This window comes from Gordonia sp. 852002-51296_SCH5728562-b (genome assembly GCF_001665475.1).
GTDB classification, from domain to species: Bacteria; Actinomycetota; Actinomycetes; order Mycobacteriales; family Mycobacteriaceae; genus Gordonia; species Gordonia sputi.
This window is the reverse complement of the sequence record NZ_LZMI01000043.1, coordinates 57,672-143,135: the sequence shown is the minus strand read 5'-3', so window position 1 is coordinate 143,135 and position 85,464 is coordinate 57,672. Positions and strand designations below refer to the sequence as shown.

At 66.1% G+C, this 85,464-nt stretch carries 58 protein-coding genes (1 of these 58 cut by a window edge); 25 read left to right on the top strand and 33 right to left on the bottom strand.

Annotated features, from left to right (window positions below; genetic code table 11):
- Positions 1-795 (top strand): HNH endonuclease signature motif containing protein (locus tag A5766_RS08415; protein WP_197501380.1); only part of this gene is annotated, 795 nt, incomplete at its 5' end.
- A 178-nt stretch (positions 796-973) separates the two neighbouring features.
- Here the strand turns inward: A5766_RS08415 and A5766_RS08410 are convergent.
- The gene (locus A5766_RS08410) at positions 974-1,915 is read right to left on the bottom strand and encodes a mechanosensitive ion channel family protein (RefSeq protein WP_005202882.1); all 942 of its coding nucleotides are present in this window, start codon (positions 1,913-1,915) and stop codon (positions 974-976) included.
- A gap of 45 nt (positions 1,916-1,960) precedes the next feature.
- Between A5766_RS08410 and A5766_RS08405 the strand changes: the two genes are divergently transcribed.
- Together A5766_RS08405 and A5766_RS08400 are read left to right on the top strand one after the other, a co-directional pair.
- Complete coding sequence (locus tag A5766_RS08405; RefSeq protein WP_005202881.1) at positions 1,961-2,995, top strand: nucleoside hydrolase; 1,035 nt, start codon at positions 1,961-1,963, stop codon at positions 2,993-2,995.
- Between the two features lie 10 nt (positions 2,996-3,005).
- Positions 3,006-3,956, top strand: coding sequence for an LLM class F420-dependent oxidoreductase (locus A5766_RS08400; RefSeq protein ID WP_064904239.1), 951 nt, complete (start codon positions 3,006-3,008; stop codon positions 3,954-3,956).
- 68 nt (positions 3,957-4,024) lie between these two features.
- Here A5766_RS08400 and A5766_RS08395 read toward each other — a convergent pair whose 3' ends face one another.
- The gene (locus A5766_RS08395) at positions 4,025-4,903 is read right to left on the bottom strand and encodes a siderophore-interacting protein (RefSeq protein WP_005202879.1); all 879 of its coding nucleotides are present in this window, start codon (positions 4,901-4,903) and stop codon (positions 4,025-4,027) included.
- 11 nt (positions 4,904-4,914) lie between these two features.
- On the bottom strand, positions 4,915-6,249 hold the full coding sequence (locus A5766_RS08390) for a lysine N(6)-hydroxylase/L-ornithine N(5)-oxygenase family protein (protein ID WP_005202878.1): 1,335 nt from the start codon (positions 6,247-6,249) through the stop codon (positions 4,915-4,917).
- A 176-nt stretch (positions 6,250-6,425) separates the two neighbouring features.
- Between A5766_RS08390 and A5766_RS08385 the strand changes: the two genes are divergently transcribed.
- The gene (locus A5766_RS08385; RefSeq protein WP_005202877.1) at positions 6,426-7,670 is read left to right on the top strand and encodes an isochorismate synthase; all 1,245 of its coding nucleotides are present in this window, start codon (positions 6,426-6,428) and stop codon (positions 7,668-7,670) included.
- On the opposite strand, the gene A5766_RS08380 is transcribed toward A5766_RS08385, so the two are convergent.
- From A5766_RS08380 to A5766_RS08370, 3 genes are read right to left on the bottom strand one after another with little or no spacing between them, the layout of a single operon-like run.
- Positions 7,629-8,897, bottom strand: coding sequence for a cation:proton antiporter (locus tag A5766_RS08380; RefSeq protein WP_064904224.1), 1,269 nt, complete (start codon positions 8,895-8,897; stop codon positions 7,629-7,631). The genes A5766_RS08385 and A5766_RS08380 overlap by 42 nt on opposite strands.
- A 16-nt stretch (positions 8,898-8,913) precedes the next feature.
- Positions 8,914-10,443, bottom strand: coding sequence for a tryptophan 7-halogenase (locus A5766_RS08375; protein ID WP_005202874.1), 1,530 nt, complete (start codon positions 10,441-10,443; stop codon positions 8,914-8,916).
- Positions 10,440-10,715: a phosphopantetheine-binding protein gene (locus tag A5766_RS08370; RefSeq protein ID WP_005202871.1), complete on the bottom strand. Its 276-nt coding sequence runs from the start codon at positions 10,713-10,715 to the stop codon at positions 10,440-10,442. Before A5766_RS08370 ends, A5766_RS08375 begins: the two co-directional genes overlap by 4 nt.
- Positions 10,716-10,910: 195 nt before the next feature.
- Between A5766_RS08370 and A5766_RS08365 the strand changes: the two genes are divergently transcribed.
- From A5766_RS08365 to entS, 4 genes are read left to right on the top strand one after another with little or no spacing between them, the layout of a single operon-like run.
- A complete protein-coding gene (locus tag A5766_RS08365; RefSeq protein WP_005202869.1) occupies positions 10,911-14,189 on the top strand; it encodes a non-ribosomal peptide synthetase in 3,279 nt (1,092 codons plus the stop codon).
- Complete coding sequence (locus tag A5766_RS08360; protein ID WP_064904222.1) at positions 14,186-21,802, top strand: non-ribosomal peptide synthetase; 7,617 nt, start codon at positions 14,186-14,188, stop codon at positions 21,800-21,802. Before A5766_RS08365 ends, A5766_RS08360 begins: the two co-directional genes overlap by 4 nt.
- The gene (locus tag A5766_RS08355; protein ID WP_064904220.1) at positions 21,799-35,352 is read left to right on the top strand and encodes a non-ribosomal peptide synthetase; all 13,554 of its coding nucleotides are present in this window, start codon (positions 21,799-21,801) and stop codon (positions 35,350-35,352) included. The genes A5766_RS08360 and A5766_RS08355 overlap by 4 nt, the downstream gene beginning before the upstream one ends.
- Positions 35,349-36,662, top strand: coding sequence for an enterobactin transporter EntS (gene entS, locus A5766_RS08350; RefSeq protein WP_064864442.1), 1,314 nt, complete (start codon positions 35,349-35,351; stop codon positions 36,660-36,662). Before A5766_RS08355 ends, entS begins: the two co-directional genes overlap by 4 nt.
- 31 nt (positions 36,663-36,693) lie before the next feature.
- On the opposite strand, the gene A5766_RS08345 is transcribed toward entS, so the two are convergent.
- A complete protein-coding gene (locus A5766_RS08345; RefSeq protein WP_064904218.1) occupies positions 36,694-38,271 on the bottom strand; it encodes a (2,3-dihydroxybenzoyl)adenylate synthase in 1,578 nt (525 codons plus the stop codon).
- Between the two features lie 23 nt (positions 38,272-38,294).
- Here A5766_RS08345 and A5766_RS08340 point away from each other — a divergent pair, with 23 nt between their 5' ends.
- From A5766_RS08340 to A5766_RS08330, 3 genes are read left to right on the top strand one after another with little or no spacing between them, the layout of a single operon-like run.
- Positions 38,295-38,975, top strand: coding sequence for an isochorismatase family protein (locus A5766_RS08340; RefSeq protein WP_005202863.1), 681 nt, complete (start codon positions 38,295-38,297; stop codon positions 38,973-38,975).
- A complete protein-coding gene (locus A5766_RS08335; protein ID WP_005202862.1) occupies positions 38,968-39,741 on the top strand; it encodes a 2,3-dihydro-2,3-dihydroxybenzoate dehydrogenase in 774 nt (257 codons plus the stop codon). The genes A5766_RS08340 and A5766_RS08335 overlap by 8 nt, the downstream gene beginning before the upstream one ends.
- A gap of 53 nt (positions 39,742-39,794) precedes the next feature.
- On the top strand, positions 39,795-40,766 hold the full coding sequence (locus A5766_RS08330) for an iron-siderophore ABC transporter substrate-binding protein (protein ID WP_039854583.1): 972 nt from the start codon (positions 39,795-39,797) through the stop codon (positions 40,764-40,766).
- A 101-nt stretch (positions 40,767-40,867) separates the two neighbouring features.
- On the opposite strand, the gene A5766_RS08325 is transcribed toward A5766_RS08330, so the two are convergent.
- From A5766_RS08325 to A5766_RS08310, 4 genes are all read right to left on the bottom strand, one after another.
- Positions 40,868-42,061 (bottom strand): lipase family protein, encoded by a 1,194-nt coding sequence (locus tag A5766_RS08325; RefSeq protein ID WP_005202856.1) that lies wholly within the window; start codon positions 42,059-42,061, stop codon positions 40,868-40,870.
- A 93-nt stretch (positions 42,062-42,154) separates the two neighbouring features.
- On the bottom strand, positions 42,155-43,147 hold the full coding sequence (meaB, locus tag A5766_RS08320; protein ID WP_005202855.1) for a methylmalonyl Co-A mutase-associated GTPase MeaB: 993 nt from the start codon (positions 43,145-43,147) through the stop codon (positions 42,155-42,157).
- Complete coding sequence (gene scpA / locus A5766_RS08315; protein ID WP_005202853.1) at positions 43,147-45,441, bottom strand: methylmalonyl-CoA mutase; 2,295 nt, start codon at positions 45,439-45,441, stop codon at positions 43,147-43,149. Before scpA ends, meaB begins: the two co-directional genes overlap by 1 nt.
- Complete coding sequence (locus A5766_RS08310; protein ID WP_064904216.1) at positions 45,438-47,384, bottom strand: methylmalonyl-CoA mutase family protein; 1,947 nt, start codon at positions 47,382-47,384, stop codon at positions 45,438-45,440. Before A5766_RS08310 ends, scpA begins: the two co-directional genes overlap by 4 nt.
- Positions 47,385-47,510: 126 nt before the next feature.
- On the opposite strand from A5766_RS08310, the gene A5766_RS08305 reads away from it, so the two are divergent.
- Positions 47,511-48,221 carry a TVP38/TMEM64 family protein gene (locus A5766_RS08305; RefSeq protein ID WP_005202850.1) on the top strand — a complete coding sequence of 237 codons (711 nt, stop codon included), beginning with the start codon at positions 47,511-47,513 and terminating at the stop codon, positions 48,219-48,221.
- Between the two features lie 3 nt (positions 48,222-48,224).
- Here the strand turns inward: A5766_RS08305 and A5766_RS08300 are convergent, their stop codons facing one another.
- The 3 genes from A5766_RS08300 to A5766_RS08290 form a co-directional block, all read right to left on the bottom strand.
- Positions 48,225-49,445 carry an SPFH domain-containing protein gene (locus tag A5766_RS08300; RefSeq protein WP_005202847.1) on the bottom strand — a complete coding sequence of 407 codons (1,221 nt, stop codon included), beginning with the start codon at positions 49,443-49,445 and terminating at the stop codon, positions 48,225-48,227.
- Between the two features lie 5 nt (positions 49,446-49,450).
- Positions 49,451-49,879 carry an NfeD family protein gene (locus A5766_RS08295; RefSeq protein ID WP_005202845.1) on the bottom strand — a complete coding sequence of 143 codons (429 nt, stop codon included), beginning with the start codon at positions 49,877-49,879 and terminating at the stop codon, positions 49,451-49,453.
- Positions 49,880-49,940: 61 nt separating this feature from the next.
- On the bottom strand, positions 49,941-50,771 hold the full coding sequence (locus tag A5766_RS08290; RefSeq protein ID WP_039854499.1) for a DUF3097 domain-containing protein: 831 nt from the start codon (positions 50,769-50,771) through the stop codon (positions 49,941-49,943).
- A 142-nt stretch (positions 50,772-50,913) separates the two neighbouring features.
- On the opposite strand from A5766_RS08290, the gene A5766_RS08285 reads away from it, so the two are divergent.
- A complete protein-coding gene (locus tag A5766_RS08285) occupies positions 50,914-51,714 on the top strand; it encodes a hypothetical protein (RefSeq protein ID WP_039854497.1) in 801 nt (266 codons plus the stop codon).
- Between the two features lie 33 nt (positions 51,715-51,747).
- Here the strand turns inward: A5766_RS08285 and A5766_RS08280 are convergent, their stop codons facing one another.
- The 8 genes from A5766_RS08280 to A5766_RS08245 all read right to left on the bottom strand — a co-directional run bounded on the left by A5766_RS08280 (position 51,748) and on the right by A5766_RS08245 (position 60,454).
- On the bottom strand, positions 51,748-52,896 hold the full coding sequence (locus A5766_RS08280) for a ferrochelatase (protein WP_064904215.1): 1,149 nt from the start codon (positions 52,894-52,896) through the stop codon (positions 51,748-51,750).
- Positions 52,893-53,729, bottom strand: a complete 837-nt coding sequence (gene inhA / locus A5766_RS08275; RefSeq protein ID WP_005202835.1) for an NADH-dependent enoyl-ACP reductase InhA — start codon at positions 53,727-53,729, stop codon at positions 52,893-52,895. The genes A5766_RS08280 and inhA overlap by 4 nt, the downstream gene beginning before the upstream one ends.
- Positions 53,730-53,809: 80 nt before the next feature.
- Positions 53,810-54,547 (bottom strand): 3-oxoacyl-ACP reductase FabG1, encoded by a 738-nt coding sequence (gene fabG1, locus A5766_RS08270; protein ID WP_005202834.1) that lies wholly within the window; start codon positions 54,545-54,547, stop codon positions 53,810-53,812.
- Between the two features lie 70 nt (positions 54,548-54,617).
- Positions 54,618-55,595, bottom strand: a complete 978-nt coding sequence (locus tag A5766_RS08265; RefSeq protein WP_064904236.1) for a VWA domain-containing protein — start codon at positions 55,593-55,595, stop codon at positions 54,618-54,620.
- A gap of 8 nt (positions 55,596-55,603) precedes the next feature.
- Positions 55,604-56,542, bottom strand: coding sequence for a DUF58 domain-containing protein (locus A5766_RS08260; protein ID WP_005202831.1), 939 nt, complete (start codon positions 56,540-56,542; stop codon positions 55,604-55,606).
- Positions 56,532-57,773, bottom strand: coding sequence for an AAA family ATPase (locus A5766_RS08255; RefSeq protein ID WP_005202829.1), 1,242 nt, complete (start codon positions 57,771-57,773; stop codon positions 56,532-56,534). The genes A5766_RS08260 and A5766_RS08255 overlap by 11 nt, the downstream gene beginning before the upstream one ends.
- A 165-nt stretch (positions 57,774-57,938) precedes the next feature.
- Positions 57,939-59,393: an NlpC/P60 family protein gene (locus A5766_RS08250; RefSeq protein ID WP_269446999.1), complete on the bottom strand. Its 1,455-nt coding sequence runs from the start codon at positions 59,391-59,393 to the stop codon at positions 57,939-57,941.
- A 476-nt stretch (positions 59,394-59,869) separates the two neighbouring features.
- Entirely contained in the window at positions 59,870-60,454 is a 585-nt protein-coding gene (locus A5766_RS08245; protein WP_005202823.1) for an Rv1476 family membrane protein, read from the bottom strand.
- 498 nt (positions 60,455-60,952) lie between these two features.
- Here A5766_RS08245 and A5766_RS08235 point away from each other — a divergent pair, with 498 nt between their 5' ends.
- The 7 genes from A5766_RS08235 to A5766_RS08200 all read left to right on the top strand — a co-directional run bounded on the left by A5766_RS08235 (position 60,953) and on the right by A5766_RS08200 (position 69,022).
- Positions 60,953-63,787: an aconitate hydratase gene (locus A5766_RS08235; protein WP_005202821.1), complete on the top strand. Its 2,835-nt coding sequence runs from the start codon at positions 60,953-60,955 to the stop codon at positions 63,785-63,787.
- Positions 63,788-63,800: 13 nt separating this feature from the next.
- Positions 63,801-64,379 (top strand): TetR/AcrR family transcriptional regulator, encoded by a 579-nt coding sequence (locus A5766_RS08230; RefSeq protein WP_005202820.1) that lies wholly within the window; start codon positions 63,801-63,803, stop codon positions 64,377-64,379.
- A gap of 120 nt (positions 64,380-64,499) precedes the next feature.
- A complete protein-coding gene (locus A5766_RS08225; RefSeq protein WP_064904234.1) occupies positions 64,500-66,044 on the top strand; it encodes an acyl-CoA synthetase in 1,545 nt (514 codons plus the stop codon).
- Between the two features lie 430 nt (positions 66,045-66,474).
- Positions 66,475-66,810 carry a hypothetical protein gene (locus tag A5766_RS08215; protein ID WP_039854492.1) on the top strand — a complete coding sequence of 112 codons (336 nt, stop codon included), beginning with the start codon at positions 66,475-66,477 and terminating at the stop codon, positions 66,808-66,810.
- Positions 66,811-66,942: 132 nt separating this feature from the next.
- Positions 66,943-67,893, top strand: a complete 951-nt coding sequence (locus A5766_RS24960; RefSeq protein WP_231894582.1) for an MSCRAMM family protein — start codon at positions 66,943-66,945, stop codon at positions 67,891-67,893.
- On the top strand, positions 67,890-68,486 hold the full coding sequence (locus A5766_RS08205) for a class F sortase (RefSeq protein WP_005202809.1): 597 nt from the start codon (positions 67,890-67,892) through the stop codon (positions 68,484-68,486). Before A5766_RS24960 ends, A5766_RS08205 begins: the two co-directional genes overlap by 4 nt.
- Entirely contained in the window at positions 68,468-69,022 is a 555-nt protein-coding gene (locus A5766_RS08200; protein ID WP_231894581.1) for an MSCRAMM family protein, read from the top strand. Before A5766_RS08205 ends, A5766_RS08200 begins: the two co-directional genes overlap by 19 nt.
- A 17-nt stretch (positions 69,023-69,039) precedes the next feature.
- On the opposite strand, the gene A5766_RS08195 is transcribed toward A5766_RS08200, so the two are convergent.
- Positions 69,040-70,800, bottom strand: a complete 1,761-nt coding sequence (locus A5766_RS08195) for a CocE/NonD family hydrolase (RefSeq protein ID WP_005202806.1) — start codon at positions 70,798-70,800, stop codon at positions 69,040-69,042.
- Between the two features lie 239 nt (positions 70,801-71,039).
- Entirely contained in the window at positions 71,040-72,668 is a 1,629-nt protein-coding gene (locus tag A5766_RS08190) for an ABC-F family ATP-binding cassette domain-containing protein (protein WP_005202799.1), read from the bottom strand.
- A 116-nt stretch (positions 72,669-72,784) separates the two neighbouring features.
- Here A5766_RS08190 and A5766_RS08185 point away from each other — a divergent pair, with 116 nt between their 5' ends.
- Together A5766_RS08185 and A5766_RS08180 are read left to right on the top strand one after the other, a co-directional pair.
- Positions 72,785-73,561, top strand: a complete 777-nt coding sequence (locus tag A5766_RS08185) for an SDR family oxidoreductase (RefSeq protein ID WP_064864469.1) — start codon at positions 72,785-72,787, stop codon at positions 73,559-73,561.
- The gene (locus A5766_RS08180) at positions 73,558-74,694 is read left to right on the top strand and encodes a lycopene cyclase family protein (protein ID WP_141630785.1); all 1,137 of its coding nucleotides are present in this window, start codon (positions 73,558-73,560) and stop codon (positions 74,692-74,694) included. The genes A5766_RS08185 and A5766_RS08180 overlap by 4 nt, the downstream gene beginning before the upstream one ends.
- Positions 74,695-74,698: 4 nt before the next feature.
- Here A5766_RS08180 and A5766_RS08175 read toward each other — a convergent pair whose 3' ends face one another.
- Positions 74,699-75,301 (bottom strand): TetR/AcrR family transcriptional regulator, encoded by a 603-nt coding sequence (locus A5766_RS08175; protein ID WP_005202793.1) that lies wholly within the window; start codon positions 75,299-75,301, stop codon positions 74,699-74,701.
- A gap of 93 nt (positions 75,302-75,394) precedes the next feature.
- Between A5766_RS08175 and A5766_RS08170 the strand changes: the two genes are divergently transcribed.
- A complete protein-coding gene (locus tag A5766_RS08170; RefSeq protein ID WP_005202792.1) occupies positions 75,395-76,546 on the top strand; it encodes an FAD-dependent monooxygenase in 1,152 nt (383 codons plus the stop codon).
- A gap of 2 nt (positions 76,547-76,548) precedes the next feature.
- The gene (locus A5766_RS08165) at positions 76,549-77,025 is read left to right on the top strand and encodes a VOC family protein (protein ID WP_039854566.1); all 477 of its coding nucleotides are present in this window, start codon (positions 76,549-76,551) and stop codon (positions 77,023-77,025) included.
- On the opposite strand, the gene A5766_RS08160 is transcribed toward A5766_RS08165, so the two are convergent.
- The 8 genes from A5766_RS08160 to A5766_RS08120 form a co-directional block, all read right to left on the bottom strand.
- Complete coding sequence (locus A5766_RS08160) at positions 77,006-77,374, bottom strand: J-domain-containing protein (RefSeq protein WP_005202788.1); 369 nt, start codon at positions 77,372-77,374, stop codon at positions 77,006-77,008. The genes A5766_RS08165 and A5766_RS08160 overlap by 20 nt on opposite strands.
- A 118-nt stretch (positions 77,375-77,492) precedes the next feature.
- Positions 77,493-77,918, bottom strand: coding sequence for a metal-sulfur cluster assembly factor (locus tag A5766_RS08155; RefSeq protein WP_064864423.1), 426 nt, complete (start codon positions 77,916-77,918; stop codon positions 77,493-77,495).
- Positions 77,915-78,385, bottom strand: coding sequence for a Fe-S cluster assembly sulfur transfer protein SufU (sufU, locus tag A5766_RS08150; RefSeq protein WP_005202785.1), 471 nt, complete (start codon positions 78,383-78,385; stop codon positions 77,915-77,917). The genes A5766_RS08155 and sufU overlap by 4 nt, the downstream gene beginning before the upstream one ends.
- Position 78,386: 1 nt before the next feature.
- Positions 78,387-79,670, bottom strand: a complete 1,284-nt coding sequence (locus tag A5766_RS08145; RefSeq protein ID WP_005202783.1) for a cysteine desulfurase — start codon at positions 79,668-79,670, stop codon at positions 78,387-78,389.
- Between the two features lie 3 nt (positions 79,671-79,673).
- Positions 79,674-80,447 (bottom strand): Fe-S cluster assembly ATPase SufC, encoded by a 774-nt coding sequence (gene sufC, locus A5766_RS08140; RefSeq protein ID WP_005202779.1) that lies wholly within the window; start codon positions 80,445-80,447, stop codon positions 79,674-79,676.
- 205 nt (positions 80,448-80,652) lie between these two features.
- A complete protein-coding gene (sufD, locus tag A5766_RS08130) occupies positions 80,653-81,840 on the bottom strand; it encodes a Fe-S cluster assembly protein SufD (RefSeq protein WP_064904213.1) in 1,188 nt (395 codons plus the stop codon).
- Entirely contained in the window at positions 81,840-83,273 is a 1,434-nt protein-coding gene (gene sufB, locus A5766_RS08125) for a Fe-S cluster assembly protein SufB (RefSeq protein ID WP_064904211.1), read from the bottom strand. The genes sufD and sufB overlap by 1 nt, the downstream gene beginning before the upstream one ends.
- Positions 83,270-84,043, bottom strand: coding sequence for a helix-turn-helix transcriptional regulator (locus A5766_RS08120; RefSeq protein WP_064863159.1), 774 nt, complete (start codon positions 84,041-84,043; stop codon positions 83,270-83,272). Before A5766_RS08120 ends, sufB begins: the two co-directional genes overlap by 4 nt.
- Positions 84,044-84,171: 128 nt before the next feature.
- Here A5766_RS08120 and mptB point away from each other — a divergent pair, with 128 nt between their 5' ends.
- Positions 84,172-85,464 carry the 5' portion of a polyprenol phosphomannose-dependent alpha 1,6 mannosyltransferase MptB gene (mptB, locus tag A5766_RS08115; RefSeq protein WP_005202772.1) on the top strand. The gene runs 483 nt beyond the window's last position, so 1,293 of the gene's 1,776 nt are visible here — the first part of the coding sequence; the start codon lies at positions 84,172-84,174; its stop codon lies beyond the right edge, outside the window.

The following is an 85,464-nucleotide window of genomic DNA, read 5'->3' as shown; positions in this document are numbered from 1 at the left end:
TGTCGGTCGAAGCGGATCGCCACGCTGGGGCAACGGTTGGCCTCGTTCGCCTCACCCGGCGGCAAAATGTGTTCCGCACCGGGCTGTAACCAACCCGCCTCACGGGTGCAGATGCATCACGCCGCGAAAGACTGGGCCGACGGCGGCTTGACCGACATCGACCAGTTGGTGCCGGCGTGTGATGTGCACAATCGGCGGGTCGGCAAAAAGCCTGGGCAGTTCACCACCCGCATGATCACCGACGGACCCGATACGGGCCGTGTTGCGTGGCGACTCAACGCCAAACCGGGCATGCCCGAGAATCCCGAACGCATCAACCGCATCGCCGACGTCAAAGCCGACTTCCACGACTACCTCACCGCCGAACACATCAGCAACGAAGCCGCAGCCGCAGCACGCGCGGCCGCTGCCGGGATCGGGACCGCAAAGGACACAGCCGATACCGAGACCGTCGCCGACACAGCCGACACTGAGATCTGCGCGCGGGGCTCGGGTACAGCCGACGCGAAGATCGTGGCGGATGCGGTGGGTGCCTGGATGGTGTCGCCGCCCTCGATGGCAGACCCGCCCAGCGGGCGCGTCGAGCTCGCACTCGTGGGCGCGATGCCCTCCGGCGATACACCGCGCCTCAGCAGGCGGGTCGACATCCAATGGAACCTCACTGATCCACCCGACCCCGACCCGTCCACAGACCCGGACGCACCAACAGGCCCGGCCCCACCAGCTAGCCCCTGGTGGCTCGACGACGTCGACCCACCAGGAGGAGTCGACCCACCGCTGGCCGACGCCGCCTGACCAACGGTCACCCGACCACCGCGCCAACCCGGCCGACACGCTAGCCCAACTAGCCGGGCGAGCCGTCGAATCAGGTTGTGCCGCAACCCGTCCACACCCCGCCACCACACCCCGGTGGCGGGGCAGACGTGGTCGCTCGATCGGTCGCCCAGCCTCGAGTGCCAAGCCCCTGCTGCCGCTAGTTCGGTGACGCGGTGAGCAATTGGCCCCGCGGATACGGCAATTCGATTCCATGCTCGTCGTAGGCCCGCAGGATCTCGCGGCGCAGTGTCCGCTGAACTTTCCACTGCGAGTTGGGCTTTGTGGTGACCGTCATTCGCAGGATCAGTTGATCGGCAGAGAGTTCCTGCACGCCGAGCATGTCGGGTTCGCCGGTCACATGCTCGGAGAGCGCATCCGACTCCACTGCGGCGTGCGCAGCGGTGAGTGCCACTTCCTGTGCCCTGTCGACATCCGCGGTGAGCGCGACAGGCAGTTCGACGCGGGCAACCGCATACTCCTGGCTCATGTTGCCGACGCGCGCAATCTCCCCGTTGCGCACAAACCAGAGCGTGCCGTCGACGTCGCGCACCGTGGTGATCCGAAGACCGACCGATTCGACCTCCCCCACGGCCTCGCCGAGATCGACAACGTCACCGACCCCGTACTGATCCTCGAGCAGCATGAAAATCCCCGTCACGAAGTCGCGCACGAGATTCTGAGCGCCGAATCCAATGGCGAGGCCGATCACACCTGCGGAGGCGATGAACGGCGCGATATTCACACCCAGAACGGACAGTATCGCCAGCGCCGCCCAGGTGAGAAGCACGATCGACACAACCGACTTCAACACCGAACCGATGGTGCGGGCCCGTTGCGAGCGTCGCTGGTTGATCACTGCCCTGCTGGCTCCAGAAGGTGCGCGGTCACGCAGGTGGCGCAGCAGCAGCGGCGTCGAACCCTTCCCTCCGCGTTCGGCCCTCTCCCCTGGTGGACGCCGTGTGACGCGGTCGATGAGCCGGTTACATACGAACCGCACCACCAGCGCAACGATCACGTACCCCACGATCCTGATCGGGTTCTCGATCAGCCATTCCCGATTTGTCTCCGTCCATTCGAAAGCCGTTGTGTACGTTGCCATGAACCCGACCGTACGTATCCGTCGTGAATCCATCAGAATTGTGTCGTGACCCAGCGACTGTTCTTCGACTGCGACACCGGTATCGACGATTCGGTCGCACTGCTGTACCTACTTGCCCGCACCGATGTCGACATCGTGGGGATCGCGAGTACCGCGGGCAACGTCCCGGTCGACGTGGTCGCCGCCAACAACCTGGCCTGGTTGTCGCTGTGCGAGCGAGGCGAGATTCCGGTACATCGCGGACCCGACGGTCCGCTCGTCGCACCACTGATGACCACCGAGGACACACACGGACCGCTGGGCGTCGGATACGCAGAGTTGCCCACATCCGATCTCGTCGTCGCCGACACGGACGCAGCAGACGCCTGGCTCGACGCCGCTCAGGCACACGACGGAGAATTGGTCGGGCTGGTCACCGGACCACTCACGTCGCTTGCCACCGCGATACGACGCGACCCGAGCCTGCCACGACGACTGCGTCGGCTGGTCATCATGGGTGGCGCGTTTCATGTCCACGGCAACACCACGCCTGTCGCCGAGTGGAACATCGCCGTCGACCCGGAGGCCGCCGCCGAGGTCTTCGCCGCGTTCGGCGTCGACGGTGCGCCCGCCCCGATCGTCTGTCCTCTCGATCTCACCGAGACCGTCGCACTTCTCCCCGATCATCTGGTTCGCCTCGCGGCCGCGGCAGGCAGCAGTCCCGTCGAGTATCTCGATCCGACAGACGAAGCCGGCATCCGATCGGTTGCCGACAATGCGGTCGTGCGTCACCTCGTCGACGCGATGCGTTTCTACCTGGAGTTCCACGAAGCCCACGACGAGGGCTACCTCGCTCATCTGCACGATCCGTTCGCCGCTATGGTCGCGCTCGACCCCGCGATCGCCGACACTGTGCCCGCCCAGGTCGGTGTCGAGCTCACCGGAGCCCTGACCCGCGGGATGACCGTTGCCGACGAGCGCGGCATGTGGGGCGGAACCCCGAATGCGCGAATCGCAACAGCAACCGACGTCGATGCCGTGTTCGATCACCTCATCGAGACGATCGCCTCGCTCGCCCGCCAGGTCGGTGGTTCGGCGTAGCGTCGACGAGGTGACGACACTCGGCTACCAGATCCCGAACTTCACCTACCCCGACACTGCACCCGACCAGCTCTTCCCCACCATCGTCGCGCAGGCCCTCGAAGCGGAGAACTCAGGCTTCGACACCGTCCTCGTGATGGACCACTTCTACCAACTGCCCATCCTCGGCGCCCCGGACGAGCCGATGATCGAGTGCTACACACTGCTCTCGGCACTCGCCCAGCACACCTCGCGGGTGCGTCTGTCCTCGCTGGTCACCGGCAACACCTACCGGAACCCGACGCTGCTGGCGAAAAGCGTCACCGCGGTCGACGTCGTATCGGGTGGTCGTGCTCAACTCGGGATCGGAGCCGGGTGGTTCGAGTTCGAGCATCAGTCGCTGGGCTTCGAATTCGGTACCTTCACCGATCGATTCGAGAAGCTCGAAGAAGCACTGCAGATCATCCTGCCGATGTTGCGCGGCGAGCGGCCCTCACTCGACGGCAAGTGGTATCAGGTCGAAGAGGCAATCAATTCCCCTGCGCCACTTGGCCGTATCCCGGTGATGATCGGTGGCGGTGGCGAGAAGAAGACGTTGCGGATGGTCGCTCAGTACGCCGACGAGTCCAACCTCATCGCCGCGCCGGAGGATCTCCCGAGAAAGCTCGACGTTCTTGCCGCTCACTGCGAACGGCTTGGTCGCGATCGGTCGGAGATCACGGTGACCACGCAGACCTCGGCCTGCATTGCGCCCACAGAGGAGCAGGCCACCGCTGAATTCGAGGCGTATCTCGCACGCAATCCGGCGGCAGAGGTACGTCGAGCATCGACAATCGTCGGTAGTCCCGAACAGGTTGCAGAGCGCTACTCGACACTCCTGGAGAGCGGAATCGACGGCGTGACGGTCAACTCTCCCGCCAACGGACACGTCCCCGGCCGCGTGACACTCCTCGGCCAGACCCTGGCGCCCCTCATCGGTTGATCGGAGGGTCCGGACGAACCCCTCTCGCCCGAGCGGGGTTTACTCCCGTGCCTCGTACCCCGCTGCAGCTACTCCGACGCCTCGTCGTCCTCGACGTGGTGGTCGAGGTTGACGGTTCCGGTGCGCCAGTATCCGTCGACCTTGACGCAGTCCTTGGGCCGACCGAGCTCGCGGCGCAGATGACGTCGAATCGGCTTGAGCGACAACGCTTCACCCGCGAACCAGCTGTAGAAGTTGCCTTCGGGGAGGTCCAATTCCTCCACCGCGCGCAGGAGGTTCGTGCCCCTGCCCGACTGATCTGCGCCACGATGGACGAAGCGCACCCGGGCGTTCGGCCGTTGCGGAAGGTCGATCTCCGTCTCGGATCCGGTGACCTCGGCGAAGGCGATGACCGGCTTGTCGTCGGGTAGTTCTTCCAACCAGCGTGCGAGAGCAGGTAGCGCCGTGTCGTCGGCACCGAGCAGGTACCAGTCGTAGCCGGTCGGGTAAATGTGGGAGCCGCGCGGACCCAGCATTCCGAGTCGATCGCCCGCAACCGCGGTTCCCGCCCATTTTCCGGCGACACCGTGATCGTGCAGCACGAAATCGATGTCGAGTACGCCGCTCTCACGGTCGAAGGCCCGAATGGTGTAGTCACGGTAGATCGGGAACTTACCCTCGGTGGGCAGTCGCATACCCTCGGCGCCGACGCCCGGCATGACTATCTCGCCGCTCTCCGGATCCGGGAAGAACAGTTTGATGTGGTCGTCGGGTGCCATGTGCACCACGATGAAGCTCTCGGGTGCGCTGATGGAGAACCGCACTCGACGCATGTCCGGACTCGAGTCGATGGTTTCGACCACCTCGACCGTACGTGGCAGCAGGTCGTACATGGTCAACTTGATCTCGGTCGGATGGGGACTCAAATCCTGCCCCTGCGCGGCGTCGATGCCGGTCACGTTGCTCACCTCTCGAAAACTCAAGCGCCAGAAGCGCTATGGCCAACGGGTACGGCCGTCGGGAGCGGTTGGTTCGATCCGCGACCCACGACGGCGTCGAGGATCTCCCCCGATCGGATGGCCACATTCGACAGTAGCGTCGACGTGAGCCCGTGTGTGTGTTCTGAGTTGCCCTGTACGAAGATCTGCCCGGTGATCTCCGGGGAGGTCTGCAGCCGGTACGCGCGGTCGAGTACGGGTCGGCCGTGTTGATCGGCCGCACAGTGCGCAGCCAGATCGCCGAGCATGTCCGCGACAGGCGTCGGCTCGAATCCGGTCGCGAACACGACGGCGTCGCAGTCGAGGTCGATGACCTCACCCGTCGTGCGGTGCGCGATGCGCAGCCGTGCGACGTCGTCGGTCTCGTCGAGGTCAGTGACCTCGGTCGCGCCGTGTACAAAGAGGCGGCGATTGCCCGATACGCGCTCGGTGTACTCGCGTCCGTACAGGTCCTGGATCAGGACCGGATCGACCGCCGAGTAGTTCGTGCTGCGGTGGTACTGGAGCAGACGGTCGCGCCACGCCGGCTCAGCCGTGAAGTACTCGTCGACGGCCTCGGCGTCGAAGATGCGATTGGCATAGGGACTGTCGTCGGCCGGCGTGTAGCCGTACTTGGAGAAAACGGCGTGCACTTCGGCGCCGGTCGTTTCGTGCAGAAAGGCAGCAACCTCCGCGGCACTCTGACCCGCGCCGATCACGGCGAACCTGCGGTGCGTCAGGGGCGGGAGCTTGGCCAGGTTGGGAAGCACGTGATGGTTGTGAAATACCCGCGGGCCTGCGACGACACCTGCGGGCAGCTTCGCCCGCAACCCTCCGCCGAGGACCAGGTTTCGCGCCCGCACGCTCTCGCCCGACGTCGAGGCGATGTCGAACGCGCCGTCGGCGAACGTGACCGAGCTGATCTCCGAGCCGTAGTCGACCGGTACCGACACGCGTTCCGCCGCCCACCGGAGGTAGTCGTGGAATTCGACGCGCAGTGGGAAGAAATCCTGACGATTGATGAAGTGGCCCAGACGATCGTGCTCGTTGAGGTAGCTCAGAAACGAGTACGAACTCGACGTATTACGTTGCGTCACCAAATCTTTGAGAAACGACACCTGCATCGTCGCTCCGGGCAGGAGCATGCCGGGATGCCACCCGAACTGGGACTTCCTCTCGAAGAACCGGGCCTGGATGCCACCATCGCGTGCCGTGCCGTTGTCGTTGCGTACCGCGCACTTGTCGTTGTACTCCTCGACCGCGATGGCCAAAGCCAGGTTCGACGGTCCGAATCCGATGCCAGCGATATCGAGTTCGGAGTTCCGCTCACTACACACGCGCCACTCCCTAGATCGTCGTGATTTCCGTGGGCCAATGCCGCACGCAATGCTAGGTGAGTCTAACCTAATCATCAGCTTGCGTTCATGTACCCCCCGCGACGCGAAACCTCGCACACATCAGCAGGCATCAGCACACACCGAGTCCGCATCGAACGAGGAGGACGACCGGCACCATGACACTTTCGACCTCGCCAGGGCCCGTGGACGGTTCCGACGCGCATTCGGCGCTCATCGACGAATCAACCGCCGCCGCAGACCATTTCGAGGTCTACGGACTCGACTATCACTGTTCTGCCAGCGGTGCTGTGGCTTCGTTCGACGATCCCTCGCGCGCAGCCGAGTCACTCGCACGGGGCGAGCACTCAGCGATCGTCGGTGCTCTCGCATTCAACACAGACGCACCGAGCGCGCTGACCGCCCCCGCACACATCCGCTTCGACGTGCCGCCGAACTCCTGGCCCGCACCAAGGCCAGCCACGGCAGCGGGCCCGATCACTGAAGCCCGCGTGGTCGCGGCGGAACCGCTCCGCGAAGAACACCGTGCCAGGGTCGCAGCAGCGGTCACAGTGCTCGCCGACTCGACCACTCCGCTGGCCAAGGTGGTGCTCGCACGAAAGCTGTTGTTGCACACCACGCCAAGGTTGACACCGGAGGTGTTCCTGGCCGCCCTCGCCGCACAGAACCCGCATTCGGGACTCTTCCGCACAGAGCTCACTCCCGCGGGAGACGCCTACCGAGGCCGACATCTCGTGGGCGCGAGTCCCGAGGTACTCGTACGACGACGCGGACGTCAGGTGAGCGCTCACCCGCTCGCCGGTTCCACGCCACGGCATCACGACCCCAGCGTCGACGCCGAGCGCGCCGCGACGCTGAACTCATCGGCGAAGGATCTCGACGAGCACCGTTTCGTTATCGATGCTCTGCGCAGCGCGCTCGCACCGCTGTGCACCCGACTCGACGTACCCGATGCGCCAAGCATCGTGGGCACGTCGTCGATGTGGCACCTGGGGACGCCGATCGTCGGCGAGCTCGCCGACCCGTCGACAACGGCTCTCGACCTCGCGATCGCCGTGCATCCCACACCTGCGGTGTGCGGAACTCCCACCGGCGCAGCCAGGGAGTACATCCTCGCGACGGAGGGCGACCGCGGTTTCTACGGCGGCGCAGTCGGCTGGTGCGTCGGAAGTCTCTCTCCTGACGACCGCCCGGGAGTACTGCGCGGGCCCGACGGCCTGACCCCCGGGGACGGCGAGTGGCTCGTGGCTATCCGATGCGGCGAAATCGACTCGCGCACAGGAGCTCTGGCGACCTGGGCGGGTGGCGGGATCGTTGCCGACTCCGATCCCGACGCGGAAGTGGCGGAGACCACGGCCAAGCTACGTACCGTGCTGCGCGCTCTCGGCACCGACGAGGTCTGACCTGCCGGCGTCCGGGCGGCATCGTCGTGCTGCGGCCGCGACCATCGGTCCGGCCATCACCGACGTGACCACCGCCATGACGACGACGATCATGTAGGTCTCCTCGCTGAAGATTCCGAGACTCAATCCTGTTGTTGCGATGATGATCTCGACGACCCCGCGAGCGTTGAGTCCGCTTCCGACCGCCATCGACTCCCACCGGGACAATCGCGCGAGGCGAGCCCCGAGGTAGCCGCCAAGCAGCTTGGCGACGACGGCGACGGCGATCACGCCGACCGCCACTCCGGCTACACCCGGAGAAGCGAGAGCCCTCAGGTCGACGTGTAGGCCGGCCGAGGCGAGGAACACCGGCGCAAGCACAGCCGTGGTGACCAAGCGGAGCGGCGCCACGACGCGCTCGGGACGTCGACCACAGGCGATCCCGGCGAGCAGTGCGCCGAGAACAGCCTCGAGATGCATCGCGTCGGTCGCCGCGGCACCGGCGACCATCGTGATCACCATCACCGCTGCCGACTGCGCATCGTGGCCACCGGATTCCAAGCGGGTCAGCAGACGTCCGATCACCGGTCGCGCGACAAGCGCCACGGCAATCGAACCGATCATCGCCACCAGCGTCAACGGCAGGTGCCAGCCGCGCAACCCCACGGTGACCATGGCTGACACCGCCGCGAGCGCCACCCAGGCGGCAAGGTCGGTGAGAGTGCCCGCCGACAGGATGAGCCGACCGAGCCTCGTCCGCAGCAGGTCCAGATCTCCGAGGATCCGGGCGATCACGGGAATCGCACTGACCGACATCGCGACACCGAGCAGAACCGCGAATTCTGTTGTGCTCGTGCCGTCACCCGTGTTCGTACCGTCGCCGAGATATCGGGCAGGCAGCACCAGTCCGAGTCCGATGCCTGCGACGAGCGGAATCACGAAGGAGACACCGCTGATGACGCCGATCTTGCGCGCGTTCCCGCGCAGGAACGGACCGTCGAGTTCCGTCGCTGCGAGTCCGACGAGCAACACCACGGCGAGCGTGCCGACCGCGGATATCGCCGTGGTCGGCGTGCCGTCTGCGTTGACGACCACTCCCGTGACGTGCGGTGCCACCATGCCGAGGACCGACGGACCGAGCAGCACGCCCGCGACCAATTCGCCTGCCATCGAGGGGAATCCGAGTCGACGCGCGATCGCTCCGCACACGAGTGCCGTTCCGAGAAGCAGCGCCAACGCTGTCAGCATGGCGGGCGTTGGCCGATCAGACGGTAGCCGGGGCGGGTTCGGCCCAGCTCAGGCCGTCGGCCGATGGAACAAGCCCACCGTCGAGTAGTGGCGGTTCGGTCCCGTCGGTACCGACTGCCCCGCGTGCCTGGAACGCGTTCATCTCCTCCATGACGTCACGCACGACCTGCGTACCGAAGAGATGCCCCATCCGCTGGCCGGAGTCGGTGTCCATGCCGCCGGTTCGCTCGGCAGCCTCGGTGAGAGCTGCCGTCGATGCCGAGAACCGCTCGATGATCTGTTCCGGGTCGGTGAGGGCCTGTTCGCCGGAGTAGGCGCCCGCGACCAGCGACACGAATGCGGTCATGTCGTTGCGGTCGAAATTGGTGACCTTGCGCGCCTTCCAGAAGTACGAGTCCTCGGACTGTTCCATGTCATAGAAGGCCGACAAGAACTCATAGAAGACCGCGTACTCGCGACGGTACCGACCCTCGAACTCGGTGAACGCCCGCTCCTCGGTCATCGCACCTGCCAGCACACTGTTGATCGACCGCGCCGCCAGCACACCCGAGTAGGTCGCGAGATGAACTCCGGTGGAGAACACCGGATCGATGAAGCACGCGGCATCGCCGACGAGCACCATGCCGTTGCCCCAGAAGCGGGTATTGGCATACGAATAGTCCTTGCGGATTCGGATCTCACCGTAGGTGCCCTCGGTGACGCGTGTGGCGTCGGACAGCATGTCCTTCACGATTTCGCAGCGATCGACGTAGTGCAGCAGCGTCTCTTCCTGCGCGTTGAGCACGTGCTCGGCCTTGTCGCGCGAGATCACGGCTCCGACGCTGGTCAGCGTGTCCGACAGCGGGATGTACCACATCCATCCCTCGTCGAACGCTGCGCACAGGATGTTGCCGCTGTCCGGCGCGGGGAAGCGCTTGCCGTTCTCGAAGTATCCGAACACCGCGACGTTCTGGAAGAAGTCGGAGTAAATCCGTTCTCCACCTGCATGTTTCGACAATCGCGTCGTGTTACCCGACGCATCGACGACGAACTTCGCGTCGATCCGGTGCTCGACCCGCTCGGCGTCGACGTACCGGACACCCGTGACGCGGCCGGTCTCGTCGGTGATGGTCCCGTTGACCCTGCTGCGCTGCCGCACGTCGACTCCCTGCTCCGCGGCGTTCTCGAGCAGAATCTGGTCGAATTTCATGCGCTCGACCTGGTACGCGTATGACCCCTCACCCGCGAACTCCGGCGAGATGGCAAACAGGAAGTTCCACGGCACCGGATTCTTGCCCCAGCGGAAGCTGCCGCCACGTTTGTGCATGAATCCCGCGTTCTTGATCTTCTCGTCGACGCCGAGTAGTCGGCATACGCCGTGAATCGTTGAGGGAAGCAGTGATTCGCCGATCTGGTACCGGGGAAACGACTCCTTCTCCAACTGCACCACGCGGTGGCCGCTGCGAGCCAGCAGTGTCGCGACCGTCGACCCTCCCGGTCCGCCGCCGACCACGACGACGTCGGCTGTCTCACTGATCAGTCGCCCGCTACGGGTGGCGTCGCTCATCGGAGCCCTCCCTCGTTGGCGCCGGAAACGCTCTCCGCGGTGAGCTCACGAACCCAGGAGCCGACGACCGGATCGGCGGCCATACTCACCAGATCAGCCCTGTGGGCACCTGCGGCACGCCAACGCTCGATCAGTGACATCAGCCGAACCGAGTCCAGACCGACGTCGAGAACGTTTGTGTCATCGGTGATTTCGCTCTCGTCCACACCCAGGATGCCGGCAATGTCGGCGATGATTCGTTCTCGGGTGAGTACCGTATTCGTTGTGGCCATGCCGTCCTCTCTGATGACGTGCAGTGAATCGCGAGCATCGAGGCTCGTTCTCTGGTAAGCATAGGCTTACCAAATATAGAGAAGAGGCCCGCCCCTACGCTTCCCTAAGGCTAGGGTAAGCTAACTGTTCATGGTTGGCTGCTGTCGTCGATTGCCTGAGATCGCCGCATTACGGACTGCCCGGGTGGGGTGTTGATGCGCGCCACGTCGGCGCAGCAGGGATTGTGGTTCGCTCATCGAGTCGCGCCGAACCCCGATGTGTTCACCATTGGTCAGCTCGTCGACTTCGACGCTCAGCCCGAACCTGGTCGCCTCTCCGCCGCTGTCCGCCAAGCGGTCGCTGAAGCCGACGGATTGCACTCGATCTTCTCCGAACAGGGCGGGGTGTTCTCCGAACAGGACGGCGACGTGACTGTCGAGCTCGGCGCACCGATCGAGGTCGCCGATCGTGATCTCGGCGACGACGCCGACGCAATCGATGAATATGCGCAAGCCGCGGTCCAGCTGGCGATAGACCCCGCATCCGGCCCGTGCGCAGTCGTCGAGATCTTGCATGCGGGCGGACGCACGGCACTACTCCTTGTCGCACATCACATCGTGATCGATGCCTACGGCCTCGGTCTGCTCGTTCGACGCATCGGCCGCCTCTACGCGGATCCGGATGATCGCCGACGCCTCGGGAGCGTCGTCGACCTTCCGCCGGAACCCGATGCCGGTGCGAGCGCAGAATTCTGGAGCCGCGAGCTCACGGGGATCAGTGGTCCCCTGACCTTGGGCGACGCGCCGCGTAGCCATCGAATCGCAGCCGCTGTGCACACGACTCGTGCCGTAGTCGGCGGTGCGGGCGGGGCCGCGATGTCTCCGGATCGTCTCGTCGCCGCAGTTGCGGCCTTCTGCGCGCGCGTGACCGGCAGCGACGACGTCTTGATCGGCTTCCCGATGATGAACCGATTCGGCTCTCCCACAGCCAATGTCGTGTGCACGACGGTCAACGTCGTCCCGCTGCGCGTTGCGGTCGCACCTGCGGTGACGGCCGACGAGCTCGCCGCCGACGCCGCCGCGGGGATTCGCCGGATCGCTCCCCATGCGCGTTATCGCGGCGAGGACATCCTCCGCGACGCACGACGCCGCGCTGTCGACGGTGTCGTGGGACCGACGGTGAACGTCAAGCCGTTCGGCTCCACCGTCACCTTCGATTCCGGGACCCAGGGCTCCGCAGAAGCCGACTCAGCCGACTCAATTACCGCAACGGTCCGCTCGCTGCGTCGTGGTCCGGTCGTCGATCTCTCGATCACCGCACTCGACCTCGGATCGACGGAGTCCGACCGCTCCGACCTGGAACTCACACTCGACGCCGACGCCGCCATCTACAGCCGAGCACACGCCGCTCGGATCGCCGAGTCGCTTGCGGCGTTCGTCGGCGAATTCCTGCGTGAGCCAACACGTCCCGTCGGCGCCATGCGGATCGTCGACCACGTATCCGATGTGCGTGAAGCCGATGTGCCAGAACCCGGTGCGCCGGCAACCGACCGGGCACGCGTCGACGTTCTCCGGTCCGGCACGACAGCACCGATCGACCCGACCCCGCTCGATGCCCGCATCGCGACCGCCGAACCCGATGCGATCGCGGTGCGATTCGGCGACGACGCCATTGATTTCCGCGAACTCAATCGTCGCGCAGACGAACTCGTCGCACGGCTGGGGCCGGTTGCTCCCGACTCGGTCATCGCGATCGCACTCCCCCGTGGCATCGACCTCATCGTCGCGTTGGTCGCTGTGATGCGTAGTGGCGCAGCCTTTCTCCCGCTCGATCCGGGATTTCCCGCCGACCGCAGAGAAGCCAGCATCGCCGACGCCGCACCTGTCGCCGTCATCGAACCCGCCATCACCGAACTCGCCGTCGTGGCATCCGGAAACCGCGATGTTCAGATCCGGCGCCTATCCGATCCGCGCCAGCTGCCGGTCACGACCATGTCGGACGACCCTGTTGGCAACTCTGACGACCCAACCGGCGACGCCGCCGCCTACCTGATCTACACGTCGGGTTCGACAGGCACACCGAAGGGTGTGGTGATCCCGAACCGTGCCCTGCGGAACTTCACCGATCACATGGTCAGTGGACTAGGCCTGGGGCCGAGCAGGTCTCTGCTGGCGGTGACGACGATCTCGTTCGACATCGCACTCTTGGAGACACTCGTGCCGCTGTCGGCGGGAGCATGTGTGGTTCTTGCCGACAACGACGACATCCACGATCCGGCGCGACTCGCGGCGCTCATCTCGCGACACCGGCCGGACGTCGTCCAGGCCACGCCGTCGTTGTGGTCGGCATTTCTCGGTGCGGGATGGGGGTCCGCACTGGCGGATGTCGACGTCCTCGTCGGCGGCGAGCAGTTGCCGTCCGACGTCGCTCGCGGTCTCGTCGCTTCCGCGCGGTCGGTGCGCAACATGTACGGACCGACCGAGACGACGATCTGGTCGACGACGGCTGAGGTCGACGACGACACCGACGTCACCATCGGCACACCGATCGCCAATACCGTTGTCCGCGTGCTGGATTCGACGTTGCACCCGGTGCCCGTCGGACGCGTCGGCGAGCTCTATCTCAGCGGCGACGGACTCGCTCGCGGATACCGCGGTCTGCCCGGCATGACCGCCGCCCGATTCGTCGCCGACCCGTTCACCGACGGCGCGCGCATGTATCGCACCGGAGATCTGGCGCGCATCCGCCAGGACGGACGGCTCGACTGCCTGGGCCGCACCGACCACCAGGTCAAGGTTCGCGGGTTCCGTGTCGAACTCGGCGATATCGAGACCGCCCTCTCCGCGCTCCCCGCCGTCGCAGGCGCGGTGGTGACCTCCGTGGACGGGCGACTCGTCGGCTACGTCACCACGCACTCCGACAGCAGCTCGGCTGACAACACAGACTCTGCTGACAACACAGCGCTGGCACAGTCGTGGCGGAGCGAGATAGCCAAGGTCCTCCCCGACTACATGGTGCCGTCAGCACTCATCGTGCTCGATGAGTTTCCCCTCACGCCCAACGGCAAGATCGATCGACGAGCACTTCCCGCCCCCGACTATGCCGCGCAGGCCGCGCGATCGCGGCCGCCGTCGGGTCCTGTCGAGACCGCGCTCGCCGACGTATTCGCCTCGGTGCTCGGACTTCCCGCGGTCGGTGCGGAGGACAACTTCTTTACGCTCGGCGGCGACAGCATCGTCGCCGTGCGAGTGGTCAGCGCCGCGGCATCGGCCGGCTGGGAGGTCACACCACTGGAAATCTTCGACCACCCCACCGTCGAGGGCCTGGCCGCGGTCGCGCGCAGCCTCACCAACGCAGAACGCGGCCACCAGCGATTATCGACAGACCCGCAATTCCCGACAGACCAACAGTTCTCTGCAGACCGGGCGGGCGCCACTACCGCGGGGATTGACGACGACGAACTCAACGAACTGATGGAGGGTGACCTGCTGTGAGCGCAGCGCTCGAAGACGTCCTACCCCTCACCGGTCTGCAGGAAGCGATCGTCTACCGATCGACGGCACCCCGTGGCGCCGATGACGTCGATCCGTATCTGATCCTCGCCGACCTCGATCTCACGACCGTCCTCCCGCAGGAGGTCGACGTCGACCGCCTTCGTGAGGCAATCGCCACTGTCACCTCTCGACACGCGACGCTGCGGACCTCGTACACACGTCGACGGACCGGCGAACCCGTCGCGCGCGTGCACACCGCGGTCGAGGTGCAGCTGCCCGTCGTCGACATCGCCACGCTCGACGACGGACTCGACACACTGCGATCAGATGCCCGAACGACCGGCATCGCACTGAGTTCTCCTCCGCCACTGCGCTTTACACTCGTGACCGAGTCCGGCCGCCCTCGCTGGCTGTTCGTCGTGGCACACCACGTGGCCTTGGACGGGTGGTCGCTGCACCTGATGTTCAGCGAGATCGTGCGCGCGTACCGTGGCGACGCGCTCGCGCCGGTACGCCCGATCAGCGACTACGCACGCTGGATTGCCTCACGGGGTCGCGATGTCGGTCCGTGGGTCGAGGTCCTCGCGGATGTCGAGGCGTCGACGATCATCGACATCGTCGAGCCGACCACGCCAAGCGTGCCGTTACGCGCACACCTGAGCGTCGACGTATCGGCCGCGTTGCGTGACGTGGCGACGCAGTCGTCGGCGACGCTCAACACCGTCATCCAACTGGCGTGGGCGCTTGTCCTCGCTGACCGAAACGACAGCGACGACGTCGTGTTCGCAACGGTTGTCTCGGGACGGGATCCCTCGGTGCCCGGCGTCGACGAGATGGTCGGCATGCTCATCAACACGATCCCGGTTCGGGTGCGCATCGATCCGACCGAGACCGTCGGCAGCGCGCTGACACGACTGCAGCGCGAGCAACTCGCCCTACTCGGCAGCCACCACGTGCCGCCGGCCGACATCATCTCGGCAGTCGACCTCGGCGGCCCGATCTCGTCGCTCGTCGTGTTCGAGAGCTTCCCTCGCGGAGATGTGCGCCCCCACATCGAGGACGACAACGACTTCACCGCAACGCTTCTCGTCGAGGACGACCCCTCGATCGGGCTGGTACTCGAACGCCGTGGAGCCGACCCGCATCTGCTCGACGAGGTTGTCGCCTGGCTGACTATGCTCGCGCACTCGCGTGAGGAACTCCTGGGTCGCCTCACGGTGAACCCGCCCGCCACGACGCCGCCCGCCACAACCACGCCGTCAGAATCGCTCCCCTCAGAATCGCTGCCATATGTTCCCGTGGCCCAGCAGATCTCGGATGCCGCGCAGCGTCGTGCACGACGAACCGCACTCGTCTCGGGTGACCGACGCGTCGGCTACCGCGAGCTGGATGTGCTCGCGGCGCGAACCGCTCACGTACTGAGCGCCCGCGGTATCGAACCCGAATCCGTTGTCGCAGTGGCATTACCGCGTGGCATCGACATGGTCGTCGCGATCCTTGCCGTTGCCCGTCTCGGTGCGGTCGTCGCACCGATCGACCCGACCTACCCTCCGGCTCGTATTCGATTCATGCTCGACGACGCCGCTCCCGCACTCGTGCTCGACGAGCAGACCTTCGCCGAGATACGCGCCGACGCCGTCGATTCGCCCGAACGAGCCCCGCACACGCCGCATCCCGAGTCCGCCGCGTATCTGATCTACACGTCAGGATCGACCGGAACGCCGAAAGGCGTGGTGGGTACCGCTGCGGCGCTGGCGAATCGCATCGCGTGGGCCGCGCAGCGGTGGGACGGATCCGTCGTGCTCGCCAAGAGCGCCATCGCGTTCATCGACGGCATCACGGAGATCCTCGGCGCACTGGCGGCAGGCGCAACGGTCGCCATCGCGGACGACGCGTCCGCGCGCGACCCGATGGCACTCGTCGAGCTGGTCGACCGTCACGCCGTCGACCAGGTCACGGCCGTGCCGTCGTTGGCGAGAGCAATCGTCGACCTGGCCCCCGACAGCCCAGCCTCTGAAAAACCAGCGCGACCCGAACCGACCGCGTCGATACGCCGCTGGATCGTCTCCGGTGAGCCGCTTCCCGACACCACTGCTGCTCGACTCGCCTGCGCTGCAGAAGAAGTCGTGAACTCGTACGGGTCGTCGGAGGTCGCGGGAGACGTCAGGACCGCGACGATCCGCTTCGACTCGAGCGACATCTCCAGCACCCCTGGCGACACCGCCCCCACAGATGTCACTGCCGGGGTCGGCACGATCACCGTCGGCACGCAGGTTCCGGGCGCAGGTGTCGTCCTACTCGACCGCCACCTGCATCCGGTGTCAGTCGGACGTCCCGGCGAGGTGTACATCACCGGCGTCCAACTCGCACGGGGCTACCACCGCCATTCCGACTGGACGGCAACGCGATTCGTCGCCAACCCGGCAGGGTCCGGCGACCGGATGTATCGCACCGGCGATCGTGGGCTGATCACTCCGGACGGCAGCCTGCAACTGCTCGGTCGAGCCGACTCACAGGTCAAGATCCGCGGCACCCGCGTCGAACTCGGCGAGGTGGAACAGGCCGTCCTCGCACTCGACGGCGTCGACGACACCGTGGCGGTGGCCGGCCAGGATCATGACGGACACACTCGCCTCGACGTCTACGTTGCCGGAGCTCAGGCCCCCGACGCCGTCCCGGCCGAACTCGTCGCTGCGTTGCCCGCAGCGATGATCCCGGCCACGTGGACACGACTCAACTCGCTGCCCCGCACACCGGGTGGAAAGACCGACCGCAGGGCGCTTCCCGCTCCGACCTCGCCGCGCACAGCCTCTCGACGTGAGCCGAGCACCGACCTCGAGCGGCTCGTTGTCGACACCGTCGCCGACGTCCTCGGCCTCGACGCCGCGGACACCGCACGGCCGAGCGTCGACGATAACTTCTTCGACCTCGGTGGCCACTCTTTGTCGGCGACACGTGTGCTGACCAGGCTGCGCGTGGCAACCGGACGCGTGGTCGGCGTTGCCGAGGTCTTCGCCCACCCGCGACTCGCCGACCTCGCGGCCCTGTTCGCGGACGACAGCGCCGAAATCACGACTACCGGCGTCACTGACAATGCGGCAGCGGTGCCAACGCAACGCCCCGAACGCATTCCGCTCTCGCCGGCACAGCGCCGACTTGCCTTCCAGAGCGGGATCGGCGACGCCGCGTACACGATTCCGTTCGCCGTCCGTTTCGATGGACCAATCGATGCGGCGCAACTGCAACGCGCTCTCGACGGCATCGTGGAACGCCACGAGACGCTGCGCACTCGGATCGTCGACGACGCTCAGGTCGTCGACCGGATCGACGGCGCGAGGGTGCTGATCGACGACCATCACATCGAACCCGAGGATCTCGACGGGACGATCGACAGTCTCATCGGGCGCCCCTTCGAGTTGTCGGCGGATCTGCCCCTGCGCGCCGATCTCCTACGCATCTCCGACGCTTCGGCGGTGCTACTCCTCACGGTGCATCACATCGCCGCGGACGAATGGTCGGCAGCAACACTTTTCGACGAGCTCGCCGCCGGGTACAACGGCACGCCGGTTGCCGCGCCGCAGCTCCAGTACGCCGATCACACCCTTGCCGAGATCGAGCGACTGGGCACCGTCGACGATCCCCGATCACTTGTGCGCCGCCAGCTCGACTACTGGCGAGACCAACTAGCCGACGCACCAGCCGAACTCGACCTGCCCTACGACCGTCCGCGGCCGACCGACCCGGATCCCGTTGGCGGCCAAGTCGAGATCGTCATCGACGCCGACGTTCTCGGCGGGCTCCGCTCGGCCGTCCGGGCACTCGACGCGACCGTATTCATGGCAGCGCATGCCGCGGTGGCACTCGCGCTCAACGCGTCCGGAGCAGGCAACGACATCGTGGTCGGTACCCCGGTGGCCGGCCGGTCGTCGGCGTCCGTGGAGTCGCTGATCGGCATGTTCGTCAACACGCTGCCGCTGCGCACCGACCTCTCCGGTGATCCGACACTCCTCGAGGTACTGCTCCGCGTCAGGGAGACCGACGTCGCGGCCCTCGCCGCGCAGGATGTGCCGTTCGACGAGATCGTCACGGCACTCGCACCCGAACGGGCACTGAGCCGACACCCGGTGTTCCAGACGATGGTCCAGTACCGCGACCCGATCGTCGCCCCCGAATTCACCGGCGTGCGTGCAGAACCCGTCTTCCCGCACTCCCGCACCGCCAAGTTCGACCTGACCTTCGAGTTCGTCGAGCTTGCTCGCTCCGCGGGCATCCGACTGCGCGTCGAGTACGCCGCGGCGCTCTTCGACGAACCGACTGTCACTGATCTGGCAGAACGCGTGAGTTCCATCCTGCGTGCGCTCGTCGACGCCCCGAGCAGTCACGTCGCACAGTTGCGTCTGGACCGATCCACTGACCTTCCGGCGCTGCCCGCACCCGACGTCGCACCTCCTTGGCGATCCCTTGTCGACTTCTTCGCCGCCACCGCCCGCACCTTTGCCGACCGTCCCGCCGTATCCGACGGAACGCGCACACTCACCTACCGCGAACTGGACGCGCACAGTGCGTCGATCGCCGCACGCCTGCAGCGCGACGGCGTACGACGCGGCCACTCGGTTGCGCTGATCCTGGAGCGCTCGACGGACCTCGTCGCAGCGATCATCGGAGTACTGCGCTGCGGAGCCGCCTACGTTCCGATCGACCCCGCGTATCCGGCTGAGCGCATAGCGTCGACGATCGCCGACGCCGCCCCGACGGTCATCGTCGACACCGGCTACCTCGAGCGAGCAGATGACTCCCTCACTGACACAACGGCTTTCGATCCGGAACTCGCCCCGGCCGACCCGGCCTATGTGATCTTCACCTCCGGGTCGACCGGAAAGCCCAAGGGTGTCACCGTGACGCACGGCAACGTCGTCGCGCTGATCGACGCCACGACGGAACTGTTCGATGTCGACGAGAACGACGTGTGGACGCTCTTCCACTCCTACGCATTCGACTTCTCGGTGTGGGAACTGTGGGGTCCGCTCTCGACCGGCGCCCACCTCGTCGTGCCCGATCACGCCACCACGCGCTCACCCGCCGACTTCGCCGCCCTCATCGGCGAGCGGGGCGTGACCGTACTCAACCAGACGCCGTCGGCGTTCTTCGCCCTCGATGCCGCGGACCTCGCAGACACCGAACATCGTGAGACTTCTGGGGCCGTATCGGCGCTGGAGTCGCTTCGCTACGTGATCTTCGGTGGCGAGGCGCTCGACCTGCCGCGCCTACGATCATTCGCCCGGCGGTATCCGCGGACCACGTTGGTCAATATGTACGGCATCACCGAGATCACTGTCCACGCAACGTATCTGGTGCTCGATCAGCAGATCATCGATGCAACGACGGGCAGTGATGTGGGTGCGTTGCTACCAGGTTTCACCGGCCACCTGCTCGACGGATACCTGCGCCGGGTACCCGTTGGCGCCGTGGGCGAGTTGTACCTCGCAGGCCCCCAGGTCGCAGCCTGCTACCTGCAGCGTCCGGCGTTGCATGCGACGCGTTTCGTCGCCGACCCCTCGGGCACCGGTCAGGTGCTCTATCGCACGGGCGATCTGTTCCGTCAGACCAGACAGGGCGCGTTGATCTATGTCGGTCGCGCGGACACGCAGGTCAAGATCCGTGGTTTCCGTATCGAACTCGGGGAGATCCGGGCCGCACTCGCAGCTCTGCCCGGTGTGCGCGACGCCGCCGTCCTGACCCGGCCCGGACCGAGCGGTGCCGACCGAATCCTGGCCTACGCCGTCGGGGACAACGTCACTCCTGAATCCCTGCACGCTGAATCGCTCCACGCAGCGCTGCGCGACGCACTCCCCGAGCACGAGGTCCCGTCGGCCGTGCTGATCGTCGACTCGATCCCGTTGACCGTCAACGGAAAGACCGATGCCGCAGCACTTCCGGAGCCGGAGGTCGGCACCGCGGAGGGTCGTACACCGACGACCGAGATCGAGTCCGCGCTCGCCGACATCTTCGCCGACACCCTCGGACTCGCCGACCCGCCGAGCGTCGACGACGACTTCTTCGCTCTCGGCGGCGACAGCATCGTCTCGACGACCCTGGTCAATCGTGCACGGCGACGTGGTATCCGATTCACGCCGAGGGATGTCTTCACCCACCGCACCGTCGCCGGACTGGGCTCGGTCGCCGAGTGGATCGACGACACCATTCCTGCCGCTCCGTCGAACAGCGACGACGCATCGGCCACCCGGCCGACACCCATTCCGCTCCTGCCGATCGTCCAACGACTCCGTGAGATCGGTGGCACGATCGACCGGTTCAATCAGTCGCTCGTCGTCGACACCCCGGCGCAACTCGACGCCGATACTCTCCGCGCGATGGTCTGTGCACTGCTCGATTCCCATGAGGCGCTGCGGAGTTCGTTGCAGACCGTCGCAGGTGTGCTCTGGACCATGCAGAGTGCGCCCCCCGGATCGGTCGACGTCGACGACATCCTTCGGATCGTCACGCTCGACAGATCGATCTTCGACGACCCGGACGCGCTCGCCGCAGCGGTGTCGGCCGAATCCGCCGGGGCTGCAGGCAGATTGTCGCCCGCCACGGGACTGATGATCGCCGCGACCTGGTTGACGACCGACTCGCCCGACGATCCGATCGCGGGACGACTGATACTCGTCATTCACCACCTCGCCGTCGACGGCGTCTCCCGGCGCATCCTGCTCGAGGATCTCCGAACCCTCTGGGAGACGGCAGCCACCGGTGTTGAGCTGCAACCGATTCCGACACCAACACCCCTACATACGTTCGCCGCCGCGGTGACCGAGCGAGCCGCCGATCCGGCACTGCTCGACGAGGCTACCCATTGGGCGCAGGTGCTGGCACCGGGCGGCGAACTGGTGCCCGGTCGGCTCCCCACGTCGGGCACCGTTTCCGACCAACGGCGCCACGTCGTCACGTTGTCTCCGGAAACCTCGGCGTCGCTCGTCTCCGATCTACCCACCCGCCGCGGTGTGGGGATCACGTCGCTGCTCCTCGGGGCGTTGCGTGTCGCCGCAACACGCGCTCTCGACACCGGGGACCTCATCGTCGACACCGAGCGTCATGGTCGCGATGCACATGAGTTCGGTATCGACGCGGATCTGTCACACACGGTGGGTTGGTTCACGACCGTCGCACCGATCCGGTTATCCGCCACCGACGACATCGGCGACGCGATCGCCGACGCTGAGAACTTGTGGACGGCAATGCCCTCTGCCGGAGCAGGATTCGGCATGTTGCGCTACCTCAACCCGCAGTTGTCGGCCGCACTCGCCACCATGTCGCGTCCGTCGGTGCTGCTCAACTACCTCGGGCGATTCACCGTCGGCGGCGGGTCGCCATGGCAACCCTCGGCGGAATCGACAGCGCTCGCAGCAGATCCAGACCCCGGACTCGGCGTCGCGTACCCACTCGAGATCGACATCGTCTGTCGTGACGAATCGTCGGGTCCCGTCGTCGCCGCAACGTTCAGCTACCTACCAGACCACCTCGACGACGCCGCTGTGCGTGAGCTCGCCGATGCACTATGTGCGGCGCTCGATTCGCTTGCGGCGCCTGCAGAATCCGGAGTCAATCAGTGACCTCGACACGCCCCGACGGCAACGCCCCGACAGACGCAGATGCTCCTGTCCGCACACACGGCGACTCGCACGACGTCACACTGCCTGTCCTCGCGGGCCAACGCGACATCTACCTGTCGATGCAGGCATCCGGCGACCCTGCCCTCTACGTCACCGGGCTCTACGTGGAGGTCGACGCACGGACCGACGTCGAACGACTCAGAGCATCTGTCCTCGCGGTTCTCGAGAAGGCCGAAGCGATGCGCGCCGTGTTCGTCGAAGAGGGCGGCGACGTGGGGCAGCGAATCCTGCCTACTGCCGACTTCGACGTCGACGTCCGCGAGATGCCTCTCTCCGATGCGCGCGAGTGGATGGCTTCGCACCTCGCGCAGCCGATGGATGTCAGGCACGGACCACTCACCGAATGCACGATCCTGCGCACCGCCAGTACCGTGACCGACCAGGGAACCGCGCAGCCCGACCCGACACTGGTGTTTCTGAAGGTCCACCACCTCGTCTGCGACGGCATGGGGCTCGGCTTCTTCACCCAGGCGGTCCAGGAACAGTACGACGCAACGGAAGCATCTGGCGCCGCGGAACCTTCTGGGGCCTCGGATGCTTTTGGGGCTTCGGAAGGCTTTGGGGCATCCGACAACGCCCGGCCGTCACGACCCAGGGATTGGCGACTACTCCCTGTGGTCGACGCCGAGCGCGAATACCGTGAAGGCGCCGACTTCGCCGCCGATGCCGACTACTGGTTGGCGCGGATGGGCGACCGACCGCAGCCGGTGCGACTCCTCGACGACGATGTGGTGCCCGGCCGCGGAATCATCGCGTCGCGCTTCGACATTCCCCTCGAGGTCCTCGACCCGTTGCGCGCGCTGGCGCGTGATGCCGGGGTCCGACCGACCGTCCTGCTCATCGCCGCGGTCGCGGCGTTTGCCCACGTGCGTACGGGCCGCACCGACCTGGTACTCGCGCTGCCCGTGACCGGGCGCCTTGACCGCAGGGCGCGCACAACACCGTCGATGGTGACGAGCGTGCTGCCCCTGCGCGTCGACGCGGATCCGCGCGACAACCTCGCCGACCTCGCCGCTCGTACCGAACGCGCGGTTTTCGCGCTCCTCGCCCACAGTCGTTTCCGCGGTGAGGATCTCGGCCGTGCTCTCGCAGCGCAGGCCAGGAACTCGGGTACTCCGGCATCATCCGACGGCCCGTACCGCATGTTCGGTCTCGGCGTGAACGTCATGGCGAACACGTCGCGGCAGACCATTGGTGGCCAACCACTCTCGCTCCACGCCCTCGCGTCCGGGCCGGTGTCTGATGTCGAGATCCAGATCCAGGTGAGGCGTCGCGACAGGCCCGCCGAAGTCGTCGTGCGCACTGTCGCCGACGCGGCTGAGCAGGCGCACGGTGTCGGCGAGGATTTCGCCGCCTTCCTGCGGGCACTCGCCGCCGCCCCCTCCGAACGCCTCCGCGCGTTCACCCCCGACGGGCAACTCGACGATGCGATTCGATCGGTCCACACCGAAACGCACGGAGCTGCGGGCGCAGTATCGCTCACGCCTGCGTTGGCGCGACTTCGCGAACGCCAGATCGACCCGGACACATTGCCGCCCCGCATTGTTCGCGCCTGGGCGTCGTCGACCGTGACTCCGGACGCCGTCCGCGAGATCGCCTCTGCACTTGTTGCGACTCATCCTGCGCTGCGTACCACGGTGAATCGGCCCGCGCCGATCCTGTGGACGCTGACGACCGCATCCGCGCAGGACAGCACCATTCCCGTCTCGATTGCCGACAGCGCGCCGGCCGAACCGCTCGAGCGCGGCTTGACCTTTGTGCCTGCTACCGGCGAGGTGATCGCCGCGTTCGACGCAGCACTCATCGATCCCACGTCCGCGGAGATCCTCCGTACCGATCTCCAGACCGCCCTCGACGACGCCGCGGCGAGTCGGCACATCGAGGTCGACGCCCCGGACACCGAACTCAGCACTGTGGCAACGGGATTGGCGGGACGAGCGGCCGATGTCGGGGCCCTGGCGCATTATCTCGAAACGCTCGCACCGGGAGCGACGCTACCGCGCGTCGACGGCGCGACCAGCACACCGCGGGTCGATCACACGACACACACGTCTCGGGTCGACGTGGACGATCCCAACGTTGAACGTCCCACCCAGCACGGTCTCGTCGCGGCGCTGGCAGGCGCTGTCGCAGACGTCTTCGGTGCCGCCGCGCCGAAGGAGCTCCTGATCGACCTGGCTGTCGACTTGCGAGCTGTCGACTTGCGAGCCGTCGACGGTACACACGTCGGCGCACGCACTGTCGGCCCGCTGCAGGCACTCGAGCCGCTTCGCGTCGACCTGACGAATCCCTCACTCCCCGATGGCCCGAACCCGATTCTCGGCAGCGGACCGGGTCTCGACGTGCTGCGCTACCTCTCACCACAGGTGGGCGCGGCGTTGGCCGGTGCCACTGCTGCCGGGCAGATCGTCGAACCCGACGTGCTGGTCGGCGACCACGGACTGCCGACCGCGCACCCCGTCTCAATCAGGCTGTTGCGCAACGACTCTCCCGACCACACCGGCTGGTCGGTCATCGTCGACGTCGATGCGGAAGTCATCCCACATGCCGACGCCCTGGCGCACGCGATCACCGACCGGGTGATCGCAGACGCCGATCGACGTCTGGTGGCGCTCGACGACGCGACCGTCGAACGACTCACCCGCGAACACGGAACCATCGACGACATCTGGCCGCTGACACCCCTGCAGGAGGGTTTGTTCTTCCAGTCACAGGTCGACGCGTCCGACGACATCTACACCGCACAGTTCTGGCTCGACCTCGGCCACCGAATCGACGTCGAGGCGCTGCGGCGCGCCGCACGTGCGCTACTCGACGAGAATCCCGAATTGCGGGCCGCGTTCGTCGAGGTCGACGGCTCCCCAGTCCAGATCATCCGCAACGCGGTCGATCCCATCATCGCGGAGGTCGACCTCACGGCGGCGTCGGCCGACGTCGTCGACTTCGAGCTCGACGCGGTTCTCGACGCCGACCGCGTCCGCGAGATCCCGATCGGCACCGCACCACTCTGGCGTATCACGCTGATCCACCTGCCGAATGAGCACGACCGCATCGTCGTCAATCGTCGATTCCTGCTGTGGGACGGCTGGTCTGGCGGGCTCGTGGTGTCCCGGTTGCTCGCCCATCTCGAGGGCACCCCGGCCACGACTCCCGAAGCGTCGCTGCGCGACTACCTCGCCTGGATCGCTGACACGTCCGACGCCGACGCACTCGCGGCATGGCAGGCGCATCTCGACGGCTATACCGAGCCTGCGCTCGTCGCGCCGCGGGCGGTGGGGTCGACGCCTCGCGCGCCGCGTCGGATCGAGGTCGATCTCGGTGTCGCAGCGTCGGAGTCACTCCGCGCCGACGCGAGAAGTGCTGGCGTCACACTCAACACCGTTATCTCGGCAGCGTTGTCCCTCACGCTGTCTCGCGTCCTCGGAGTCACCGACGTCGCGTTCGGCTCGACCGTCGCGGGCCGCCCGACCGAGGTGCCCGGCCTCGACACCGTGATCGGACTGTTCCTGAACACCGTCCCCGTCCGAACGGTGTTGCATCCGCAGGAATCGGTGCGAGACTTCCTGCGCCGCAGTCAGGATGCCCGGGTGGCGCTAATGGCCTACGACCACATCGGGTTGGCGCGATTGCAGCAGGAGACCGGGCATCCGGTGCTGTTCGACGTCCTCTACGTGTTGCAGAACTTCCGCACCGAAGAAGAGGAGCGCGAGCAGTCGGCGCTGCACGATGTCATCGGCGAGGGCAGTCTCGACCACACCCACTACCCGTTGGCGCTCGTCGTGACGCCCGGCGCTTCGATTCGCTTTCGACTCGAGTATCGCGACGATCTGATCGACCATCGGTACGCCGACGGATTCGTGACACGATTCCGCCGCGCACTGGAGTCGATCGGTCGCGACCTCGACACCGCGGTTGCCGCCCTCGACCTCTCACTCGACTCGGACGTTGCGCTCGTCGGCCCACTCCATCGACTACCCGACACCACGGTGTCGGGATTGCTCGCCGAGCGCGCTGCGATGATCCCCGACGCCGACGCACTCAGCTACGGCGACTCGCGTCTCACCTATGCACAGCTCGACGGCGAGGTCGACCGTGTCGCGCAGGTTCTCGCAGAGCACGGCGTCGGAGCAGAAACGGTTGTTGCACTGGCGATCCCGCGATCCATCGAGACCGTGGTCGCGCTCTTCGCGATCCTGCGGGCCGGCGGAGCGTATCTACCCCTCGAACTCGATCACCCCGACGGCAGACTCCACGGCATCATCGACGACGCCGCGCCGTTGCTGATCATGACCCACAGCTCGGTGGCGCACCGATTCGACACGGTGGGCCTGCCGACGCTCACGGCCGACGACCTGCCGAACCCCACAACGCCGGAATGGGTTGCCCCCCACGTCAACCCGGATCAACCCGCCTATGTGATCTACACGTCGGGTTCGACGGGTAAACCCAAGGGTGTCATCACGCCCTACCGCGGCCTGACCAACATGCAGCTCAACCACCGCGAGAAGGTCTTCGAACCCGCCATCGCGCTCGCTCATGAGGCCGGCGTCAGCGGGAGACTCCGCATCGCGCATACGGTCTCATTCGCGTTCGACATGTCGTGGGAAGAACTGCTGTGGCTCATCGAGGGCCACGAGGTCCACGTCGCCGACGAGCAACTCCGTGCCGATTCGACAGCGCTCGTCGCCTACTGCGCGACCCACCGCATCGACGTCATCAACGTGACGCCCACGTATGCCGCACAGTTGTTCGCCGACGGCCTTCTCGCAGGCGACCACGTGCCCGCGCTCGTCCTGCTCGGTGGCGAGGCCGTCTCCGAACCCGTGTGGACCGCGCTTCGTCGACACCCGCACACCCTCGGCTACAACCTCTACGGCCCGACCGAGTACACGATCAACACCCTCGGGGTGGGCACCGACGAGACACCGACATCGTCGGTCGGTACCCCGATCTGGAACACCACCGCGCACCTCCTCGACCCGTGGCTGCGGCCGGTGCCCGCCGGGGTGCCGGGCGAGTTGTACATCAGCGGCGCGGGACTGGCACGCGGATACCTCGGACGGCCCGATCTGACGGCCGAGCGGTTCGTCGCGGATCCCTTCTCCGACGGAGGCCGTCTGTATCGCACCGGTGACGCGATGAAGATACGTCCTGACGGCAATCTCGACTTCCTCGGACGCACCGACGATCAGGTGAAGGTCCGCGGCTATCGGGTCGAGCTCGCCGAGATCGATGCCGCGGTGACCGCGCTGCCACAGATCGCGTCGTCGGCAGTCGTCGCGACCGCCGATCCGGCAGCACCCGACGTCAAACGTCTGGTGGCGTACGTGATTCCCACCGACGCGGGCTCGGAGCTCGACTACGCGCAACTGCGACGCGAGTTGAGCGCGAACCTCCCCGACTACATGGTCCCCACCCTGTTCGCCACGGTCACCGAGTTCCCGATGACCGTCAACGGCAAGCTCGACGTGAAGGCGCTGCCCGTCCCCGAGGTCGGCGGTACGCGACGCGCACCACGCACCGAGCTCGAACGTCGGCTGTGCGAGGTCTTCGCCGAGGTCCTCGGCCTCCCGGACACCGATGAGGGATGCGCGGTCGGTATCGACGACGACTTCTTCGCGCTTGGCGGTCATTCGATGGCAGCGATGCGCCTCGTCTCCACGCTGCGCGCCGAACTCGGCGCCGAATTGGCGATCCGAGATCTCTTCGAGGCCAGGACTCCCGCCGACATCGCCGCGCGCACCGAACTGACCGGATCGACCACCGACATCACGACCGGCGTTCGGCCGGACCGCATCCCGCTCTCGCCCGCCCAGGAAAGACTCTGGGTGCTCTACGAGATGGATCCCGACGACATCTCGTATCACTACGGCCACGTCGTGCGCGTGCACGAACCCCTTGACACCGACGCGCTGTCGGCGGCGATGAGAGATGTACTGGCACGCCACGAGAGCCTGCGCACCGTCTTCGAGACCACCGCGGACGGCGAGGTGCACCAACGTGTTCTCGATCCCGCAGAGGTACCCGATGTGGTCGAGGTGCGCACCGCCGGCGCCGATGTCACCGAGGCCACACGCGAGTTCCTCACGCGCGCTTTCGATTTGCGTTCGGCGCCACCGATCCGCGTACAGGTGGCGCAGGTCGACGCACCCGACGAGTCGTCGACCGTTGCGGTCCTGACCATCGCGATGCACCACATCGCCACCGATGAATGGTCGGATCGACCACTGCTCACCGACCTCACCACTGCCTACGCCGCACGGGCGACCGGTGCGGTACCCGAGTTCTCACCACTGCCCGTCCAGTACGCCGATTACGCACTGTGGCAACGTGATCGGATCAGCGAGCGAGGGCAGCAACAGCTCGATTTCTGGACCGACACACTCGCCGACCTCCCCGAGGAGCTCGCACTCCCCCGCGACCGCCCACGACGTCCCGGTGCGCCAGGCTCCGCGGCAACGGAGTCGACCATCGTCGACTCCGACACGCGTTCGTCACTCGCGCGCATCGCCGCCGACCACGGAGCCAGCATGTTCATGGTCGCCCAGGCGGCCGTGGCCACACTGCTGTACCGGGTGGGCGCCGGGGCCGACATCCCGCTCGGATCGCCGGTGTCCGGCCGCAACGATCCCGCGCTCGACGACCTCGTCGGATTCTTCGTCGACACCCAGGTGCTGCGCACCGACGTCGGCGGCCACCCACGTTTCGACGAACTCATCGACCGTGTCCGCGCAGTGGATCTCGCAGCATTCGACAATCAGGACATCCCCTTCCAGCAGATCGTCGAACACCTTGCACCGCAGCGCGTTCCCGGACGCAATCCGTTGTTCTGTGTCAGCGTCGGATACCTGCCGTTCGGCGCGATGCCCGATCGCTTCCTCGGTGTCCCGGCGACGTTCGATCACCTGACGTCCGTGTCGGCCAAGTTCGATCTCGCGTTCACCGTCGTCGACAACACCGAGACCGGCGAACTGACGCTCGCACTCGAGTACGCGACCGCGATGTTCGACGCCGCAACCGCTCGGGACCTACTCGCACGCCTTGCCCGCATCCTGCGCGCCGTCAGTGCGACGCCCGAGATCGTCGTCGATCAGATCGAACTTCTCAGCGCTGACGATGACGCGTCCGTCCGCGACGCCGAGCGCGGCGCGCTGGCGCTCGTCGATCACGCCGACACGGTGACAGATCTCATCGACGACGCCACCCGTCGGCATTCGTCGCGAATAGCGTTGTCCGACACCGATGGCGGATCGGTCGACTACGCCCAGCTCGCAGCGGCAACCAGAGGCTTGGCTGCCCGACTCGTCGACCTCGGCGTGCGACCCGGCGACGTGGTTGCTGTCCTCGTGCCACGAGGCATGGCGCAACTGGCGGCCCTACAGGGTGTGCTGCGCGCGGGTGCGGCATACCTTCCGATCGACACCGACACACCTGCCGATCGAGTAGCGACCATCCTCGACGACGCGCGCCCCGCCGCCGTCATCGTCGGAAGCGGCAGCTCGGCACCGATCGGCAACAGTGCGCGAAACAACCACAGTGTCCCGACGATCAGCGTCGACGGTCGGCTCTTCGAAGAGGACTCAGAGGCATCGATCACCAACTCTGAGCTGCCTCACGTACGCGCCGACGACGCCGCATATGTCGTCTACACGTCGGGTTCGTCGGGCAGGCCGAAGGGCGTGGTAGTCACCCACCGCAGTGTGGTGAACCTACTGCGGTGGCGCGTGCAGACGATGCCCGGCGGCGGTATCGGACACGCCGACACCGTTCTCGCCAAGACGCCTGTCGGTTTCGACGGTGCCGTGTGGGAGTTGTTGCTGCCCTTCATCGTCGGCGCGCGTGTTCTGGTCGCAGAGCAGGGCGCTCAGCGCGACCCCCGCAGACTCGCCAACATCATCGGCGCCCACGGCGTCACGACGACGGTCTTCGTTCCGTCGCTGCTCGAGCTGTTCGTCCCCCACCTACCGGGCCTCGACTCACTGCGTCACATGATCGTTGGCGGCGAGGCGCTACGCACCGAACTCGTCGACGAGGTACTCGCCGCGGCGCCGTCGCTGGCACTGATCAACGCCTATGGTCCGACCGAGACCACCGTCGTCGTCACCGATCACACCGCGGTTCCACACGCGACCACCCGCACAGCACCCATCGGACGTCCGATCGCGGGCACCGATCTCCTCGTCCTCGATACGTCGCTGCGGCGTGTTCCCGACGGCGCGGTGGGTGAACTGTACGTGCGCGGAACACCGCTCGCGCGTGGGTATCTCGGCCGCCCAGCCCGCACCGCGGGTTCCTTCGTCGCCGATCCAACCGGTGATCTGCCGGGCGCGCGGGTGTATCGGACGGGCGATCTGGTCCGACGTCGGGCGGGCGTCCTCGAATACCTCGGCCGCATCGACAGCCAGGTGAAGGTACGCGGCAACCGCGTCGAACTCGGAGAGATCGAAGCGGCGCTGCGTTCGCTCCCTCAGGTCGCCGACGCCGCGGTCGCCGTCGACTCTGACCGGGTCGTCGGCTGGATTGTGCCCGCGGGTGATTCATCGGCCGCTGTCTCGGAGAATGGCTCGTCCGTTGTCGAGTCCGTGACACGTCAACTCTCGACGGTGTTGCCGGACTACATGATTCCGTCACCCCTGGTGGTGCTCGACGCGTTTCCGCTGAATCAAACCGGCAAGCTCGACCGCCGTGCGCTGCCGACACCGACCGTCGACGGTTCGCAGGGCACCAGTCCGCGGACGTCGCTGGAATCCGATCTCGCCGAGATCTTCTCGGCGGTGCTCGGCACCGAGGTTGCCGATATCCACGCGAGCTTCTTCAGCCTGGGCGGCCATTCGCTCGCCGCCATCAAGCTGGTCAACCTGATTCGCGGCTCACTCGGGTACGACATCGGGGTCCGGACAGTGTTCGACGAGCCGAGCATCGCTCAACTGGCCGAGTGGCTCGTCGCCAACGGCGAGTCCACCTCGGCGCAATCGCATGCGGACACAACGAGTTTGCGTCGTCGTGCCGACGCCGAGCCGGTGCTCTCCTTCGGTCAGGCCCAGATGCTGACACTCGCGGGAGTGTCGGGACCCACCAGCACCTACAACGTGCCGCTGCTGTGGCGTCCGGGCGGACCCGAGGGGACAACTCCCATCGACCCCGACGTGCTGCGCGCAGCAGTCCGTGACGTCGTCGACCGTCACGAGATCCTCCGAACGCGGTACCCGGACGACCGCCCCGACGTCGTCGTCGCACCGGAGATTCCGGTCCGTGTGGTCTCCGACATCGCCGAGCTGCACGCAGACGCGGCACACGCCTTCGACCTCGCCACCGAGATACCGATTCGCGTGGCTACAACGTCCGAGTTCGCGGTGGTCACGATTCACCACATCGCCACCGACGAATGGTCGGCAGCACCGCTGCGTGCCGACCTCGATACCGCGTATCATGCACGCGCACAACAGATTGCACCCGAATGGGACGATCTCGCTCTGCAGTACTCCGACTTCGCCGCATGGCAGCGGGATCTGCTCGCCGACGACCGGGGACGACGCGAGCTGGACTTCTGGCGCCGCGCCCTCGACGGTTCGCCAGAGGAACTGTCACTTCCCTACGACCGGGCCCGACCTCCGCGTCCGTCGGGTCGTGGTGACGGAGTCCTGGTCGGCGTTCGCCCGGACACCGTCGTGGCGCTCAAGGAACTCGCCGCATCGACCGGAACGTCGATGTTCATGGTGTTCCAGGCGGCCGTGGCGGTCCTGCTGTCGCGACTGGGTGCAGGCACTGACATCCCGCTCGGATCGCCGGTCACCGTGCGCGACGACGCACGCCTCGACCAACTCGTCGGCTTCTTCCTGAACACCCTCCTGCTGCGCACCGATGTGTCGGGAGACCCGACGGTGGCCGAGCTCCTCTCCCGGGTCCGCGCAGACGATCTGTCGGCGTTCGAGAACAAGGACGTCCCGTTCGAGCAGGTCGTCGAAGCGGTGGCGCAGTCACGCTCGTCGGCGCTCAACCCGCTGTTCCAGACGATGGTGGTCTACGTCGACGGGCGACTGACCGAGTCACCAACCGACGGAAACACGGGAACCGACAAGGGTGAAGGCACCGCGCCGCCGCTGCCGACGACAGCGAAGTTCGATCTGTCGTTCGACTTCACCGAGGACGCCACCGGCGTGACGCCGCGGGTGGGTGGAGTGATCGAGTACAGCACCGACCTGTTCGACCGGGTCACCGTCGAATCGATGGCTCAGCGGCTCGTGATGATCCTGGAATTCATGGCGGCACAACAGGATCGCCCCCTGCGCGACCTCGACATCCGGATCACGACGGAACTGCGTGACCTCCATCGTCCTGCCGCTCCAGCGTCGACCTTCCCCGAATTATTCGACGCCGCGGTGGCTCGAGATCGATCTGCACCTGCGCTTCGAGGCCATGACGGCACTCGTACGTTCGGCGAACTCGATCTGCGCGTGAAGACTATCGCGGCCAGGCTCGCGGCCGAGGGCATCGGTCCCGAGGACGTGGTCGTGGTCTCGCTGCCACGCGGTGTGGTCGCACTCGAAGCGATCTTCGGCGTACTCGTCGCGGGTGCCGCCTACCTCCCCATCGAGCCGGGCACACCATCCGAGCGAGTTGCCGCGATGACCCGCGTCGCGGCGCCGCGGCGCGTGATCGACGACCTCGACGACCCCATTCTCGCTGCAGCACAGGCCGATTCGGTGCCTGTGCTGAGGCGAGCCGCAACAGTGCTACCCGACCACCCCGCCTACGTGATCTTCACCTCCGGGTCCACGGGCACACCCAAGGGTGTCGTGGTGCCCCATCGCGGTCTTGCGAACCTCTTTGCGAGTCATCGGCGCATGCTCCATGAGCCCGCACGTCGCCGTGCCGGGCGTGACCGACTGCGCGTGGGCCACGCATGGTCGCTGGCCTTCGACGCCTCGTGGCAACCACAGCTGTGGCTGCTCGACGGCCACGAGGTGAGCATCGTCGACGCCGATACCCAGCACGACGCGCAGGCGCTAGCCGGACAGTTGCGTGCCGAAAACTGGGACTTCCTCGAGCTGACACCATCACACCTGCGTCAACTCGACGGTGCCGAAGAATCCATGTGCGCCATCGGTTTCGGTGGCGAAGCGGTTCCGGACGCACAGTGGCAGCGCTATCGCGAACTCACCGGCACCGACGCCTACAACCTGTACGGACCCACCGAGGCGACGGTCGACGCTCTCGTCGCACGCGCGGCCGACGCCGAGCATCCGGTGGTCGGCCGACCCGTCGACGGAGCGCGAGCCTACGTCCTCGACCCCGCACTCATGCCGGTTCCCGACGGCGTCGACGGTGAGTTGTACCTCGCCGGAGCAGGATTGGCACGCGGCTATCTCGGTCGCGGTGACCTGACTGCCGAACGCTTTGTCGCCGATCCGTTCGCTGCCGACGGGTCGCGGATGTATCGCACGGGCGACACGGTTCGCTGGACGCGCGACGGCCAACTCGACTTCCGCGGCCGTGCCGACGATCAGGTGAAGATCCGCGGCTTCCGCGTCGAGCTCGGTGATGTCGAGTCGGCGCTGACGTCGATGCCGGGTGTGGCGACGGCGCTCGTCGTCGCGCGAGCAGGCAGGCTCGTCGGCTATGTCGTGACCGATCGTTCACCGGAGGAGAACTGGGCAGGCGAGCAGCAGGCTCCGGTGGAGCCCCCGGTGGAGCCTGCAGCCCTGCGTGCTGCCGTACGCGCGATGCTGCCCGACTACATGGTTCCCGCGACGGTTGTCGTCCTCGACGCGCTGCCCACCCTGCCGAACGGCAAGATCAATCGCCGCGCGCTGCCGGAGCCGACTTTCGAGCACGAGGTGCGTGCCCCGGAGACAGACGTGCAGCGGCGAGTGTGTCACGCCGTGGCCGACGTGCTCGAACTGCCGGCCGACCAGGTGGGACTCGACGACGACTTCGCCGAGCTCGGTGGCGACAGCATTGTGGCGATGCAACTCGTCGCCCGGTTGCGCGCCGAGGGCTTCACACTCAGTCCGCGTGACGTGATGGTCAACCGCACCATCGTCGGACTCGCAGAGACACTTCAACGCGCAGCGACCACACCGGAACTCCCCCGGGTGGCCGCTGGCGTTGTGCCTGCGACACCGATCGTCGGCTGGCTCGACGAACTCACGAGCGGCAACGCCGAGCACATCGGCGGCTTCCACCAGTCGGCGCTGCTCACTGTTCCCGCGGGTCTCGACGTCGACGCACTCACGCGGGCGCTGGGCGTTCTCGTGTCGCGCCACCACATGTTGCGTGCACGGCTCGTCGACACCGCGTCGCCGTGGCACTTCGAGATCCCCGAGATCCGCGAGGACACAACCGAATCCGGCGTCGTGCCCGAGGTGCTCGTCGTCGACGGTCGTGACGGCACTGACTGCACTGGCGGCGACCTGACCGCGCTCGCGCATACTGTCCGGACTCGACTGGATCCCGTGGCAGGACGCATGATCGCGGCCGCGTGGAGCGATCGGGGCAGCGAGCCGGGCCGCCTGCTGGTAGCCATCCACCACCTCGTCGTCGACGGTGTGTCGTGGCGCGTGCTCGTCCCGGAACTGATTGCCGCGTACACGCAGCTGACCGAAGGGGTTGCACCGGAAGACATCTCGCTCGCGCAGGTATCGACCGACTTCGGTGCATGGGCGCGCGAGTTGGCGGTATTGGACCGCAGCGGTGAGGCCGACCTCTGGCGTCAGATCGCCACCGATGTCGATCCGCTGGCCGTCTTCTCACGTCCCCTCGACCCGGCTCGCGACCGTCAGGGCACCGTGCTCCGACATCGCGTCGAGGTCGACACCGACGTCGCGCGGGAGATCCTCGGTCCGGTCGGGGCGCGGCTGGGTGTCGGCGTCGACGAGGTGCTGTTGGGCGCATTCGGTGCGGCGATCAGCACCCCGACGCTCGTCGACTCCGAGGGACACGGCCGCGTCGAACATCTGGTTCCCGGTGCCGATCTCACCGGCACCGTCGGCTGGTTCACTGCCGTCCATCCGATCCGGGTCGGCGGTACCGACGACGCGGCGACACAGGCGAGGAGCCTCGCGGCGCAACGGGCGACGATCCCGGATGGTGGCGTGGGGTACGGTCTGCTCCGGTACGGTTCTGCGGGCGAAGACGGAAGCACCGCTCGGGCGGTCACCGACCTGCCGAGTGCGGCCATCGAGTTCAATTATGTTGGCCGATATCGCGATTTCGCGTTCGACGGGTGGTCGATGGCGCCCGAGTCGGTCGACATCGGACCCGACGACGAGATGTCCGCAGGCTACGGACTCATCGTCGACGTCGCGACGGTCGACGGTCCTGACGGGCCACGACTGTCGGCAACGTGGAGCTATCAGCCGGGAATGATCGACGCGCACGCCATTGCGCGTCTGGCAGAACGATGGCTGGCTGCCCTCGCTGAGTTGGCGAAAATTGACACTGCAGAACTGGCGAGCGTGCATACCGGCGAGACGGAAGGTGGTCGATGAGCGGCAAGGTAACTGGGGTCCTGATCGATATCAGTCCCCTGCGCGAGAGCGCGGCCTTCCGCCGCATCTTCTGCGCCCGACTCATCTCGATCATCGGCATCGGACTCCTCATGGTGTCGGTGCCGATCCAGATGTACGACCTCACCGGGTCGTCGGCACAGGTCGGCGCGGCGACAGCCGTCACGGGCATCACGACGTTCGTCGGCATGCTGGTTGGTGGCGTTCTCGCCGACCGGTTCGATCGCAAGAAGCTCATTCTTCTCGGACGCACGGGCGCGGCACTGAGCTTCGCAGGCCTCGCGCTGAACGCCTTCGGTGTATTCGGCACGACGTCGGTGGTGGCTCTCTACGTTCTTGCGGGCGTCGACGGGCTGATCGGTTCGCTCTCGACGTCGGCGCTGATGGCTGCGGTGCCGACGCTGATCCCACGAGACAAGCTCGTGGCCGTCGGCGCACTCAGTTCACTGACCGTGCGGGTGGGGACCGCGATCTCGCCTGCCATCGCCGGATTGATCATCGCGGCTGCCGGCGTCGAGTGGGCCTACACCATCGCCGCGATCCTGGCGACGCTCACCGTACTGATCCTGCTGGGTCTCCCGTCGATGCCACCGACCGCGGCAACCCTTGGCGCAGAGTCGGAGTCGGCCTCCGGAGGAGCTCAGGTCAACGCCGCGGACGCGGCACACAGCGAGTCGCCGCAATCACTCCTCGAATTCCTCACCTCGCAACGCGTCGTGCTCGGCGTGATGATCGTCGGCGTCCTGGCGATGTTGGGCGCTGGCCTCGTCGCACTCCTTCCCGCGCTTGTGGCGCAGCGGTTCGGTGGCGACGCCAGGGCCACCGGTCTGCTGTATGCGGCCGTCGCGTGCGGTGCGATGCTCGGTGCCCTCACCAGTGGCTGGTTGGCAGGCGTGCGGCGTCCGGGCGTCGTGTTGCTCGGCGCACTCGCCGGCGCGTCGCTCGTCCAGGTCCTCTTCGGATTCGCACCGGTGGCTTGGCTGGCGATTGTCCTGCTGTGCATCGTCGGATATCTCGAGGCGACGCAGGAGGTGCTGCGGTACTCCCTCATCCAGCACGACACTCCCGGTCCGCTGTTGGGACGGGTGAACGGCATCTGGATGGCCCAAGAGGTCGGCGGCGTGACGATCGGTGCGCTCGTCGCAGGCGTCTTCGGCACGATCTGGACCGCATCGGATGCCATCGTCTACTACGGACTGGCGCTGCTCGTCCTGTCGATCATCGCGGCCTTCGCGCTGCGGGCGGTCGTCGCGGTGCGTAACGATCACCCGGTGGAGAGCACGCTGTCCTGAGCGGCCTGAGCGGCCTGCGCGGTCAGAAGGTTCAGCCCGCGAGGATCTCGCGAAGCTTCTTGCGGCTCACCTTGCCGACGCCGGTCTCGGGGAACTCGTCGATGATCTTGACGACGTCGGGGAGCTTCCACTCGGCGAGGCCGTTCTCGCGGACAAAGCGTCGGATACCAGCGAGATTCGGCGGATTGTCGGCGTCGTCGGGGATCAGATAGGCGCAGGTGCGCTCACCGAGATAGGGGTCGGCTACCGCCACCACGATGGCGTCGCGCACCGCAGGGTGTGTCAGCAACTGTTCTTCGAGTTGCTCGGCAGACACCTTCTCGCCACCGCGATTGACACGATCGCCGCCACGACCCCGCACCACGACGTTGCCGTCCGCCGTCAGCTCGACGACGTCGCCCGTGCGGTACCAGCCGTCGGACGCGAATGACGACGCACTCGCGTTCTGCCAATACGAACGAATCGTGTACGGCCCCTGCGTCTCCAGAAAGCCCGGCCCGGAACCGACGTCGACGCCGTCCTCGTCGACGAGTCTGATCTGGTCGTCGGCCGACATCGGACGGCCCTGCGTCGTGGTGATCACGTCGATCGGGTCGTCGAGTCGCGTGTAGCAGACCAGGCCCTCAGCCATGCCGAACACCTGCTGCAAGCGCACGCCGAGTGCCGGGCCGATGCGGCGTGCGAGTTCGTCCGGGCAGCGCGCACCTCCTACCTGGATGACGTCGAGAGACGAGAGGTCGAAAGATGTTCCGGCCTCGGCGGTTTCGGTCCACAGCCGCGCAAGGGGCGGCACGAGGCCGGTCATCGTCACGCCCTCGCGCGCCACCATCTCCCATGCGACGGACGGCGCGGGCGACGCGGTGAGGGCGATCGTCCCGCCGGCACACATCGCGCCGAGAATGCCTGGCGAACTCATCGGGAAGTTGTGTGCGACGGGCAGCGTCGCGAGATAGACCGTGTCGGCGGTGACTCCGCAGAGTTCGTTACTGCGACGCACGCTGTAGAGGTAGTCGTCATGTGTGCGCGGAATGAGCTTGGGGATGCCCGTACTTCCACCCGAGAGCTGTAGGAAGGCGAGCTCGGCGGGGTTCGCGCGGTCGTGCTCGATTGGTTCCGTAGACAAGGCGTCGAGGTCGTCGGCGTCGATCCACCGGGTGATCGAATCAACCTGTGCCGCAATGGTGTCGGCGAGTCCGCGATAGTCGAACCCCGAGTCCTCGCGTGGCGAGATGATTGTGGTGGCGCCGGCAGCGCGCGCGATACCCACGAGTTCGCCCGCTCGATGAGCGGGAAGGGTGAAAACCGGAATCGCACGGAGTCGGAACAGCGCAAAAACGGCTTCGACGTAGCAGACCCGGTTCGGGATCTGGACCAACACTCGGCCATCGGGTGCGATACCGAGTTCGACCATGCCCGCCGCGACCCGGCCGACGCGATCGTCCAGCTCCGCGTAACTGAGCCTTCGGTGGATGTCGACGACAGCGGTATGGTCGGCGGACGCCGGGTCGGCGGCACGAGAGCGCAGGACGTCGTCGAACGTCTCCCCCACCCACAGTCCGTCGGCTCGATATTTCGCTTCCAGTTCCGGGGGCCATGGAGACACGAGCATAAAGGTGAGGCTACCCTAATGGCGTGGCTATCCCGACGATCACCCCGTACCAGATTCCCGACGGACCGTTCCCGCAGCGCGTCGACTGGAAGTTGGAACCCTCGCGCGCCGCACTGCTGATCCACGACATGCAGAACTACTTCATCGACGCCTACGCCACGCAGGCCGAACCGATGGCTACCGCGCTCCCGAACATGGTCGCCATCCGCGCGGCCGCCACCGCCGCGGGCATACCGGTCGTCTACACGGCCCAGCCCGGCGACCAGCATCCCTCACGTCGAGGAATCCTCGCCGATTTCTGGGGCCGTGGACTAGATTCCGGCCGCGACGAGAACATCATCCCCGCACTGGCGCCGCGCAGCGGCGACATCACCGTCACCAAGTGGCGGTACTCCGGATTCCAGCGCACCGATCTGAGACACCTGCTGGCACGCCACGGGCGTGATCAGCTCATCGTGATCGGCGTGTATGCCCACATGGGCTGCATGATCAGCGCCACGGAGGCGTTCATGATGGACGTCGAACCGTTCTTCGTTGCCGACGCCGTCGCCGACTTCACCCGTGACGAACACACGATGGCGTGCGAGTACGTCGGCAAGCGTGCGGGCCGGGTCCTCACCACCGACGACGTTGTCGAGGCGCTGCGGAAAGGCGCAACGTCAGAATCGGACACCCCCGCGCGCGGGGCGCGCAGCCATGCCTGATCCTGACCTGCCTGATCCTGACCTGCCTGAGCCCGCCTTCCCTGAACCCGTCCTACCTGAACCCGGCTCGCTCGCGGGAACGCGTGCGGTGGTCACCGGTGCCGCGGGGGGTATCGGGGCAGCCGTCGCCGCGTTGCTACGCGCGCATGGGGCATCGGTTGACGCGTGGGATCTGATGCACGACACCGGTATTCGTAGTGTCGACGTCACCGATCGGCAGGCGGTCGGCGATGCATGGAAGGCGGCGACGCAGGCGGGCCCCGTCGACATCGTCGTCTCGGCCGCGGGCGTGATGGCCGACGACTGGGATACCTGCATGGCCGTGAACGCGGGCGGGGTGCGCAATCTGCTCGACGTCTCACTCGACGACCTCACCGCGCGACGAAGCGGATCCGTCGTGGTCGTCTCGAGCAACGCCGGAGCCACACCGCGATCGGGACTGGCGGCATACGCCGCATCGAAAGCCGCCGCGACGTCGTACGCACGCAGCCTCGGACTCCGGGTCGCGCCATACGGTGTCCGCGTCAACATCGTCTCCCCCGGTTCCACCGACACGCCGATGCTGCGGGGCATGTGGACCGACGACGCTGATCGAGACCGGGTACTGGCCGGAGATCCGGACGCGTATCGACTCGGAATACCGTTGGGACGCATAGCAAGTCCCGAAGATGTCGCCTCGACAGTGGTGTTCCTCGCGTCGAGCGCCGCACGCCACATCACCATGCACGACCTTCGTGTCGACGGAGGTGCGACGTTGGACATGTGATGTGCGATGTACCGTCCGAAACTGACATAACCGACACCGACGATTGGATTGAAGTGAAGAAAACGCGCGCGACGCGGGCACTCGCGGTTCTGCTGACAGCAGGACTCATCGGTTTCCTGGCCGCTTGCTCGTCCTCAGAAGACGACGCATCGTCGTCGTCCTCGGAATCGTTCGCCCCCGTGACGATCGACCACGAGTACGGCAGCACCAAGATCGACAAGAAGCCGACCAAGGTCGTCAGCTTGCTCACCGACTGGACCGACACCCTTGCGGCGCTGAATATCCCGATCACCGCTGAGTTCGTTCCGCAGGGCACCCCGAGCTTCGAGTGGACTCCGAAGCACGACTCCGAGGTGGTGCAGGTCGCAGACATCTCGCAGGTCAGCGTCGGCGAGATTGCCAAGTACCAGCCGGATCTGATCCTGGCGGGCTACGTCGGCGACAAGAGTCGCTACGACAAGCTGTCCGAGATCGCACCGACCATTCCCGTCCTGACCAAGGGTGCGACGGTCGACACCTGGGAGAAGATCACCACCACCACCGGGCAGATCTTCGGCAAGCAGCAGCAGGCATCCGAACTCGTCGACTCGACGAACAAGAAGATCGCTGACTTCAAGGCAAAGTACCCTGCGGCCGTTGGCAAGACGTTCACCTTCGCACAGGTTGGCCCGACCGGTCAGGTCGGCGCTATCAACACCACCGACGACGCCGCCGCAGGGCTGATCGCCCAGCTCGGATTCACCCTGAACCCGAAGGTCGCCGCCGAGCACAAGGAGGGTTCGACGCGCTCACTGATCTCTGCCGAGCGAATCGACCTGCTCGACTCGGATCTACTCGTGGTCTACACGCCGGGCGGCGACCCTGCTGTCGCAGAACGCGTTCCGGGTTGGTCGTCGCTCCCCGCGGTCAAGAAGGGCACCGTGGTGTTCCTCGACGACAAGACGCAGCCCGCCTTCAGCGTGCCCAGCGCACCGTCGGTCGGATTCGTGATCAACACTCTCGACCCCGTGGCTGCCAAGTTCTGAGTCAGCCAAGTTCTCACGGCGCCAGTTCCAGGGAGAACACCCCATAACGACTGCGTCCCGCTCACCGAGCAATCGGTGAGCGGGACGCAGTTCTTGTGGTATCAGGCCGTCGGCCAGCGTTGCTTTTCAGACCAGGCCAGCGCGTTGGTCTCGGCGTAGACGCCGACGCCGTGGCCCGCCTGGTAGGTGCGAAGATCGACATCGACGCCGTTGGCCTTCGCGCGATCGACCCACTGCGTCGTCAGTGGCGCGAACGCCACCGGATCGAGTGCGCCCTGCTGGAGCAGAATCGGTGCGGGGTAACCCTTTTCGGGCACGTAGGTCACCGAACGCAAAGCCGGGATCAGCGGCCCCTCGTTGAATGGCTTCGCAACGAGTTGCCCGACGGTCATGCCCTTTGTCGCGCGACCCTGATTCGGGTAGCACAGCGTCTGGGCATCCTTCACAACCTTGCGCCCCCGCGGGGTCAGGTACGAATCGACGTCCACATCGGGACGCGCGACCTTGAGTCCTGCGAGCACATACGAGAAGTAGGTGACGTAGTCAGGCACCTCGACCGGGGGAACGCCCGGTCGGATCGCCGAGAAGTAGTCGGCGATGTCGACGGGCGGTGAGGTCGCGGCGACACCGACATTGGTCAGCTCGGGCGCGTACGACGGCGTGAGGTGACCGGCCCACAGCGCAGCGTGTCCACCCTGCGAACCGCCCGTGGACACAAAGCCCTTCGACGTCTGCGCGCCGGCGAACTGTGGGGTCACCACACGCGCCGCGCGAACGGAATCGAGGATGTTCTTCCCGGCGACGTCGCCGTCGAGGTAGGCGTGCACGCCGGGGCCGCCGATACCTGCGTACTCGGTCGCCGCGATGACGTAGCCCTTCTTGAGCCACGGACCAAGCCAGGAGTCGTAGCGCCCCTGATGCCCCATGCGATCGGTGACGGTGCAGTCGTCGCCGAGCCCCGCGGTGCCATGACCGTAAGCCAGTACGCGATAGCCATCCTTCGGTGCGGCGACGGCGGGAATCATGATCGTGGCACGCACGGGCACGAGCGTGCCGTCACTCTGCGGCGAAAGGTAGGTAACGGCAACGACTTTGCCCGCTCCCGCCACTTTCGCGTCGGGCCTGTCCGTGATGTCTTCAGCGCTGAGTACGGTGCCTGCCTTGGCGGGCGCTGCCGCGGCGGGAGTCGCGGTGAGTGTGGGCACCAACCCGATCACCACCGCCAGGAGTATCGATACCACCGACCCAAGCATCACGGCGAAACGACGCCGCGGGATCCTGGCCAGAGAACGCATGAGACCGCCTTCCTTACAGACACGGCGCCCGACATTAGGCGACCCTAAGCAACCTAGCAGGCCATCGGGGTCTCACGGTCGGTGCCCCGTCGGTCACCGACGATCGAAGGAGGCGAGGATTTCCTGGGCAGCCAGGGCAGGCGTCAGGTCGCCGGAGCCGACACGCGCTTCGACGTCGCCGCGGATCCCGGCGACCTCGGGGCTGGCGGCCAGACGGCTGAGCAACTCGTCGCGCACCATCGTCCATGTCCAGTCGATCTGCTGGCGGCTGCGCCTGGCGTCGAACTCGCCTGCGTCGACCAGCACGGAATGATGGCGCTCGACGGCCCGCCAGAAGTCGTCGACGCCGGTGTTCTCGAGCGCGCTCATCGTCAGGACGGGCGGCACCCACAGCGCGTCGTGTGGATAGATCAGCTTCAGCGCATTCTTCAGTTCGCGCGCAGCACCTTTGGCCTCGGTGAGATGCGAGCCGTCTGCCTTGTTCACGACGATGACGTCGGCAAGCTCGAGCACACCCTTTTTGATGCCCTGCAGTGAATCGCCGGTCCGCGCGAGGGTGAGGAACGTGAACGTGTCGACCATGTTGGCGACGGTCACCTCCGACTGACCGACGCCAACCGTTTCGACGAGCACCACGTCGAACCCGGCGGCCTCGACGAGCACGATGCTCTCGCGGGTTGCCTTCGCGACGCCACCGAGCGTGCCCGACGTCGGAGACGGCCGGATGTAGGCGTCGGGATGCACGGCCAGGGTGCCCATGCGTGTCTTGTCGCCGAGTATCGAACCACCCGTGCGCGTCGACGACGGGTCGACAGCCAGCACCGCCACGCGGTGACCCTGCTCGATCAGATGCATCCCGAGCGCTTCGATCGTCGTCGACTTGCCGACGCCGGGCACGCCGGTGATCCCCACGCGAAACGACTTTCCGGCATGCGGGGTGAGCGCCAACAGCAACTCCTGAGCCGCCGCACGGTGATCCGGTCGCGTCGACTCGACCAGGGTGATCGCCCTCGCGAGATCGGCGCGGCGATCACCGAGCACACCGTCGGTCAGCGCCTGAACATCAACCCGACGTTGCACACCCATTAACCGGCAGCCACCTCTGGCAACTCGATCTCGAGACTGTCTGCGAGCTTGGAGATCAACTCGACGGCGGAATCGGCGATCACGCTGCCGGGCGGGAAGATCGCCGCGGCGCCTGCCTCGTAGAGCTCGTCGAAATCACCCGGTGGGATGACGCCGCCGACGACGATCATGATGTCCTCGCGGCCGACGTCAGCCAGCGCCTGACGCAGTGCCGGTACCAGCGTGAGGTGACCGGCTGCCAACGATGACACCCCGACGACGTGGACGTCGTTGTCGGCCGCCTGCGCGGCGACCTCCTCCGGCGTGGCGAACAGTGGGCCGACGTCGACGTCGAATCCGAGGTCGGCGAATGCGGTCGCGATCACCTTCTGGCCGCGATCGTGGCCGTCCTGACCCATTTTCGCCACGAGCACGCGGGGTCGTCGACCCTCCGCCTCCGCGAAACGTCGAACGATGTCGGTCGCCGCGTCGATGTTGCTCACGTCGCCTGCCTCATGCCGGTACACCCCGCTGATGGTCTTGATCTGCGCCTGGTGGCGACCATAGACCTTTTCCAGCGCGGCCGAGATCTCGCCGACTGTCGCCTGATGACGTGCCGCCTCGATCGCAAGCGCCATCAGGTTGTTGTCCAGGCCACCCGAGGTGTCGGTCGACGCGGCGGCGCGGGTGAGATCGGCCAGTGCCGCATCGACGGCCGCCTGATCACGTTGTGCCCGAAGCCTTTCGAGCTTCTCGAGTTGTTCGGCCCGCACCTTGGAGTTCTCGACCTTGAGAACCTCGATCTCTTCGTCGTCGTCGACTCGGTACTTGTTCACGCCGATGAGTGGTTGCTGGCCCGAGTCGATGCGCGCCTGGGTGCGGGCGGCAGCCTCCTCGATGCGGAGTTTCGGCAAACCCTCGTTGATGGCCTGCGTCATGCCGCCGGTCTCCTCGACCTCCGCAATGTGGCGACGAGCCTTCTCGGCGAGTTGCGCGGTGAGCCACTCGACGTAGTTCGACCCCGCCCACGGATCGATGGGACGCGTGGTGCCCGACTCCTGTTGGAGCAGTAGCTGCGTGTTGCGGGCGATTCTTGCCGAGAAGTCGGTCGGCAGAGCGATGGCCTCATCGAGCGCGTTGGTGTGCAGCGACTGCGTGTGCCCCTGCGTCGCAGCCATTGCCTCGACGCAGGTGCGTGCCACGTTGTTGAAGACGTCCTGCGCCGTCAGTGACCATCCGGACGTCTGCGAATGTGTGCGCAGCGACAGCGATTTCGGGTTCTTCGGGCTGAACTGTGCGACCAGTTCACTCCACAGCAGCCGTGCGGCACGGAGCTTGGCGACCTCCATGAAGAAGTTCATGCCGATACCCCAGAAGAAGGAAAGTCGGGGGGCGAACTTGTCGATGTCGAGGCCCGCCTCAATACCGGCGCGGATGTACTCGACGCCGTCGGCGAGCGTGTAGGCCAGCTCGAGATCGGCGGTCGCTCCGGCCTCCTGGATGTGATAGCCGGAGATCGATATCGAGTTGAACTTCGGCATCTTCGCGCTGGTGTAGGCAAAGATGTCGGAGATGATCCGCATGGAGGGCTTGGGCGGATAGATGTAGGTGTTGCGGACCATGAACTCTTTGAGTATGTCGTTCTGGATGGTCCCGGCCAGCTTCTCGGGCGGCACGCCCTGCTCTTCGGCGGCAACGACATACAACGCCAGGATGGGCAACACGGCGCCGTTCATCGTCATCGACACCGAGACGGCGCCCAGGTCGATACCGTCGAAGAGCTGACGCATGTCGAGGATCGAGTCGATCGCGACGCCCGCCATACCGACGTCACCTGCGACGCGCGGATGGTCGGAGTCGTAGCCGCGGTGGGTTGCGAGATCGAAGGCGACCGACAGGCCCTTCTGCCCGGCCGCCAGATTGCGTCGGTAGAAGGCGTTCGACTCCGCAGCCGTCGAGAAGCCCGCGTACTGACGAATTGTCCACGGCTGGTTCACATACATCGTCGGGTATGGACCGCGGATGAAGGGGGCGGCGCCGGGGATCGAGTCGAGCGGATAGGGGTGCTCGGCGTCGCGGGTGACGGCGTCACGGTCGGCGCGCGTGTAGATGGGCTTGACGTCGATCTGCTCGGGTGTGCTCCAGACGACCTGCTCGGTCGAATAGCCGTTCGCCGAGGCGAGCGCATCGATCGCGTCGGCGGCATCCGACGATGCTGCGGTGGCGGCGAAATCGCCTGCGCCGTCGAGGTCGACGTCGGCGAAACTCCCGATCGTTCCCGTCTGCTGTGTGCCCGCCTGGTGCGTATCAGTCATGCCGAGGCTCCCGAGGTATCCGCCCCGACCGGGGTCGATGTGGTCAGCGTGTCAAAAAGATCCTGCAGGGTGGCGACCGCGTCGATGCCGACACGCAGCGAGCCGTCGGGCTTCGCCTGACCGTCGGATTCCGTTGCAGGCCATTCTCTTTCGGGTCCGGCGAGGAGCACGGTGCCGAGTCCGGCCGCACGTGCCGCCGCCAGCGCGGCGGGCCCGTCGTCGGCGTATCGCTGTTTAGTTCCGCAGATGACCGCAATCGGGGTGTCGGCCGCGGTTGCGAGGTCGGCGATGTCGTCGGCGGTCACCGGTCCGGGGTTGATGACCGCGATTCCGCCTGCGGCAAGGAGATTCGCCACGAAAGTGGTACGTCCGTTGTGTTCTGCGACGCTCCCGAGCGGCAGCAGCAGTACCGTCGGGCGTCGTCCGGTATCGGCGAGGACGGCGTCGGATCGATCGCGCAATGCCTCGAATGCGCGCCCGACCCGTGCGAGCCGCGGACCTCCGGTAGCGAGGCCGGTCGTGTCGGCAGTGTCCTGGCCGAGCGGCTTCTCGTCGAGGTTGGGGAATTCACTGACCCCGGTGACCGGCTTACGACGATGCGCCACCTCGACGTCGCGTCGAGCCAGCGATTCGCCGATACGGTCGGCGACCCACCCCGACGAGAGCGCGGCCCGGTAGCCACCGGCGGCCTCGATGTCGGTGAAGACCGCCCACGCGTTGGATGCGAGGTCGTCGGTGAGGCTTTCGACAAACCACGAACCGCCTGCGGGGTCGAGGACGCGGCCGACGTTGGATTCCTCGAGGAGTAGCAGCTGGGTGTTGCGGGCGATGCGTCGGGTGAACGTCGGCCCCGACGTGCGCTTCGACGCCGGCAGCGCGGCATCGTAGGGCAGGACGCTCACCTGGTTGGCTCCGCCGACACCCGCACCGAAAGCAGCAACCGTGCTGCGCAGCATGTTCACCCAGGGGTCTCGCTGCGAGTACATCGAGAGCGCGGTGACCGCGTGGGTGAGCGCACCACCGACCTCCGGCGCGTCGAGGACACCGGCGACACGCGCCCAGATCTTGCGCAGCGCACGCAGTTTCGCGATGGATGCGAACTGGTCATCGTCGACCGACACACCGAACGACACCTGGGTCAACGCCTGCGCCGGAGACAACCCGGCGTCGGTGAGATCACGCAGATGTGTGAGGGCCGCGCCCACGACGAGCGCGATCTCGAGCCCGTTGTCGGCACCGGCGGTCGCGAAGTCGGCACCGTCGACGCGGAACGTCCGTAGGGCGGGATCGGGATTCGCGACGGCTAGCGCAGTCGCCTCTGCGGCGTCGACGGTCGGTCGGCCGCTGAATGCCGCCGTCAGCGGCGAGAGTCCCAGCGAATGGGTCGTGCCAACTGTGGGCGCAATGGTCACAGGTGGCTCGGGCGCACCTGCACGGATCGCGGCGAACGCCTCTGCCGCAGCGATCCCGTTTTCCCCGACGTCGAGTGTCACCGGCGCGAGATCGAGGTAGACGCCGTCGAGCACCGTGGCGAGGTCGTCAGCCGACACTGCCCCACCGACCGCGATCCACAGGCCGCTGGTGCCGTTGTTCATGGCCTCGAGGATCTCGGTGTTGACCGCCGCCGCGCCGACGGCCGGATCGTCGCCGAACCGCTCGGTGACTCGCCACCCGGCCGTCACGTCGCGCGCGGGATCCGCACCACGAACGTAGGGAAACGCCCCAGGCAGGCCGGGCTCGGGGGTTTCGTCCTTGCGGGTGTAGAGCGGCCGAACCGTGAGGCCATCGGCCGTCGAGGTCGACAGCAGGGCTTCTGGAGCATCGGGAAGGTCGGCGACGTCAACCCGCCGCGACTTGGCTAGTACTGCAGCCGCCGACTCCGACCACCGTTGGTAGGCCTCGTCGAGTGCTGCAAGGTCTGACTGCACAGGCTGATCATTCATGTGGTCTGGCTAACCTCCGTGATGCTCCTGTTGGGCGCGTAACCGAACCTTAGCCGATCGTTCGCTCGGTCGAGTAAGTGCTCCACGGAAGCAGTTCGCACATGAGATGACGAGTAGAGTTACCCGGTGCCTTCCGAGACCGCGACCCCGACGCCTCCACGTCAGGTCGGGGACCGTGTGGCACGCAGACGGGTCATCCGAAACGCGGTCATCGCATTCGTCGCGGGCTGCATTGTCCTGTTGGTGTCGTACCTGGTCCCCGTCCCGACGGTCGCAAGTGTGCGTAGTTGGGGCCAAGACCTGGGGCCAGGGTTCGTCTGGGTCTTCTTCCTCGCGTACGCGCTGCTGACCGTGTTTCCCATCCCCCGGACCGTGTTCACGGTGTCCGCGGGCGTGCTGTTCGGACCAGTCGTGGGTCTTGCCGGTGCACTGGTCGCGACGGCGGTGGCCGCCACGCTCGGATTTCTCCTCGCGCGGTGGGCAGGGCGTGACCGGGTCACGCCGTTCCTACGCCGTCCGGTCGTCATGACGATCGACAGGAGGCTTGCTGCGCGCGGGTGGTTGGCGATCGGATCGTTGCGGTTGATCCCGATCTGTCCGTTCTGGCTGCTGAACTGGTGCGCCGGACTCTCGTCGGTGCGACTGCTCCCCTATCTGGTCGCAACGATCGTCGCCTCGGCGCCGGGCACCGTCGCGGTGGTCCTGCTCGGCAACGCCCTGACCGGCGAACGCAATCCGATGCTGATGCTCTTGAGCGCCACGTTCTTCGCCGTCGGCGTCATCGGGCTGATCGTCGACGTCCGACTACCGGTACGCGAGCAGTCGACAGCTGCGTAGACCTCACTCGGTGCGCGACGCGTCGTCGTCTGCCTGCGCTGCAGGAGACGCGGCGTCGGCCAACTCGCCCGCGGCGGGTTGCGCGGCGGCGTAGGGCAGCGACGATCGCGCGGGCCGTGTGCTCACCTCGGGGGCGACGGGCGTACGCGCAACGGCCTCGGCCTCCGCAACCGCCTGCGCGACCTTGGGGTCTGATGCGAGGGAGAACCAGTCCTCGGTCTCGGCGTCGTCGACCTCCGGGGCCGATTCGTCATGGTTGGGCTCGTACCGGAACACGCCGTCATCGCCCTGCTGAGCGAATGACCGAGCGAATCCCTGCAGCGCCGACCCGAAATCGGTGGGCAGCACCCAGACCTTGTTCGCCTCGCCCTTGGCCATCTCCGGAATCTGCTGCAGATATTGATAGGCGAGAACCTCGGGCGTCGGCTTGCTCGACTTCACCGCCGCGAAAGTCTTCTCGATGGCCTTCGCCTCGCCCTGCGCCTGCAGGTAGACCGCCGCGCGATCGCCCTGGGCACGCAGAATGCGCGACTGGCGATCAGCCTCGGCGCCGAGGATCGCCGCTTGCTTGGCGCCTTCCGCCGCGAGGATCTGGCTCTGCTTGTTGCCCTCTGCCGTCTTGATCGCCGACTCGCGCTGGCCCTCTGCCGCGAGGATTGTCGCGCGCTTCTCCCGGTCGGCCTTCATCTGCTTCTCCATCGACTCCTGGATCGACGGTGGCGGCATGATCGACTTCAGCTCGACACGGGCCACCCGCAGACCCCACCTGCCGGTCGCCTCGTCGAGAACCCCGCGCAACTGCCCGTTGATCGAGTCGCGCGAGGTCAGCGTCTCCTCCAACGTCATGCCGCCGACGACGTTGCGCAACGTGGTGATGGTCAGCTGCTCGACACCCGCGATGTAGTCATCGATTTCATACACCGCCGAGCGGGGATTGGTGACCTGGAAGTACACGACCGTGTCGATGGAGAGGGTCAGGTTGTCCTCGGTGATCACCGGCTGCGGAGGAAACGACACGACACGTTCACGGATGTCGACCCGTGCTCGGATCCGGTCGATGAACGGCAGCAGGAGCGTCAGCTGACCTGAGACGGTCCGCGTGTAGCGACCGAGCCGCTCGATCACCGCTGCTTCGGCCTGCGGGATGAGCGCCACCGATTTCGCGAGGACCACCACGACGAAGAGAACCAGGAGGATCACTACAGCCAGGCCAATGTATTCCATGGAACTCACCCTCTCCAGACGACGGCGGTCGCGCCGTCGATCTGCACGATTGTCACGTGCTCGCCCGGCTCGATGGTCTCGGCCGGATCCATCGAGCGCGCCGACCAGATCTCGCCGCCGATCTTGACCCGGCCGTCGCTGCCGTCGACCTGCTCGGTCACGACGCCGCGCTTGCCCTCGAGCGCCTCGGTATTGGTCAGCACCCGTGGGCGACTCAACATGTGGCGCTTGGCAATCGGCCGTACCAGAGCCACGAGGAGGATCGACACCACGGCGAAGACCACGCCGTCGACCCATATCGGCGGGTCGAACGCGGCGTCGACTCCCGCGGTCGCAAGAGCCCCGCCGCCGAGCATGAGAAGGACGAGATCGCCACTGAAGATCTCTCCGATCAGCAGCACGACCGCGGCGGCAAGCCAGATCAGTGCGCTCATATATTCATTGTGCCAGAACGAATCCGACAAACCGGACGTCGAGCAGAACTGCGTAGTCCGATCAGTCGTCGTCAGGCGCGAGTGTCACGAAGTCGATCAGCTCTTCCACCGACCGCAGCAACGGGACCTCGAGATCGCGAAAGTCGTTGACGCCGGCCAGGACTCGACGCCAACCATCCTGCGGAGTTCCCCACCGCAGGCGGGCGCAGATGCCGGTTTTCCAGTCTTCGCCGCGCGGGACATCGGGCCACGCGGCGATGCGTACCGACGACGGTTTCACCGCCTGCCAGACGTCGATGTAGGGATGTCCGCACACCAGCACGTTGTCACCGACTTCTGCCGTCAGCCGTTCTTCTTTGGAGCCAGCGACGAGGTGGTCGACGAGGACACCGACGCGTCGATGCGGTGCCGGCCCGAACTCCGACAGCGCGGTTTCGAGATTGTCGAGTCCGTCGAGGCTCTCCACGACGACGCCTTCGGCGCGGAGGTCGGCGCCCCATACACGCTCGATGAGCGTGGCGTCGTGAACACCCTCGACGAAGAGTCGACTCGCCCTGGCTTGCCGCGCACGTTGTTGCGGCAGCGCCCGCGATCCGGACGCGGTGCGTGACGGGGCCTGCGGCCCGCGGGTCCGTGGGCGCACGAGCGTCACCGGTTTGCCGTCGATGAGAAACGCACCCGGCAGCATCAGGAACACGCGCGACTGTCCGTGACGATCCTCGAGTCGCACGAGATCGCCGGAGTAGCTCTTCTCCAGTCCGATGACGGCACCGCAGAAGCCGGTTGCGGCATCCTCGACAACCAGGTCACGTTGGGCCGCCACCTCGGGTGGTCGCGGCTTGGCCCGCCGCGGCGTCGCCAGCACGTCTCGTCCATATCGATCGTCGCTCATCCCGGACACGCTAGGGGCAGACCGGACCCGCCACGTGTCGCCACGCCGGGCATGCCGCGGACGTGTCGGAGTCGATGCGCGCTACGCGCGTGGGGTCGGTGCGCGCAGCGCGCGTGAGCAGCCATCGGTATCGTGATTCCTCGTGACCAGTACCGACCACACCGTGACGCGAGCGTGGCCCGCATGCGCGCTCGGTGGCTGGGCCGCGGCGTGGCTGGCGGGCCGATGCTCACCCGACGATGTGGCCGACACGCTTGCGATCTTCGCCGACCGCCATGTGGTCGATGACCACACCGACCACCCACGCGTCGGCGACGACGGCGTTCTCGGACTCCTCGCTCTCCTCCGTGATGCCACGGCGATGTCGGTGCGCCTGCCGTCGGCGGGCGACCCGCACGGCCTGCCCCCGGGACCTGCCACGTCTGCGTCTTTCGCAGCGGGTGAAGTGTTGCTGGTCGACGATGAGATCGGAGAGCGCGCCGGTCCCCTTGCGCTCGTCCCCCACCTCGACGCCGACGTCTGCCGCTGGTCTGTCCACCGCTACGCCGGACCGCTGCCCGCAGATCCGTCCGCGCCCGTCGGAGAAGTGGAATATCAACTGCGGCAATCGGTCTCGGAGGCAGCAGCCCTGGCGACCAGAGTCGGATCGCGTGCAGGCAACCCGCCCGCCGATCTCCGTGGCTCCGTCCGCGCGCTGACGCTGCGCAATCAGGTCGACCTCCCGCCCCACGACGACGCCCGCGCCAGCAGAGTGATCGATACGGCCGCGCAGATCGAGGCCATCGTCACCGTCGCCGGTCGAGGTGACGTCACGTTCGGCGCAACGTCGAACGAATTGCTCTCCGGCGACGGCGAATTGCGTCGACTGGTCTCGCTTGCCCGCGCCGCACGCGGCGCAGCGGTGAACCGGGTGATCTCGGAATACGTGCCGACGATCCCCTGAACTCAGCGACTCGTGGCCGTCTCGCCCTGATCGCTAAGCGCGCTGCGGTCGGCGCGCGGGGACGCAACAGTTCGGGCGGCACGTCGCGCCATTGTCGGCGCACCCGAGAGCCCGCAGATCACCGCCGCCGTCGGCATACCGGTCGATGAGATCGGCGATCAGCGTGATGAAGCGTGGATCGGTGCCCACGCTGTCGGCACGCACGTATTCCATCCCGAGTTTCTCGGCGACTTCCGCGGCCTCGTTGTCGAGGTCCCACACCACCTCGAGGTGGTCGGAGATGAATCCAATGGGACTCACCACCACTCTGGATATGCCTGCCGCGGAGAGAGATTCGAGGTGGTCGCAGATGTCGGGCTCGAGCCACGGGATCTGCGGTGGGCCCGACCTCGACTGCCAGACCTGATCGACATCTGACGGTGCAGGGCCCCCGACCGCCTCGGCCACGGCGTTCGACGCCGCGCGCACCTGCCGTGAGTACAGCCGACCACCGCCGGCCGCGATACCCTCGCCGTTCGTGGTGTCGCCGGTGCGTTCGGCGGTCTCGTCGACCGGCCCCGACGCCGCGTCGGCAGTCATCGGTACGGAGTGCGCGGTGAAGACGAGATGAGCCGGCGTATCCGAAGCGGGCAGCGCAGACACAGCGCGTCGCACGGCATCTGCGCCGGCGTCGACGAAAGAAGGCTCGGCCCAGTACTGCGGAAGTTTGCGGAGCAACAACGGGTCGTCGGCGGAATCGGCGACGCGTTCGGCGAGAGCGTCGAGGGCACGGGCGATGTCCTCGTGGTACTGGCGGCATCCCGAGTAGCCACCCCAGGCGGAGGTCGGGAACACGAGCACACGCCGGTGACCGTCGGCGTACATCTGCTCGACGGTGTCCTCGACCATCGGCTCCCAGTTGCGGTTTCCGAAGTAGACCGGAAGGTCGCGCCCCCGTCGCGCGAGCTCGGCACGCAACGACTCGATCATGTCGAGATTGAGCCGGTTGATCGGCGACACCCCACCAAAGTGGTGATAGTGCTCGGCGACGGCCTCCAGTCGCTCGCGCGGGATGCCTCGACCGCGCGTGACGTTCTCGAGAAACGGCATCACCTCGTCGGGCCCGTTGGGTCCGCCGAACGAGAGGAACAGCACGGCGTCGAATGCCGTGCTGTTCTGCGTGCTCGAGCTCTGCGATGTCACTCGCTGAGGAAGTTCTCCGGGAACCAGGTGTTGTGGCTGGCTCCGCCGTCGACGTACACGATCGAGCCGGTAGTGCCGGGCAGCCAGTCGCTGAGCAGGGTGCACACGCTCTTGCCGACCACGACCGGGTCGTTGACGTCCCAACCGATGGGCGACGCGCCGTCCCAGTAGGTGTTGAGCATGGTGAGCTTCTTGGCATCGTCGGTTGCCGTACCCGAAATAGCCTTGGCTGCAAGGGTTTTGATCGGACCCGCGGCGACGAGGTTCGAGCGGATCTTCTTCGCGTAACCCACTTCGCGTGCCACGTAGCGGTTGACCGACTCGAGTGCGGCCTTGGCCACGCCCATCCAGTTGTAGTCCGGCAGTGCCGTGCGCGGGTCGAAGTCCATGCCGACGATCGATCCGCCCTCGTTCATCACGGGCAGCGCCGCGCGAGCGAGCGAGGCGTAACTCCATGCCGAGATCTCGAACGACTTCGCGACGTCGGGACCAGGACCGTCGAGGAAGGGCACGGCGTCGGGGCCCATCAGCGTCTTCGGCGCGAACGCGATCGAGTGGACGAGGCCGTCGACACCCTCAGGCGCGAGTTCGCGCACCTTGTCGGCGAGCTCGCCGAGGCTCTGCTCGTCGGTGACGTCGAGCGGAATCGCGGGCGGCACCTCCTGCGGAAGTCGCTTGGCGATGCGGTCGATCAGCCGCAGTCGTTCGGGGATGCCGGTGATGATCACCTTCGCACCCTGCTCCTGCGCGACCTTTGCCGTGCTGAACGCGATCGACGCGTCGGTGATGATGCCGGTGATGAGGACGGTCTTTCCGTCCAGGATTCCGCTCACAGTGCTGGGCTCCTCTGCGGGTAGGCGTGTCTGTGGATGGTGTCTGTCGGTGTGCGGCTGGGGGTGTGCGGCTGATACGGCTAGTGGCCCATACCGAGGCCGCCGTCGACGTTGATGACGTTTCCGGTGACATAGGCCGAGTCGTCGGACGCGAGGAAGCTGACCACAGCGGCGACTTCTTCTGGCTGTCCCATGCGCTTGGCGGGGATCGCCTGGTCGACGGCTGTCTTGGTGTACTCCTCGGGCAGCGACCGGGTCATGTCGGTATCGATGAGGCCGGGCGCGACGACATTCGCGGTGATGTTGCGTCCGCCGAGCTCGCGTGTGACCGAGCGGGCGAGGCCAACCAATCCGGCCTTCGACGCCGCGTAGTTGGCCTGCCCCGGGGTACCCATCAGCGCAACGACCGAACCGAGGTAGATGAATCGACCCCACCGCTTGCGCAGCATGTCGCGCGTCGCGGCCTTGGTCACGCGGAATGCGCCCGTCAGGTTGGCATCGACGACGTCCTCGAAGCTGTCGACGCTCATCCGCATCAAGAGAGTGTCTGCGGTGATGCCCGCATTCGACACGACCACCTCGACCGGACCCTGGTGCTCGGCGACCTCTTTGAACGCGGCGTCGACGGACGCGGTGTCGGTGACGTCGCACGTGACGCCGAACAGCCCCTCGGGAGCGCCGGAGCCACGGTGGGTGACCGCAACCTTGTGGCCGTCCGCGGAGAGACGACGAGCAACCGCGAGACCGATGCCGCGGTTGCCGCCGGTCACGAGAACCGAACGCGAGACACGGCTGGGAGATTCATTGCTCTGCGACATGGGTAACAAACCTATCCGTTGCGGGTACGTGTGCCGTCGGCAGGGTCGATGCCGGGATGCTCGGCGCCGATCAGGGTAATCGCTGGTTGATGAGCATCGCCCCACCCGCGGCGAGGATGACGAAAATCGTGCCGGCGAGCAGCCAGGGCCACGAATCGTCACCCTTGCGGTACTCGTAGCCGATCTCCTCCTGCAGGGTGCTGTAGACCTTGTTCAGCTCATCGAGACTCGACGCCGTGAAGAACCGGCCACCGCTGAGGTTGGCGATCTTGCGCAGCGACTCGTCGTCGACGGGAACCGGAACCTGATCGCCCTCGAGATCGACGGTTCCTGTCGAGGTACCGAACGAGATCGTGGACACCGGGATCTTCTCCTCTTTCGCCTTGCGGGCGGCGGTGAAGGCTCCGCGCGGATCGTCCGGGTCGTCTGGCACGGTCTCTTTACCGTCGGAGAGCAGCACGATGCGCGCGGGTGGCGCGCCCTCGTCTCCGCCGAGCACCGCGTTGAGCGTCTGGATCTGCTGCAGAGCGGCGAAGATTCCCTCACCGGTCGCCGTCTTGTCGGCGAGCTGCAACTTGTCGACCGCCTGCTTGGTGGCATCGTGGTTGGGCGTCGGGGTCACCAGGGTCGACGCCGTACCCGCGAAGGAGATCAGTCCGAGGTTGATGCCGTCGGTGAGGTTGTCGGCAAACTGTTTCGCCGCCGCCTGTGCCGCCTTGATTCTCGACGGTGCGACGTCGGTGGAGTTCATCGAGCGCGACACGTCCATCACCAGGATCACCGTCGCCTTGTTCCGCGGGATCTTGCGGTTGGCCTGCGGTCCGGCGACTGCGACGACGAGCAGCACCAACGCCAGGAGCAGCGCGACCATAGGTGCGTGGCGCAGCCAACGCTTCCACCGCGGCTCTGCGGGCACGATGCGGTCGAGCATCTCGGTGTTGGCGAACTGCAACGCCCGCTGACGCCGCATGCGGAGCATGTACCAGTAGCCTGCGCCGAGAGCGGCGACGAGGACGAGCGCGAGCAACCACCAGGGGTGCGAGAACACTGTCGTCCTCACCCCACCCCGGCGGCGAGTCCGCGGCGACGACGCCCCACGAACTTGACCATGTCGTTGATCCAGTCCCGATCGGTACGCAGCGACAACACGGGTCCGCCACAGCCACGGATGGTGCGATGCACCTTCTGCTGGTGAGCTCGGGCGGCGTCGGCGAAGTCGCGTCGCAGCGACTCGGTGATCGTGACCTGTCTGATCTCGCCGGACTCGGCGTCGGCGAGTGTGACGTCACCGATGGGTGGCAACTCGAGATCGCGGGGATCGAGGACCTCGATCGCCAGGAGTTCGTGATGCGCGCCGATGGCGCGCAACGAACGTTCCCAGTCGATCGGACCGAGGAAGTCGCTGATCACGACCGCAAGGCCACGGCGGCGCTGCGGTCGACGCAACGCTTCGAGCCCGGCCTTCAGATCGCCACGCACGCCGGGTGCTGCGCGACGGGTGGTCGCGATCGTCTTCAGCAGGCTCAGATCGTGGGCACGCCCGGCGTGGGCGGGTACGCGGACGATCTTGTCGCCGGTACAGACCACCGCCCCGTGGCGATTACCGCCACCCGAGGTGAGATGCACGATGGCCGACGACGCCGCCACCGCGAGTTCTCGTTTCGTGTGGGCGACGGTGCCGAAGTCGAGGCTCGCGGATGCGTCGACGACGAGCCAGGTCTCCAGCTCACGGTCGGCGATCATCTGACGGACGTGAGGTTGGGTCGTGCGCGCGGTGACCGACCACTCCATCCGCCGGATGTCGTCGCCGGGCTGGTAGGGCCGTGCTTCTCCGGGTTCGGAGCCCGGTCCCGGAATCAGTCCCTGGTGTTCGCCCTGCAGCACGCCGTCGAGCTTGCGGCGCACCGTCAGTTCGAGCGACTTCAGCGCTGCCGAGAGCTGAGGTTCGTCGAGCAGGCCTGATTCGAGCGATGGCAGTGTGCTGTTAGCCGCCATACCGCGCTGACGTCTGGTTGGCCGGTCCCGCCGGGTAGCGGCCCTGCGCCCCGTTCACCGGCTGTACCTGTTGCGGCTGCTGCGGGTTCTGACCGGGTGCACCGTTCACGCCCGGGGCCTGGGGCCCTGCGGGCTGACCCGGCATCGGCTGACCGGGCACTGCCTGGACCGGCGGCCCCTGCTGCTGCACCGGCTGGGTACCCACCTGCGGCAGTCCGATGGTCTGCAGGATGCGGTTGATGATCTGATCGGCGGTGACCTCGTCGGCGAGAGCGTCGTAGCTCAGCACCAGACGGTGACGCAGGACGTCGGGGATCAGCTCGACAATGTCGGCGGGGATCACGTAGTCACGGCCGCGGACCAGTGCCAGCGCGCGCGCAGCTGCGACGATGCCGAGCGTCGCGCGCGGCGAGGCTCCGTAGGACAACCAGGAGTCGACATCGTGGAGGCCGAGCTCAGCGGGACGTCGGGTCGCGTTGATGACACGGACGACGTAGTCGACGAGCGCGTGGTGGACGAACACGTTGGCCGCGGTCTCCTGCAGCCGGATCGTCGTCTCCGGATCGAGGATCTGCGACGCACTCGGTGGGACATTGCCCATCCGGTAGACGATCTCGCGCTCCTCCTCGACCGACGGGTAGTCGACGAGGATCTTGAACAGGAAGCGATCGCGCTGCGCCTCCGGCAGCGGATAGACGCCCTCGTTCTCGATGGGGTTCTGCGTCGCCATGACGAGGAACGGACTCGGCATCGGGTAGGTGGTGCCACCGATCGAGACGTGCCGCTCGGCCATGACCTCGAGGAGCGCCGACTGGACCTTTGCAGGCGCGCGGTTGATCTCGTCGGCGAGGAGGAAGTTCGCGACGACGGGGCCGAGCTCGGTGTCGAACTCTTCGCGACCCTGCCGATAGATGCGGGTTCCCAGGAGGTCGGTGGGCACGAGATCCGGCGTGAACTGAACTCGGGAGAAGCTGCCGCCGATGACCTTGGCGAACGTCTCGACCGCGAGCGTCTTGGCGACACCGGGGACACCCTCGAGAAGGATGTGCCCGCGAGCCAGCAGTCCGACGAGGATGCGCTCGACGAGCTGATCCTGGCCGACGATCACACGCTTGACCTCATAGATCGCGCGTTCCACGAGCTTCACGTCGTCGTCGCTGAGCGTCACCGCTCCCCCGGCTGAGTTCGACGCAGCCTGCGCCTGCTCAGTGTTCGGATGCGAAGAGGTCAACCCGTACTCCTAAGGTTCGTCCGGATCCCGGCCCGGCCGGGTTATGTCCGCGCAGAATCGGTTGCCGACATGATTGCAAGCCAGCGTAGCCGTGCGTCCTGAAAACGCGCCAAGAAGGTCGTTCGGATGGCGTGGCACACCGTTGTCAGCTCAGTACCGGGACGGTCAGAGCAGCCGCACCACGTTGGGCATCGCACCAGCCGTGCGCAGCGGAGACACCTTCACGACGTCGCCGGACTGCGGCGCCTCGACCATCTTGTTGTCGCCGAGGTAGAGCGCGACGTGCTCACTCGCATTGGGTCCGTAGAAGATCATGTCGCCACGCTGCATCTGCGCCAGCGGCACCTGGGGACCCGATGTGTACTGGTAGCCCGTGTAGTGCGGGAGCTGGATGCCGACGCCGCCGAACGCGTACATCATGAGACCCGAGCAATCGAAGCCGACCTTGTTGTAGTCGCCGTAACTGTCGGCGACACCGCCGTCGCGAATACCGAGGGTGGGGCCGTTGGCGTCGCCGCCACCCCACGCATAGGGCACGTTGAGCTGCGAGAGCGCACGGTTCACGACGATCTCCACGGCCTGCGGGCCACGCAGGCCCGGACGTACCGGCCCGCCGCCGCCACCCGACGAACTGCCGAACAAAGTGCCGAGGCTGCCGGAACCGAGCCTGCTGGCGATGCTGTCCGCACCGGACGATCCCAGCGAGGCTCCCCCGAGTCCGAGTTCATCCAAGAGCTCCGAGTGCGGGATCTGCGCCTGACCGACCATCGCCGCGAGCGCCTTCTGTCCCAGGTCTCCCGCGAGTCGAGCGGCGGCCTCCGCGGCTACCTGCAGTGCCTGGTTGTCACTCGTCCCGTCGACCTGAGTTGCGCCGGGCGCGCTCGGACGAGGTCCCGGCAGTCCCGGGATTCCGGGGAAAAGCCCCGACAACAGATCGGTCGGCGCGGGAGCGTCTACCTTCTTGGGCGTCGTGACCGTGCCGCGCAGCTTGTCGAGCTGCTGCTGGACCGTATCGCGTTGCGCCACGAGCGAGTTGCGACGCTGCTGCTCGTCGACCATCGCCGACCGCGCTTCGCGTACCGCGGCGAGCGCGTCGTTCTTGCGTTGCTCCGCGCCGGACGTGGCAAGCGCTGCCTGACGTTTGAGAGCCTGCAGCGCAGAGACCCTGTTGGCCTGTTGGTTGCGGGCCACCTGCAGACGACGGATCGTGTCCTGCTGGTTGCGGGCGACACGGTCGAGAGTCGACATCCGCTCGAGCACCCGATCGGGGTTATCCGAGGACACGTACTTGGTCATCGAGCTCGACGTGGTGCCGTTCCGATAGACGTCGCGGATCAGTGCGTCGAAGGACTTCTGCGCATCTTTGGCAGCACCGTTGGCCTTTGTGAGCGAGTTCTCGGCGCCGGACGCGGCCTGTGTGGCCAACTGCTGTGCGGCGATCGAGTTCTGGTAGTCGGCAAGCGACCTGTTGGCGTTCTCCTGGCGAACGGCCACCGCACCGTCGAGATCCTTGATGTTCTGGTTGGCCGTCGCGATCTGATTGATCAACGTCGACACCGCGCTCGTCGGCTTCTTCGGCGCGGTCGCGCCCGGGGCGGCCAGTGCCTGTCCCGCACCCATTCCGCTGAGCATCGCGACCGCAAGTACGGCCCCTAGACGTGCAAATCGCGGTGTGCCCCGCCTGGGGGTACCACGAGCCACACCGGTGGTCACTCGCCTCACGTGAAACTCCTCGCCCTCGCCGGCGATGTCATGCCTCAAGTCGCGCTGCCTCGAGTCGCACGCATCTCCATGTCCGAACACAGGGTGCACGTCTTCCCCAACCATCCAACGTGCATCACCTACCACATGTGGTGCATTGGATACCAACAGCAACACAAGTGACATGAGAACCGTACGTCACATCGGACACACGAGAAAACCGCTGCAACGAATTACATACAGGTGATTACCTGGGAAAATGCCGTGAACAGCCCAAAGGGCGAGATGACTCGCCAGGTATCGAATTGGCAACAGAGCGTCGAACGACGACGAGACCCGGTTGTGCCCTACGAGCGGGGGTCGGCGGTTGGCGACGTGAGATTTTCAGACGGGTGTCAATGAGTGGACGACGACGTCGCCGACGCCACGTCCTCGCCCGACGCAGATGCAGCCGATGGCGACGACTGTGTGACCGGTTGTGCGACCTCGCCGCGCCGTCGACGTGCACGTATGGTGCGCGCCCGCGCGAGTACGGCTCCGATGATCGTGACGACGATCAGCAGAATGGTGACGAGCGTCCAGTCGATCTGCGGTGACGTCAGTTCTTCGTACATCTGTGTGGCGGCGACGGACGGATTCTGCAGCGTCAGGTCGTCCATGGCCTGCTCCTGCACCACACGACTGAAGTCGGCCGAGGAGCTACCGACCGAGTTGGGGCCGATGACGAGGACGGTCCCGCCGACCTCGGACTGCAATTGGGTGGCGATGTCGCGGTAGTAGGTGAAGTTCGGCTGTGGCTCGGTCAGGACGACCACGTTGAGGTCGTGCCCGTCGGACTGTGCGCGGGCCACCAGGGCGCGAAGCGCGGGTTCCTGATCGGCGGGTGCGGCAACGTGGTCGGCGAGCAGTTCCTGCCGCAGGCCTGTCATGTCGACGTTCGCAGGGATGATCGCGGGGTAGCCCTGTGGACCTGGACTCATCAGCTGTACCCAACTTTCTGCTCTGCAGTAGAACCCCATACCCGGAAGGCATGCGCGCTGCCACGCCAATCCTGCCCAATGGCCGATCGCGGTCGGGGACCCACCCCCGCGTGTCACCTAAGAAGGTTTCGCAGCCATTAAATGTCGCCGACGCGCACACGACCGCGTGACCCTCGCCTCGTGGCATGCGCCAGAATGGAGGATGCTGGAGGTAGGCGGTAAGCGGGCGTGTCGCGTGTTGTAAACAGTACAGCCGTACTGTTAAGATGACATGGTGACCACGGCGGCCCCGTGGCCGCCCCGCGAGGGCAGGGAGGCATCGGTACCACCCACCGGCGCCACCGACAGCACTCGAACACCCGGCGCAGCCCGTCGGGTCACGGTCGGAGTCGACGAGCGGCGTTCGTCGACGAGCCGGCCACGCAGTCCACGTGCGCACACGTGAGACGTCGAACGACGCCGACGCAGCCCGTCGGCACGAGGAGAGTGGATTAAGTCGTGAGTATCAATTCCTTTGGCGCCCAAGGCACCCTCGAGGTGGGCGACAAGTCGTATGAGATCTACCGGCTGAGCGCTGTTGAGGGAACCCAGAAGCTTCCCTACGCACTCAAGGTCCTCGCCGAGAACCTGCTTCGCACCGAGGACGGCGCGAACGTCACCAAGGACCACATCAACGCCATCGCCAACTGGGATCCGTCGGCCGAGCCGAGCATCGAGATCCAGTTCACGCCCGCACGCGTCATCATGCAGGACTTCACCGGCGTCCCGTGTGTGGTCGACCTGACCACCATGCGCGACGCGGTCAAGGAACTCGGCGGCGACCCCGACAAGGTCAATCCGCTCGCTCCCGCCGAGATGGTCATCGACCACTCCGTCATCATCGAGGCGTTCGGCAACGCACAGGCCTTCGAGCGCAACGTCGAGATCGAGTACCAGCGCAACGAGGAGCGCTACAAGTTCCTTCGCTGGGGCCAGGGCGCATTCGACGACTTCCGCGTCGTGCCACCGGGCACCGGAATCGTCCACCAGGTCAACATCGAGCACCTCGCACGCTCGGTCATGGTCCGCCCGAACGCCGAGGGCACCGACGTCGCCTACCCCGACACCTGCATCGGCACCGACTCGCACACCACTATGCAGAACGGTCTCGGCGTGCTCGGCTGGGGCGTCGGCGGTATCGAGGCCGAGGCGGCAATGCTCGGACAGCCCGTCTCGATGTTGATCCCGCGCGTCGTCGGCTTCAAGCTGACGGGTGCGACCAAGCCCGGCGTCACCGCGACCGACGTCGTGCTGACCATCACCGACATGCTGCGCAAGCACGGCGTCGTCGGCAAGTTCGTCGAGTTCTACGGCAACGGTGTCGCCGAGGTCCCGCTGGCCAACCGCGCCACCATCGGCAACATGAGCCCCGAGTTCGGCTCGACCTGTGCGATCTTCCCGATCGACAGCGAGACCATCAACTACCTGAAGCTCACCGGCCGCAGCGCGGAGACGCTGGCCCTCGTCGAGGCATACGCCAAGGAACAGGGCATGTGGCTGGAGAAGGACGCCACCGAGCCGCAGTACTCCGAGTACATGGAGCTCGATCTCTCGACGGTCGTCCCGTCGATCGCCGGCCCGAAGCGTCCGCAGGACCGCATCGAGCTCTGGGACGCCAAGAACGCGTTCCGCAAGGACATCCACAACTACGTCGAAGAGGGCAACACCCCCGCCTACAACGGCGTCGACGAGTCGATCGCCGAGAGCTTCCCGGCGTCGGATGCGCCCGCACTCGACCCGAACGGCGCGAAGCTGTCGTTCGCCGACGACGACTACGAGCCCGCCCACAACGCGAGCAAGGGCGCAGAGGGACGGCCGTCGAAGCCGGTCAAGATCTCCTCGCCCGAACGCGGTGACATGATTCTCGACCACGGCATCGTCACCATCGCGTCGATCACGAGTTGCACCAACACCTCGAACCCGTCGGTCATGCTCGGCGCGGGTCTGCTCGCGAAGAAGGCTGTCGAGAAGGGCCTCACGCAGAAGCCGTGGGTGAAGACCTCGATGGCCCCCGGGTCACAGGTTGTCACCGGCTACTACGAGAAGGCCGGTCTGTGGCCGTACCTCGAGAAGCTGGGCTTCTACCTGGTCGGTTACGGCTGCACCACCTGCATCGGCAACTCGGGACCGCTGCCCGAGGAGATCTCGAAGGCGATCAACGACAACGATCTGACCGCCACCGCGGTGCTCTCGGGTAACCGCAACTTCGAGGGTCGTATCAACCCCGACGTGAAGATGAACTACCTCGCGTCGCCGCCGCTGGTCATCGCCTACGCACTCGCGGGCACGATGGACTTCGACTTCGAGAACGACCCGCTCGGCCAGGACCAGGACGGCAACGACGTCTTCCTGAAGGACATCTGGCCGTCGAACGAGGAGATCGCGCAGACCATCGCCAGCTCGATCAGCCCCGAGCAGTACGCGGCGGACTACGCCGACGTGTTCAAGGGTGACGAGCGGTGGCGGAGCCTGCCCACCCCCGAGGGCAAGACCTTCGACTGGGACGACGAATCGACCTACGTGCGCAAGCCTCCGTACTTCGAGGGCATGAAGCTCGAGGCGGACCCGGTCTCCGACATCAAGGGTGCCCGTGTACTCGCGAAGCTCGGCGACTCGGTCACGACCGACCACATCTCCCCCGCGTCGACGATCAAGCCCGGCACCCCTGCCGCGCAGTACCTCGACGCACACGGTGTGGCTCGCAAGGACTACAACTCGCTGGGTGCCCGCCGCGGTAACCACGAGGTGATGATCCGGTCGACCTTCGGCAACATCCGCCTGGCCAACCAGCTCGTCGACGTCACCGGCGGCTACACCCGCGACTTCACGCAGGAGGGCGCTCCGCAGTCGTTCATCTACGACGCCGCGCAGAACTACGCGAAGGAGGGCACCCCGCTGGTCGTGCTCGGCGGCAAGGAGTACGGCACCGGTAGCTCGCGTGACTGGGCCGCCAAGGGCACCAGCCTGCTGGGCGTCAAGGCCGTCATCACCGAGAGCTTCGAGCGCATCCACCGCTCGAACCTCATCGGCATGGGCGTCATCCCGCTGCAGTTCCCCGAGGGCGAGTCGCACAAGTCGCTGGGCCTCGACGGCACGGAGACCTTCGACATCACCGGCATCGAGGAGCTGAACAACGGCACCACGCCGAAGACGGTGCACGTCACCGCCACCAAGGAAGACGGCTCGAAGGTCGAGTTCGACGCCAAGGTGCGCATCGACACACCCGGTGAAGCCGACTACTACCGCAACGGCGGCATCCTGCAGTACGTGCTCCGCAACATGATCAAGAGCTGACAGGGCGATAGCAGTGCCCAAGGTCAGTGATGACCGCCTTGCCGCGCGTCGTCGGGAAATTCTCGACGGCGCGCGGCATTGCTTCGCCGAGTACGGCTACGACGGAGCAACGGTCAAACGCATCGAGGAGTCGACAGGACTCTCTCGCGGTGCGATCTTTCATCATTTCCGCGACAAGGAGGCGCTCTTCCTCGCCCTCGCGCGAGAAGACGCCGAGCGTATGGCCGACGTCGCGGCAGAGCAGGGTCTCGTTCAGGTCATGCGCGACATGCTCGCGCGCCCACAGGATTTCGATTGGTTGGGCACGCGGCTGGAAATCGCGCGGAAGCTCCGCACCGATCCGACGTTCCGGTCGGCCTGGCTGGAACGCTCGGCTGAGCTCGAGAAGGCCACTCTCGATCGACTCGAACGCGGCCGTGAGACCGGCCGACTGCGAGACGACGTCCCCACCGACGTTCTGCTCGACTACCTCGACCTCGTCCTCGACGGGCTGATCACGCGATTGGCATCGGGACGACCTACCGACGACCTGTCGGCCGTCCTCGACCTCGTGGAGGCGTCGGTGCGCTCGCGCGCCACGGCGGAGTCATGAGGTAGGCATCTGCCATTGTGGCAATCTCGGCCCACCGAACTATCGCTCGGTCTACGATCTCGCATGAGATGCCGATCACACTCGGCATCGTTCGCACCCCGCGTCATCGAGGAGATCGTCGTGTTCCCAGGAACCATCGCCGCAAGCACCCCTGACAAAGCCGCCGTCGTCGACGCCGCGACCGGAACCACCCTGACGTACCGCGAACTCGATGACAACTCCGCGCGGTTGGCGAACCATCTCGACGAACTCGGCCTACGCCCGGGCGACACCATCGCGATGGTGTCGCGCAACAACCTTCACATGTTCGAGGTGTATTGGGCAGCGCTGCGCAGTGGGCTCTACGTCACCGCGATCAATCACCACCTGACCGCTGACGAAACCAGCTACATCCTCACCGATAGCGCGGCGAAGGTACTGTTCGCCGATGCCGCTGTGGCAGAAGCGGTCTCGACGAGCGGCACCATCGAAGCACTTGCCGAGCCAGGTCATCGCATCGCCTGGGGTGGGGTTATCAACGGCTTCGATGACTACGACGACGTGCTTGCAGCAGCACCGGACACACCGCGCACCGACGAACCCCGAGGGACCGACATGCTCTATTCGTCGGGAACCACGGGACGCCCCAAGGGGATTCGCACACCACTACCGGACGGGTTGGTCGCGGAGATCCCCGATGCGTACACCGCAGTCTTCGGCCCGCTGTACGGATTCGACGCCGAGAGCGTCTACCTATCCCCTGCGCCGCTGTATCACGCTGCGCCACTGCGCTTTTGCAGCGTCACCAATTCTGTCGGGGGCACGGTGGTGTTCATGGACCACTCCGAGCCGGAGGAAGCGCTGAGACTCGTCGAGGAGTATCGCGCGACGCACAGCCAATGGGTGCCGACGATGTTCATCCGGATGCTCAAGCTGCCCACGGATATTCGCGACAAGTACGACGTGTCGAGCCTGAAGGTGGCGATCCACGCCGCAGCTCCGTGCCCCGCCGAGGTCAAGCGCGCAATGATCGAATGGTGGGGTCCGGTGATCCACGAATACTACGCATCGACCGAAGCCGCGGGCGCGACGTTCATCGGCCCCGAGGACGCGTTGACACATCCCGGTTCCGTCGGGCGAGCAGGTATGGGCGTGATCAGAATCTGCGACGACGCCGGCGACGAGGTGCCCGTCGGCGATGTCGGCCTCGTGTACTTCGAGCGCGAGACGCCTGCGTTCGAGTATCACAACGACCCGGGAAAGACAGCGTCGGCTTATCACCCACAGCACCCGACCTGGGCCACGACAGGCGACATGGGCTACGTCGACGACGAGGGATTTCTGTATCTCACCGACCGCAAGGCGTTCATGATCATCTCCGGTGGCGTCAACATCTATCCGCAAGAGGCGGAGAACGTTCTCATCAACCACCCGGCCGTCTACGACGTCGCAGTGATCGGTGTACCCGACGAGGATCTCGGCGAGGTCGCCAAGGCGCTCGTGCAACTCGATCCGGCCTACGAGGCCTCACAGGCGCTTGCCGACGACCTGCTCGACTTCGCGGGCGAATCGCTTGCACGGTACAAGGTTCCACGCTCGGTCGATTTCGTTGCAGATCTACCTCGCACACCCACGGGCAAGCTGGTGAAGGGTGAACTCACCAAGCGGTATGCGGCGTCGAGGTGAGCAGTGCTCACCGTCGAATACGTGAATGACACCGGGTAACGCGTCGATAACGGTTCTTCACGTGTGCTAACAATCCCCCTCCCGATTCGGACTCATCAGACATCGGGGGTCACACAGTGATCCGAACCGGGTCGGGGAGAACACGAGTCCGCTCATGCGTACCGTCACGTATTTCCGTTCATTCTCGAGTACGGTCGCCGTCGTCGCGGCGTGCCTGTCTCTCGGGGTGGGTGGTGCCCACGCCGACGTCGGCACGTCCGCGCCGTCGGTAACCACCCCATCCACCACAGCACCGACGACAACAACGCCGCCGACGACACCGCCAACAACAACACCGCCGACGACCACCCCACCTTCGTCCTCAACACCCCCGAGTACACCCGCGAGCACCGAAACCTCCGCGCCCACAAGCCCTGTCGCTTACGGGTCCGTGACGATCAACGCTGTGCTCGACGGCGCCCACGACGGGGTCAACGGTGTGTCGGTGCGTCTGGTCGCGGTCAATCCGTACGTCACGACCCTGCCCGCGACCGTGCAGTCCCCGACCGGGACGGTGAGTGTTCTTGTGCTGCAGGTGCCTGCGGGACTGACGCTCGTCGGGCCGTCGTCGTTCGATATCGCGCTCGAGCGCGGTCGGGACACGATCTACACGATTCACCTCACCGCAACGGGAACGTCGGGTCCGGGAACCGTGGCTCCCGGCCGTGATCCGGGCGCACGCACTCCGCTGAGCTCGATTCCCTCAGGGCCAGTCGACCGGCCCTGAGCCACACGTTCTCAGGCCGTACGACACATGAATGATTTCCGCCCTCCGCGGGCCCCTCGCGATAACGAATCGATTGGCCTACCCGACTTCACGGGTGTCGGGGCCGTCCACCCCACCGAAAGGCTCACTCCCATGTCGAATCGATCACCCAAGCACCACACCTGGTTCCGCACTCCGCGGACACGCACCGCAGCCCTCGCAACGGGGATGCTTCTCAGCCTTGCGATGGCTCCCGCGGTCGGCTGGGCGGATACCCCGTCAACGTCGTCGACCACCGTGGCACCCGCCACGACCGCTGACCAGCCGACGACGCAGGCGCCCCCAACCACGACACCCGCCACCACCGATCCGTCACTCCCGAGTTCGTCGGCACCGAGCACCTCCGCGCCCGGGCCGTCGACGACCGTCGAAGCGCCGACATCGACAACCCCGAGTTCTCCGACCACTCCTCCGGAGTCCGGGACCGCACATCTCTATGTCACATCGTTCATCCCATATCCCGGCGGGATCACGCCGGTGCAGGGCGCTCGGGTACGTCTCACCAACAACGAAACCGGCGCGGTGACGATGGTGACCGCCCCCGCCGATCTGACCCTGAACGTGGGAACCTACAGCTACGAGACGATCAGCTGGCCCGACGGGTTGAGGCTGATTTCGGGAAGCGGCACAGTCGAACTCGGACTGCTCGGCAACCACATCCAGATTTCCTTCGCACGCATCGACGACGGCGGAGATCGCACCGGAACCCTGCAGGTGGTCAAGGCCGACAGAGTCACCGGCGCCAAGCTGCCGGGGGCGAGCTTCATCGTGTCCACATGCTCCGGAGACGTGCTGGGGTGGGAAACCACCGGCGAAGGCGGCGTGGTCAACCGTGAGGTGGCACCGGGCTGCTACCGCGTCAAGGAGACGGCGGCACCGAAAGGCTATGTGTCCGAGGGCCGCTCGTACTCCGTCGACGTGTCCACCGACAAGGTGTCGACGGTGACGGTCTACAACACCCCCGTCGACCACGTGACCGACCGCAATCCGTCGGGCAGGACATCGCTGTCGTCGATTCCGTCGGGACCGGTGGATCGACCATGAAGACCACGCCGATACGCACACTGTTCTGCCTGCTGGCTCTGAGTCTGACGCTTCTCGTCGGCTGCTCGACACGCACGAGCGAATCGTCCGTGGCAACACCGTCTGCGCAGACCCAGCTACCCGCACCCGTTGCCGCACGCACCGACGAGCCGGCCGCACCGAAAAGTATTGAGGTCGGCGGTGATTCCGCTGTCACCGATGCGGTTGCGACGGATACGACCGGTGCGCTCCTGCCGCCACAGGACGTCCATCGTCTCGGCTGGTGGGTCGATTCGGCGTTACCCGGATCGGGCAAGGGCACAATCGTCGTGACCGGGCACGTCGACGAGGCCTCGCAGGGGCGTGGCTTCGCCGCCCGGTTCAGTTCTCTCGCACCGGGAACCGATGTCGCGGTCACCACAGCGAAGGGTGAGACCGTCCACTACCGGGTGCGTAACGTCCAGAAGGCCGATAAGGAGAAGGGCTTTCCCGCAGAGGAACTCAACCGCCTCGACGGTCCGGAAACCCTCGCCCTCGTCACGTGTGGCGGGGCGTTCGTCGGTCCCCCGCTCGGTTACGCCGACAACATCATCGCGTGGGCGACGCGAGCATGAACGGCCGATTCGTCCGTGTGACAACGACTCTCACGGTTGTCGGCGCAATGGCGCTCGCCGGAATCGTCGGAGCGTCGGCGGCCGCCTCGGCCACACCCGGTTCGGGAACGTTCACCGTGACGACGCGAGACCAGCAACCGAGTCGATCCATCGGAACCGGCGTCGAACGCAACGGCGGATTCGACGACGGGTCTGGCCAACTGCGGATCGCAGTGCGCGACCGCATCGACGGCCACCCGCTGCCGGGCGCGCGGTTCGCGATCACGACGTGCGCCGGGCAATCCCGTGGGTCAGGTGTCACCGATGCACAGGGACTGCTGATTCGTTCGCTGCCGACGGGCTGCTACCGCGCTCGCGAGGTAGCAGCTCCCAGCGGATACATCGCGAACGAGGCGTCGGGAACGATGCACGTCGAGTCCAATGCCACCGACCATCACGAGATTCTGGCCACTCCCGTCGGTCACGTCAGCACGCGGGACGTCGGCAAGCGCGTGCAGTTGTCGGGCATCGTGGCTGGACCGACGGAGCGGCCCTGATGCTGCCGAGGCCTCGCCTACTTGATCACCCACTGATCCGTCGGTGTGCCGGCGGGCAGCGTGTAGCGGCCCGCCCCGGCCAGGTAGTCGTCGAGGAACACCGATCGGCCACCCGCGGTTGGTGGCCACCTGTGGGCATCGATGGGCAGAGACAACGTTCCACCGGTCACCGTGACCGTCGCACTGCTGCCCGACGGCAGATAGAGCTCGGAGTTGGTGTTCACGATGCGGATGCCGAGTCGGTGCCCGGGCGCCAACACCCAGTCGTTGGGGAGCAACCGGAATGTCGTCGTCGCGGCGCCGCGTTCGAGAACCGATGCGGCACGGGTGATCCGAGTCGCCTGCCCGGATGGGGGGAGATCGTAGAGGTCGACAACCAGATGCGCGCCCGCCTGAGCAGTCGTTGTGCGCACCGACACCTGCGGCGCACCCGAGATGCGGACGGCCCTGCTGACCGGCGCGCTGACCCGCCACAGTCCCCGGTTGCGATCGAGTCCCGACGGCGCCGAGATCGCTGAAGCCTGGGTTCCGTATGAGCCGACTGCTGTGACGCCGTCACGATAGCTTCCGGTCGGAAGTGCGACCGTCTGCGTGGACGTCTGCATCGGCCACGACGGCTGCGCACGCCACGACCCGGTGTTGTCCTCCACGACGATGGACGGATCGCTTGCGACGTCAGTGCCCTTGAGATACCTGTCGTACCAGCGCATCACCTCGGCGAACCATCCGGGTCGCCCCATCGCCAGTCGCCCGTCGGCGGCGGTCTCGTTGCCGCGCACGTGGTCCCACATGCCCAGCCACGCCCTCGTCGGAGCCTTGCGCCCGGCGATCGTCTCGTACAACCCGTCGGGCCACGTGTTGTTCTCGATCAGGCCCTGGGTGAGAAACAGCGGCACCGGCGAGTCGTGGGCGGCCTCGGCGAAGCCCCGCTCCCGCCAGTACGACGAGTTGTGATCCGAATCGGCCATCTGCGCTGATGCGTTGCGCGACAAGCACTCCGGATGCTGGAGCTCATACAGCGAGGACTTCATGTAGCGCGCGTCGTCGCCGAACGGCACCCCCGACGCCGAGGCAATCTGGTCGTACCAGATCCCCATGTAGAGCGAGTTCAGGTAGCGCACACCGTTTTGATACAGGTAGCGATAGCCGTCGTACATCGGCTCTTGCGCGACCACCGCACGCAGCCCCTTCGGGGCCAGTGCCGTTCCCATAATCCCGGTGTTGCCATCGTAGGACTTGCCGTACATGCCCACAGCGCCGGTCGACCACGGCTGACTCGCTGCCCACTCCACCGCTGCGCGCACGTCGGCCTGCTCACCCGGCCCGTCATAATCCAGGCATCCCGTACTCCCTCCGAATCCTCGGAGGTCGACCATCACGTAGGTATACCCCTTGCGCATGAGGTCACCCTGGGTGACCAGATCGGAGAATCTGTCGTTCGGCTGTGCGGGCGGAAGGGGCTTATAGGTGAATCCGTCAAGCGCACCGGCGACGCCACCGGAGCCCGAATGATTGAAATACGGACTGACACTGAGGATTACGGGCGTCTTCGCGCTTGCGGACAGGTGCGCGGGCCGCAAGATGTCGGCGTGAAGGACGGTGCCGTCCTTCTCGGGGATGTAGGCCTGCGACCAATGCGCCCCCGGCGCCCAGGCGACATTCTCGGACTGCATTGGGGCCGCCTGGGCGGCTCCGGTCGGCACCACGAACCCTGCGGACACAGTCAGCGCGGCGATCGCCGCGACGAGCCACGAACGGCGACGATGCGCCGCCGTCACCGGACCTCCCCGAACCGTGCAGCGAGGAAAAGGATGAGCGATCGCAAAGGTTGCCGCACGGACGCAGTACTCCTAGGTGAGGTGGATGCCGGGCGCTCACATGAATGATTCGTGACGCTCAGACAAACCTCGCACGGCTAATGAAGATTGGCAGTGCGTCCACGCCGCTTGGGCAGCGATTCACCTCACAGCAGAGATGGGAGCGCAATCACGACGAGCAAGAGGAAGTGATCTGCGCGTCACGCGAGCTCGATGAGCTCCTGGTACTCGTCGCTCCAGTGGTCTTCGGTGCCGTCGGGCAGCAGAATCACGCGTTGCGGATCGAGCGCCGCCGCGGCACCGGGGTCGTGAGTAACGAGGACCACGGCGCCGGTGTAGCTGCGCAGGGCGTCGAGCACCTGCTCGCGCGAGATCGGGTCGAGGTTGTTGGTCGGCTCGTCGAGCAGCAGCACGTTGGCCGCCGACGACACGAGTCCTGCCAGCGACAGTCGCGTCTTCTCGCCACCGGACAGCGTGCCTGCGGGTTGGTCGAGCTGAGGTCCGGTGAACATGAAGGCACCGAGCAGGCTACGAAGATCCTGTTCGCCTGCGTCGGGCGCGGCGTGCCGAATGTTCTCCCACACCGTCGCCATGTCGTCGAGGGTGTCGTGCTCCTGCGCGAAGTAGCCGATCTTGAGTCCGTAGCCGGGCTCCAGCGAACCCGTATCCGACGCCTCGACACCGGCGAGCACCTTGAGCAGGGTGGTCTTACCCGCACCGTTGAGTCCGAGCACGACCACACGACTGCCCTTGTCGATCGCGAGGTCGACGCCGGTGAAGATCTCGAGCGAGCCGTAGGACTTGCTCAGTCCCGACGCCATCAGCGGAGTCTTGCCACACGCCGCAGGCTCCGGGAAGCGAATCCGGGCGGTGCGGTCGGCCACCTGCTCCTCGTCGAGGGAATCGATCATCCGATCGGCACGCTTGAGCATCTGTTGTGCCGCAGTGGCTTTCGTGGCCTTGGCGCCGAGCTTTGCAGCCTGTGCGCGCAGCGCGGACGCCTTCTTCTCCGCATTGGCGCGCTCACGCTTACGACGCTGCTCGTCGGTTGCGCGTGCGTCGAGGTAGCGCTTCCAGCCCATGTTGTAGACGTCGGCCTCGCCGCGGACGGCGTCGAGGAACCACACCTTGTTGACCACGTCGGCCAGCAGGTCGACGTCGTGGCTGATCACCACGAGTCCACCCTCGTGGTTCTGCAGGAAGCTGCGCAGCCAGGTGATCGAGTCGGCGTCGAGGTGGTTGGTCGGCTCGTCGAGGAGCAGCGTCGTCGCAGATTTGCCCGAACCGTCGGAGGCTGCGAACAGGATGCGGGCGAGCTCGATGCGACGGCGCTGTCCGCCCGAGAGCGTGCGCAGCGGCTGGCCGAGTACGCGATCGGGCAATCCGAGGCTGTTACAGATGCGCGCGGCCTCGGACTCGGCGACGTAGCCGCCGAGGTCGGAGAAGCGCTCTTCCAGACGCCCGTAGCGTGCGACAGCCTTGTCGCGCACCTTGTCGTCGGCGGCCTCGGCCATCAACGCCTGCTGCTTCTCCATCTGATGCATGATGTCGTCGAGGCCACGCGCCGACAGCACTCGATCGCGGGCGACGACGTCGAGGTCGCCTTCTTTGGGGTCCTGTGGCAGATAGCCGAGATCGCCGGTCCTGGTCACCGTCCCGGCGTAGGGTTCGGTCTCGCCCGCGAGAATGCGCAGCGAGGTCGTCTTACCTGCACCATTGCGGCCGACGAGGCCGATCCGGTCGCCGGGTTGAATACGCAGAGCTGAGCCGGGCGCCGACAGCAGGGTCCGAGCGCCCGCTCGAACTTCCAGGTCGGTCGCGGTGATCACGACGGTCCAGTCTACTGTGCGCCGGCCCGTGGTTTTTCCTCCCCGGGCGGCCGCGACTTCCTCACGTCGCTCGATACGGTGGCAGGGTGACCGAACGCACAGCTGAACCCACCGGAATGTTGCCGACACCCGATCTCACCGGGCGATCCGCACTCGTCACCGGCGCGAGCCGCGGCATTGGATTGGCCATCGCCACCGAACTCGCCCGTCGCGGCGCCACGGTGGTCATCACCGGCCGTAAACCCGAACCGCTGCAGCAGGCAGCCGAGTCGATCCGGACTGCGGTTGACGGGGCGAAGGTCGACATCTGTCCCGGCAACACCGGCGACGCCGCTCATCGGGCCGACGCCGTTGCGACCGTGGTGCGGCTCGGGGGCGGAATCGACATACTGGTCAACAACACGGGAATCAACCCGACGTATGGGCCGCTCGTCGACGCCGATCTCGACGCGGTACGCAAGATCTTCGACACGAACGTGGTCGCCGCCCTCGGGTTCGTGCAGGAGGCCTATCGGGCGGGCATGGCCGAATCAGGAGGAGCTGTGCTCAACATCGCCTCGGTCGCCGGAATCCGCTCCACCGGGGTCATCGCCGCCTACGGCGCGTCGAAAGCCGCGTTGATCCGCCTGACCGCGGAGCTCGCGTGGGAACTCGGACCCAAGCAGATCCGCGTCAACGCGATCGCGCCTGCCATCGTCAAGACGAAGTTCGCCGACGCACTCATCGCGGGCGACAACGAAGAGCGCGCGATTGCCGGCTATCCGCTGCGGCGACTCGGTAACCCGGAAGACATCGCGCAGGCTGCCGCCTTCCTCGTCAGCGACAACGCGTCGTGGATCACCGGTCAGACCTTGCAGGTCGACGGCGGACTGTTGGCCACCGGATCGATGTGACCGTGTCCCGTTCGGCGGTGGTCGTGGGTGGCGGTCCGGCGGGCAGAGGCCTGGCCCATCGCCTGCGCCACCACGGGGTGGATACCACTCTCGTCGATCCCCACCCGGACAGGGCGTGGCACGCCACCTATGCGGCATGGACCGACGAACTGCCGAACTGGTTGAGCGACAACGCCATAGCAGCGCAGACCGACGCCGTGCAGGTGTCTGCGCGGACCCGTCACCACATCGCGCGCGGATACACAGTTCTCGACAATGTCGCTCTCGCAACCGAATTGGACCTCGGCGGGATATCTCTCGTGACATCGGCAGCGACGTCGGTGTCCGCTGATCGGGTGGTGTGCGCTGACGGCTCGGTCGTGCAGGCCGATCAGATCATCGACTGTCGCGGTGCGCTGCCGCATGACGCCCCGTACCAAACCGCGTTCGGAATCGTCGTCGACGCGAAGGACGCGGCGGCGGTACTCGACGGCGCCGACACGCTACTGATGGAGTGGGCGAGTCCCCGCCGACTCGGTGCCGCAGGCTCACCACTTCCGTCGTTTCTCTACGCCGTGCCGCTCGCTGATGGGACTGTGCTGCTCGAAGAGACCTGTCTCGCAGGGCATCCCGCGCTGTCGATCCCAGAGCTCGAACATCGTCTCCGGGTGCGGTTGGGCGACCATGAGCCGACCGCGCTCCGCACCGAGGTGGTGAACTTCCCGCTCGTCGGCGCGTCGACGACGCCGTGGAGAGACTCGGTTTTCCGGTTCGGCGCGGCGGGCGGGATGAAGAATCCGACGACGGGCTACAGCGTCGCCACCTCGCTGGCCTGTGCCGACGACGTCGCGACCGCGATTGCGGACGGCGCCGACCCCGCAGCGGCCCTGTGGCCGACGTCGGCACGTTCGGTGCACGAACTCCGAATCCGCGGTCTGTCGGCGCTGCTGGATCTCTCGGCCGAGCAGACCCTCGACTTCTTCGACGCCTTCTTCACCATGCCGATCGACGCCCAACGCAGTTACCTCAGCGAGCGTGACAACCTCCCGGGCACACTCGAGGCGATGGGCCGCGTGGTGAAGGGCGTCGGTATGCGAACCGGGATGGCCATCGCGCGCGGTGCGGCGACCGGCCACAGCTGGTCCGACGTCTGAGCTGTCAGTCGAGCGGTGCCGTCAGGTACTGCTGAATCGTCGCTCCGACGCTGTTCACCAGGACCTGCGCGGGAATGTCTGTGGTCAGTGGAAGCTCGAGAACCTTGCGGCTCAACGCCAAACCGAGGACCTGACCGGCAATCAAACCCGTGCGTGTCGGCGCCTCGTCCTCATCGGAAACCACGGCAGTAACCATGGGCAGCATATGCGCCTCGACGATCTCCACCACCCGATCCCGCGCCACCGGGTCCGTCATTGCACTGCGGAGCAACACGCTGAGCAGATCGCTCGAAGCACCGTCGTCCCAGATGCGCAGGAAGTGTTCGACAACTGCTCGACCGCGTTGCTCTTCGGGCAACACCGATAGGTCCGGGACCTCGACGTCGACGGTGGTCGCGGCGGTGAACAGGCCCCGCTTGTCGCCGAAATAACGAATCACCATGGACGGGTCTATGTCTGCATCCTGCGCGATGGCCCGCACGGTGGCACCGGCAAATCCGCTGCGCGCGAAGTGTTCTTGTGCCGAGGCGAGAATCGCGGCACGGGAGCGCTGCGCTCGCTCCTTCTTGGTCGGCCGCTCCCTGTTGGTCGCCGTCGGGGGTTGCATGATCCCCAGTCTAGCGAGTTATGATCAACACGTGTTGGCCAACAGGTGTTGACCAGCTCTCGCACAGATCCTCACACCATCAAGGAGAAGGTCATGTTGCCCGAGAACATCGACGTGCTGATCGTGGGCGGAGGCCCGACCGGACTTGTCGCCTCGACAGTCCTGACACGCGCGGGACGCGACGTACTCACCCTCGACGAACAACCCGAAGGGCACAACGCCTCCCGGGCCGCGGCCATTCAGGCACGGACAATGGAGATCCTGCAGGAGCTCGGCGTCGCCGACACTCTCGTGGACGAGGGCGTCGTGGTCCCCTACTTCACGTTCCGCAACCGCGAGAAGCTGCTCAACGGACTGCGATTCGCCGATCTCGACACGCGGTATCCGCACGTGACCACGATCCAGCAGTGGCGGACCGAAGAAGTACTCACCGAGAACCTGCACCGACTCGGTGGTCACATCACCCGCGGATACAGGGTCACCGGACTCGACGAGACAGCGTCCGGCATCGACGTCCATGTCGATGGACCTGACGGCCTCGAGACCGTACGAGCCCGGTTCGTCGTCGGAGCCGACGGCACGCATTCGGTGGTCCGCGAATCGGCTGGCATCGAGTTCGTCGGAGGCGACTATCCACAGTCTTTCGTACTCGCCGACGCCGAGTTCGACGAGTGGCCGCTGCGCTTCGACGAGGTGCAGAACTTCTTCTCCCCCAACGGAATCGTCGTGAGTGGTCCTTTGCCCGAGGGCCGCCGTAGGGTGCTGTTCACGTGGCCGGAGGAGGTCGACGACGTCGACGTTGCCCTCGTGCAGAACGTGCTCGACACTCGCGGTCCACGGGGAGCGAGAGTCTCGCGCATCGCTTGGGGATCCCAATTCCACGTTCATCACCGCATCGCCGAGCACTTCCGGAAGGGCCACATCTTCCTCGCGGGTGACGCCGCACATGTGCACAGCCCTGCCGGCGGACAGGGCATGAACCTCGGCATCCAGGATGCCTACGAACTCGGCCTGGTGCTCGCGGCAGCGCTCTCGCCCACTCCCACAGTGCATCTCGACACGTACGAACACCGGAGGCGTCCGATCGCTGCGTCGACCGTGCTGCTGACCAACCTGATGACGACCGCATCGGTTGCCGAGAATCCGGTGGCGATGAAGATCCGAGACCTCGCCATGAATGCGATCGGGCATCTGCCACCCGCCCGAAAGCAGATGGCGTTGCACATGGCAGAGCTCGTGGCGTGATCATGGCGACGACACTCACCGGACTGCACCACCTCAAGTTCCCGGTCACCAACCTCGAGCTGAGTATCGACTGGTACACAAGGGTTTTCGACGCCACCCACATCACGAGATTCGACCATTACGATAGGACCGGTCATCGCTACGCCGTCGTGATCTCGATTCCCGGTATCGCGGAACTAATCGAACTGCGACTTGATCCCGCTGCGGCGCAGGGAATCGCGGGCTTCGATCCGGTCACCTTCGGCGTGGTCGACAATGCCGCGCTGCAGCAATGGATCGAACACCTCGACCGACTCGGAGTGCCGCACAGCCCACCGATCACCGGCTACATCGGGCAGGTCGTTCGCCTCTCCACACCGGATGGCATGACGATTCAGATCTACACGGATCCGGCAGACGGATTCGAGTCGGCCATGTTCGACCGCTCCATCATCGTGCAGCCGGTCGCCGGGCACCGAATCACCGACTCCCCCGCCTGAGCGACCGCCACTGCTCGACGATCTCGTCAACGTCGACGACGTGGGCAGTGACGACCGACGGCAGCCCCGCCCGCGTGGTCAGATGTGCTTCGCGCACACGGCGATTGAAGTCGGCCAGGATCTCGCGCACTGCTGATTCGTCGGCGATGTCGGCCAGGGAATCGGGAAAGCCTTGCGCCTCCTTGCGGAGTTGCAGCGAAGCGGGCAGCAGGGCCGTCGAATCGAGTCCTTCGTCGCGGATCTTGCGCTTGACCCACCAGTCGGGGTCGTCGGTATCGGAGAGGTCGAGCGGCTTGCCCATGCCCGGCAGGTTGTCGAACTCGCCGCGCTCGGTGGCCTCGCGGATCATCTTCTCCACGCGCGTTTCGTACGTGGGCGGCTTCCAGCGGCGGACACGACGAAACCGTCCTTCGGGTTCGTCCATATGTCCAGTCACCGTGTCCCCGCGTCTCCGTGTCTCCGACGGCTCAGACAGTGAATCCCAACGCGCGCAGCTGCTCGCGGCCGTCGTCGGTGATCTTGTCGGGGCCCCACGGCGGCAGCCACACCCAGTTGATCTCCAACTCGGTGCACAAGCCGCTGCCGATGAGCGCTGCGCGTGACTGGTCCTCGATGACGTCGGTCAGCGGACACGCCGCCGACGTCAGTGTCATGTCGATCTTGGCGACGGCGTCGTCGGTGATCTCGATGCCGTAGACGAGTCCGAGATCGACGACGTTGATACCGAGCTCCGGGTCGACGACGTCGCGCATCGCCTCCTCGACGTCCTCGAGTTGGGGCAGCGAGGTGCTCGGTGCACTCACGGGTGACTGAGCTGCGGGTGTCTGAGCTGCGGGGGTCTCGACCGGGGGCGTCTCGACTGCCGGAGTCTCTGCCAAAGGCTGTTCGGTCATGGGGCTTCCACCTGTTCTGATTCACGTTCTTCCACCGACTGCGCCAGGGCGTCCTTGAACGCCATCCAGCCCAGCAGTGCACATTTGACGCGTGCCGGATACTTGCTCACTCCGGCAAACGCGATGCCGTCGCCGATGACGTCTTCGTCGCCCTCGTCGGAGCCGCGGGAGGTCATCATCGCGTTGAACGATGCGACCGTCGCCAAGGCGTCGTCGACGCTGGCGCCCTCGAGCTGGTCGAACAGCACCGATGTCGACGCCTGCGAGATCGAGCAACCCTGCCCGTCGTAGGAGATGTCGGTGACGGTATTGCCGTCGTCGGAGAGCGCGACGCGCAGGGTCACCTCGTCACCACACGTCGGGTTGACGTGATGGACCTCGGCGCCGAACGGCTCGCGCAGCCCGCGCCCGTGCGGGTGCTTGTAGTGATCGAGGATCACGTCCTGATACATCTGCTCCATACGCATGTCAGGCGACTCCGAAGAACTTCTGCGCCTTGACGATTGCCGCGGCGAGAGCGTCGACCTCGTCATGCGTGTTGTAGACCGCGAACGACGCACGGGCCGTCGCCGCAACATCGAAACGTCGGTGCAGCGGCCATGCGCAATGATGTCCGACGCGGATCGCGACACCCTCGTCGTCGAGGATCTGCCCGAGGTCGTGTGCGTGAATGCCGTCGACGACGAACGAGACTGCACCACCGCGGTTTTCGGTCGTCGTGGGTCCGACGATGCGCAGTCCCTCGATCTCTCCGAGCGAATGCAGTGCGTGCTCGACGAGCGAATGCTCATGCGCGGCAACAGCATCCATCCCGATTGCCGACAGATAGTCGACGGCCGCACCCAATCCGACGACCTGCGAGGTCATCGGCACGCCTGCTTCGAACCGCTGAGGCGGATCGGCGTAGGTGGTTGCCTCCATCGTGACGGTCTCGATCATCGATCCGCCGGTGATGAACGGAGGCAGCGCAGCAAGAAGCTCTGCCTTGCCGTACAGCACACCGACACCCGACGGTCCGAGCATCTTGTGCCCGGAGAACGCCGCGAAATCGACGTCGAGCGCACGGAAATCGACTGGCATGTGCGGAACCGACTGGCAGGCGTCGAGCACGACGAGCGCACCGACAGCACGAGCTCGGCGAACCAACTCGTCGACGTCGGCCACGGCACCGGTCACGTTGGACTGGTGCGTGAACGCGACGACCTTCACGGTGTCGTCGAGCTCGAGTGAATCGAGGTCGATGCGGCCGTCGTCGGTCACGCCGTACCAGCGCAGGGTCGCGCCGGTACGTCGGCATAGCTCCTGCCACGGAACGAGATTCGCGTGATGCTCGAGTTCGGTGATGACGACTGTGTCGCCCTCGCCGAGTTGTCGACCACCGAACAGCGGTGCGCTGCGGTCGTCGCCGAGCGTGTAGGTGACCAGGTTCAGCGACTCGGTCGCGTTCTTGGTGAACACCGTCTCGGGTGCGGTGACACCCACGAAGGCGGCGATCTTCTCGCGGGCGCCCTCGTAGTCGTCGGTGGCCTCCTCTGCGAGCTGATGCGCGCCACGATGCACCGCGGCGTTGTGGGTCGTCAGGAACTCACGCTCGGCATCGAGCACCTGGACCGGACGCTGCGAGGTCGCACCGGAATCGAGGTAGACCAACGGCTTTCCGTCGCGCACCGTGCGGGACAGAATCGGGAAATCGGCACGGATGGCGTCGACGTCGAGCGTCGAAGCCTTGTCGGCCACGGTCTCCGTCGACATGGCTCAGCCCGCCGCAGCAGCCGTCGTGAAGCGGACGTAACCGTTCTCTTCGAGCTCGTCGGCCAGCTCGGGCCCACCGGATTCGACGACCCGACCGTTGACGAACACGTGCACGAAGTCCGGCTTGATGTAGCGCAGGATTCGCGTGTAGTGCGTGATCAGCAGGATGCCGCCGTTTTCCTCGGCCTTGTACGTGTTCACGCCCTCGCTGACGACGCGCAGAGCGTCGACGTCGAGGCCGGAGTCGGTCTCGTCGAGGATTGCGAACTTCGGCTTGAGCAGGTCTAGCTGCAGGATCTCGTGACGCTTCTTCTCGCCACCGGAGAAGCCCTCGTTGACCGAGCGCTCGGCGAACGACGGATCGATCTCGAGTGCGGTCATCGCCTCCTTGGTCTCCTTGACCCAGTGGCGCAGCTTGGGAGCCTCGCCACGGACGGCGGTCGCCGCGGTGCGCAGGAAGTTCGACATCGAGACGCCGGGAACCTCGACGGGGTACTGCATCGCGAGGAACAGACCTGCGCGGGCGCGCTCGTCGACGCTCATCTCCAGCACGTCCTCGCCGTCGAGGGTGATGGTGCCGCTGGTGACCTTGTACTTCGGGTGGCCTGCGATCGCGTAGGAGAGCGTCGACTTGCCGGAGCCGTTGGGGCCCATCAGTGCGTGGGTCTCCCCCGACTTCACCGTCAGGTCGACGCCTTTGAGGATGTGGATCGGCTCGGCGTCGGTGTCGGACTGCGCGACGTCGACGTGCAGGTCACGGATTTCGAGTGTGCTCATGTGGCTTTCTTTCTGGGGCTGGGTGATCTCGACAAGCTCGATCAGCGGGTTCGGGGCTCGATCGGCGGGTTCGGTGATCTCGACAAGCTCGATCAGCGGGTTCGGTCTCGATCAGCGGGTTCGGTCTCGATCAGCGGGTTCGGTCTCGATCGGCGGGTTCGGTCTCGATCAGCGGGTTGAAGCTCGATCAGCGGTCCACGCGCGATCAGGCGCCGGAGATCTCGAGTTCGTGTTCGATTGCGGCGGAGAGACGTTCGCGCAGTTCGGGCACCGTGATCTTGGCGATGACCTCGCCGAAGAATCCACGGATGACGAGGCGTCGGGCCTGGTCTTCCGGGATGCCGCGGGCCTGCAGGTAGAACAGCTGCTCGTCGTCGAATCGGCCGGTGGCGCTGGCGTGGCCTGCACCGACGATCTCGCCGGTCTCGATCTCGAGGTTCGGCACCGAGTCGGCACGCGCGTTGTCGGTGAGCAGCAGGTTGCGGTTGAGCTCGAAGGTGTCGGTGCCCTCCGCTTCCGGACGGATCAGCACGTCGCCGATCCAGACCGTGTGCGCCTCACGACTGCGGTCGCCGGACGGATCTCCTTGCAGCGCACCCTTGTACACCACGTTGGAGCGACAGTTCGGCTGGTTGTGGTCGATGAGGAGTCGCTGTTCGAGATGCTGTCCGGCATCGGCGAAGTACAGACCCCACAGTTCGGCGTCGCCGCCCGGTGCCGCGTAACGGACCAGCGGTGAGAGCCGGACGAGGTCGCCGCCGAGGCTGATCGCGAAGTGCCGCAGCACGGCATCGCGACCCACCTTGATGTGGTGCGTTGCGACGTGCACGGCGTCGTCGGCCCAGTCGTGGACGTTGACGACGGTCAACGCGGCCTGGTCGTCGACGATGAACTCGACGTTCTCCGCGTAGGTTCCGCTGCCCTTCTGGTCGAGGACGACGACGGCCCGCGCGAAGGGCTCGAGGCGGATCTGCACGTGACCGAACGCCGTCTTGTCGACGCCGGGGCCCTCGAGTGTGATCACGATCGGCTCGCCGACCTCGACCTCGCGGGCGACGGTGACGACCGTGGCTTCGGTGAATGACGAATATGCCTGCGCCGCAATGCGATCGAACGGCACTCCACCCTGACCGAGTCGCTTGTCGTCGCGACCGACGGTCTCGACGCTGACGCCGTCACCTGCGCCGGTGACCGCGACTGCTGCCTGTCCGTCGGCCGTCGCGCTGCCGTCGTGCAGACCCCGCAAGCGTCGGAACGGGGTGAATCGCCACGCCTCTTCACGGGAGCTGGGGACTTCGAACGCCTCGACGTCGAACGAGGTGAACAGCTCACCCTTATTGACGGGCGCGACTGTGCTGCCCGGAACCGAGACCGGGATTGTCGGATCAGCCATCAGCCGACGGCTCCTTCCATCTGGAGTTCGATGAGGCGGTTGAGTTCGAGCGCGTACTCCATAGGGAGTTCCTTCGCGATGGGCTCGACGAATCCGCGCACGACCATGGCCATCGCCTCGTCCTCGGTCAGTCCGCGACTCATCAGATAGAAGAGCTGATCGTCGCTGACCTTGGAGACGGTGGCCTCGTGGCCCATCGTGACGTCGTCCTCGCGGATGTCGACGTACGGGTAGGTGTCGCTACGGCTGATGGTGTCGACGAGCAATGCGTCGCACTTCACCGTCGAACGGCTGCCGTGCGCACCGTTGTTGACCTTGATCAGACCGCGGTAGGAGGCTCGTCCGCCGCCCCGCGCCACCGACTTGGAGACGATGTTGCTCGAGGTGTGCGGCGCGAGGTGGACCATCTTCGATCCGGTGTCCTGATGCTGGCCCTCGCCGGCGAATGCGACGGAGAGCACCTCGCCCTTGGCGTACTCGCCCGTCAGCCAGACTGCCGGGTACTTCATCGTGACCTTCGAGCCGATGTTGCCGTCGATCCACTCCATCGTGGCGCCCGCCTCAGCCTTGGCACGCTTGGTGACCAGGTTGTAGACGTTGTTCGACCAGTTCTGAATGGTGGTGTAGCGGCAGCGTCCACCCTTCTTCACGATGATCTCGACGACGGCCGAGTGCAGTGAGTCGGTCTTGTAGATCGGCGCGGTGCACCCCTCGACGTAGTGCACGTAGGCACCCTCGTCGACGATGATCAGCGTGCGCTCGAACTGGCCCATGTTCTCGGTGTTGATCCGGAAGTAGGCCTGCAGCGGGATGTCGACGTGCACGCCCGGGGGCACGTAGATGAACGATCCGCCCGACCAGACCGCGGTGTTCAGCGCGGAGAACTTGTTGTCGCCCGCCGGGATGACCGATCCGAAGTACTCGCGAAAGACCTCGGGATGCTCCTTGAGACCGGTGTCGGTGTCGAGGAAGATCACGCCCTGCTGCTCGAGGTCCTCACGGATCTGGTGGTAGACCACCTCGGACTCGTACTGCGCCGCGACGCCTGCGACGAGACGCTGCTTCTCGGCCTCGGGGATGCCGAGCCTGTCGTAGGTGTTCTTGATGTCTTCGGGCAGGTCGTCCCAGGAAGCTGCCTGCTTCTCGGTCGAGCGCACGAAATACTTGATGTTGTCGAAGTCGATGCCGTCGAGCTCAGCACCCCAGTGCGGCATGGGCTTGCGGTCGAAGATGCGCAGCGCCTTGAGGCGGTTCTCGAGCATCCAGTCCGGTTCGCTCTTTTTCGACGAGATGTCGGCGACCACGGCGTCGGAGAGTCCACGCTGCGCACTCGCTCCTGCGACGTCGGAATCGGCCCACCCGTATCCGTACGTGCCGAGTGAGGCGATGGTCTCCTCTTGGGTCAATGGAGCCTGTCCATCTGTAACTGTCATCGCTGGGCCTTTCGACTCGTCTGCTTCGGGTCGGCGACGGCGTCATTGCCGGGCTGGTTGTCGCCGATCATCAGGGGGACATGCGTTGTACACGCGCAATCGCCGTTGGCGATCGTCGCGAGACGTTGTACGTGCGTACCGAGAAGCTCGGTGAACGCCGCGGTTTCTGCCTCACAGAGTTCGGGGAACTCAGCCGCGACATGTGCCACGGGGCAGTGGTGCTGGCAAATCTGGACGCCGGAGCCGACCAATCTGGTGTTGGCGGCGTAACCCGCGCTGGTGAGAGCGTCGGCGATCTCTTCGACCGTGTCGGCCACCGAGCCGGACTCCGCTACGGGACGTACCCCGTCGACGATGCCCTCGATCCGGTCACGTGCGAACTCACCGATCGCTTCCTCACCGGCGATCTCGCGGAGCTTGCGCATGGCTGCCCCGGCGAGGTCGTCGTATGCGTGTTGAAGCTTTCCACGACCGGTCGCCGTCAATTGGAACCACTTCGCCGGCCTACCCCGACCGCGCTCACCGCCCCGGCCGAAACCGGGCGAGGCGTGTTCGGCATCACCGGCATCGACGAGCGCGTCGAGATGACGACGCACGCCTGCAGGACTGATACCCAACCGCTCGGCGATCTCTCCCGCGGTCAGCGGCCCGTCTTCGACGAGCAGCGACACCACGGCAGCACGTGTCTGCCCGTCGGCGGGCATGGCTCCTGGATCGGCGACCACACCGGGACGGGCGCTGTCGGCAGACAGCACTGCATCACTCCGCATGGTTTTCACAACGCCAGTGTGACGTAATTACTTCCCCGCTTCCAGCAAGGGTGACCTAAGCGGTGACCGACTCGGCGCTCGGGTGCGGTGTCGAAGGGACATGACGAGGCAAGCATTACAGTCGTCTCGTGTCAGAAACCAGTGTCCTGCGTCGTGCCGCGACGTACCTCGGGCTGAAGTCTGCGCGAGAAGCCGACACGGACTCGGACACGACGGGCGACTACGGCCGGTCGGTCGCGACACTGCACGAGACCGAACAGGAAGTCGGCCCACTCAACGCGGAGGAGAATCGGCGACTCTTCCGGATCAAGATCTTCGGAGCCACCGGATCGGTGCTGCTGCTGATCGGTTCGCTGGGTACCGGCCAGATCCCCGTGCTGCAGAATCCCGTCGCGGGAATGCGCCTCCTGTCGCTGCCGTCCCGGATGTGGAGCACGGCACTGACGATGTCGATCGGCGGAACGCTGATGCTCGTCGTCGCGTGGCTGATGATCGGACGCTTCGCGGTCGGCCGGTTCAGCGTCGAGGTGCTGGAGGGTCGAAGCCCGCAGCGGCGCATGACCCGACGCCAGGCCGACAGCACGCTGCTGCTCTGGATCGCCCCGATCCTCGTCGCTCCACCGCTGCTCAGCAAGGACATTTACTCCTATCTGGCACAGAGCGCCATCGCCGAACGCGGCATGGATCCCTACTCGGTGAGTCCTGTTCGCGGACTCGGCGTCGACGACGTCCTCACGCGATCCGTGCCCAATCTCTGGCGAGACACCCCCGCGCCGTATGGTCCGTTCTTCATCTGGATCGGTGAGGGCATCACCAAGATCACCGGGGACAACATCCCCGCGGCGATCTTCCTGCATCGACTCGTGGCACTGCTCGGGGTTGGCTTGATCGTCTGGGCGCTGCCCCGCCTCGCACGGCGCTGCGGGGTGTCGGGCGTTGCGGCTCTGTGGCTCGGCGCGATGAATCCGCTCGTGATCCTGCACCTCGTCGGAGGCATCCACAACGAGGCACTCATGCTCGGCCTGATGCTCGTCGGACTGGAGCTGTGTTTCGCGGGGATCTACAGCAGCGGGAGGCTGCGAGGCTCCGGATTCTGGCCAAGCCAGGCGGGTTGGTTGCTCATCGCGGGCACGGCGGTGATCGCTGCGTCGTCCATGGTGAAGGTCACATCGATGCTCGCCCTCGGATTCGTCGGCGTCGCCCTCGCAAGACGGTGGGGCGCCACGCTGCCCGCGCTTCGTCATGCTCCGGTGAGTACGTGGTGGTCGCGGTCGCGGGATTCGGTGCGTGCGCTCGCGGCGTCGGCAGGCTTCCTCTTCGTGATTCTCGCCATAGTCGTGGTGGGTATTTGTGCCGGGACAGGACTCGGTTTCGGGTGGACGACGACGCTGTCGACGGGCGAGATCGTGCGGTCCTGGATG

Coding starts and splice junctions, on each gene's coding strand:
- A5766_RS08160 (WP_005202788.1), bottom strand. CDS start 77,374: ATGATCCGCGAGGCCACCGAGCGCGGCGAGTTCGACAACCTGCCGGGC.
- sufD (WP_064904213.1), bottom strand. CDS start 81,840: ATGGCTGATCCGACAATCCCGGTCTCGGTTCCGGGCAGCACAGTCGCG.
- A5766_RS08325 (WP_005202856.1), bottom strand. CDS start 42,061: ATGCGTTCTCTGGCCAGGATCCCGCGGCGTCGTTTCGCCGTGATGCTT.
- sufU (WP_005202785.1), bottom strand. CDS start 78,385: ATGCGTATGGAGCAGATGTATCAGGACGTGATCCTCGATCACTACAAG.
- A5766_RS08295 (WP_005202845.1), bottom strand. CDS start 49,879: ATGAGCGCACTGATCTGGCTTGCCGCCGCGGTCGTGCTGCTGATCGGA.
- A5766_RS08165 (WP_039854566.1), top strand. CDS start 76,549: ATGGCGACGACACTCACCGGACTGCACCACCTCAAGTTCCCGGTCACC.
- entS (WP_064864442.1), top strand. CDS start 35,349: ATGAGCGGCAAGGTAACTGGGGTCCTGATCGATATCAGTCCCCTGCGC.
- A5766_RS08370 (WP_005202871.1), bottom strand. CDS start 10,715: ATGGCCACAACGAATACGGTACTCACCCGAGAACGAATCATCGCCGAC.
- meaB (WP_005202855.1), bottom strand. CDS start 43,147: ATGGGTGTGCAACGTCGGGTTGATGTTCAGGCGCTGACCGACGGTGTG.
- A5766_RS08335 (WP_005202862.1), top strand. CDS start 38,968: ATGCCTGATCCTGACCTGCCTGATCCTGACCTGCCTGAGCCCGCCTTC.
- A5766_RS08205 (WP_005202809.1), top strand. CDS start 67,890: ATGAAGACCACGCCGATACGCACACTGTTCTGCCTGCTGGCTCTGAGT.
- sufB (WP_064904211.1), bottom strand. CDS start 83,273: ATGACAGTTACAGATGGACAGGCTCCATTGACCCAAGAGGAGACCATC.
- A5766_RS08380 (WP_064904224.1), bottom strand. CDS start 8,897: ATGCTGACAGCGTTGGCGCTGCTTCTCGGAACGGCACTCGTGTGCGGA.
- A5766_RS08170 (WP_005202792.1), top strand. CDS start 75,395: ATGTTGCCCGAGAACATCGACGTGCTGATCGTGGGCGGAGGCCCGACC.
- A5766_RS08185 (WP_064864469.1), top strand. CDS start 72,785: ATGTTGCCGACACCCGATCTCACCGGGCGATCCGCACTCGTCACCGGC.
- A5766_RS08375 (WP_005202874.1), bottom strand. CDS start 10,443: ATGAGCGACGCCACCCGTAGCGGGCGACTGATCAGTGAGACAGCCGAC.
- A5766_RS24960 (WP_231894582.1), top strand. CDS start 66,943: ATGTCGAATCGATCACCCAAGCACCACACCTGGTTCCGCACTCCGCGG.
- A5766_RS08300 (WP_005202847.1), bottom strand. CDS start 49,445: ATGGAATACATTGGCCTGGCTGTAGTGATCCTCCTGGTTCTCTTCGTC.
- A5766_RS08250 (WP_269446999.1), bottom strand. CDS start 59,393: ATGGGTGCGGGACAGGCACTGGCCGCCCCGGGCGCGACCGCGCCGAAG.
- A5766_RS08245 (WP_005202823.1), bottom strand. CDS start 60,454: ATGAGTCCAGGTCCACAGGGCTACCCCGCGATCATCCCTGCGAACGTC.
- A5766_RS08385 (WP_005202877.1), top strand. CDS start 6,426: ATGACACTTTCGACCTCGCCAGGGCCCGTGGACGGTTCCGACGCGCAT.
- A5766_RS08260 (WP_005202831.1), bottom strand. CDS start 56,542: ATGGCGGCTAACAGCACACTGCCATCGCTCGAATCAGGCCTGCTCGAC.
- A5766_RS08290 (WP_039854499.1), bottom strand. CDS start 50,771: ATGAGCGACGATCGATATGGACGAGACGTGCTGGCGACGCCGCGGCGG.
- A5766_RS08120 (WP_064863159.1), bottom strand. CDS start 84,043: ATGCGGAGTGATGCAGTGCTGTCTGCCGACAGCGCCCGTCCCGGTGTG.
- A5766_RS08155 (WP_064864423.1), bottom strand. CDS start 77,918: ATGACCGAACAGCCTTTGGCAGAGACTCCGGCAGTCGAGACGCCCCCG.
- A5766_RS08310 (WP_064904216.1), bottom strand. CDS start 47,384: ATGAATGATCAGCCTGTGCAGTCAGACCTTGCAGCACTCGACGAGGCC.
- sufC (WP_005202779.1), bottom strand. CDS start 80,447: ATGAGCACACTCGAAATCCGTGACCTGCACGTCGACGTCGCGCAGTCC.
- scpA (WP_005202853.1), bottom strand. CDS start 45,441: ATGACTGATACGCACCAGGCGGGCACACAGCAGACGGGAACGATCGGG.
- A5766_RS08175 (WP_005202793.1), bottom strand. CDS start 75,301: ATGCAACCCCCGACGGCGACCAACAGGGAGCGGCCGACCAAGAAGGAG.
- A5766_RS08145 (WP_005202783.1), bottom strand. CDS start 79,670: ATGTCGACGGAGACCGTGGCCGACAAGGCTTCGACGCTCGACGTCGAC.
- A5766_RS08365 (WP_005202869.1), top strand. CDS start 10,911: ATGCGCGCCACGTCGGCGCAGCAGGGATTGTGGTTCGCTCATCGAGTC.
- A5766_RS08410 (WP_005202882.1), bottom strand. CDS start 1,915: ATGGCAACGTACACAACGGCTTTCGAATGGACGGAGACAAATCGGGAA.
- fabG1 (WP_005202834.1), bottom strand. CDS start 54,547: ATGTCGCAGAGCAATGAATCTCCCAGCCGTGTCTCGCGTTCGGTTCTC.
- A5766_RS08345 (WP_064904218.1), bottom strand. CDS start 38,271: ATGCTCGTGTCTCCATGGCCCCCGGAACTGGAAGCGAAATATCGAGCC.